Origin of the sequence: Nesterenkonia sp. HG001, from assembly GCF_034438835.1 — a bacterium.
Classification (GTDB): domain Bacteria; phylum Actinomycetota; class Actinomycetes; order Actinomycetales; family Micrococcaceae; genus Nesterenkonia; species Nesterenkonia xinjiangensis.
This window is the reverse complement of sequence record NZ_JAOSZD010000001.1, coordinates 57,672-172,631: the sequence shown is the minus strand read 5'-3', so window position 1 is coordinate 172,631 and position 114,960 is coordinate 57,672. Positions and strand designations below refer to the sequence as shown.

101 protein-coding genes, 1 tRNA gene and 1 other RNA gene (2 of these 103 running past the window's edge) are annotated in these 114,960 nt (G+C 69.1%); 72 read left to right on the top strand and 31 right to left on the bottom strand.

Going from position 1 to position 114,960, the window contains the following annotated elements:
• On the top strand, positions 1-348 hold the 3' portion of the coding sequence (locus ODE13_RS00760; protein WP_322477550.1) for a hypothetical protein. Its footprint begins 222 nt before the window's first position; the window shows 348 of its 570 coding nt (coding positions 223-570); the start codon falls outside the window, past its left edge; it ends in the stop codon at positions 346-348.
• Between the two features lie 95 nt (positions 349-443).
• On the opposite strand, the gene ODE13_RS00755 is transcribed toward ODE13_RS00760, so the two are convergent.
• Both ODE13_RS00755 and moaA read right to left on the bottom strand, forming a co-directional pair.
• Positions 444-785 carry a MoaD/ThiS family protein gene (locus tag ODE13_RS00755; protein ID WP_322477549.1) on the bottom strand — a complete coding sequence of 114 codons (342 nt, stop codon included), beginning with the start codon at positions 783-785 and terminating at the stop codon, positions 444-446.
• Positions 786-789: 4 nt separating this feature from the next.
• Positions 790-1,872, bottom strand: a complete 1,083-nt coding sequence (moaA, locus tag ODE13_RS00750) for a GTP 3',8-cyclase MoaA (RefSeq protein ID WP_416210522.1) — start codon at positions 1,870-1,872, stop codon at positions 790-792.
• 290 nt (positions 1,873-2,162) lie between these two features.
• On the opposite strand from moaA, the gene glp reads away from it, so the two are divergent.
• From glp to ODE13_RS00725, 5 genes are all read left to right on the top strand, one after another.
• On the top strand, positions 2,163-3,590 hold the full coding sequence (glp, locus tag ODE13_RS00745; protein WP_322477547.1) for a gephyrin-like molybdotransferase Glp: 1,428 nt from the start codon (positions 2,163-2,165) through the stop codon (positions 3,588-3,590).
• Between the two features lie 101 nt (positions 3,591-3,691).
• Positions 3,692-4,132, top strand: a complete 441-nt coding sequence (moaC, locus tag ODE13_RS00740; RefSeq protein ID WP_322477880.1) for a cyclic pyranopterin monophosphate synthase MoaC — start codon at positions 3,692-3,694, stop codon at positions 4,130-4,132.
• Positions 4,125-4,688: a MogA/MoaB family molybdenum cofactor biosynthesis protein gene (locus ODE13_RS00735; RefSeq protein ID WP_179542403.1), complete on the top strand. Its 564-nt coding sequence runs from the start codon at positions 4,125-4,127 to the stop codon at positions 4,686-4,688. The genes moaC and ODE13_RS00735 overlap by 8 nt, the downstream gene beginning before the upstream one ends.
• 61 nt (positions 4,689-4,749) lie before the next feature.
• Positions 4,750-5,199 (top strand): molybdenum cofactor biosynthesis protein MoaE, encoded by a 450-nt coding sequence (locus tag ODE13_RS00730; RefSeq protein ID WP_322477879.1) that lies wholly within the window; start codon positions 4,750-4,752, stop codon positions 5,197-5,199.
• 158 nt (positions 5,200-5,357) lie between these two features.
• A complete protein-coding gene (locus ODE13_RS00725) occupies positions 5,358-7,124 on the top strand; it encodes a gamma-glutamyltransferase family protein (RefSeq protein ID WP_322477878.1) in 1,767 nt (588 codons plus the stop codon).
• 16 nt (positions 7,125-7,140) lie between these two features.
• Here ODE13_RS00725 and ODE13_RS00720 read toward each other — a convergent pair whose 3' ends face one another.
• From ODE13_RS00720 to ODE13_RS00705, 4 genes are read right to left on the bottom strand one after another with little or no spacing between them, the layout of a single operon-like run.
• Positions 7,141-8,553 carry a hypothetical protein gene (locus tag ODE13_RS00720; RefSeq protein WP_322477546.1) on the bottom strand — a complete coding sequence of 471 codons (1,413 nt, stop codon included), beginning with the start codon at positions 8,551-8,553 and terminating at the stop codon, positions 7,141-7,143.
• A 9-nt stretch (positions 8,554-8,562) separates the two neighbouring features.
• Positions 8,563-9,012 (bottom strand): hypothetical protein, encoded by a 450-nt coding sequence (locus ODE13_RS00715; RefSeq protein ID WP_322477545.1) that lies wholly within the window; start codon positions 9,010-9,012, stop codon positions 8,563-8,565.
• A 9-nt stretch (positions 9,013-9,021) separates the two neighbouring features.
• The gene (gene dapB, locus ODE13_RS00710) at positions 9,022-9,783 is read right to left on the bottom strand and encodes a 4-hydroxy-tetrahydrodipicolinate reductase (protein ID WP_179542407.1); all 762 of its coding nucleotides are present in this window, start codon (positions 9,781-9,783) and stop codon (positions 9,022-9,024) included.
• A 59-nt stretch (positions 9,784-9,842) separates the two neighbouring features.
• Entirely contained in the window at positions 9,843-11,078 is a 1,236-nt protein-coding gene (locus tag ODE13_RS00705) for a heparan-alpha-glucosaminide N-acetyltransferase domain-containing protein (RefSeq protein ID WP_322477544.1), read from the bottom strand.
• A 19-nt stretch (positions 11,079-11,097) separates the two neighbouring features.
• Between ODE13_RS00705 and dapA the strand changes: the two genes are divergently transcribed.
• The 13 genes from dapA (at position 11,098) to dapF (ending at position 25,844) form a co-directional block, all read left to right on the top strand.
• On the top strand, positions 11,098-12,060 hold the full coding sequence (gene dapA / locus ODE13_RS00700; protein WP_322477543.1) for a 4-hydroxy-tetrahydrodipicolinate synthase: 963 nt from the start codon (positions 11,098-11,100) through the stop codon (positions 12,058-12,060).
• Between the two features lie 173 nt (positions 12,061-12,233).
• A complete protein-coding gene (locus ODE13_RS00695) occupies positions 12,234-13,868 on the top strand; it encodes a ribonuclease J (RefSeq protein WP_179543193.1) in 1,635 nt (544 codons plus the stop codon).
• A 127-nt stretch (positions 13,869-13,995) separates the two neighbouring features.
• On the top strand, positions 13,996-17,157 hold the full coding sequence (locus ODE13_RS00690) for an FtsK/SpoIIIE family DNA translocase (protein WP_322477542.1): 3,162 nt from the start codon (positions 13,996-13,998) through the stop codon (positions 17,155-17,157).
• A 55-nt stretch (positions 17,158-17,212) separates the two neighbouring features.
• Positions 17,213-17,839 carry a CDP-diacylglycerol--glycerol-3-phosphate 3-phosphatidyltransferase gene (gene pgsA / locus ODE13_RS00685; protein ID WP_322477541.1) on the top strand — a complete coding sequence of 209 codons (627 nt, stop codon included), beginning with the start codon at positions 17,213-17,215 and terminating at the stop codon, positions 17,837-17,839.
• A gap of 48 nt (positions 17,840-17,887) precedes the next feature.
• Complete coding sequence (locus ODE13_RS00680; protein WP_322477540.1) at positions 17,888-18,673, top strand: nicotinamide-nucleotide amidohydrolase family protein; 786 nt, start codon at positions 17,888-17,890, stop codon at positions 18,671-18,673.
• A gap of 135 nt (positions 18,674-18,808) precedes the next feature.
• The gene (locus tag ODE13_RS00675; protein ID WP_322477539.1) at positions 18,809-19,255 is read left to right on the top strand and encodes a helix-turn-helix transcriptional regulator; all 447 of its coding nucleotides are present in this window, start codon (positions 18,809-18,811) and stop codon (positions 19,253-19,255) included.
• Between the two features lie 110 nt (positions 19,256-19,365).
• The gene (locus tag ODE13_RS00670) at positions 19,366-19,908 is read left to right on the top strand and encodes a MarR family winged helix-turn-helix transcriptional regulator (RefSeq protein WP_179542414.1); all 543 of its coding nucleotides are present in this window, start codon (positions 19,366-19,368) and stop codon (positions 19,906-19,908) included.
• A 66-nt stretch (positions 19,909-19,974) separates the two neighbouring features.
• Positions 19,975-20,193, top strand: coding sequence for a DUF3046 domain-containing protein (locus tag ODE13_RS00665; protein ID WP_179542415.1), 219 nt, complete (start codon positions 19,975-19,977; stop codon positions 20,191-20,193).
• A 240-nt stretch (positions 20,194-20,433) separates the two neighbouring features.
• Positions 20,434-21,483: a recombinase RecA gene (recA, locus tag ODE13_RS00660; protein ID WP_322477538.1), complete on the top strand. Its 1,050-nt coding sequence runs from the start codon at positions 20,434-20,436 to the stop codon at positions 21,481-21,483.
• Positions 21,484-21,491: 8 nt separating this feature from the next.
• Positions 21,492-22,232, top strand: a complete 741-nt coding sequence (locus tag ODE13_RS00655; protein ID WP_322477537.1) for a regulatory protein RecX — start codon at positions 21,492-21,494, stop codon at positions 22,230-22,232.
• A gap of 93 nt (positions 22,233-22,325) precedes the next feature.
• A complete protein-coding gene (miaB, locus tag ODE13_RS00650; protein ID WP_416210520.1) occupies positions 22,326-23,879 on the top strand; it encodes a tRNA (N6-isopentenyl adenosine(37)-C2)-methylthiotransferase MiaB in 1,554 nt (517 codons plus the stop codon).
• A 4-nt stretch (positions 23,880-23,883) separates the two neighbouring features.
• On the top strand, positions 23,884-24,843 hold the full coding sequence (gene miaA, locus ODE13_RS00645) for a tRNA (adenosine(37)-N6)-dimethylallyltransferase MiaA (protein WP_322477536.1): 960 nt from the start codon (positions 23,884-23,886) through the stop codon (positions 24,841-24,843).
• Between the two features lie 29 nt (positions 24,844-24,872).
• Positions 24,873-25,844 (top strand): diaminopimelate epimerase, encoded by a 972-nt coding sequence (gene dapF, locus ODE13_RS00640; protein ID WP_322477535.1) that lies wholly within the window; start codon positions 24,873-24,875, stop codon positions 25,842-25,844.
• 58 nt (positions 25,845-25,902) lie between these two features.
• Here the strand turns inward: dapF and ODE13_RS00635 are convergent, their stop codons facing one another.
• Complete coding sequence (locus ODE13_RS00635) at positions 25,903-26,526, bottom strand: methyltransferase (RefSeq protein ID WP_179542420.1); 624 nt, start codon at positions 26,524-26,526, stop codon at positions 25,903-25,905.
• Positions 26,527-26,966: 440 nt separating this feature from the next.
• Here ODE13_RS00635 and hflX point away from each other — a divergent pair, with 440 nt between their 5' ends.
• Positions 26,967-28,730, top strand: a complete 1,764-nt coding sequence (hflX, locus tag ODE13_RS00630; RefSeq protein WP_322477534.1) for a GTPase HflX — start codon at positions 26,967-26,969, stop codon at positions 28,728-28,730.
• Positions 28,727-30,772 carry an ATP-dependent DNA helicase gene (locus ODE13_RS00625; protein WP_322477533.1) on the top strand — a complete coding sequence of 682 codons (2,046 nt, stop codon included), beginning with the start codon at positions 28,727-28,729 and terminating at the stop codon, positions 30,770-30,772. Before hflX ends, ODE13_RS00625 begins: the two co-directional genes overlap by 4 nt.
• A 25-nt stretch (positions 30,773-30,797) precedes the next feature.
• Here the strand turns inward: ODE13_RS00625 and lexA are convergent, their stop codons facing one another.
• On the bottom strand, positions 30,798-31,586 hold the full coding sequence (lexA, locus tag ODE13_RS00620; RefSeq protein WP_322477532.1) for a transcriptional repressor LexA: 789 nt from the start codon (positions 31,584-31,586) through the stop codon (positions 30,798-30,800).
• A 298-nt stretch (positions 31,587-31,884) separates the two neighbouring features.
• On the opposite strand from lexA, the gene ODE13_RS00615 reads away from it, so the two are divergent.
• The 6 genes from ODE13_RS00615 to ODE13_RS00590 all read left to right on the top strand — a co-directional run bounded on the left by ODE13_RS00615 (position 31,885) and on the right by ODE13_RS00590 (position 36,731).
• On the top strand, positions 31,885-32,295 hold the full coding sequence (locus ODE13_RS00615; RefSeq protein WP_322477531.1) for a LysM peptidoglycan-binding domain-containing protein: 411 nt from the start codon (positions 31,885-31,887) through the stop codon (positions 32,293-32,295).
• 88 nt (positions 32,296-32,383) lie between these two features.
• Complete coding sequence (locus tag ODE13_RS00610; RefSeq protein ID WP_322477530.1) at positions 32,384-33,529, top strand: histidinol-phosphate transaminase; 1,146 nt, start codon at positions 32,384-32,386, stop codon at positions 33,527-33,529.
• A gap of 133 nt (positions 33,530-33,662) precedes the next feature.
• Entirely contained in the window at positions 33,663-34,280 is a 618-nt protein-coding gene (hisB, locus tag ODE13_RS00605; protein WP_322477529.1) for an imidazoleglycerol-phosphate dehydratase HisB, read from the top strand.
• Positions 34,280-34,918 carry an imidazole glycerol phosphate synthase subunit HisH gene (hisH, locus tag ODE13_RS00600; RefSeq protein ID WP_322477528.1) on the top strand — a complete coding sequence of 213 codons (639 nt, stop codon included), beginning with the start codon at positions 34,280-34,282 and terminating at the stop codon, positions 34,916-34,918. The genes hisB and hisH overlap by 1 nt, the downstream gene beginning before the upstream one ends.
• A gap of 77 nt (positions 34,919-34,995) precedes the next feature.
• A complete protein-coding gene (priA, locus tag ODE13_RS00595) occupies positions 34,996-35,769 on the top strand; it encodes a bifunctional 1-(5-phosphoribosyl)-5-((5-phosphoribosylamino)methylideneamino)imidazole-4-carboxamide isomerase/phosphoribosylanthranilate isomerase PriA (protein ID WP_322477527.1) in 774 nt (257 codons plus the stop codon).
• Positions 35,766-36,731: an SseB family protein gene (locus ODE13_RS00590; RefSeq protein WP_322477526.1), complete on the top strand. Its 966-nt coding sequence runs from the start codon at positions 35,766-35,768 to the stop codon at positions 36,729-36,731. Before priA ends, ODE13_RS00590 begins: the two co-directional genes overlap by 4 nt.
• A 59-nt stretch (positions 36,732-36,790) precedes the next feature.
• Here ODE13_RS00590 and ODE13_RS00585 read toward each other — a convergent pair whose 3' ends face one another.
• The 4 genes from ODE13_RS00585 to ODE13_RS00570 all read right to left on the bottom strand — a co-directional run bounded on the left by ODE13_RS00585 (position 36,791) and on the right by ODE13_RS00570 (position 43,119).
• Positions 36,791-37,312 (bottom strand): MarR family winged helix-turn-helix transcriptional regulator, encoded by a 522-nt coding sequence (locus tag ODE13_RS00585; protein WP_322477525.1) that lies wholly within the window; start codon positions 37,310-37,312, stop codon positions 36,791-36,793.
• A 203-nt stretch (positions 37,313-37,515) separates the two neighbouring features.
• Positions 37,516-38,274 carry a hypothetical protein gene (locus ODE13_RS00580; protein WP_322477524.1) on the bottom strand — a complete coding sequence of 253 codons (759 nt, stop codon included), beginning with the start codon at positions 38,272-38,274 and terminating at the stop codon, positions 37,516-37,518.
• Positions 38,275-38,365: 91 nt separating this feature from the next.
• A complete protein-coding gene (locus ODE13_RS00575; RefSeq protein WP_322477523.1) occupies positions 38,366-39,028 on the bottom strand; it encodes a hypothetical protein in 663 nt (220 codons plus the stop codon).
• A gap of 71 nt (positions 39,029-39,099) precedes the next feature.
• Positions 39,100-43,119 (bottom strand): FtsK/SpoIIIE domain-containing protein, encoded by a 4,020-nt coding sequence (locus ODE13_RS00570; protein ID WP_322477522.1) that lies wholly within the window; start codon positions 43,117-43,119, stop codon positions 39,100-39,102.
• Positions 43,120-43,426: 307 nt separating this feature from the next.
• Between ODE13_RS00570 and ODE13_RS00565 the strand changes: the two genes are divergently transcribed.
• The 11 genes from ODE13_RS00565 (at position 43,427) to ssrA (ending at position 52,920) form a co-directional block, all read left to right on the top strand.
• A complete protein-coding gene (locus tag ODE13_RS00565) occupies positions 43,427-44,653 on the top strand; it encodes a CpaF family protein (protein WP_322477521.1) in 1,227 nt (408 codons plus the stop codon).
• A complete protein-coding gene (locus ODE13_RS00560; RefSeq protein ID WP_322477520.1) occupies positions 44,650-45,510 on the top strand; it encodes a type II secretion system F family protein in 861 nt (286 codons plus the stop codon). The genes ODE13_RS00565 and ODE13_RS00560 overlap by 4 nt, the downstream gene beginning before the upstream one ends.
• Positions 45,507-46,448: a type II secretion system F family protein gene (locus tag ODE13_RS00555; RefSeq protein ID WP_322477519.1), complete on the top strand. Its 942-nt coding sequence runs from the start codon at positions 45,507-45,509 to the stop codon at positions 46,446-46,448. The genes ODE13_RS00560 and ODE13_RS00555 overlap by 4 nt, the downstream gene beginning before the upstream one ends.
• Before the next feature lie 95 nt (positions 46,449-46,543).
• Entirely contained in the window at positions 46,544-46,780 is a 237-nt protein-coding gene (locus tag ODE13_RS00550) for a hypothetical protein (RefSeq protein ID WP_322477518.1), read from the top strand.
• Between the two features lie 6 nt (positions 46,781-46,786).
• Entirely contained in the window at positions 46,787-47,215 is a 429-nt protein-coding gene (locus ODE13_RS00545) for a TadE/TadG family type IV pilus assembly protein (RefSeq protein WP_322477517.1), read from the top strand.
• Entirely contained in the window at positions 47,202-47,711 is a 510-nt protein-coding gene (locus tag ODE13_RS00540; protein WP_322477516.1) for a hypothetical protein, read from the top strand. Before ODE13_RS00545 ends, ODE13_RS00540 begins: the two co-directional genes overlap by 14 nt.
• Positions 47,708-48,289, top strand: coding sequence for a pilus assembly protein TadG-related protein (locus ODE13_RS00535; protein WP_322477515.1), 582 nt, complete (start codon positions 47,708-47,710; stop codon positions 48,287-48,289). Before ODE13_RS00540 ends, ODE13_RS00535 begins: the two co-directional genes overlap by 4 nt.
• A gap of 88 nt (positions 48,290-48,377) precedes the next feature.
• Positions 48,378-49,490, top strand: coding sequence for a peptide chain release factor 2 (prfB, locus tag ODE13_RS00530; RefSeq protein WP_322477514.1), 1,113 nt, complete (start codon positions 48,378-48,380; stop codon positions 49,488-49,490).
• Positions 49,491-49,685: 195 nt separating this feature from the next.
• Entirely contained in the window at positions 49,686-51,509 is a 1,824-nt protein-coding gene (gene ftsE / locus ODE13_RS00525; protein WP_322477513.1) for a cell division ATP-binding protein FtsE, read from the top strand.
• A complete protein-coding gene (ftsX, locus tag ODE13_RS00520) occupies positions 51,506-52,423 on the top strand; it encodes a permease-like cell division protein FtsX (protein ID WP_322477512.1) in 918 nt (305 codons plus the stop codon). The genes ftsE and ftsX overlap by 4 nt, the downstream gene beginning before the upstream one ends.
• A 119-nt stretch (positions 52,424-52,542) precedes the next feature.
• Positions 52,543-52,920, top strand: a transfer-messenger RNA (tmRNA) gene (gene ssrA / locus ODE13_RS00515).
• Positions 52,921-53,027: 107 nt separating this feature from the next.
• Here the strand turns inward: ssrA and smpB are convergent.
• The 11 genes from smpB to ODE13_RS00460 all read right to left on the bottom strand — a co-directional run bounded on the left by smpB (position 53,028) and on the right by ODE13_RS00460 (position 62,340).
• Positions 53,028-53,531, bottom strand: coding sequence for an SsrA-binding protein SmpB (smpB, locus tag ODE13_RS00510; RefSeq protein WP_179542451.1), 504 nt, complete (start codon positions 53,529-53,531; stop codon positions 53,028-53,030).
• Positions 53,532-53,727: 196 nt separating this feature from the next.
• On the bottom strand, positions 53,728-54,129 hold the full coding sequence (locus tag ODE13_RS00505) for a CrcB family protein (protein WP_322477511.1): 402 nt from the start codon (positions 54,127-54,129) through the stop codon (positions 53,728-53,730).
• Positions 54,126-54,665, bottom strand: a complete 540-nt coding sequence (locus ODE13_RS00500; protein ID WP_322477510.1) for a CrcB family protein — start codon at positions 54,663-54,665, stop codon at positions 54,126-54,128. Before ODE13_RS00500 ends, ODE13_RS00505 begins: the two co-directional genes overlap by 4 nt.
• Positions 54,666-54,730: 65 nt before the next feature.
• Complete coding sequence (locus ODE13_RS00495) at positions 54,731-55,483, bottom strand: metal-dependent transcriptional regulator (RefSeq protein WP_322477509.1); 753 nt, start codon at positions 55,481-55,483, stop codon at positions 54,731-54,733.
• Positions 55,480-56,382 (bottom strand): metal ABC transporter permease, encoded by a 903-nt coding sequence (locus ODE13_RS00490; protein ID WP_322477508.1) that lies wholly within the window; start codon positions 56,380-56,382, stop codon positions 55,480-55,482. The genes ODE13_RS00495 and ODE13_RS00490 overlap by 4 nt, the downstream gene beginning before the upstream one ends.
• Positions 56,379-57,149 carry a metal ABC transporter ATP-binding protein gene (locus ODE13_RS00485; RefSeq protein ID WP_322477507.1) on the bottom strand — a complete coding sequence of 257 codons (771 nt, stop codon included), beginning with the start codon at positions 57,147-57,149 and terminating at the stop codon, positions 56,379-56,381. Before ODE13_RS00485 ends, ODE13_RS00490 begins: the two co-directional genes overlap by 4 nt.
• Positions 57,146-58,111, bottom strand: a complete 966-nt coding sequence (locus ODE13_RS00480) for a metal ABC transporter solute-binding protein, Zn/Mn family (RefSeq protein ID WP_322477506.1) — start codon at positions 58,109-58,111, stop codon at positions 57,146-57,148. Before ODE13_RS00480 ends, ODE13_RS00485 begins: the two co-directional genes overlap by 4 nt.
• A 47-nt stretch (positions 58,112-58,158) precedes the next feature.
• Positions 58,159-59,058: a histidinol-phosphatase gene (gene hisN / locus ODE13_RS00475; protein WP_322477505.1), complete on the bottom strand. Its 900-nt coding sequence runs from the start codon at positions 59,056-59,058 to the stop codon at positions 58,159-58,161.
• Positions 59,055-60,251, bottom strand: a complete 1,197-nt coding sequence (locus ODE13_RS00470; protein WP_322477504.1) for a ribosome small subunit-dependent GTPase A — start codon at positions 60,249-60,251, stop codon at positions 59,055-59,057. The genes hisN and ODE13_RS00470 overlap by 4 nt, the downstream gene beginning before the upstream one ends.
• A complete protein-coding gene (gene aroA / locus ODE13_RS00465; RefSeq protein WP_322477503.1) occupies positions 60,248-61,669 on the bottom strand; it encodes a 3-phosphoshikimate 1-carboxyvinyltransferase in 1,422 nt (473 codons plus the stop codon). Before aroA ends, ODE13_RS00470 begins: the two co-directional genes overlap by 4 nt.
• 29 nt (positions 61,670-61,698) lie before the next feature.
• Positions 61,699-62,340 (bottom strand): DoxX family protein, encoded by a 642-nt coding sequence (locus ODE13_RS00460; protein WP_179542460.1) that lies wholly within the window; start codon positions 62,338-62,340, stop codon positions 61,699-61,701.
• A gap of 241 nt (positions 62,341-62,581) precedes the next feature.
• On the opposite strand from ODE13_RS00460, the gene ODE13_RS00455 reads away from it, so the two are divergent.
• Positions 62,582-63,196: a sigma-70 family RNA polymerase sigma factor gene (locus tag ODE13_RS00455; protein ID WP_218881941.1), complete on the top strand. Its 615-nt coding sequence runs from the start codon at positions 62,582-62,584 to the stop codon at positions 63,194-63,196.
• The gene (gene rsrA / locus ODE13_RS00450) at positions 63,193-63,489 is read left to right on the top strand and encodes a mycothiol system anti-sigma-R factor (protein ID WP_322477502.1); all 297 of its coding nucleotides are present in this window, start codon (positions 63,193-63,195) and stop codon (positions 63,487-63,489) included. The genes ODE13_RS00455 and rsrA overlap by 4 nt, the downstream gene beginning before the upstream one ends.
• Positions 63,490-63,672: 183 nt before the next feature.
• Here rsrA and ODE13_RS16905 read toward each other — a convergent pair whose 3' ends face one another.
• The 3 genes from ODE13_RS16905 to ODE13_RS00440 all read right to left on the bottom strand — a co-directional run bounded on the left by ODE13_RS16905 (position 63,673) and on the right by ODE13_RS00440 (position 68,539).
• Positions 63,673-63,747, bottom strand: a complete 75-nt coding sequence (locus tag ODE13_RS16905) for a 50S ribosomal protein bL37 (protein ID WP_378937354.1) — start codon at positions 63,745-63,747, stop codon at positions 63,673-63,675.
• Between the two features lie 56 nt (positions 63,748-63,803).
• Positions 63,804-64,403: a GDSL-type esterase/lipase family protein gene (locus tag ODE13_RS00445; protein ID WP_179542462.1), complete on the bottom strand. Its 600-nt coding sequence runs from the start codon at positions 64,401-64,403 to the stop codon at positions 63,804-63,806.
• Between the two features lie 251 nt (positions 64,404-64,654).
• Positions 64,655-68,539: a multifunctional oxoglutarate decarboxylase/oxoglutarate dehydrogenase thiamine pyrophosphate-binding subunit/dihydrolipoyllysine-residue succinyltransferase subunit gene (locus ODE13_RS00440; RefSeq protein ID WP_322477501.1), complete on the bottom strand. Its 3,885-nt coding sequence runs from the start codon at positions 68,537-68,539 to the stop codon at positions 64,655-64,657.
• A gap of 310 nt (positions 68,540-68,849) precedes the next feature.
• On the opposite strand from ODE13_RS00440, the gene ODE13_RS00435 reads away from it, so the two are divergent.
• The 6 genes from ODE13_RS00435 to ODE13_RS00410 all read left to right on the top strand — a co-directional run bounded on the left by ODE13_RS00435 (position 68,850) and on the right by ODE13_RS00410 (position 76,184).
• Entirely contained in the window at positions 68,850-70,355 is a 1,506-nt protein-coding gene (locus ODE13_RS00435) for a GuaB1 family IMP dehydrogenase-related protein (RefSeq protein WP_322477500.1), read from the top strand.
• Between the two features lie 250 nt (positions 70,356-70,605).
• On the top strand, positions 70,606-72,012 hold the full coding sequence (locus tag ODE13_RS00430) for a hemolysin family protein (RefSeq protein WP_322477499.1): 1,407 nt from the start codon (positions 70,606-70,608) through the stop codon (positions 72,010-72,012).
• Positions 72,009-73,085 carry a hemolysin family protein gene (locus ODE13_RS00425; RefSeq protein ID WP_179542466.1) on the top strand — a complete coding sequence of 359 codons (1,077 nt, stop codon included), beginning with the start codon at positions 72,009-72,011 and terminating at the stop codon, positions 73,083-73,085. Before ODE13_RS00430 ends, ODE13_RS00425 begins: the two co-directional genes overlap by 4 nt.
• Before the next feature lie 144 nt (positions 73,086-73,229).
• A complete protein-coding gene (locus tag ODE13_RS00420; RefSeq protein WP_322477498.1) occupies positions 73,230-74,231 on the top strand; it encodes a metal ABC transporter solute-binding protein, Zn/Mn family in 1,002 nt (333 codons plus the stop codon).
• Positions 74,224-75,210: a metal ABC transporter ATP-binding protein gene (locus ODE13_RS00415; protein WP_416210489.1), complete on the top strand. Its 987-nt coding sequence runs from the start codon at positions 74,224-74,226 to the stop codon at positions 75,208-75,210. The genes ODE13_RS00420 and ODE13_RS00415 overlap by 8 nt, the downstream gene beginning before the upstream one ends.
• Positions 75,207-76,184, top strand: coding sequence for a metal ABC transporter permease (locus ODE13_RS00410; protein ID WP_322477497.1), 978 nt, complete (start codon positions 75,207-75,209; stop codon positions 76,182-76,184). The genes ODE13_RS00415 and ODE13_RS00410 overlap by 4 nt, the downstream gene beginning before the upstream one ends.
• Positions 76,185-76,200: 16 nt before the next feature.
• Here ODE13_RS00410 and ODE13_RS00405 read toward each other — a convergent pair whose 3' ends face one another.
• A complete protein-coding gene (locus ODE13_RS00405; RefSeq protein WP_179542469.1) occupies positions 76,201-76,635 on the bottom strand; it encodes a transcriptional repressor in 435 nt (144 codons plus the stop codon).
• A 244-nt stretch (positions 76,636-76,879) separates the two neighbouring features.
• Here ODE13_RS00405 and ODE13_RS00400 point away from each other — a divergent pair, with 244 nt between their 5' ends.
• The 15 genes from ODE13_RS00400 to mmsB all read left to right on the top strand — a co-directional run bounded on the left by ODE13_RS00400 (position 76,880) and on the right by mmsB (position 94,861).
• Positions 76,880-78,121 (top strand): extracellular solute-binding protein, encoded by a 1,242-nt coding sequence (locus tag ODE13_RS00400; RefSeq protein WP_322477496.1) that lies wholly within the window; start codon positions 76,880-76,882, stop codon positions 78,119-78,121.
• Positions 78,118-79,074, top strand: coding sequence for a sugar ABC transporter permease (locus tag ODE13_RS00395; RefSeq protein WP_322477495.1), 957 nt, complete (start codon positions 78,118-78,120; stop codon positions 79,072-79,074). The genes ODE13_RS00400 and ODE13_RS00395 overlap by 4 nt, the downstream gene beginning before the upstream one ends.
• Positions 79,067-80,044: a carbohydrate ABC transporter permease gene (locus ODE13_RS00390; protein WP_246348839.1), complete on the top strand. Its 978-nt coding sequence runs from the start codon at positions 79,067-79,069 to the stop codon at positions 80,042-80,044. The genes ODE13_RS00395 and ODE13_RS00390 overlap by 8 nt, the downstream gene beginning before the upstream one ends.
• Complete coding sequence (locus tag ODE13_RS00385; RefSeq protein WP_322477494.1) at positions 80,041-80,529, top strand: hypothetical protein; 489 nt, start codon at positions 80,041-80,043, stop codon at positions 80,527-80,529. Before ODE13_RS00390 ends, ODE13_RS00385 begins: the two co-directional genes overlap by 4 nt.
• Before the next feature lie 100 nt (positions 80,530-80,629).
• The gene (locus tag ODE13_RS00380; protein WP_322477493.1) at positions 80,630-82,156 is read left to right on the top strand and encodes an alpha-N-arabinofuranosidase; all 1,527 of its coding nucleotides are present in this window, start codon (positions 80,630-80,632) and stop codon (positions 82,154-82,156) included.
• Between the two features lie 253 nt (positions 82,157-82,409).
• Positions 82,410-83,762 (top strand): ABC transporter substrate-binding protein, encoded by a 1,353-nt coding sequence (locus ODE13_RS00375; RefSeq protein ID WP_322477492.1) that lies wholly within the window; start codon positions 82,410-82,412, stop codon positions 83,760-83,762.
• Between the two features lie 145 nt (positions 83,763-83,907).
• Positions 83,908-85,089, top strand: coding sequence for a LacI family DNA-binding transcriptional regulator (locus ODE13_RS00370; RefSeq protein WP_322477491.1), 1,182 nt, complete (start codon positions 83,908-83,910; stop codon positions 85,087-85,089).
• A complete protein-coding gene (locus ODE13_RS00365; protein ID WP_322477490.1) occupies positions 85,086-85,514 on the top strand; it encodes an HIT family protein in 429 nt (142 codons plus the stop codon). Before ODE13_RS00370 ends, ODE13_RS00365 begins: the two co-directional genes overlap by 4 nt.
• Before the next feature lie 17 nt (positions 85,515-85,531).
• Positions 85,532-86,557: a LacI family DNA-binding transcriptional regulator gene (locus tag ODE13_RS00360; RefSeq protein ID WP_322477489.1), complete on the top strand. Its 1,026-nt coding sequence runs from the start codon at positions 85,532-85,534 to the stop codon at positions 86,555-86,557.
• 227 nt (positions 86,558-86,784) lie between these two features.
• Positions 86,785-88,521 (top strand): ribulokinase, encoded by a 1,737-nt coding sequence (araB, locus tag ODE13_RS00355; RefSeq protein WP_322477488.1) that lies wholly within the window; start codon positions 86,785-86,787, stop codon positions 88,519-88,521.
• Positions 88,518-89,237 (top strand): L-ribulose-5-phosphate 4-epimerase, encoded by a 720-nt coding sequence (locus tag ODE13_RS00350; RefSeq protein ID WP_322477487.1) that lies wholly within the window; start codon positions 88,518-88,520, stop codon positions 89,235-89,237. The genes araB and ODE13_RS00350 overlap by 4 nt, the downstream gene beginning before the upstream one ends.
• Positions 89,238-89,350: 113 nt before the next feature.
• Complete coding sequence (gene araA, locus ODE13_RS00345) at positions 89,351-90,859, top strand: L-arabinose isomerase (RefSeq protein WP_322477486.1); 1,509 nt, start codon at positions 89,351-89,353, stop codon at positions 90,857-90,859.
• Positions 90,860-90,931: 72 nt separating this feature from the next.
• Positions 90,932-92,089 (top strand): multiple monosaccharide ABC transporter substrate-binding protein, encoded by a 1,158-nt coding sequence (chvE, locus tag ODE13_RS00340; protein WP_322477485.1) that lies wholly within the window; start codon positions 90,932-90,934, stop codon positions 92,087-92,089.
• Positions 92,090-92,123: 34 nt separating this feature from the next.
• Positions 92,124-93,680, top strand: coding sequence for a multiple monosaccharide ABC transporter ATP-binding protein (gene mmsA / locus ODE13_RS00335; protein WP_322477484.1), 1,557 nt, complete (start codon positions 92,124-92,126; stop codon positions 93,678-93,680).
• The gene (mmsB, locus tag ODE13_RS00330; RefSeq protein ID WP_179542481.1) at positions 93,680-94,861 is read left to right on the top strand and encodes a multiple monosaccharide ABC transporter permease; all 1,182 of its coding nucleotides are present in this window, start codon (positions 93,680-93,682) and stop codon (positions 94,859-94,861) included. The genes mmsA and mmsB overlap by 1 nt, the downstream gene beginning before the upstream one ends.
• A gap of 32 nt (positions 94,862-94,893) precedes the next feature.
• Here mmsB and hrpA read toward each other — a convergent pair whose 3' ends face one another.
• Entirely contained in the window at positions 94,894-99,072 is a 4,179-nt protein-coding gene (hrpA, locus tag ODE13_RS00325; protein WP_322477483.1) for an ATP-dependent RNA helicase HrpA, read from the bottom strand.
• 165 nt (positions 99,073-99,237) lie between these two features.
• Here hrpA and ODE13_RS00320 point away from each other — a divergent pair, with 165 nt between their 5' ends.
• From ODE13_RS00320 to ODE13_RS00310, 3 genes are all read left to right on the top strand, one after another.
• The gene (locus tag ODE13_RS00320) at positions 99,238-100,257 is read left to right on the top strand and encodes an ABC transporter substrate-binding protein (protein ID WP_322477482.1); all 1,020 of its coding nucleotides are present in this window, start codon (positions 99,238-99,240) and stop codon (positions 100,255-100,257) included.
• A 157-nt stretch (positions 100,258-100,414) separates the two neighbouring features.
• A tRNA-Leu gene (locus ODE13_RS00315) sits at positions 100,415-100,498 on the top strand.
• Positions 100,499-100,737: 239 nt separating this feature from the next.
• Positions 100,738-102,237, top strand: coding sequence for an endo-1,4-beta-xylanase (locus ODE13_RS00310; RefSeq protein ID WP_322477481.1), 1,500 nt, complete (start codon positions 100,738-100,740; stop codon positions 102,235-102,237).
• A 91-nt stretch (positions 102,238-102,328) separates the two neighbouring features.
• Here ODE13_RS00310 and ODE13_RS00305 read toward each other — a convergent pair whose 3' ends face one another.
• Positions 102,329-103,018: a lysophospholipid acyltransferase family protein gene (locus tag ODE13_RS00305; protein ID WP_322477480.1), complete on the bottom strand. Its 690-nt coding sequence runs from the start codon at positions 103,016-103,018 to the stop codon at positions 102,329-102,331.
• A gap of 146 nt (positions 103,019-103,164) precedes the next feature.
• Here ODE13_RS00305 and ODE13_RS00300 point away from each other — a divergent pair, with 146 nt between their 5' ends.
• From ODE13_RS00300 to ODE13_RS00285, 4 genes are all read left to right on the top strand, one after another.
• Positions 103,165-103,953, top strand: coding sequence for an alpha/beta hydrolase (locus ODE13_RS00300; protein WP_322477479.1), 789 nt, complete (start codon positions 103,165-103,167; stop codon positions 103,951-103,953).
• 25 nt (positions 103,954-103,978) lie between these two features.
• Entirely contained in the window at positions 103,979-104,344 is a 366-nt protein-coding gene (locus ODE13_RS00295; protein WP_179542486.1) for a hypothetical protein, read from the top strand.
• Positions 104,345-104,504: 160 nt separating this feature from the next.
• Positions 104,505-106,328, top strand: a complete 1,824-nt coding sequence (locus tag ODE13_RS00290; RefSeq protein ID WP_322477478.1) for an AMP-dependent synthetase/ligase — start codon at positions 104,505-104,507, stop codon at positions 106,326-106,328.
• Between the two features lie 145 nt (positions 106,329-106,473).
• Positions 106,474-107,844, top strand: coding sequence for a class II 3-deoxy-7-phosphoheptulonate synthase (locus ODE13_RS00285; RefSeq protein ID WP_179543204.1), 1,371 nt, complete (start codon positions 106,474-106,476; stop codon positions 107,842-107,844).
• 21 nt (positions 107,845-107,865) lie between these two features.
• Here ODE13_RS00285 and ODE13_RS00280 read toward each other — a convergent pair whose 3' ends face one another.
• Both ODE13_RS00280 and ODE13_RS00275 read right to left on the bottom strand, forming a co-directional pair.
• Entirely contained in the window at positions 107,866-109,623 is a 1,758-nt protein-coding gene (locus ODE13_RS00280; RefSeq protein ID WP_322477477.1) for a protein kinase domain-containing protein, read from the bottom strand.
• A gap of 31 nt (positions 109,624-109,654) precedes the next feature.
• Positions 109,655-110,758, bottom strand: a complete 1,104-nt coding sequence (locus tag ODE13_RS00275; RefSeq protein WP_322477476.1) for a polyprenyl synthetase family protein — start codon at positions 110,756-110,758, stop codon at positions 109,655-109,657.
• Between the two features lie 128 nt (positions 110,759-110,886).
• Between ODE13_RS00275 and dinB the strand changes: the two genes are divergently transcribed.
• The 4 genes from dinB to rsmH all read left to right on the top strand — a co-directional run.
• A complete protein-coding gene (gene dinB / locus ODE13_RS00270) occupies positions 110,887-112,143 on the top strand; it encodes a DNA polymerase IV (protein WP_322477475.1) in 1,257 nt (418 codons plus the stop codon).
• Between the two features lie 275 nt (positions 112,144-112,418).
• Complete coding sequence (locus ODE13_RS00265; RefSeq protein ID WP_179542491.1) at positions 112,419-112,823, top strand: DUF3040 domain-containing protein; 405 nt, start codon at positions 112,419-112,421, stop codon at positions 112,821-112,823.
• A gap of 549 nt (positions 112,824-113,372) precedes the next feature.
• Positions 113,373-113,804, top strand: coding sequence for a division/cell wall cluster transcriptional repressor MraZ (gene mraZ / locus ODE13_RS00260; RefSeq protein WP_322477875.1), 432 nt, complete (start codon positions 113,373-113,375; stop codon positions 113,802-113,804).
• Positions 113,805-113,992: 188 nt separating this feature from the next.
• Positions 113,993-114,960 carry the 5' portion of a 16S rRNA (cytosine(1402)-N(4))-methyltransferase RsmH gene (gene rsmH, locus ODE13_RS00255; protein WP_322477474.1) on the top strand. 37 nt of this gene lie beyond the right edge of the window, so 968 of the gene's 1,005 nt are visible here — the first part of the coding sequence; the start codon lies at positions 113,993-113,995; the stop codon falls past the right edge of the window.

The window sequence follows — 114,960 nt, the reverse complement described above, 5'->3', positions numbered from 1 at the left end:
GACGGCGGCGACGGTGAGACCGGCGTCCCGGAGCCGACGCCGCAGCAGGTGGAGGAGACTCCCGAACTCATCGAGGAGGTCCAGGCCACCTGGGAGGCCTACGAGGAGCTCTCCGAGACGGAGCTGGAGGTCATGTTCTACTCCGGGAACCTGAGCTGCTACGGGGTCCGCACAGTGGTCGAGGAGGACGCTGAGGAAGTCCGCATCGCCACGGTCTCCGGCCGGCTGCCGGAGGCCGCCGACCAGCCCTGCACCCAGGAGGCCCTCTACGTCTCCGTGGTGGTGGAGCTGGAGGAACCGCTCGGTGACCGTGAAGTCGTCGAGCTGCCGGACGTCGAGCTCAACTGACCGATCGTCCGTGGAGGAGCGGTCCTGGTGTCACGGTGCGCGGAAGCGGCTCCTGAATGACGGGCGTCTGGATGTAGGGGGTGCTCGGCCCCGGCTCAGCCGCCGGCGAAGGGCGGGAGCACGTCCACCTGATCCCCGGGTTTCAGCGGTGTGGTCTCCGCCGCGGCCCGCACCCCGTTGACCAGGAAGGAGCAGCGCGCCAGCACGCGGGGCAGCTGCTCGAGGTCCCCCGGGTGACCTGACTCCCCGGGCTCGCCGGGATCACCGGCGCCCACGGCACCGGGCAGCCGCGCCAGCACCGCGGCCAGCGACGTCGGCCCGGACAGTCTCAGGTCCAGCTCCTCGACGCCGGCGGCCTCGGCAGCCGCCGCGAAGAGCCGCACGGTCAGGGTCCCGTCGGCGGTCGTGGTGACCGGGTCGTGCGGTGCGGTGGTCATCGGATCATCCTCCGATCGCCGACATCGAGCGGCCCGGGCGGGTGAAGGAGTCCAGGTCGAAGCCGGGACGATCGGTGCCGTGCGCGGCCGGCTTGAGCCACATGGCCTCGGCCCAGCGGCGGGCCACGGCGTCGTCGTCGGCTGCCGGGTCGCGCAGCAGGTGGGCCAGGTCGACCTCCTGGTGGGAGAACAGGCAGCTCATCACCTTGCCCTCGGCGGTGATCCGGGTGCGACGGCAGTCCGCGCAGAACGGCTCGGTGACCGAGGCGATCACCCCGACCCGTCCCAGCGGCGTGCCGTCCAGGGAGAGCACCTCGAAACGTTCGGCCGGTGCGCCGGCGCGAGGCTCGGCATCGGGCTGCAGCTGGAACCGCTCGGAGAGCAGCGCCCTGGTCTGAGCGGCTGAGACCGTGCCTTCGCTGCGCCAGTTCTGGTCGCCGTCCAGCGGCATCTGTTCGATGAACCGCAGCTCGTAGCCCTGGGCCAGCGCCCAGGCCAGCAGATCGGGTGCCTCACGCTCGTTGATCCCGCGCATCAGCACCGCGTTGACCTTCAGCGGCGTCAGCCCGGCCGCCGCAGCGGCCTCCACCCCACGCAGGACCTTGTTGAGCGAGTCTCGGCGGGTGAGCTGCGCGAAGGTCTCCGGGTGCAGCGAGTCCAGCGAGACGTTGACCCTGTCCAGGCCGGCCTCCTCGAGCGCGGCGGCCTTGCGCTCGAGGCCGATGGCATTGGTGGTCATGGCGATCGGCAGGTCGGGGTGGTCTGCCCGGATCCCGGCGATGATCTCCAGCAGATCCGCCCGCACCAGCGGTTCGCCGCCGGTGAGGCGCAGCTCGCGCACCCCCAGGGTATCCACGCCGATGCGCACCAGCCGGCGGATCTCCTCGGCGGTGAGCAGCTCGTCCTTGGAGAGCCAGGGCAGCCCGTCCGCAGGCATGCAGTAGGTGCAGCGCAGGTTGCACTTGTCGATCAGCGAGATGCGCAGATCTGTGGCGCGCCGGCCGAAGCGGTCCAGCAGCCCGCGGGTAGGATCAGCGTCCTCGGCCCCGGGCAGGGGCTGGCCAGGCCGGGCCGGCAGGCTCGGCATGCCCAGCGGCACACGGTGCGGTCCGTTCGCAGACGCCGGCGCCTCAGTGTCCGAGGAGGACTCCTGCGGCCGGGCGCTCCCGAGCTGCGCGCCCTCGGCGTCAGCGTTCCCCGCAGCCAGTTCCTCCATACCCCCATGCTACGGGTCCGAGTGTTTCTGTCGCATGACCCCAGGCCCGGCCCGCCGCATCGGCTGTGGGCCGCCCTCCAGGCGCCTGTGGACCGTCCGACGGGGCGCCTGGGGCCGTGGAGAAGACGCCCATGTCACAGGCGGGTACTACACTCGCACCCATGGCGCCAGCAACAGCACCATCCCCGTCCGTTCCGGCCACCCGCCGCACCTCCGTGCCCGAACACGTGGAGAGACTCCGCGGTCTGCTGGCCGAAGCCCTGGAGGATCCGGCCCGCCCCCGCACGGAGCGACGGCGGGTCACCGACTCCGGCCTGGTGGGCCGGGTGGCCGCCGTCGACGTCGAGGCTCCCGGCCCGCTGCCCAGCTTCGACAACTCCCAGATGGACGGTTTCGCCGTGCGTGCTGAGGATCTGCGCACCCAGGCCCTCAGCGCAGCGGGTGAGAGCACTCTGCCCCTGGCCGGCGTGGTTCCGGCTGGCGCGGCGGCCCCTGAGCTTCCCCCCGGTGGAGTGCTCGCCGTGATGACTGGTGCACCCATCCCTGAGGGCGCAGACTGCGTGGTCCCGGTGGAGCGCACCACCGCTGGCCGCTTCGAACAGATCCTGCCCGCACCCTCGGCACCGGGCGCCGCTGAAGACGCCGGGGACGCCTCACCGGCACAGATCACCTTCACCGGCCTCACCGAGGACGACCTGCAGCCTGGCCGTTTCATTCGCCGCACCGGCTCCGACGTCCAGGCCGGGGACCGGGTCCTCAGCGTGGGAGACGTGCTCACCCCTTCCGTGCTGGGCCTGCTCGCCGCCCTCGGGCTGCCCGATGTGCGGATCCGTCCCCGAGCGCGCGCCCTGGTGCTCTCCACCGGGGACGAGGTGCGACAGCCCGGCAGTCCGTTGCACCCGGGACAGCTGTACGACGCTGACACTCCGCTGCTCATCGCGGCCCTCGAGAGCTTCGGCGTCGACGTGCAGGCCGCCTCGGCCACGGCCGATGACGTCGAGATCTTCACCGACGTGGTCTGGGCCCTGTTGGCCGAGCATGACCCTCAGCTGCTGGTCACCGCCGGTGGAATCAGCGCCGGAGCCTTCGAAGTGGTCCGCCAGGGACTGGCGAGCCGCGGCGTGGAGTTCGGCTCCGTGGCGCAGCAGCCCGGAGGGCCGCAGGGCTGGGGACTGATCCCTGCCCAGGGGCGCCAGCCCGCGGTGGCGGTGATCTGCCTGCCCGGCAACCCGGTCAGCTGCGCCGTGAGTTTGGAGACCCTGGTGCGCCCCGCGCTCGCAGAGCTCGACGCCGCATGCCCGCCCCCTCATCGGCTCACCGTACGGCTGGAGGAGGCGGTGGACTCGAAGCCGGGGGTCACCCAGTACCGGCGCGCGGTCTTCACGGCGCCGGAGGCTGAGGCCGCTGCGTCCGACCCAGAGCAGGGCCAGCCCGTTCCCGAGGTTCGGCTGGTGGGCGGACCGAGCTCGCATCTGCTGGGCCATCTGGCCCGCGCCGACGTGCTTCTGGAACTGCACGAAGAGGACACCCACGTGGAGGCGGGTGCCGAACGCGAGGCCCTGCTGCTGACCGGAAGGACGTTGCCGTGACCGGAACAGACACCAGACCGGAACCCGGCTCCGCGGAGGCCGCGGAGCCTCGCCCGTCGGCCCCGACGCTGACCCATGTGCGCGAAGACGGGAGCGCACACATGGTGGACATCTCGGAGAAGGACGTCACCGCGCGCACCGCCCGCGCCCAGGCTGTGTTGCGCACTCGGGAGGCGGTCACCGCGCAGCTCGTCCAGGGGGCGCTGCCCAAGGGTGACGCCCTGGCCACCGCACGCATCGCGGGCATCATGGCGGCCAAACGCACCCATGAACTCGTCCCCCTGTGCCACCCGCTGCCGCTGAGCAAGGTCACGGTGGATTTCGCCGTCGACCAGCCCGAACCCGGCGAGGTGCTCATCACCGCCGAGGTCCGCACCACCTCCCGGACTGGGGTGGAGATGGAGGCCCTCACCGCGGTCTCCGTGGCGGGCCTGACCCTCTACGACATGATCAAGGCGGTGGACCGCGCCGCAGTGATCACCGACCAGCAGGTCATTCACAAGACCGGCGGACAACACGGAGAATGGACCAGACATGACTGACCCTCAGCATCCGTCGGCGGAGACTCCCGCCTACGACGACGATCGCACCCGCGAGAGGATCATCGCCCCGGTGATCGTCTCCACCCGCGCCGCCCAGGGGGTGCGGGAGGACCAGAGCGCGCCCATCATCGCCGAGTTCGCCGACTCGATCGACTTCGGCTGCCGGCCGCCGGTGATCATCCCGGACGGAGAGGGCGTGCTGGCGGCGATCTCCGAACTGCTGGTCCAGGTGGCGCCCGCCGTGATCATCACCTCCGGCGGCACCGGACTGACCCCGGACGACCTCACCCCGGAGTACACCCTCCCGCTGCTGGACAAGGAGATCCCCGGCATCATGGAGGCGGTGCGCGCCCACGGCCGGGCACACAACCCGCTGGCCGCCCTGAGCAGGGGGATGGCCGGCGTCGCCGAGGGCACGGTGATCGTGAACCTCCCGGGTTCGCCGAAGGCCGTGCGGGAGGGCATGCAGGTGCTGGTGGAGATCCTCCCGCACCTGTGTGACCAGGTCTCCGACCTCCGTAAGCACGACGAGTGGGGATCCCCCGGTGACCAGTGAACATGTCGACACCCCTTCGCCCGAGGCGGCGAGCCTCGCTCCGTTGACCCGGGAGGGTACCCTGCACCACGCCGGATCGGCCCCCGCCGCGCATCGACTCCTCCACGCCGCGCTCAGCGCAGAGCCGCTGAACCCGACCCGGGCTCACCACGAGGTCTGGGCGCCGACCGCCGGGGCCGTGGTCGACTTCGCCGGAATCGTCAGGGACCACGACGGCGGTCGCACCGTGGAACGCTTGAGCTACACCGCCCACCCCAGCGCCGAGGAAGCCCTGACCCGGGTGGCCCGGGAGGTCGCCGCAGCCCACCCCAGTGTGCGCATCTGGGCGGCCCACCGGGTCGGAGACCTGCACATCGGGGACCACGCGCTCGTCGTCGCCGTCGCCTCTGCGCACCGCGCGGAGGCATTCGCCGCCTGCGCCGAACTGGTGGAGCAGATCAAGGCCCAGGTGCCCATCTGGAAGGAACAGTTCTTCGCCGACGGCGCCAAGGAATGGGTCGGCATCGACTGAGCCCTTCGGCGGCACCGCACATCATCGACTGCTCTGCGGCCCGGCACGATCCTGCCGAGGACCGGAGAGACGCCCCTGAGAGGACACTGCTCGTGAGCACCACCTTCACCCACGCCGAGACCTCCACGACCCGCCCCACCCTTCAGGGCCGGTTCGGCATGTCGGCCTCCACCCACTGGCTGGCCACGGCCGCTGCCCAGGCGGTGCTGGAGCGCGGCGGCAACGCCTTCGACGCGGCCACCGCCGGCGCCTTCGTGCTTCACGTCGTCGAACCCCATCTCAACGGCCCCGGCGGGGACATGACCGGAGTCTTCGTCGCGGCGAAGACTCCCGACTCGCCGCAGATCCTCATGGGGCAGGGTCCCGCCCCGGCAGGTGCCAGCATCGAGCACTACACGAGTCTCGGCCTGAGCACGGTCCCCGGGGCAGGTGCGCTGGCCGCCGCCGTGCCCGGTGCCGTCGACGCCTGGCTGGTGCTGCTGCGTGACCACGGCACCTGGGCGCTGGGCGAGGTGCTCGAGTTCGCCATCGACCTGGCAGAGCACGGTGCACCCGTGCTCGAGCGCGTCTCCGCCGCCATCCGCAGCGTGTCCGAGCTCTTCACCGAGCATTGGCCCACCTCGGCGGCCCTGTGGATGCCCGAGGGCCGGCCGCCCGCCCCGGGGTCGCTGATGCGCAACCCCGAGTACGCCGCCGTGCTGCGGGGGCTCCTCGCCGCTGGCACTGAGGCTGAGGGCCGCACGGCGCAGATCGAGGCCGCCCGAGCTGAATGGAAGACCGGCCTGGTGGCGCAGAAGGCGGCTGAGTTCGCCACGACCCCGCATCGCCACTCCGACGGCGGAGACCACGCCGGAGTCATCACCATGGAGGACTTCACCGCCTTCGACGCCGGCTATGAGACTCCCGCCACCGTGGAGTTCCGCGGCCACACCATCGCCAAGACCGCAGCATGGGGCCAAGGGCCGATGCTGCTCCAGGTGCTGAAGATCCTCGAGGCCTATGCCGACGCGGACCTCGACCCGGGCACCGAGCGGGGCGCGCACCTGATCCTGGAGGCGCTCAAGCTCGCCCTCGCCGACCGTGACGCCCACTACGGCCACGAGGACCTCGACCTCGATCATCTGCTCTCCGAAGCCTACGTCGCAGCACGTCGGGAGCTCATCGCTGAGACCGCCAGCATCGAGTTCCGGCCGGGTGAGCTGCCAGGTCGCTCGACCGTGCTGCCTCCGCTGGAGGAGGCTGAGCAGGTCTCCGGCGGTGCTGGAGTCGGCGCCGGAGTGGGGGAACCCACCGTCAGCAGGCCGGGCGAGCAGACGGTGGAGGCGACGGGGGAGACCCGCGGGGACACCTGTCACATCGACGTGGTGGACCGCTGGGGGAACATGATCTCCGCGACCCCCTCGGGCGGCTGGCTGCAGTCCTCACCGACCATCCCTGGGCTCGGCTTCTGCCTGGGCACTCGGCTGCAGATGACCTGGTTGGACGAGCGGTCACCCTCGCGGCTGGAGCCCGGTCGCCGACCACGCACCACGCTCTCGCCGACGCTGGTGCTCAAGGACGGTCAGCCGATCATCGCACTGGGCACCCCCGGTGGCGACCAACAGGACCAGTGGCAGCTGCCGATGCTGCTGCGCATGCTCGTCGGAGGTCATTCCCCGCAGCAGGCCATCGACGCGCCCACGCTGCACACCACCTCGTCGCCCGGTTCCTTCTGGCCCCGCACCTGGGAGCCCGGAGGTGCGGTCGTCGAGGACCGCCTGGGCGAGGAGGTCATCAGCGGGCTGGAACGTCGAGGGCATCGGATCACCCGTGCCGGGAACTGGTCGCTGGGCCGGCTCTCCTGTGTGACCCGTGACCCCGCCACCGGGCGGTTGAGCGCCGCGGCGAATCCGCGGGGAGCTCAGGGCTACGCCGCCGGGCGCTGAGCACCCGGGCAGAGCGTCACCGCAGCAGCTGGATCTGCCATTCGCCCAGCAGGTGGGTCATCCACAGCAGCCCGGCCCCAGCCACCGGCGCCGCCGTCACCAGCCAGGGCGGGACCCGCGCAACTGTGCCGGGCAGCACCGGCTCCGGACGGGCGAGACCCGCCTCAAGGATCACCGCCCCCGTGGCGGGGCGGCTGAAGTAGGTGACGTGTTCTGCCCACCAGGGGACCTCCGGATGCGGGGGCACATACCGGACACATACCTGGCCGCGCCGGGTGTCGCCGTCGTCGCCCTCGCCGAGCCCGGCGTCGGGGGAACACGGCTCGCGATCCTCCGCCTGGATGCGTGTGGGGAACACCGTCCCCCAGGAGATCGGATCCAGCAGCGATTTCACGTGCCAGATCCGGCTCTGCGGCACCTGCCCCACATCGTCGGGCCGGCGGCGCAGCCACCCGACCACCGCTGCGGTCAGCGCCCCGTAGAGCACCGCGGCCAGCACCACGACTGCGGCGCCGGAGAGCAGCTCCCCGCCGGCCCCGTGGACGGAGGCGCCGGGGCCTTGCCCCGCCTCGGCGACGGCGTCGAGGCCGCGGGTCAGGGCCAGGTGCAGGAACGCCGGCCACGCCAGCACGAACGGCCACACCACCAGTGGCAGCCACGCGCTCGCCGCCACCACCCGCAGGGTGCTGAGCTGATGCTCTCCTGAGCCGACCCACACGCAGCGCTCCGGTGCGGTGCGCAGCGCCACCCGACGGCTGAGCTCGGCACCTTGGGAATGCCCGACCAGGGTGACCCGGTCCGCTCGTGCCGCCGCGACCTCCACCAGACGGCGCAGGCGCGGCAGCACCGTGTCATCGAGGGCGGCGGAGCGGTAGAGCCACACGTCCCCGACCACCTCGACCAGCACATGATGGAGCCCTCGACGCCAGGGCGGGACGAGCCCGGCCAGCGGGAGCACGATCAGCAGCACCAGGATGACCAGCGGTACCGCGGCGAGCATCGCGGCGGACGTCAGCAGCGCCGCCAGCCGGCGTCCGGCCCGCCCGACGGCGCCGACGCCGTCCGCGGCCTCCCGCCAGCGGTCGCCGCACCAGCCTCCGGCGCCGCTGATCAGCGCGAACGGGGCGATCTCCAGGAGCCACAGCAGCACCACCCAGAATCGGGGCGTCCGGAGCCCGGAGTCCCACCAGCCGTCGTGGAACTCGGCGAGATAGGGCTCGTGGCCGGGAACCTCCACGCGAGCGCGATGGGTCAGTTCGGCAGGGGCGGCCGAGTCCACGGGGAGGTCGGTCAGCGAACCCCCGGCAGCCTCCGCGCCGCGCCGCACAGCATCCCGGGTCTGCTCGGCGAGGTCCCCGGAGTCATGGACACCGATCCCGTGGACACAGACATACGCGGTGGTGCTGATCCGCGGGGTCGTGCTGCTCACCTGGCGGGGTCAGCCGCGGGCCTCGGCCCGCTGCATCTGAATGGCCTTGCGCATGGTCTTGCGGGCCCGTGCGCGGTCCGCGGCGACGTCGTAGGCCACCGAGAGGCGGAACCAGCTGCGCCAGTCTTCAGGGGTGGCCTCCGCCGCGGTGGCGTAGCGGCGGAACTGCTCGTCCGCCTGCTCGCGATTCGGCCGTCCGCCGGGCGAGCGTTCCACGGTGTCCTCGGGCAGCCCGCCCTCCTCCGCCAGGATGCGCCCCAGCCGCTCCGAGCCGAGGCCGAAGAGCAGCTCACGCAGCAGCACCCACACGCCCAAGGCGACCACCAGCACTGCGCCGACGCCGATGAGCTTCGCGGCGGTCTCCTCGGCGGTGAGCAGCCGCCAGGCGTTGTAGCCGGCGGCACCCAGGAAGATGGTCAGCATCAGGATGACCAGCGAGGTCCAGATCTTCGCCTTCATGGATGCCGCCTACAGGCCCAGATCCAGGTAGCCGTCGAGCCCGTGGGTGAGCCCGGGCCGCGAGGCCACGGTGCGCAGGCCCAGCAGCACTCCGGGCATGAAGGAGGCACGGTCGAAGGAATCATGCCGGAGGGTCAGCTGCTCACCTGCGGATCCGAGCAGCACCTCCTGGTGGGCCACCAGCCCGCGGAGGCGCACGGCATGGACATGGACGTCCTCCACCGTGGCGCCGCGGGCGCCGTCGGGGTCCTGGGTGGTCGCGTCGGGAGAGGGGGCGACGCCGGCCTCGCGCCGGGCGCGGCCCATCAGCTGCGCGGTCCGTGCTGCGGTGCCGGAGGGGGCGTCCACCTTGTCCGGGTGGTGCAGCTCGATGATCTCCGCCGATTCGAAGTACCGGGCGGCCTTCGCGGCGAACGCGGTGGCCAGCACCGAGCCCAGCGCGAAGTTCGGGGCGATCAGCACGCCGGTATCGGGATGCTGTGCCAGCAGCGCCTGGAGGCGTCCCAGCCGTTCGTCGTCCCAGCCGGTGGTGCCGACCACGGCGTGGATGCCGTGCTCCACGGCGAAGCGTACGTTCTCCTCGGTGGCGTCCGGGACGCTGAGGTCCACGATATGCGTGGCGCCGGACTCCCGCACCAGGTCCAGGGAGTCGCTCCGTCCCAGCCGGGCGACCAGCTCCATGTCCTCCGCGCCGTCGACGGCGCTCACCGCTTCGGTGCCCATGCGCCCTCGGGCGCCGAGCACCGCCACACGAATCTCAGCTTGGCTCATGGTCCCCAGCGTATCGTTCGGCGGGGACACGGCATGACCCCCGGGGACGTCGTGACGGCTCATTGCGGCCGGCGTCCGGCCACACCGACTCCGGCGGCGTGGGTCACCGCCTCCAGGGGGCCGCGGCGTCCCAACAGCTGCTGCAGCGTCCCGCCGGCCAGCGCCGCCAGCACGAGCGACACCATGATCTCCGTGGAGCCGATCGCGTCGGTGTGGAGCAGGCCGCCCTCGTCGCGCCAGAGGTGCAGCACCACCAGATGCCCCACATAGAGGGTCAACGGCATCGCTCCGGCGCCCACCACCGGGGCGGCCAGCCGGCCCAGCCGGTCGGTCACCAGCAGGCACACCCCCAGCACCAGCAGGGAGGTCCCCACGGTGTGCAGCACATCCATCGAGGTCCCGGAGTGCGGGGTGGCGAGCAGGAACCAGCGGTCGTCCTCGATGATCGGCAGCAGGGTGCCGGTCTGCAGCTCTCCACGCACCTCCGGCTCGGGCAGCCCCGAGGTCCTGGCCAGATCCGAGACCACCTCGCTGGTGACCAGCGTGAGCTGGCCCACCAGCCAGCTGGAGGCGGCCAGCAGCGCCCCGACGACGGCCAGGCGCACCGCCACCGCCGTCTCGGTCAGGCGCAGCCGGCCGACGGCCATGCCGGTGAACAGGTACGCCGGCCAGATGAGCAGCGGGTAGTAGCCCGTCACTGCGAGGTCCATCGCGAGCAGCTCAGGCTGGAGCAGGTCGGCGAAACCGGGGGAGTGCCACAGCCGCCAGGTCACGGCGAACCCTTCGATGTCCTCGGCGAGCCCGGTGTAGACCCAGCGGAAGGCGAGCGGCGCGAGCAGCACCCACCCGGCGGCCAGACCCAGCAGCGGCTTCACGCCCAGGGACAGGAACGGCAGGGCCAGGAGGAACAGCACCCCGTAGTGGACCAGGATGATCGCCACGGAGGTCTCCAGGGCCGCGACGGCGAGACCGATGACCATGATCAGCAGGGCCCGGACGGCCACCACCTTCCGGTTCCAGACCACCCGCTCGCGTGAGCCCGCGCCGGCGGCACCGCCGCTGAGCAGTGCCAGTCCGACGCCGGCCAGCAGGGCGAACAGCGCCGAGGGACGACCGGTGAACAGCCAGCCGGCGAGCGTCGGATCGCCGGTGAACTCGTCGGTGGTGCTGATGACATGCACGGTCATCATGCCCAGGAGCGCGAGGCAGCGTGCGGCGTCGACGCCGGAGATGCGTGAGGTGCGCCTGGTGGGGCCGCGACGCGGCGACGCACCGGCGGTGCTGGGGCTGTCCACAGACGGTAGGCTACTGCCCATGGCGAGCGACAACGAGCTGACACACGAGTTCGACCTCCACCTCACTGAGGGCGAGGTCAAGCACCCGGACCAGACTGACCCGTTCTTCGGGCATCTCATCACCGCGATGGTCACGCCCTTCACCAAGGATGACCGGGTCGACTACGAGGCCTTCGAGGCGCTCGCCGTGAAGCTCGTGGACGAGGGCAACGACTCGCTCGTGGTCTCCGGAACCACGGGGGAGACCTCCACGCTGGAGGACCATGAGAAGGAAGGGCTGGTCCGGGCCGCGAAGTCCGCCGTCGGCGACCGTGCGAAGGTCATCGCCGGCACCAGCACCAACCACACCTCCCACGATCTGGAGATGGCCCGGCGCGCCGAGCGAGCCGGCGCCGACGGGCAGCTGGTGGTCACCCCGTACTACAACAAGCCCAGCCAGGACGGCGTGCTGGCCCACTATCAGGCGGTCGCCGATGCTGCGGACCTGCCGCTGATGATCTATGACATCCCCGGACGCTCCGGTATCGCCATCGAGACCGAGACGATCCTCAGGCTCGCCGAGCACCCGCACATCATGTCGCTCAAGGACGCCAAGAACGACATCACCGCCACCACCGAGGTGCTCACCAAGACCGAGCTGGAGGTCTACTCCGGCGACGACCAGAACGTGCTGGCCTGGATGGCCATGGGTGCGGTCGGCGTCGTCTCGGTGACCTCCCACGTGGCCTGCCCGCACTTCCGCCGGATGATCGACTCGCTGCTGAATTATGACCTCAAGGAGGCCCGCATCGTCCACGGCGAGCTCGGCCCGGTCATCCGCGGCATGATGACCCGGGTCCAGGGTGCGGTCTCCTCGAAGCTGGTGCTCGACTGGCTGGGCTTCCCCATCAACGCCGACGTGCGCCTGCCGCTGGTCCAGGCCAACGCCCATGAGAAGGAACTCGTGCTCGCGGACCTCCGTGAGGCCGGCTGGAACCTCTGAACGGTCGTCCGATCGGCCGGCGCAGGTTGACAGCTGCTCGTTCTAGGTGGCGGAGCCATCCAGGACGTACGCTCGATGACAGACTCTGACATATCCGACACACCCGACCCAGGAGGTCCACCACCTTGGCACCACAGCGCCTGATCACCCCGCCGAAGCTGAAACCGGGCACGATGCGCATCGTGCCCCTGGGCGGGCTTGGAGAAGTCGGGCGCAACATGGCGGTCTTCGAGATCGACGGCAAGCTCCTCATCGTCGACTGCGGTGTGCTCTTCCCCGAGGAGGAGCAGCCCGGCGTGGACCTGATCCTGCCGGACTTCAGCTACATCGAGGACCGGCTGGACGACGTCGTCGGCGTGGTGCTCACCCACGGCCACGAGGACCACATCGGGGCCGTGCCGTACCTGCTGCGCCGGAAGCCGGACATCCCGCTGATCGGTTCCACGCTGACTCTGGCCTTCATCGAGGCGAAGCTGGCCGAGCACCGGATCAAGCCCTACACCCTCGAGGTGACGGAGGGCGACGTCGAGGAGTTCGGACCCTTCGAGTGCGAGTTCGTGGCAGTCAACCACTCCATCCCGGATGCGCTGGCGGTGTTCATCCGCACCGAGGCCGGCAGCGTCCTGCACACCGGTGACTTCAAGATGGACCAGCTTCCGCTGGACGGCCGGATCACCGACCTGCGCCACTTCGCCAAGCTGGGCGAGGAGGGCGTGGACCTGTTCCTGACCGACTCCACCAACGCTGACGTCCCCGGGTTCACCACCCCGGAGAAGGAGATCGGTCCGACCCTGGACCAGCTCTTCGGCACCTCCAGCCGGCGGATCATCGTCGCCTCGTTCTCCTCCCACGTCCACCGTGTTCAACAGGTGCTCGACGCCGCCCACGCGCACAACCGCAAGGTGGCCTTCGTGGGGCGCTCCATGGTGCGCAACATGGGCATCGCCTCGAAGCTGGGCTACCTGGACGTGCCGGAGGGCATCCTGGTGGACATGAAGAAGGTGGACAACTACCCCGACTCCGAGGTGGTCCTGATGTCCACCGGCTCACAGGGTGAACCGATGGCCGCGCTCTCGCGCATGGCCAACGGCGACCACCAGATCCAGGTGGGGGCGGGTGACACGGTCATCCTGGCCTCCTCCCTGATCCCGGGCAATGAGAATGCGGTCTTCCGAGTGATCAACGGGCTGCTCAAGCTCGGCACCGATGTCATCCACAAAGGCACGGCCAAGGTCCACGTCTCCGGGCACGCCTCGGCCGGCGAGCTGCTCTACTGCTACAACATCGTGCGGCCGAAGAACGTGATGCCGGTGCACGGGGAGACCCGTCACCTGATCGCCAACGGCAAGCTGGCCGTGGAGACCGGCCTGGACCCCGAGCGGGTGCTGCAGTGCGAGGACGGCTCCGTGGTGGACCTGCGCGACGGCGTCGCACGTGTCACCGGTCAGATCGAGTGCGGCTACGTCTACGTGGACGGCTCCTCCGTCGGAGAGATCACCGACGCCGACCTCAAGGATCGCCGCACGCTCGGCGAGGAGGGCTTCATCTCGGTGGTGACCGTGGTGAACAGGCAGACCGGGCAGATCGTCTCCGGCCCCGACATCCACGCCCGCGGCGTCGCCGAAGAGGACAAGGTCTTCAAGGAGATCAAGGCGAAGATCGCCCGGGCGCTCACCGAGGCCATCCAGGAGAACCGGGAGCACACCACACACCAGCTGCAGCAGATCGTGCGCCGCACGATCGGCTCGTGGGTCAGCCGCAAGCTGCGCCGCAAGCCGATGATCGTCCCGGTGATCGTCGAGACCTGATCCGCACCGCGGAACCACGGAGGGCAGGGGCGCCGGGCGCACCTGCCCTCCGGTGTTCCCGGGGCGATTCGGCCCAAAGGTGTGGCCATCACGCTGATCGGGGCGCGCTCGCGGTAAGTTGGCTGGCATGGCGACACGTACTTCCCCCTCGCGCGCCGCCAGCACGGACGGACGAAAGAAGAAGTCCGCCTCAGCTGCTGCCAGCCGCGCGAAGACGTCGAAGAAGAGCTCCACCACCGCCCAGGACCCCGAACGGGGCAACCTGGCGGCCTCCGCGCTGCGCGGCCTCTGGATGGCCTTCGCCACTCCGGTGGCCTCCGCAATCCGCGGAATGGGCCGTCAGGTGAAGGTGCACCCCGAGGATCGTCGTGACGGCGCCGCGCTGGTGTTCATCCTGCTGGCGCTGGTCACCGCCGTCGTCGACTGGTGGGGCGTGCGCCAGCACGACCACTGGAGCATCGCCGTCGTGCACAACGGCACGGCCGGCACCTTCGGCTGGGCCTCGGCCCTGCTGCCGGTGGTGCTGCTGATCACCGCGGTGCGCTACATCCGTCATCCGCAGGAGCATGAGGGCAACGGCCGCGTCGCCATCGGTCTGACCCTCATCCTCTGCTCCGCGGCAGGCCTGGCCCATCTGGCCCATGGCACGCCCGCGCTCAACGCCGCCTTCGAGTCGATGCTCGCTTCCGGGGGGATCATCGGCTACCTGGCCACCGTGCCGCTGGCCAGCCTCATCACCCCCTACCCGGTGTGGGCGGTCCTCTCCCTGGTGCTGCTCGCCGGGATCCTGGTCCTCACCGACACCCCCCTGCGCCGCATCCCGCAGCGTGTCGCCGTGGCCAAGGGGTACCTGGTGGGCGAACGGCCAGAGCCGCTGCCCGAGACCAAGCCGCTCGCCGAGGAGGCTACCGAGGACAAGAACGCCCGGAAGCCACGCCGCTCCCGTGCCCAGCACGCCGCACCGGCTGAGGAGGCCGAGATCTTCGAGGACTCTGAGGAGCGCCCGAAGAAGGGCCTGCTCTCCCGGATCCTCGGCACCAGGAACGCCGGCGAGGCCCAGGAGGGGGAGCAGTTCGGCTCCGACTCGTCAGCCGACGAGGCTTCCATGGCGCAGGCCGGCGACGGCGCCTACGACAGCCCCGTCCTCGAAGAGGGCACCACGCCCGCCGCACCGGCCGTGCCTCCGGGCGTGCGACGCCCCACCGCCCAGGAGCTGGCCATCCAGCGTGCCCGCGGGAAGGCCGCCGAGTCCGGGCAGGCGCCCGGGACGGCAGGTCAGGAGGACGCCGCCTCCGAGGGTGCGCCCGTGCAGCCGGCACCGCAGCCTGCTGCCGCTCACGCCCCTCAGCCGGCCGCCGTCAGTCCGACCGCGGCACCGGCCGAGACCCCGGCTCCTGCCTCGGCCTTGCCGGTGCGTTCGGAGCAGCTCGAGCTGGCCGGAGACGTCACCTACACCCTGCCCGATCAGGCCATCCTGCCTTCCGGCCCGCCGCCGAAGGAGCACACCTCGGCCAACGACGAGATCGTCGAGGCCCTGAACCAGACCTTCTTCCAGTTCAAGGTCGACGCCCGGGTCACCGGCTTCTCCCGCGGTCCGACGGTCACCCGCTATGAGGTGGAGCTGACTCCGGGCACCAAGGTGGAGAAGGTCACTTCGCTGGAGAAGAACATCTCCCTGGCCGTGGCCTCCAACGAGGTCCGCATCCTCAGCCCCATCCCGGGCAAGTCGGCCATCGGCATCGAGATCCCGAACAAGGACAAGGAAGTCGTGGCCCTGGGCGACGTCCTGCGCTCCAACGCGGCACGCAAGACCGAGCACCCGATGGTGATGGGCGTGGGCAAGGACATCGAGGGCGGGTACGTGGTGGCCAACCTCGCGAAGATGCCCCACCTGCTGGTGGCCGGAGCCACCGGTGCGGGTAAGTCGGCCTTCGTGAACTCGATGGTCACCTCGGTGCTCATGCGTGCCACCCCGGACGAGGTCCGCATGGTGATGGTGGATCCCAAGCGTGTGGAGCTCACCGCCTACGAGGGCGTGCCCCACCTGGTGACGCCCATCATCACCGAGCCGAAGAAGGCCGCCGAGGCGCTGCAGTGGGTGGTCAAGGAGATGGACAACCGCTATGACGACCTCGCGCACTTCGGCTACAAGCACGTCGACGACTTCAACAAGGCTGTGCGGGCCGGGAAGATCCAGCTGCCGCCGGACTCCAAGCGGGATCTGCGCCCCTACCCGTACCTGCTGGTGATCGTCGATGAGCTCGCCGACCTGATGATGGTCGCCCCGCGCGACGTCGAGGACTCCATCGTCCGCATCACTCAGCTGGCCCGTGCCGCGGGCATCCACCTGGTGCTGGCCACCCAGCGCCCCTCGGTGAACGTGGTCACCGGCCTGATCAAGGCCAACGTGCCCTCTCGGATGGCCTTTGCGACCTCCTCGGCCACCGACTCCCGCGTGGTGCTGGACTCAGTGGGCGCGGAGAAGCTGCTGGGCCAGGGTGACGCCCTGTTCCTGCCGATGGGCATGAACAAGCCGATGCGTGTGCAGGGCGCCTGGGTCAACGAGTCCGAGGTCCACTCGGTGGTCGAGCATGTGAAGTCCCAGCTGAAGGCGCAGTACCGTGAGGACGCCGTCGCCGCCATGGAGCCGAAGAAGCGGGAGATCGACGCCGACATCGGCGACGACCTGGACCTGCTCCTGCAGGCCACCGAACTGGTGGTCACCACCCAGTTCGGCTCCACCTCGATGCTGCAGCGCAAGCTGCGCGTGGGCTTCGCCAAGGCCGGGCGGCTGATGGACCTGATGGAGTCCCGCGGCGTCGTGGGGCCCTCGGAGGGATCCAAGGCGCGCGATGTGCTGGTCGTCCCGGAGGAGCTGCCTGGAGTGTTGGCGACCCTCCGTGGGGAGGAGCCTCCCACAGCGGCACCGTCCGAAGACCCGCCCGAAGCCTACGAGGGCGCCCCGGTGGACCTCGAGCCGGCGGCCGGCGTCGCGACCGGCATCCCTGCCGAGACCGGGCCCACGCAGGCCGCTCCGCAGCAGCCTGCCCAGGTCAGCGAGCAGGCCCGCCCGGCGAGCACCGAGCACGCAGAGACCGGCCCTGTGCGGCCGCAGCCCGGCCGAGGAGCGCCGCCCGCCGGGGGATCCACGATGTCCGGGCTGAGCTCGGCCGATCTGATCGCGCGGGACCTGGCCGAGCGCACTGCCGCGCTCCCCGAGGCGAGGGACTATCATGACGGGCACGACTCCACCACCGCGGAGGACGCCTGGCAGCTCACCGGACGGTGACCTGTCGGGCGCCAGTCCCGGGCCTGCCTCCCGACCCGCCGAGAAGAGGAGCCGCGTGAGCTCGTCCACCCGAGATCAGCCGAACCCCGAAGAACCGCCGCCGGTGCTGAACATCGCCAACGCGCTCACGATGCTGCGCATCGTGCTGGTGCCGCTGTTCGTCTGGTTCCTGCTGCTCGATGCCGCTCCCGGTGCCGAGGGCGGGTTGGAGGCGACCAACGGCGGCTGGCGCTGGGCCGCGGCAGGCCTGTTCGCCGCGGCCATGATCACCGACAAGATCGACGGTGACCTGGCCCGCGCGCGGAACCTCGTCACCGACTTCGGCAAGATCGCCGATCCGATCGCGGACAAGCTGCTCATCGGCGGTGGTCTGGTGATGCTCTCTGTGCTGGGCGAGCTGCCCTGGTGGGTGACCATCGTCATCCTGGCTCGGGAGCTGGGAGTCACGGTGCTGCGCATGGTGGTCATCCGATACGGCGTCATCCCGGCCTCCCGGGGAGGCAAGCTCAAGACGGTGCTGCAGGCGGCAGGGCTGCAGCTGATGCTGCTCCCGCTGGTGGTCATCGCCGGTTGGCTGGCCGACGTCGCATTCTGGATCGTGATGGCGGCCCTGGTCGTCACCGTGCTCACCGGCGTCGATTACGTGCTCTCGGCACTGCGGCTGCGTCGCGCGGCGCGCTGAGCCCTGACAGTCGAGATCTGAGACCGAGACCCCTAGGAGGCCCAGTTCATGGCCCGAGGAGAGCAGGACGCACCGGAGGGCAGCCGCGGGGAGACCGCCGGAGGCGTCGAGGCCCATTGGCAGGAGCCCGAACCCGTGCGTGCCCACCGCCCCGACCCGGACGTGGCCCATGAGCGGTGGACCCAGGACGGCCAGGACATCTCCGGCGAGGCCGGGCAGATTGCGGACGCGGCCGAGCGGCGCACCGATCCGGTGGAGATCATCCAACGTTGCGCCCATCGCGGGCTCACCCTGGCCACGGCCGAGTCGCTGACCGCCGGCTCGCTGGCGGCCCGCCTGGCCGACGTCCCCGGTGCTTCTGCGGCGCTGCGCGGCGGAGTGATCGCGTACTGCAATGCGGTGAAACAGGGACTGCTGGGGGTGGATGAGGATCTGCTGGAGTCCCGTGGCGCCGTCGACCCCGCCGTCGCGGCGTCCATGGCTCGCGGGGCGGCCTCGGCGACCGGCTCCGTGCTGGGGGTGTCCACCACCGGTGTCGCGGGTCCGGAGCCTCATGAGGGCAAGGAGGTCGGCACCGTGTACGTGGGGCTGGCCTGCAGGAAGTCCGCCGCCCAGCGGTTCGGGCTGCGGTTGCCCGAGGCCTGCGAGGTCGACGATCATGAGTCCTCCGCCGAAGGGGCGCCCGACACGGGGGAGGACTGGATCTCGGGTGCGGTGCTGCTCGATCTCGACGGTGACCGGGCCGCCATCCGGGACGCTTCAGTGGAGGCAGCGCTTAAACTGGTGGAGGAGCTTCTGCTCACAGAACCTCCAGGATTCACCGATCCCCGCTAGAGTGGGGAACAAAATCCGGGCGGATCGGGTTATCCCCCGGTGAAGCGTCTGCATCGCACCGTTCCTGGTGAGGGCCAGCACCTGACCGAGGGGCAGACGCATGAGGGCCATCGGAGTCCACGAAGGAGAAAGTCCATGGTGAGACAGCCAGTCACCGTCAACGGCATCACCCGTTGGAAAGACCTGGACCTCGACGCCGCACCGGCCGCCGAGTCCAAGGAGGCCAAGGCTGTGGTCCTGCGCCAGGAGATCGGAGATGTCCTGCGCAGCATCCGGCAGGCCGAAGGCCGCACGCTGCGAGACGTCTCGCACGGCGCGCGCGTCTCGCTGGGCTACCTGTCTGAGGTCGAACGCGGACAGAAGGAAGCCTCGTCCGAGCTGCTGGCGTCGATCTGCGCCGCGCTGGACGTGCCGCTCTCGGCGATGCTGGGCCAGGTGGCCGAGCGCGTCGCAGCGGCTGAAGGGCTGCATGTGCCGGACACCGTGCCCACCGAGTTCCAGCGCGAGTTCGGCCACAGCGTGGTGCCCGACGGCATCCCCGAGGAGTTCACCCAGGAAGAGTTCGCCCGCAGCTGCGGCTGAACCGATCAGAACGTCCGCGCACGGAGGGCCGTCCCATCGCGGGAGGGCCCTCCGCCGTGTGTGTGCCCGGGTGTCCGAGGTCTGCGCCTCGACCCTTTAGACTGAAGTGCATGGATACGCCCGAGCGCCCTGCCCTGGTCCGCGAGCTGGAGCGTGAGTTCAACCGGCTCTTCGTACGTCGTCGGTTCAACGCCCTGCAGCTCGCCCGTCGGATCGACCCGGAGATCGAACCTGCCTCCTATTCGGTGCTGGCCACCCTGCAGAACGAAGGCCCTGCGCGGATGACCTCCATCGCGCGGCATCTGGGGATCGGCAAGCCCACGCTCTCCCGGCAGCTGACCACTCTGGTCTCTCGCGGATGGGTGAGCAAGGAGACCGATCCCGCCGACGGCCGGGCCCAGACCGTCTCGCTGACCGCGGAGGGTCGTGAGCGCCTCGAGACCGCTCAGCAAGAGCGTGCCGACCGCTACCTGATGATGCTCCAGGCCTGGAGCCAGGACGAGATCGAGACCCTCAGCACCCTGGTCGCCAAGCTGAACCGCACCTATGCGGAGCATGACCCGGCCGGCCCGGGCCTGCCCAGATCAGACCAGGATCCGCAGGGCAGCGCCCAGCCCTCCGCCGGGGATGGCGCGGCCATCGGAGATGAATGAGCGCCACCCGGTGCTCGTGAGAAGTGACGACACCTGCGCGGCGCGCCGCCGGAGAGGACGCTGTTCATGCAGCTGAGCAGATTCTGGTTCCTCATGGAGGGTGAGTTCGGCTCCGGCTATGCGCGCGTGCTGGCGGGCTCGCTCGTGCTCAGCGGCTATCAGAAGACGGCCTCCGAGGCCCTCGAGGCCGGAGTGAGGCCGCGCGACGTCTGGGATGCGGTCTGCGATCAGCAGGAGGTCCCCGAGACCCGGCGGCTCGGCCGCGATATCCCGCCCAAGCGCTGAGCGGCACGCCGCCGGACAGGCGGCGACACGCGCGAGCTCTTCGAAGCTATGTTCGAGGCCCTGGGGTAATGTTCTCCACAGAAGGTGTCGCATACGGAGTCCGCCACGCCCGACGGTCCACAGCTCAACGCCGCGCGCAGAGACGTGTCAGAGGTGGTGCGTAGTGTCGGAGGCGTCATCACGGCACCGCATCGCACCGGTGCGAGACAACCAGCACAGACGACGTCACAGAGGTGAACCATGGCAGTCAGCCCAGACCGGGAGAAGTCGCTCGAAGCGGCCCTGGCCCAGATCGACAAGCAGTACGGCAAGGGATCGGTGATGCGGCTCGGGGATGAGACCCGAGCCCCGATCGAGACCATCTCCACCTCGTCCATCGCCATGGATGCCGCGCTCGGCATCGGTGGCTTCCCTCGCGGACGAGTCGTCGAGATCTATGGCCCGGAGTCCTCCGGCAAGACCACCGTGGCGCTGCATGCGGTGGCCAATGCACAGAAGAACGGCGGCATCGCGGCGTTCATCGACGCGGAGCACGCCCTGGATCCCACCTACGCCGAGAAGCTGGGGGTGGACACCGACGCCCTGCTGGTCTCCCAGCCGGACACCGGTGAGCAGGCCCTGGAGATCATGGACATGCTGGTCTCCTCGGGGTCGCTGGACATCGTCGTCATCGACTCCGTGGCCGCACTCGTGCCGCGCGCCGAGATCGAGGGCGAGATGGGCGACAGCCACGTCGGCCTGCAGGCCCGGCTGATGTCCCAGGCGCTGCGCAAGATCGCCGGGCGGCTGTCCCAGACCAAGACCACCGCCATCTTCATCAACCAGCTTCGGGAGAAGATCGGAGTGTTCTTCGGTTCACCGGAGACGACCTCCGGCGGCAAGGCGCTGAAGTTCTACTCCTCGGTCCGGGTGGACGTGCGCCGCATCGAGACCCTCAAGGAGGGGACGAACGCGGTCGGCAACCGCACCCGCGCCAAGATCGTGAAGAACAAGATGGCCCCGCCGTTCAAGCAGGCCGAGTTCGACATCCTCTATGGCGAGGGGATCTCTCGTGAAGGCGGGCTGATCGACGTCGGCGTGGAGAACGGTCTGGTGAAGAAGTCCGGCGCCTGGTTCACCTATGACGGTGATCAGCTGGGTCAGGGCAAGGAGAAGGCGCGTCACTTCCTCAAGGACAATCCGGACCTCGCCGATGAGATCGAGCGTCGGATCCGGGAGAAGCTGGGCATCATCGGCCTGCCGTCCGAGGAGGACGGCCCCTCGCTGAAGGCCGTCGACGGCCCCGCCTGAGCTGACAGATGAGTGCCAGCGAGGATCCCGCGTCCGCACCTCAGACCGAGGACCACCAGCGGGACACCATCGATGCGTTGAAGGAGGCCCTCGCCCGGATCGAGGCGGGGGACTCGCCGTCGTCCATGGATCGGGCCGAGGAGGCCGCCCCCGTCGGGTCTGGGTCGGCGACGGCTCCGGCGCCAGGCTCCCCGGCGGAGCCTCCTCTGTCCCTGGGCACGGAGGCTCCCGCTGAAGGGAACGAGCGTGACCGGGCGCGGAATCTGGTGCTGCGCAAGCTCACCGGCTCTGCCAAGAGCCGCCACCAGCTGGCTGAGGCGCTCCGTGAGAAGGATTTCTCCCAGGAGGTCATCACGTCGGTGCTGGACCGCCTGGAAGAGGTCCAGCTGATCGATGACGCCGCCTTCGCCCGGATGTGGATCCGCACCCGCCACGAGACCCGCGGTCTCGGACGCAGCGCGCTGCGTCGGGAGCTCAAGGACCGCGGCATCGCCGAGGAGACGGCCGAGGAGGCCCTGGAGCAGCTCAGCGACGCTGATGAGGCCTCGGCCGCCAGGGAACTGATCGCCAAGAAGATGCGTGGGGTGACCGTGCCGCCGGGGCAGGACGCCGCCGCCCGCAAGGAACGGGAGAAGCACACCCGCCGCCTGGTGTCCATGCTCGCGCGGCGCGGCCACAGCCCGGGGGCCGCGTTCCAGCTGGTCCGTGAAGCGCTGGATGAGCACACCGCCGGTGGTGCGGGCGTGTGAACCCGCCACCGCGGGGGCGTAGAATTGACCGGCACCGCGGGTCACACCGCGCCCGAGTCCGAGACTGCCCCCGTGAGATCTGCGAGCGTGACGATGACCGAGACGACCCTGGACCGCACACAGCCGGCGTCGGCCCGCGAGCCCTCGGGCGAGCAGCCGGGGAAGGTCCGCACCTACGACGTGCGCACCTTCGGCTGCCAGATGAACGTCCACGACTCCGAACGCATCTCCGGGCTCCTGGAGAACGCCGGCTACATCGCCGCGGAGGAGCACGCCACTCCGGACCTCGTCGTCTTCAACACCTGCGCAGTGCGGGAGAACGCGGACAACAAGCTCTACGGCCACCTCGGAAACCTGCGCGCCACCAAGCGTGACCACGAGGGCATGCAGATCGCAGTCGGCGGCTGTCTGGCACAGAAGGACCAGAACGCGGTGCTGGAGAAGGCCCCGTGGGTCGACGTCGTGTTCGGGACCCACAACATCGGCTCGCTGCCGACGCTGCTGGAACGCTCCCGGCACAACCAGGACGCGCAGATTGAGATCTTGGAGTCCCTGGAGACCTTCCCCTCCACACTTCCCACCAAGCGTGATGCGGTCTACTCCGGCTGGGTGTCCATCTCCGTGGGCTGCAACAACACCTGCACGTTCTGCATCGTGCCCTCGCTGCGAGGCAAGGAACGTGACCGGCGGCCCGGTGAGATCCTCGCCGAGGTGCAGGCGCTGGTCGAGGACGGAGCCGTGGAGGTGACCCTGCTCGGGCAGAACGTGAACACCTACGGTGTCGAGTTCGGTGACCGTGGGGCCTTCGCGAAGCTGCTGCGCGCCTGCGGGGAGATCGAAGGCCTCGAGCGCGTCCGTTTCACCAGTCCGCACCCGGCCTCCTTCACCGACGACGTCATCGACGCCATGGCGGAGACGCCCAACGTGATGCCGCAGCTGCACATGCCGCTGCAATCCGGCTCGGACACCGTGCTGAAGTCCATGCGACGGTCGTACCGGTCCAAGAAGTTCCTCGGGATCCTGGACAAGGTCCGCGCACGGATGCCGCACGCGGCCGTCACCACTGACATCATCGTAGGCTTTCCCGGCGAGACCGAGGAAGACTTCCAGGACACCATGCGCGTGGTCGAGGCATCCCGCTTCTGCTCCGCCTACACCTTCCAGTACTCGGCCCGCCCCGGCACACCGGCGGCCACCATGGAGGACCAGATCCCCAAGCAGGTGGTCCAGGAGCGCTTCGAGCGACTGATCGCGCTGCAGAACCGCATCACCGCGGAGGAGAACCAGAGGCAGATCGGCACCGTGCAGGAGCTGCTGGTCACCGCAGACTCCGGGTCCAAGGGGTCAGAGACGGGACGACGCTCCGGGCGGGCCCCGGACAACCGTCTGGTGCACTTCTCCGTGCCCACCGGCGCACCGGAGCCACGGCCGGGGGACTTCGTGACCGTGTCCATCACTGACGCCGGCTCCTATCACCTGCTGGCCGATCCGACGTCTGTCGAGGAGTTCAGGCTGCGGCGTTCCCGGGCCGGCGACGCCTGGGACCGCGCACAGGCCGAGTCCTGCGGCGTGGGCACGACGCAGGTGGGCGGTGAGCAGCCCGGGGCCGTCTCCTTGGGCATGCCGACGCTGCGCCCGAACGGCTGAGCCCGTGGCCGCCGCGCAGTCGGAGCTGCCGCTGATCGTCGTCGTAGGCGCCACCGCCACCGGCAAGTCGGCGCTCGGCGTGGAGCTGGCCCATCGACTCGGCGGAGAGGTCGTCAACGCTGACTCCATGCAGCTCTACCGAGGAATGGACATCGGCACCGCCAAGGTGACCGACGAGGAGCGCCGCGGGGTGCCGCACCACCTGCTCGACGTCCTCGATGTCACCCAGGAGGCCTCGGTGGCCGTCTACCGGCTGCGGGCTCGGGAGATCATCGCGGAGATCCGGGGGCGCGGCCGCGTGCCTGTGCTGGTCGGGGGGTCCGGGCTCTACGTGCGGGCCGTCATCGACTCCATCGAGTTCCCGCCCACTGACCCGCAATTGCGCAGCGTGCTCACCCAGCGTCTGGAGGACACCGGGCCGGATCCGCTGCGGGAGGAACTGCGTGAGATCGATCCTGAGTCCGCAGCCGCCGTCCAAGATGACCGCCGTCTGATCCGGGCTCTGGAAGTCGTTCGGCTGACCGGACGCAGCTTCTCCTCCTTCATGCCGCAGCGGCTTCACGAGCCCCAGCTGGAGCCGGTGCGGCAGATCGGTCTGCGCATGCCCCGCGCTCTGCTTCGCGAGCGCATCGAGACGCGCGTGCAGCGGATGGCCGCCGGCGGGCTGCTCGAGGAGGTCCGCACATTGGCCCTCGCAGGGCTGCGCCAGGGTCGAACGGCGTCCCGGGCCATCGGATATCAGCAGTTTCTCGCCGTCCTGGACGGTCAGCTCACCCAGAGGGAGGCGATCGAGGAGACCGTGGCCTCCACCCGACGCTTCGCGAAGCGCCAGGACACCTGGTTTCGCGCCGATCCTCGGATCAGCTGGCTGGATGTGGACATGGACGCCGAGGACGTCGTCGGCGAGCTGGCCGAGCGGGCACAGGCCGCGCTGCAGGAAGTGGATCGCAGCTTCAGACGTTGAACCTCACCGGAACTGATCCCACCCATCCCATGCTCAGGAAGGCAGCCACCGTGGCCCATCACCTCTCCGCACTCGACGCGCTGAGCGGCGCCCGATTCACCAAGGCCCACGCGACGGGCAATGACTTCGTGATGCTCTCGGACCCTGACGGCTCCCTGGAGATCACGCCTGGGGCCGTCCGTGCCCTGTGCGATCGCCACCAGGGGGTCGGAGGCGACGGGCTGATCCGTGCGGTGCCCGCTCGGCTCGCCGCGGAGACGCGGCAGCTGCTCGAGGAGGAGGACCAGCTCTCCGACGCCGAGGTCGAGATGCTCTGGTTCATGGACTATTGGAACGCCGACGGGTCGGTGGCGGAGATGTGCGGCAACGGTGTGCGCGCCTTCGCGAACTTCCTGATCTCCGAAGGCCTCGTGGAGCTCGCCGAGGGGGAGGAGCTGCCCCTGGTCACCCGGGCCGGCATGCGCACGGTGCGCCGAGTCCCCGAGGGCTACGCCATCGGCATGGGCATCTGGTCCTTCATCGACCCGGAGCTCGCCCAGGCCAACGCCTCGGACTCCCTGGTCATCGCCCAGGGGCTCACTGATCCGCGCCCGGCGCTGAGCATCTCCCTGGGCAACCCCCACACGGTGGTGGCTCTGCCGGAGGAGGAGGTCCTGGAGGCCCTGGAACTCCATGCGGCGCCGCAGGTGGATCCGGTGCCACCGCAGGGCACCAATGTGGAGTTCGTGGTCCCCTCAGATCCGCTGGTGGTCGACGGTGAGGGGCAGGTGCGCATGCGCGTGCACGAACGCGGGGTCGGCGAGACGCTGTCCTGCGGCACCGGAGCCTGTGCGGCCGCCGCCGCAGTGCGGGTCTGGGCCGCCGAGGACGGAGTCGACACGTGGACCGTCCAGGTGCCCGGAGGTGAGGTCCGCGTGCGTTTCCTGGCCCGACAGGACGGTGCCGAAGACGTGGAGCTCTCCGGCCCAGCGGAGAACGTCTTCGCCGGCACCCTCGCCTGAACGGGCGCGGCCTCCATGACTCGGGGACGGCTCAGGAAAGGCTCAGCCCCGGGCCGGCTCAGCCCTGATCGCGCCGCACCCGCAACAGACGGAAGCCCTTGGAGGTCTCGGGGCGGTCAGCCTCGAAGTCGTCGCCGACCGCGGCGAGCATCGAGCGGATCCAGGTCAGCAGCGAGTCCGCACCCAGGTTCTTCTGCACCACGAGCCAGGCTTCGGCGTCGTCGGCGAGCCGGGGCAGCCACAGCTCCAGCAGCTCGTGCAGGACGGCCTTGCCCACCCGGATCGGCGGGTTGGACCAGATGGTGGTGAATCGGACCCCGGAGGGAACCTCCTCCGGGGACATGACTCGCACATTGTCCAGGCCCAGCCGCTGCGCGTTCTCGGCGCACAGCTCCCGGGATCGTTCGTTGACGTCCACGGCCCAGACCGTCGCCTCCGGTGCGCGCAGCGCCAGAGTGAGGGCGATCGGGCCCCAGCCGCAGCCGATGTCGAGCAGGTGACCCTCACGGGCCGGATCCGGCACGTGCTTCAGCAGCACCGCCGTTCCCTTGTCGATGCCGTCCGGGGAGAAGATCCCGCCGGCGGTCACCACGGAGACCTGTCGGCCGGCCAGCTCGACGTCGACCTCGCGGCGTCGCGCCGATCCCGAGGGGGTGGTGGAGAAATAGTGCTGAGAGCTCACAGGGTGATGCTATCGCCTCAGCCCGACAGGGGATTCGCCGTCGGGGCCAGAACCCCGTAAACTTGGTGAGCATGTGGATTCCTCACCCCTGATGCTCCCGTGAGCAGCGGCCTCCTGGTCGCCCACGGTCGAGCGCGCAGGCCTCATCGGTCGATGCCCGCCTGCCATCACCCTGCACGAGCTCTGGCCCGCCGTCTGCCCGACGTGCCCGCCGGCCGGAGATGACCATCACGTCTCGAATCCGCATCCCTCTCCACGCGCCGGAGGACTGATCCTCCACAGCGGGTGCCCTGCCCAGGTCGCACTGCACAGCTGGCGGCCTCCGCTAGTGCCGCCGCAGCGCAGAGCCGTAGGATGGAAGGACCCTTCTGGGGGCCGGCCGGAGTCGAGATCCGGTACACAGGGACCCGTCGCTGACCGGCGGTCCCGACAAGGAGATCATGACGAACACCCATCAGGACAACACCACACCCAGCACCGGAGATGAGCAGCACGAGGACATCACGCCCGCTGCCGCAGCCGTCTCCGGTGACCAGGCCTCGGTCGATGCCACCATCGAACGCATCTTGGCCGCCGACGAGGCTCGCGCAGAGACGGTCACCCGCTCTGCCCGGACCCGTTTCGTCGCCGACCCTGCGCATCGTCGTGACGGAGAGGCCGTCGGGACCGACCGCCGATCTGTGCTGGACGGGCAGGCTCGGGAGCTCTCGGACCTGCGGACCCAGCACACCGAGGCCGACGGAGATCAGTTCGATCTGCTCGAGCGGCGCTCGCTGCGCCGCGTGGAGGGCCTCTCCACCGAGCTGGAGGACGTCTCCGAGGTCGAATACCGGCAGCTCCGCCTGGAGCGGGTCGTGCTGGCCGGTCTGTGGAGCGACGGGCCCATCGCCGAGGCGGAGCACTCGCTGCGCGAACTCGCAGCCCTGGCCGAGACCGCCGGATCCACCGTGCTGGACGGCTTCGTCCAGCGGCGCGCCACTCCCGATCCCGGCACGTTCTTCGGCTCCGGCAAGGCGGAGCAGATTCGCCAGGCCGTCGCCGAGCTCGGTGCGGACACGGTGGTCGTCGACTCTGAGCTGGCCCCGTCACAGCGGCGCGGGCTCGAGGACATCGTGAAGGTCAAGGTCATCGATCGCACAGGCCTGATCCTGGACATCTTCGCCCAGCACGCCAAGTCCCGGGAGGGCAAGGCTCAGGTGGAGCTGGCCCAGCTGGAGTATCTGCTTCCACGGCTGCGCGGCTGGGGTGAATCGATGTCCCGGCAGGCCGGTGGACAGGTCGGAGGCGCCGGCGCGGGCATGGGATCCCGCGGTCCCGGTGAGACGAAGATCGAGCTGGACCGTCGGCGCATCAACACGCGGATGGCGAAGCTGCGCAAACAGATCGCTGGGATGAAGCCTGCGCGTGACGCCAAGCGGGCCAATCGCAGGCGCAATGCGGTGCCCTCAGTGGCGATCGCCGGATACACCAACGCCGGGAAGTCCTCCCTGCTGAACCGCCTCACCGACGCCGGAGTCCTCGTGGAGAACGCCCTGTTCGCCACGTTGGACCCCACGGTGCGCAAGGCTGTCACCCCGGACGGGATCGGCTACACCCTCTCGGACACGGTCGGCTTCGTCCGGCAGCTCCCCACCCAGCTGGTGGAGGCCTTCCGCTCCACACTGGAGGAGGTCGCCGACGCCGACCTGATCCTGCACGTCGTGGACGCCTCGCATCCGGAGCCGGAGGGGCAGATCAGCGCGGTCCGCAAGGTCCTCGCTGATGTCGACGCCCACGAGGTGCCGGAGATCATCGTGCTCAACAAGGCGGACATGGCCGACGACGTCGTCATCGAACGGATCCGTCGCCGGGAGCGGCGCACCGTGCTCGTCTCGGCGCACACCGGCCAGGGAGTCGACGATCTGCGGGAGCTGATCAGCGAGTCGATCCCGCGTCCGGACGTGGCGCTGGAGCTGCTGGTGCCCTACGCCGCCGGGGACCTCGTCTCTCGGCTGCACGGCTCCGATGCAGAGATCCTGAGCACCGAGTATCAGGCCGAGGGCACCCGGATGAGCGTGCGGGTCCGGCCGGAGCTGGCCGCCGAGCTGCAGGAGCACGTCGTGGCCGGTGGTCACACCGCTTTGGGGGAAGCGCCCTCTGAAGATCCGGACGCTGAAGATCCGGACGCTGACGCCGAGGCGACGGACGAGCCGGGCGCTGCATGAGCGCGGAGGCGCCGACCACCCAGTCCACCGGGCATCTGCGGTCGACCACGTTGCTCGAGCACGCCGTGACCGCTATGGGCGGCGTGCATCGGGAAGGTCAGGTCGACATGGCACGCCATGTCGACCATGCCCTGCGACGGCGGCGGCACCTCCTCGTGCAGGCGGGCACCGGGACGGGCAAGTCACTGGCCTACCTGGTGCCCGCCGTCGTGCATGCGCTGGACAGCGAGCGTCCGGTGCTGATCTCTACGGCGACCCTGGCGCTGCAGGCGCAGATCATGGGCCGGGACCTGCCGCGCCTGCTGGAGCAGCTGGGGGACGAGCTTGACCAGGGGGTCAGCATCGCCCTGGTCAAGGGGCGTGCCAACTACCTCTGCAAGCACAAGCTCGAGGGCGGGTTCCCTCAGGAGGATGAGGAGCAGGCGCTGTTCTCCTTCGGCGACGAGCCCGCCGGTGAATCCGCCCCGGAGCCCGGCTCTCGGTTGGGTCGGGAGGTCGTGCGGCTGCGCGAGTGGGCCGAGGAGACGGAGACGGGAGATCGTGATGACCTCCCTGAGGGGGTCTCGGACAAGGCCTGGCGGCAGGTCTCGGTCAATGCTGTGGACTGCATCGGACCGCGACGATGCCCGATGGCCTCGGAGTGCTTCTCCGAGCTCGCCCGCGAGCGTGCTGTGGACGCTGATCTCGTGGTCACCAATCACGCGATGCTGGCCATCGACGCCTTCGAGGGTCTGCAGGTGCTGCCCGAACATGACGCGGTCATCATCGACGAGGCCCATGAGCTCGCTGACCGGGTGACCTCCGCCGTCACAGCGCAGCTGTCTGCGCAGATGATCCAGACGGCGGCGAACTCGCTGCGCCGGCACACGTCGCTCAGCGGGGAGGATCTGCAGGCTGCGGCCATCGCCGTCGACGCCGCCTTCCACGCCAAGGAGTCCGGACTGCTGGCACGTGGGCTGGACCCTCAGCAGACCCAGGCCCTCGAGATCGCCCGCAACGCGGCCCGCACGGCCCTCTCGGACAGCAAGCCCTCCGGAGACTCCGACGGCGACACCGGTCGCTCCACGGCTCGGGCCCGGGTGCAGGCGGTCCAGGAGACCGCGGAACGGATGCTGCAGTCTCCGGAGACCCCGGACGTCATCTGGCTGACCAGACCTGGAAGCTTCACCCCAGGAGTGGGATACCGCGAGGCCGACATCACCGAGCCGCCGGTCGTGAACGTGGCTCCCACCTCGGTGGCCGGACGGCTCCGCGAGGGACTCTTCGGTGACAGGACTGTGATCCTGACCTCGGCGACGCTCACCATCGGAGACAGCTTCGAACCCGTCGCCGGCGCGCTGGGGCTGGGTGGGGAGAAAGCCCCTGCCTGGGATGGCGTCGACGTCGGCAGCCCATTCGAGTACCCGAAACAGGGGGTGCTCTATGTGGCGAAGCATCTGCCGGCTCCGTCGCTGAAGACCGCCGACCAGCAGCGTGATGAGCTTGCTGAGCTCATCGAGGCCTCACGCGGGGCGACGCTGGCGCTGTTCTCCTCGCGCCGTGCGGCGGAGGAGGCGGCCGAGGACCTGCGTGAGCGGCTGGACGTGCCGATCCTCTGTCAGGGAGACGCCACGATGTCGTCACTGGTGCGGGAGTTCGCCGCGGACGAGGAGACCTGCCTGTTCGGCACCATGGGCCTCTGGCAGGGTGTCGACGTCCCGGGCCGATCCTGCCGACTCGTGGCGATCGACAGGATCCCCTTCCCCCGACCCGACGATCCGCTGATGAGCGCGCGCACCCAGGAGGTGGCGCGCCACGGAGGCAACGGCTTCATGCAGGTGGCCGCCACTCACGCCGCCACGCGACTGGCCCAGGGCGCGGGGCGGCTGATCCGCAGCGCCGAAGACAGGGGAGTGCTGGCCATCCTGGACTCCCGGCTGGCCACGGCGCGTTACGGGGGCTTCCTGAAGAAGTCCATGCCGGACTTCTGGCCCACGGTCAGCGGAGACATCGCTCGAGGCGCGCTCCGCAGGTTGGCGGACCACCAGTCCAGCGAGGGCTGAGTCCGCGCGGACCTCCGTCCTTGGGTCAGAGGCTGCGCAGCACGGTGACGACCCGGCCCATGATGGTCGCCTCGTCGCCGAGGATCGGCTCGTAGCTGCGGTTCTGCGGCAGCAGCCACTGGTGCCCGTCGCGACGGCGCAGGGTCTTCACCGTGGCCTCATCGTCGAGCAGCGCTGCGACGATGTCGCCGTTCTCCGCCGTATGCTGCCGGCGGACCACCACCCAGTCGTCCTCGAAGATGCCGGCCTCAATCATCGAGTCACCACGGACCTGGAGCATGAACAGCTCACCCTCTCCGGTGAGCTGGCGGGGCAGAGGCATCACGTCCTCCACATGCTGCTCGGCCAGGATCGGGCCGCCGGCGGCGATGCGCCCGACCACCGGGATGTCAGCGGTCCGGCTGTCGGACTGCTCGCGATAGGCGTCCAGGTCCACCACGGCGCTGTCCACGGCGCGGCGGCGCTCCGCCGGCCCCTCTGAAGCCGGGGAGGTCTGCTCCGCGTCAGTGGGACCCTCAGCGGCCAGGAGGCGGCCTGAGGAGTCACGGATGACCTCCATGGCGCGCGGCTTCCCCGGGACTCTGCTCAGGTAGCCCATCTGCTGGAGACGAGCGAGCTGATGCGTCACCGAGGACAGCGACGCGAGGCCGCAGGCGTCCCCGATCTCACGCATCGACGGAGGATAGCTGCGCTCGGCGAGGGACTGCTGGATCACATCGACGATGCCGCGCTGCCGCTCGGTCAGGCGGGGAGCCTCCCCATGCGTCCGGTCCCGCGGCAGGTTGTTCTCAGCAGGTCGCTTCTCCACGGCCATGTCTCACGCCTCTCTCCGCAGGGTCTCATCGGGTTCGCGGCCGACTCCGGAACGTCACGAGGCCCAGAACGTGCAGTTCATGTCAGAGGGTCCTGATGGACTCTCCGACATGGACGCCCGATCGAACATCGCATCCGAAACTCGGTTCGAACATGTGGCTCAGGCTACGGGAACCGGGCGCCCGGGGCCAGCATATTCGAACGCATGTCTGGTCCCGCGTCGAACATGTGTGCTAGAAATAGAACACAGCTTCGAAGAGTCTTCGATGCCACAGTCAGTACGAGAGAGGTTCTTCCCCATGCGTCACTCGCACACCTCCTTCACCGCCCGTCCGGTCTCCGGTGCGGCTCACGCATCCGGCCCCCTTGCCTCGGTCGCTCTCGGGCGTTCCGGCATGACCCTGACTCGTCGGGGGCGGCTGCTGCTCATCGGCCTGCCGGCGCTCACTCTGCTGGCCGCCGCCCTGGTCGGACTCGCGCTGCTGGCCGGCAGCTTCGCCAACATGGCCCAGGCCTCGAGCCAAGAGCCCGCAGGTGTGGAGGCCGTCGAGGTCACGGTCGCCCCCGGGGACACGCTCTGGAGCGTCGCCTCGGAGCTGGACTCCGGCGAAGACGTCCAGGTCCTCATCGGGCAGATCGCGGAGCTGAACGACCTCTCCTCCTCGGAGCTGCACCCGGGGCAGACCCTCCACGTTCCGGTGCTGGACTGATCGTCCTGTGGCCGATGGGCGTGACGCACTGCGTCAAGCTCAGGCTCCACGGTGGGGGCGGGCCCAGCTCCGCGAGTAGGATGGGCGCGTGAAACCTCAGCAGAACGGGGCCGGCGCGACGCCGACGACGGAGAACCCTGACCGATCAGATCGTCTGGCGCGGCTGCCCCTCCGGGATGAGCTGCGCGGGCAGGAGCCCTACGGGGCCCCGCAGCTGACCGTGCGGGCCATGCTCAACGTCAACGAGACCACCTATGACGTCCCCGCGGACGTCGTGGACGCGATCACCACAGAGGTCCGGCTCGCCGCACAGTCCCTGAACCGTTACCCGGACCGCGAGTTCACCCGGCTGCGCGAGAAGCTCGCCGACTACCTGGGCCATGGGCTGAGTGCCGAGAACATCTGGGCGGCCAACGGGTCCAATGAGATCATGCAGCACATCCTGCAGGCCTTCGCCGGCCCGGGACGCTCCGTGCTGGCCTTCCCTCCCACGTATTCGATGTACCCGCTCTACGCCCGTGGGACCTACAGCGAGTACATCCCGGGCACTCGGGGGGAGGACTTCACACAGAGCGCTGCGGATGTCGCCCGGCAGATCCGTGAGCACCGCCCCCATGTGGTGATCCTCTGCTCTCCCAACAACCCGACCGGCACCGCGCTGGGGCTCGACGTCGTTGAGGCCGCCTATGCGGCCGCCCTTGAGGGCGACACCATGGTCGTCGTCGACGAGGCCTACGGGGAGTTCCGGCAGAACGGCACGCCCTCGGCGCTGGAGCTGCTGGCCGGACGGGAGCGGCTGATCGTCTCACGCACGATGAGCAAGGCCTTCGCCCTGGCGGGTGGACGGCTGGGCTACCTGGCCGCCGCGGAGGAGGTCACAGACGCGCTGCGGTTGGTGAGGCTTCCCTACCACCTCTCGGCGGTCACCCAGGCCACCGCGGAGGCGGCCCTGGACCACAGCGCGACGCTGATGGCCAACGTCGAGCGCATCAAGTCCCAGCGTGACCGCATCGTGGAGACGCTGAGCAGCTACGGGCTCACACCCGCTCCGTCGGATGCGAACTTCGTCTTCTTCGGCGGCCTGAGCGATGAGAAGGCCGCCTGGCAGCATCTCCTCGATGACGGCATCCTCATCCGCGACGTCGGCATCCCCGGCCACCTGCGGGTGACTGCCGGCACCGAGGAGGAGACGACCGCCTTCCTCGAGTCGCTGCGGCGCCATCTGGGGCGCTGACTCCGGGCCGTGGCGCGGGCGTCGCGTTCCAGCGTCTGAGACCGCTGTCGTGCACGCCGAGGCCTTCCACAGGGGTGCGTAGACTGGACCCCGGCGTCACCAGACCCACCCCCGTACCTCACGAGCAGGAGCCATGGGAGCAGAACTGATCTCGGGCCGCGCGGCCCAGATGGAACGAGTGACCTCAGAGTCCAGCGTGCGCGTCCGCATGGACCTCGACGGAACCGGCACGTCGAAGATCTCCACCGGTGTGCCGTTCTTCGACCACATGCTCACCGCCTTGTCGAAGCATTCGCTGATCGATCTGGAGATCGAGGCCAGCGGAGACACCCACATCGATGTCCACCACACCGTGGAGGATACCGCCATCGTCATCGGTGAGGTGCTGCGCACCGCCCTGGGTGACAAGGCGGGCATCCGCCGTTTCGGCGAGGCGACGGTCCCGCTGGACGAGGCGCTGGCGCAGGCGATCGTCGACGTCTCCGGCCGCCCGTATCTGGTCCACACAGGGGAGCCCGAGGGGCAGCAGTACCACCTGATCGGCGGCCATTTCACCGGATCGATGACCCGTCACGCCTTCGAGGCGATCACGTACCACTCCGGGATCTGCCTGCACATGCGTGTGCTGGCCGGACGGGATCCCCACCACATCGTGGAGGCGCAGTTCAAGGCTTTCGCCCGAGCTCTGCGTGCCGCGGTCGAGTCGGACCCGCGGGTGGAAGGCATCCCCTCGACCAAGGGAGCGCTGTGATGGCGAAGCCTGAGGTCGTCGTCCTGGACTACGGCTCCGGCAACGTCCATTCCGCGGTCCGAGCCTTGGAGCGCGTGGGCGCCCAGGTCACGTTGACCCGGGACACCCGACAGGTGCTCGACGCCGACGGGCTGGTCGTCCCGGGAGTGGGCGCCTTCGCCGCGGTGATGGAGGCCTTGACGTCCATCGACGCTCCACGCTGGATCGGACGTCGAGTCGCCGGCGGGCGCCCCGTGCTGGGAATCTGCGTGGGGCACCAGATCCTCTTCGAGCGCGGAGTAGAGCACGGGATCGCCGCCGAGGGAATGGGGGAGTGGCCGGGAGAGGTCACCGCCCTGCCGCAGGACGTGGTCGTCCCCCACATGGGGTGGAACACCGTCCGCCCGGCGCAGGACTCGGTGCTCTTCGACGGCATCGAGGACGAGCGCTTCTACTTCGTGCACTCCTATGCCGTCCAGCAGTGGGGCTTCGACCAGACCGTGGACGCCATGTCTGCGCCGAAGGTGACCTGGTCCCACCACGGGGCGGACTTCATCGCCGCCGTGGAGAACGGCCCGCTGGCCGCCACCCAGTTCCATCCGGAGAAGTCCGGCGACGCCGGCATGCAGCTGCTGAAGAACTGGATCGAGAGCCTCTGATCCGCTGGGCCGCCACATCGGCCAGCCCGCTACGACCACCCGCAGGACCACCGCCGCAGGAAGAGAGATCCGCCGCCATGGCTGAGAGCGCCCCCGAGAACACTCCCGAGACCGCCACCGTGCCCGCCCTGGAGCTGCTGCCCGCCGTCGACGTCGCCGACGGCCAGGCCGTCCGTCTGGTGCAGGGGGAGGCAGGTTCCGAGACCGGCTACGGAGATCCACTGGAGGCGGCCCTGACCTGGCAGCAGCAGGGGGCCGAGTGGATCCATCTGGTGGATCTCGACGCCGCTTTCGGCCGCGGGCACAACCGTGAGGTGCTGGCCCGCGTGGTGAAGGAGCTGGACATCAAGATCGAACTCTCCGGAGGAATCCGCGACGACGAGTCGCTGGACCGCGCTCTGGAGTTCGGCGCGACCCGGGTGAACCTGGGCACTGCCGCCCTGGAGGACCCCGAGTGGACTGCGCGCGCCATCGAGCGCCACGGCGAGGCCATCGCGGTGGGACTCGATGTCCGCGGCGAGACCCTGGCCGCCCGTGGCTGGACCAAGGAAGGCGGCAACCTCTGGGAGGTGCTGGAGCGCCTCGAGGACGCCGGCTGCCCGCGGTACGTGGTCACCGATGTCACCAAGGACGGCACCCTGCGTGGGCCCAACACCGATCTGCTGGCGGAGGTCTGCCGGCGCACCGCCAAGCCCGTGGTGGCCTCCGGCGGGATCTCCTCCCTGGAGGACGTCTCCGCGCTGGCCAAGATGGTCTCCCATGGCGTGGAGGGTGCCATCATGGGCAAGGCGCTCTACGCGGACAAGTTCACCTTCCCCGACGCGCTGAAGGTGGCGGCCGCTTCGGCATGACGCACCATCACGGCGAACAGGGGCACCGGCCGAACCGGGCACGGAACCCGCTGGACCAGGGCGCCGGGGTCGCCGAGGACACCGAGGGCTCAGCCCGTGAGCTTCCGTCCCACATCGCGAACCTGTTGCAGCGTCAGTCGCGTGCGGCCGATGGCCGGCCTGCGGACTCTGCGGGCATCCCCTGGGAGGGCCGGAACCTCTCCGGAGAGGGGAATCCGCTGCATGCCTTCGACGGCGACGACGGCCGGGCCTCCGTGCAGCTCGTCACGGCGCGTCAGAGGCTGCTGGCCGGACAGTTGGACGAGGCCGGATTCGTCGCCGCGCTGCAGGGGCAGAGGCTCTTCGTCCCGGTGATCGCCACCGTCGGCGAGCACGGGGAAGCTGACGCCGGCGCCCCGGTTGGTGACAAGGAGGCCGACATCGCTCTGGTGACCATCACTTCCGCCTCGGGGCGTCCGGCCATGCCGATCTTCACCTCAGTGGAGGCGCTGACCTCCTGGCACCCTGAGGCCCGTCCCGTGGCCGCAGAGGCAGAACGGGTCATGCTGGCGGCTCTGGCCGAAGAGTCCGAGCTGGTGGTGCTGGATCCGGGGGCGGACTTCACCTTCGTGGTGCGGCGTCCGGCTGTGGTGGCCCTGGCGCAGGGCGGGCAGTGGACACCCTCGTATCAGGATCCGCAGGTGGCCGCGGCGCTGGAGGGAATCGTGGAGCAGTGCCTGGGCGTGTCCCGGCTGGTGATGGCTCCCGGCAGGGGCGTGGGCACGGCGACCGCTTCCGGCACACCGGTCGCCGGGGGCGGCAGCGGGCCGGAGCTCAGGATCGGGGTGGTGCTGGAGCCCGGGGTGGACGCGATCGACGGCCGGCTGGCGTTGGCCAGTGTGCAGGCGTCTCTGGAGGATCTCACGGTGCTCCGGCAGAGGGCGGACTCTGTGGAGGTCGTGCTGGCCCGCGAATCTGGCTGAGCGGAGCAGTCACGAGTTGCACCAGAGGTGGTCGGCCGCGGCCTGGCGCTTCCTGCCGGTCAGCGCAGCTCCGTCTCCTCCGTGGTCTGCAGGAGTTTCCTGCAGATCTCCCGCAGGGCTGCGGCCTCGTCCTCGTCGACGCTGTCGTGGAAGATCTGCCGGATGTGCTGGGCGTGGACCGCGGAGGCCTCCCGAAAGACCCGGCGCCCTTCCTCGGTCAGCGTGGCGGTCATCCCGCGACGGTCGGTCGGGTCCGCGCACCGGCTGATGAGCCCGCGGGCCTGCAAGGACTTGGCCTGGTACGAGAGTCGTGAGGGGGAGAAGACCATCCGCTCGGCGAGCTCCCCCATGCGCAGCTGATTGCCTGTGGCCTCGGTGAGCAGGAGCAGCAGGTTGTAGTCGGTCAGGCGCAGTCCGGTGGTGGAGTGGAGGCGCTTCTCCATCTTCACATTGATGGTCGCCGCAGTCTCCACGAATGAGCGCCAGGCCCGTGCCTTGATGGAGGATCCGGTGAGGTCCTGAGCCGCGGGAAGAGCCTCGGCCGAGGAGTCCTGGTCGTCGTCGCCCTTGATGGCGGTCACGCGGGCACCTCCTGCGTGCATCAGTCGTGCGGTGATCGAAGCCTGTTCAGTCTACGTCACCCCAGCTGAGGGGCATCTGAGGCGCTGCCCGGGCGTGCGACGGCACGGTCAGGGCGCCCCGCGGACTTCGCGAGGCGCCCTGACCGTGCTGAGTCGTGCTGAGTCGTTCCGAGTCGTGCTGAGTCGTTCTGGTGAGTGTGAGGTCAGTCGTCGATGTGGATGACCTCGGCCGAGGTGACGTCCACCGCGATCTCTCGGCCGTTGTCGAGCTCGATGTCCCAGACGACGTCGCCGCCCTCGGTGTCGAGCTGTGCCTCGTCCACGAAGGCGCCGGCCGGATCGCCGGCGTGCTCCTCAGCGGTCTGAAAGGCCTCGGCGATGTCGATCTCGATCGCGTCGATCTCGCGCAGATCATCAGAGTCGGGGGCGTCGTCGTCCTCAGTGTGGACGATCTCGCCGCTGGCCTTCTCCGTGTGGAGTTCACGCTCGATGCCGTCCACGGAGACGTGCCACTCGTAGCGGTCGTCGTCGGATTCCACCTCGAAGACCACACCGTCCGGGTACTCGGCCTGCACGGTCTCCAGGCCGCCGTAGAGCGGGTGGTCCTCACCGGAGGCTGACGGCTCGTCCTCCTCCTCGGCGGGGTCTTCCTCCGCCGTGGCGTCAGCGTCCTCCGCCGGGTTGGTCTCGTCAGCCTCGCCCTGTGCGTCGTCGGCAGCGTCCTGGTCCTCGGCGCCGATGGTCACGGTGGAGTTCGGCTCACCGTCGCCTGAGGTGTCCAATGTGTCGTCAGGGCCGCAGGCGGTCAGGACCAGAGCAGCCAGTGCGGCAACGGACAGTCCGGTGATCGTCGCGGGAGAGAGGGTGCGGGAGGCCGGGGTCATGGTGTGCTCCTTGGAGGGGACGTGCTCGGCGGGTGCCTGGGGCGAGCGCTCGTGGTCACCGTGCGTGTTCTTCTGCATGCTCAGCATTCTGCGCACCGCAGATGAGAGATCGATGAGACCCTGATGAGGTCTTGATGAGAACCGCCGGTGTGGATCTTCCGACGTGAGATCAGTCGGTGTCTTCGTCCACGGTGTCGGGATCGCCGCCGATGTTGTTGTCTTCGACGGGGTTGTCGCCCTCGGGCACGATGGCGCCGTTGCGGGCGTCGACGATCACGGTGTTCTCGGAGGTTGCGCCCTCCACCGTGATGGTCCAGACGACGAGGTCACCCTCACGGCCCTCCAGCCGGGCGTCGAGGACCAGCCCGGACGATTCGGTCCGGGCGATCTGCATGGCGCGCAGCATGGGCACCTCTGCCTCCGGCGCCACCTCCTGCAGCGACTCCTCGGCTCCGCCGCCGTCCAGCGTCTCGACGTCCGCGGTGCCTTCCTGATTGGTCACCACGGTGCGGACCTCCTCTCCGTCGACGAGGATGTCCACTGTCATGCCGGTCTCATCCGCACCGGTCTTGTCGAAGGCGACGGCCTTGCCCTCTTCCACGCCCAGGGCGGTGTTGACCGCCTGGAGGGCCACGTCCCGGGTCAGGTCGATGTCATCGGCGTCATGGGGGTTCTCCGCGGAGGGCTCGGTCGAGGGCGCAAGGGTCTCGTCCTCGTCCACACCGTCCGGCTGCTCGGGCGCGTCGTCGTCGGGGGAGCCGCAACCGGCCAGAAGGCTCGCCGAGACGGCGATCGCGACCAGGGCTGCGGAGCTGCGGGATGCACTGAACATGCCTCCATCTCTATCGTCGCGACCTCCATGGATCCTGGATGTGTCCTCGATGAGCTCACCGATCCGACGTGTCATGTGGGCCAGGCCCACTGGATCATCCGCGGCCCCTCGGGCCGCAGGTGCACGGCGCGTCCCGGAGTCGGGCGCCTCAGCACGGGGACGTTCACGGCGAAGAAGTCGGCCTGTGACCGGTGGGTGGGGCTGAGCAGCATGTTGCTCGGTGAGGACCGGGCGTGGTGGTACCAGGGGATCTGCGAGTACAGGGAGCTGCTCGGCGTGGCGGCGCCGACCACCTGCACGCCCCGATGGATCCAGGTCTCCAGCGTCCGGTGCTTCTGCGGGTCGAGGCGATCGGCGTCGTCCAGCAGCAGGACCCGTGCCGGGGGCTCGTCCGTCCACGGATCGTCTGCACCCCAGAGCACAGCATCCTCGAGCTGACGGGCCAGCACCTCCAGGCAGGTGCTCCGCCCGGTTCCTGAGGTCCCCAGGATGAGGGTGGCCGGCGCGTCTCTCCAGCCCGCGAGCCGCTGGGTGAACTGTTCGACGCCGATGACGGCTTCCGCCCTCCCGGGGGCTCCGGCGGGGCAGGGGGCCGCCGCACGCACCTGCTCGAGGGAGATCAGCTCCGGCAGCGGCTGTACCGAGATCTGTGGCCGGACGGAGTTCTGCGGGTGAACCGCAGGACCGCGAGTGGAGGCGCCTGAGCCCTGTGCTGTCGCGTCCGGCTCGGGCACGGTGACCAGCTGGATCTCCGCTCCTGGGCACGGGTGATCGGTGTCGAGGAGGATGCCGCGGCCGGGGAAGCTGTCCACCGGGCGGAGCTTGGGCCACAGCATCCGGGTGTCTTGGGAGACCCCGTGGGGAAGATAGACACGGCGCGGCAGGCGGGAGCCGACGCGGCCGCTGGCCAGCTCGCGCCCGCCGGAGAGCACCACGGAGATCCCGACGTCGGCGCCCTCGCTGATCAACGTGCCCAACAGGTGCTCCATCTGTCCGCCGCCGGGGCCTTGGGAGGCCTGGTGCCATTGGGGGTAGCCGCTGATCACCAGGACGATCTCTTCGTCGTCGGGAGACGTCAGGACGCTGCGGGTGCGCCGAGCGCTGAGCTCGTCCTGGAGGAGCTGGAGCAGGTGATCCACCTCGGCCGGGTGGTCCTCGGTCAGCCAGCTGGCCAGCGCCGGGTGGTCGGCGAAACGCTGCAGGGACCGGTCGCCGTCGAGCAGGTGCACCTGCCAGCGGGGGCAATCCGGCCCGGCGAGGCCGCGGAGCAGCTGCGAGGCCAGCGCGACGAGGACCTCGCGACCCCCTGACCCGCCCTCGCCGATCAGGCCGAGGCTGCCGTCTCGGCGTGGATCCCACGGCACCTGGACCTGGTCCTGTTCGTCCGGCAGGTCCACGCGGCCCAGCACCGGCGGCCCGTCTCTTCCGCCTCGGGCGGCGCGCGGATCGAGGTCCTGGGTCAGCGGGGGCAGCAGAGGTGTGTGGCGGCGAGTCCTGCCCGATGCTTGGCAGGCACGGCCGAGGGCACGGACGACGTCCTGGGTGGCCGCCCCGCCGGAGTGGGCGCCCTGTGCCGGCGGGGGAGTGCTCCGGGCCGGCGACACCGCCAGCTTCTCGGTCGCAGCGGTCAGCAGACCTGTCTGGAAGAGGATCGGCTGCTCCCCGGGCTGACGCAGGATCCCGCGGCCGGGAAGGTTCCTTGGGATCCTGCCGGCGTCCACGGTCCCCACGAGGTCACGGGACTCATCTTCGCTGCGCAGTCGCAGCGTGATGATGCTGCCGATGTTGGCGCGGATGTCGGCGGTGACGACCCCCTGGGGGCGTTGGGTGGAGAGCACCAGGTGCAGGCCCAGCGATCGCCCGAGCGTGGCCAGGCGCATGAGCTCGTCCATGGTCTCAGGGAGTTCATGGGAGAAGATCCGGAACTCGTCGATGACCACCAGGATCCGTGCCAGTGGCTCCTGCGGGCGCAGCCGCCGGTACTCCGCATAGTCCCCCGCCCCGGCCGCCAGGAACAGCCGCTCTCGGCGCACCAGCTCGGAACGGATGCCCTCCAAGGTGCGTTCCGCCTGGGCCTGGGAGAGGTCGGTGATCAGCCGCAGCGAATGCTCCAGCTCGGCCAGGTGTTGGAAACTGGCGCCGCCTTTGAAGTCGAAGAGCACCAGCGCCAGCTCCTCCGGGCCGTAGCGGGCGGCCCACCCCAGGATCAGCGCCTTGAGCAGCTCGGACTTCCCCGAGCCGGAGGTCCCCGCCAGCAGGATGTGCGGACCGTCCTCCACCAGGTCCAGGGACTCCTCACCGGCGGCGCTGCGGCCCAGCACTGAGAGCAGGGACCCAGCGGCTGACCGGTCCAGCAGCTTGGACGGCAACGGAACCTCCAGCTGATCTGGGACGATCCCCTCAACGAGGAGCGCCGTGCAGTGTGGAAGCGCCAGACGCAGGAGATCTTCCAAGCTCGCTCGGGAGAGACCGTCGACCACCAGTCCACGGGCGCCGCCGGACCCACCATCGATGCGACGGCGGTCGTCCCCGTCAGGCGCCCCTGCCGGATCGGCGAGGGCCCGGTCGACCTCGCGGTGACGTAGCTCGTGGGCGTTGAGATCGATCTCCCAGGCTGAGCGCTCGCCGGGGGTACTTGAGCACGTCTCCTGAGTCCGATGCGTGAGCACGCACCAGCCGTGCCGCAGGGCATCGTGGAGCTGGTCCACGGTGATCGGCTCATCGACCAGCAGCACCGCCGGCGGTGCCGAAGCCTGCAGCGCGTCAGGACGGAGCTGACCGGCGGGCACCACGGTGACCTCGTGATCCTCCAGGACTGAGGGCCAGTGCTCTGGACTCCCGATCACGAGGATCTGGGGTCGGGCAGTGCGCTCGCGGATGATCAGCTGGGCGAGGATCCAGTGCAGGAGCCGGCGGCGAACCCGTTGCGGGCCGCTGATCGTCACCTGCTCACCGGGGCGCAGCGGCACTCCAATGCCGCACTGCACCAAGACGCTCTCCATCTGCCGCGTCGTGGCAGGCAGACCCACCGCCGGGGAGGTCACCCCGTGTCCCAGACGCACCACCGGGGCCGGCGCCGAACCGGTTTCGGCGGGTGTCTCCTGCGGGGAGGAGCTGACCGGCGCGTCGTCCTCTGCGGCACCCGCGCGAAGCCGTCGGACCAGAGCCCCGGGAGTGTCCAGCCGATCGTCGACACGATCGGCCCACCGTGAGGCAGCCGAGTCCACGGCGGTGCGAAACCGACGACGACGGCGGGCCGCGTCGGCCACGGTCGCGGCCGCCACCAGCGCGGACACTGCGCTGAAGAGCAGGAAGAACCACATGCCTGTCACGAGCACCAACACGATGCCGATGATCAGGGGTACGCAGGCCATCATGAGCATCATCCGATGCTTGCCCTCCGGCGGATCTTCCTCCACGGGCTCCAGAGGGGGCGGCCAGAGACCGGGAGCGGCAGGGGGCGGTGCTCCGGTGACCAGACGCAGCGTGGCGTCTCCGACGTGAAGGGGCTCCCGGCTCGTCCAGGGGGTGGTGGGGTGTCGAGGACTTCGCCACGACCGCGGGGTCTTCGCTGACACGGTCACTGAACGGGCACCGACGTCGATGAAGCAGTGTTCCCGTGCGATGCCTGGGTCGGCGAGCGGGACGGCGACGGATCCTCGGCCTATCGTGTGCCGGCCTCGCGGCAGCGCGAGCAGACGACCTGCGTCCGGCCCCTCGTCCACGCAGAGCTGCAAGGGCGTGACATCACCAGGTGCCGCTCGGCGCTTCTGCGGCTCGCCCGGTCTGTCGGCAGTGGAGCCCGAGCCTGTGGGGTGGAAGACCACCACCATGCCGGGGTGGATCCGCGGCGACCCCGGGGGCAGTGCGGTCAGCGGCACGCCGGCGACGGTGGCCTCCACCGGCCTCGGGGATGTCCCAGCCCAGATGGTCAGCGCGTCGTGGAGCTGCGCGCCGGACGGGCGGGCGGCGCCGTCGATGCGAAGTCTTGCGTCATATGTGCCATATCCCGGCGCCGAGCGCCGAAGGGCCTGCCAGCGGTGCTGGGGCATCGCCTCCGGTGTGGTGACCACTGTCAGGGTCAATGACATCGTTCCTCCTCAACAGCGTATCGACCGGCGTCGGCGAGGCCAGCCTAGCCATGTGGCAGCGTTCAGGGAGCCCAGCTCAGACGGAACTGTGGATAATTCCGAAGGGGGGCTCTGTGTCGTTGAGTTATCCACAAGCTGCGTCATCCTTGTGGCTCGTGTCTCATCTGCTGGCTAGGGTGTTGCTCTGTGAGTCCGGCCAGGGACGGGCCGGAAGGACGGGGATCGGCTGGGGAGCCGAGCCCCGGTACCAGGACCGGCGCTGGGAGACGCCGGATGACAGCCGGCACAGCACAGAGGGGGACGAGTCGTGGATGCTCTGACGATCGTGGAGGAGGAGGTCCGGGAGCAGATCCGTCTGTGCGGACTGGACCCGGCAGAAGATCGGGGCGGGCTCCGAGACATGGTCGAGGCCGCAGTCGATGAGTATGACAGGCGCTCGATGGTGAGCTCCCTGCCGCTGATCGGTGAGCTGGAGGCGGCAGTCAAGCACATCCTGGACTCGGTGGCGGGTTTCGGAGAGCTTCAGCCCCTTCTTGAGGACGACTCCATCGAAGAGGTCTGGATCAACGGTCCGCAGGAGGTCTTTGTGGCTCGCGGGGGCCGTTCGGAGCTGACGTCCGTCACGTTGACCGAAGAGCGCGTCCGTGACCTCGTGGAACGCATGCTGAAGAGCTCCGGTCGTCGGCTGGACCTGTCCTCACCTTTCGTGGACGCCGCCCTGCCTGACGGCTCTCGTCTGCATGTGGCGATCCCCGACATCACCCGTCGCCACTGGGCGGTCAATATCCGCAAGTTCATCGCTCGCGCCTCCAGCCTGGATGATCTCGTCCATCTCGGTTCGCTCTCGGTGGCCGCCGCCCGCTTCCTGGAGGTGTGCGTCGCCGGCGGCATGAATGTGCTGGTCTCTGGTGCGACGCAGGCTGGCAAGACCACGATGCTCAACTGCCTGGCATCGGCCATCGGGCCCCGGGAGCGGGTCATCACCGTGGAAGAGATCTTTGAGCTCCAGCTGCCCCTCCGCGACGTGGTGGGTCTGCAGTGCCGCCAGCCGAATCTCGAGAACGAGGGCGCGATTCCGCTGCGGCGACTTGTCAAAGAGGCGCTGCGCATGCGCCCTGACCGACTCATCGTCGGTGAGGTCCGCGAGGCGGAGAGCCTGGACATGCTCATCGCGCTCAACAGCGGCCTTCCTGGCATGGCGACAGTCCACGCCAACGGTGCTCACGAGGCACTGACCAAGATCTGCACCCTGCCCCTGCTCGCCGGGGAGAACATCGGCCGCGGTTTCATCGTGCCGACGGTCGCGTCCTGCGTGGACCTGGTCGTGCACTGCGCACGCGATGGGAGGGGGAGCCGCCACGTCGAACAGATCGTGGCGGTCGGCTCCCGGGTCGAGGCCGAGCGCATCGAGACCTCCACACTGTTCACCCGCAACGAGGGGGAGCTGCAGGTGAGTCCGAGCGCAATCTTCGACCTGCCGAAGCTCTCGGAGGACGGACACGGCCAGCTGGCGAGGGCGGGGGTGCTGGGGTGAGTCTGCTGCTGGGCACCGCCCTGGGGATGGGGCTGCTGCTGGTCTGGTGGTCCTTCTGGCCCCGTCAGATGGACCGTCCTGATCGTGCTGGGAGGCGCGCGGGACGCCTTCGGCGTCTGCTCGCGGAGGCAGGGCATCAACGTGTCGGGGTCTCGGGCGCGGTGACGGCGATCCTCGCCTGTGCGGTGGTCGGCTTCCTTCTCGTGATGCTGCTGACTGCGGCCGTCCCGGTCGCGCTGTGCTTCGCTCTCTTCGCCTCCTCCGTACCCGTGGTGGTGCTGCGTTGGCAGGCGGCACGCCGACGGGCGGTGCTCCGAGAGATCTGGCCCGACGTCGTCGACCATCTTCGCTCCGCCGTGCGGGCTGGGATGTCGCTTCCTGAGGCGCTCATCCAGCTGGGCAGCTCCGGCCCGGCACCGCTGCGTGAGCCCTTCGTGGAGTTCTCCCGGGACTATCGCGCGGGCCAGAACATGCAGACGTCCCTGCGGCGGCTCAAGGAGAGACTCGCCGACCCGGTCGGTGATCGGATCATCGTCGCGCTGACCATCACTCGAGAAGTGGGAGGCTCGGATCTGGGCAGGCTGCTGGGAACCTTGGCGGAGTTCCTCCGCGAGAATGCCCGCACCCGCAGCGAACTCGAAGCACGTCAGTCGTGGACGGTCAACGCCGCGAAGCTGGCCGTCTCCGCGCCCTGGGTCGTCGTGCTTCTGCTCTCCACTCAGCCGGAGGCCGCAGAGGCCTACCGCGGGATGACGGGGCTGATGGTGCTCGCCGCAGGCCTGGTGGTCTCCCTCGTCTGCTATCGACTCATGCTGCGCATCGGTGCGCTGCCGCAGGAAGAGAGGGTGCTGCTGTGAGCGTCACGATCACCTGGGCAGTCATCGTCGGACTAGGGCTCGGCCTCGGGCTGCTGGTGGTGGTCTTCTCCCTGCCGGTGATGAACCGCCCCCGCTTCGTCGATCGGATCTCCCCGGCCCTGCGTTCCACAGGAGTGGGCGCCGGGCTGTTCACACCGACCGCCCCGCCTCTGGTCCATCTGGGGGCCGTGGGGCGGATCTTCACCCCGCTGCTCAAGGCCGCCATGGTCCGTCTGGACAGATTCAGCCTCGATGTCGCCGCGCTGCAGCGTCGCCTGGACCAGGCGGACTCACGGACCACCCCGTCGGAATTCCGGCTCCAGCAGGTCGCCATGGGTGCTGCAGGTGCTGTCCTGGGGGCTGCGATCAATCTGGTGGCCTTCGTCTCCGGGCAGTTCCACGGGGTGGTGGCCGTGCTGAGCGTGACTGTGCTGGCCGTGCTGGGGTTCGCCCTTCGCGACAACCTGCTCAGCTCACAGATCCGCCGTCGTCAGCGCCGGATGCTCTCCGAGTTCCCCACGGTGGCGGAGATGATCGCCCTCGCGGTCAGCGCCGGGGAGAGCGCTCCTGGGGCATTCGAACGGGTCAGCCGAGTCTCCCGCGGTGAGCTGAATGTCGAGCTCACCCGAGTGCTGCGGCAGACCCAGGCCGGCACGAGTTTCTCCCACGCACTGAAGACCATGTCGTGGCGTGTGCAGTCACCACCGATCTCACGATTCCTGGAGGGCATCATCGTGGCGATGGAGCGGGGCACACCTCTGGCCGACGTCATGCGGGCTCAGGCCCAGGACGTCCGAGACCTCTCGAAGCGCGACCTGATGGAGACCGCGGGCAAGAAGGAGATCTCGATGCTCGTCCCACTCGTCTTCGGGGTGCTTCCGCTGACCGTCATCTTCGCCGTCTACCCCGGGCTCGAACTTCTCTCCATCGGAGTTTGAGGCCCGCACTGCACTTGACCACCGTACGCACCGAGACCTGAGCTCCAACCACTGAACCGATCACCATCCATCACATCATCGGAGAGGAACACACCATGTACGTCCAGAAGAACCAGCCCCAGACGCCAAGCTGTGACGAGCGACGGGACCTCGAGCACGGCCGTGGCCCGGCCGCGCTGCTGACTCGTCTGCACACCGAGGAGCGCGGTGACGTGCCGGGCTGGGTGATGATCACCCTGATGAGCGCCGTGCTGGTCGCGGGGCTGCTGGCCATCGCCCAGCCGGCGCTCCAGGGGCTGTTCAGCGACGCCATCGACCAGGTGTCCCGTTGACCTCCGATGGCGAAGATCAGTAAGTCCAGCCCGTGCGGGGGACGGGTCGAGTGCCGATCCCTGCTGCGTGAAGAGCGTGGTGCCGCCACTGCGGAGTTCACCATGGTGGCCACACTGCTGGTGCTGCTCACACTGGCGGTCATCCAGCTGATGACCTTCGTCCACGTGCGCAACACGCTCATCGATGCTGCCTCCTCCGGCGCTCGCTTCGGGGCTCTGCACGACCGCACCGCGGAGGACGGGGTGGAACGGACACGATCGCTCATCGCCTCCTCGATCGCCGGCGACCACGCCGGAGACGTCACCTACACCTACGTCGATGAGGAGGAAGGCCGCACGTTGCGCATCACGGTGCGGGCCGGGGTCCCGCTGATGGGGATCGGCCCCGGTCTCGGAATGCTCGAGGTGCAGGGGAGGGCCTATGCCTTCGACTGACACCCGTCCGTCGACTCGTCGACTCCGGACGTCCGGGGCTGCCGGCAAGCTTCTGGCCCCGCTGCGCCGTCGGCTCGGGCCGGTGGAAGCGGAGGACGGCTCCTCGATCGTGGAGTTCATCCTGCTCGCCGTGCTGCTGCTGATCCCGATCATCTACTTCATGCTGGGCGTCTCATCAGTCCAGGGCGCCTCGTACGCCGCGTCCGGGGCAGCCGACCAGGCCGCGAAGATGTACGTGGCCGCCGAAGGCGGCGAACCGCGGGCCGACAGCCGCAGCGAGGCCGCGGTGCTGGCCGCGCTGCAGGACTTCGACATCGCCGCAGACCGGGCTACCGTCAGTCGGGGCTGCCCCCAGGGTGACTGCACCGCCGACGGTGACCTTGTCACCTTCTCGGTCGAGATCCAGGTCCCGGTGCCTCTGGTCCCTGACGTCGGGTCCTGGCAACCCACTCTGGTCACGGTCTCCTCCACCTCGGTGCAGGTGCAGGGCGGATGAGCGACGGGACCCGCCCTCTCAAGTCGACCGGGGGATCAACGCCGCACCGCCGGGGGAGGGATCCCAGGCGAGGCACCGGGAGGGGCCGCAGGGCCGCCGGGGGAGTCCACCGTCAGGTCCTGCCTGGCGTCCATTCCGGCGTCCGAGCCCGCTGCCGGCAGCTGCATGACGAGGAGTCCGGCCAGTCCACGGTGCTGATCCTGGGCATGATCCTGGTGGTGCTGATGCTCGTCTCCGTGGTGGTCGGCGCCACTGCGGTGAACCTGGAGGCCCGCAAGCTGCTCTCGACGGCCGACGGCGCCGCCTCCGCAGCGGCACAGAGCGCCGCAGGAGCAGGCTCCGCACCGACCCTGACCTCCTCTCAGGTCCGCGCCCAGGCTCAGGACTATCTGGACGCCTCCGGTGCGCACGGCCGCCTCCCCGGGCTCGAAGTCACCGACGCGTGGGTCGCGGACGGGGGCCAGACGGCCCACGTCCGGCTCGGGGCTTCGGCCGAGCTGCCGATCCTCAGCTGGTTCCTGCCCGCCGAGATCCCGATCAGTGCAGAGTCACACTCCCGGGTCAGCCTCAATCGCTGAGCCGCTGCGGTGGAGTCCTGCGCAGCCGGCGCCGGAACGGGTGCCGCGGCAGGCGAACCTCCCCGCCAGCCGGTAGGGTGGAGACGTTATGGCAGAGACTGATTTCCCCACTGAGCTGCGCTCCCTGCGCTCCACCCTCAACCGCATCACCGACGTCACCGACGTGGACAAGCTCCGGGACGAGGTGGCGGAGCTCAGCGAGCGGGCCGCCGCGCCGGACCTGTGGGACGACCAGGCCAACGCACAGAAGATCACCTCCCAGCTGAGCCACAAGCAGTCCGAGCTCGAGCGCCTCACCAAGCTCGCCGGACGCATCGACGACGTCGAGCTCATGGTGGAGATGGCCCACGACGAGGGCGACCAGGAGGTCCTCTCCGACGCGGTCCAGGAGATCGAGTCCATCCGCAAGGCTCTGGCCTCCCTGGAGATCGTGACCCTGCTCGCCGGGGAGTACGACGAGCGTGACGCCGTGGTGACCATTCGTTCCGGCGCCGGAGGTGTGGACGCCGCGGACTTCGCCGAGATGCTGCTGCGCATGTACACCCGGTGGGCCGACCGCCGCGACTGGACGGTCAAGGTCCTCGACACCTCCTACGCCGAAGAGGCCGGGCTGAAGTCGGCCACCTTCGAGATCAAGGCACCCTATGCCTTCGGCACCCTCTCGGTGGAGGCCGGCACGCACCGTCTGGTGCGCATCAGCCCCTTCGACAACCAGGGCCGCCGCCAGACCTCCTTCGCCGCCGTCGAGGTCATCCCTCTGATCGAGGGCACCGACAGCATCGACGTCGATGAGAACGACCTCAAGATCGACGTCTACCGCTCATCCGGGCCCGGCGGCCAGTCGGTCAACACCACCGACTCCGCGGTGCGCATCACCCACCTGCCCACCGGCACCGTGGTCTCGATGCAGAACGAGAAGTCGCAGATCCAGAACCGCGCCGCCGCCATGCGAGTCCTCGAGTCCCGCCTGCTGCTGCTGAAGCAGCAGGAGGAGGCCGCGGAGAAGAAGGAGATGGCCGGCGACATCAAGGCCTCCTGGGGTGACCAGATCCGCTCTTACGTGCTGCACCCCTACCAGATGGTCAAGGACCTGCGCACCGAGCACGAGGTCGGCAACACCTCGGCGGTGCTCGACGGCGACCTTGACGGCTTCATCGATGCCGGCATCCGCTGGCGTGCCCAGTCCCTCCTGGAGAACTGAGCGCGGCCGGGCTCCCGGACCCTCCGGGCTGCCTGGGCACCTCTCCGGTGCCCCACCGGTGGCCCAGGAACTTCCGGCACGCCGTCGCTGATGGCCCGAAAGCGGTCGCAGCTGAACTAGAGTCAGAACGCGCCGGCCTGCCTTCCCCGACCTGTGCCCCGAACGGCCGGTGCGCGCCGGGGCAGCTGGTGAGAGATGATCCGCTTCGAACACGTCACACGGCGCTATGAGCCGGGAGGCCGCCCGGCCCTCGACGACGTCACGGTGGAGTTCAACCGTGGTGACTTCGTCTTCCTGATCGGTGCCTCAGGCTCCGGAAAGTCCACCCTGCTGCGCATGATCCTGCGCGAAGGCCTGCCGCAGCGCGGCAAGGTCACGGTGGCCGGCCAGAACCTCGGCCTCATGCTGGAGCGCCGGGTGCCGGACTACCGGCGAAGCGTCGGCATGGTCTTCCAGGACTTCCGCCTTCTGCCGGACAAGACCGTCTTCGACAACGTGGCCTTCGCCATGCGGGTCATCGGAGCCAAACGCTCGCAGATCCGTGAACGGGTGACCTCCGTCCTGGAGCGGGTCGGACTCGAAGACCTGGGCCGCCGCTATCCGCATGAGATCTCCGGCGGAGAGCAGCAGCGTGCCGCCATCGCCCGAGCCATGGTCAACGAGCCGGCCATCCTGCTGGCAGATGAGCCCACCGGCAACCTGGATCCGCGAGCCTCCGACGAGGTCATGAAGATCCTGCGCTGGATCAACGCCTCCGGCACCACCGTGGTGATGGCCACCCACGATCGGGCCATCGTAGACCGCATGCGCCGCCGGGTCGTCCAGCTGCACGACGGGGCGCTGGTCCGCGACGACGAGCGCGGCTCCTACGACCCGCCACGCGGCTCACACGCCTGGACCATCCTGCGGGAACAGGAGACCAGCGGGGCGCTTCGAGCCCACGACCCGCGCCCCGCGCCGGCACTGACGGCGGAACCGGCTCCGCACACGGTCACCGCAGATGCCGCCCGGAGCGCCGGCGAGGATGTGCCCGCCGTGGCCTCCTCCGACACCGACTCGGAGTCCACACCGGAGCCCGGCACCACGCCCGAGGAGAGCTCCGCGTCCGGAGACGAGGGGATCCATGTGAGCTGGCCGGATCATCTCCGCGGTCCGCAGGCCATGGTCGATATCCCCGAACCCACTGGCGAGTTCGACGGCGCCGAGATGCCTGACCTGGACCGTGACGGCTACACGGAGACCGAGAGCGGGCTTGAGCCCGAGGGGGAGGGCGCAGACCCCGAGAGGCTGCGCGACGCGCTGCGTCAGGCTGTCTCCTCTCACACGCAGATGTCCGCCGGACCGGAGGGCGCCGCGGAGAAGCCACGGCTCTCCTGGCTGTCTCACGCCGCCGGGGGAGAGGTCGACCGCCAGGGCAGTGCCGCGACTCCCGCAGCCCCTGGGTCTGCCAACGACCGCCGTGATGAGATCGAGGATGCCCGGCTCCGCGCGCAGAGCAGCGAGGATGAGCCGCCCATCCATGAGCCGGACCACCCGGCCTCTCGCGGCCAGGGCCCCCGACGGCGCCCTCCGGTGCCGCCGGCCAGTCCGGCTGAGTCTGCCACGGCGGCGACTCCCGACGAGGGTGAGGGCCCGGCCTCTTCTGACCCGGCCCCGCCTGACCCGGCCCCGCCTGACCCGGCCCCGCCTGACCCGGCCTCTGTCGAGCCGGTCGACCGTGACATCCCGGAGCACGTGCCCGATGCCGACCGCCCCGCCAGCGCCGTCGACGCCGAGGGCGAGGAGGTCGCCGACCTGCCCTTGGAGCATCACGAGTCTGACGCAGCTTCCCCGGCGGAGGATCCGATCGAGCATGCTGCACCCGGCGGGTCGAGCCCCGACGCCGAGTCTCCTGAGGTCCCGAAGCCACGCTCCTCGGCCTCCCAGTCCACCTATACCGACACCCGCCGCACCGCTGAGCAGCTCGGGGTCACCGGAGAGCATCGCTCCATCTGGCGACGACTGAGGAGGAACCGATGAATCGCCTGCTGTACATGCTGCGCGAGACGTTCACCTCGCTGCGCCGCAATGTCGCCATGGTGGCCTCGGTCATCCTGGTCACCTTCATCTCGCTGACCTTCGTCGGTGCCGCCGCGCTCATGCAGACCCAGGTCGATCAGATGACCGACGACTTCTACGACCGGCTCGAGGTCTCGGTGTTCCTCTGCACCGAGAACTCCACGCAGTCCGCCTGCCCCACCGGGGCGATCAGCGCGGACCAGCGTGAAGCCCTCGAGGTCTCCCTGGAGGAGGGTGCGGCGAGCCAGTACGTGGCCAGCTTCCGGCACGAGTCCCAGGAGGAGGCCCTGGAGAGCTTCCTCGAGTCGCGTGGTGAGAGCGCCCGCACCGCGTCCCTGGAGGCCGCGGACATGCCCGAGTCCTTCCGGATGCTGCTCCATGAGCCGGAGGAGTATCCGATCGTCACAGAGCTGTTCTCCTCGGCGCCGGGAGTGGAGACCGTGGCCGATCAGCAGGAGGTCCTCGATCAGATCTTCGCGATCCTCAACGGGTTGACGATTGTTGCACTCATCATCGCTGCGGTCATGATCGTCTGCGCAGTGTTGCTGGTCTCCACCACCATCCGGCTCTCCGCCTTCAGCAGACGCCGGGAGACCGGGATCATGCGTCTGGTCGGCGCCTCGAAGTCGATGATCAGGCTGCCTTTCGTCTTCGAGGGCGTCATCGCCGCAGTGATCGGCTCCCTGTTGGCCTGCGCGGCGACCTGGGTGGTCGCCGAGTTCCTGTTGGGTCAGTGGCTCTCCCAGCAGGTCCCGGGGATCCAGTTCATCGACGCCTCCTCCTCCTGGATCATCATGCCGGGGCTGGTGCTCATCGGTGTGTTGCTGGCGGTGCTGTCCTCCTGGCTGACGGTCCGTCGCTACCTGCGCGTCTGAGCGGCGCCCCGCTCCAGGAGCCCTGTCGGAATATTGTGGCCCCTGCCTCGGTTGTCCTATACTGGAACACCTGCTCCGCACCGATGGTGCGGCAGGGACGGTGATTGACAACCGCATAAGGGGACGATCGGTTTCGACGATCTGAGTTGAGCATGGGGAAGCGGGCCGAGGATGTAGGGTGACCTCGTAAATACCACTCTGCAAAACAATAAGTGCCGATTCTAAGCGCACTGACTTCGCCCTCGCTGCCTGATAGCAGCGACCGCGAGTCTGTCGGCCTGAGTTTGCTGTCGACTCAGCAGCCGGCATCAGCTAGATAGCCACTGGACGCCGTCCTTGTCGTGGGGACGTCGCTCGACAATTTCACGACTGGGCCCGGGTCAGCCACTTGTCTGCATGATGGCTGGGGCCGAGTAACACCCGATGCGCAGACTGCGCCCGGAGAAGTCCATGCAAGGCCAGATCGGACGCGGGTTCGATTCCCGCCGTCTCCACGAAAAGCCCCGCCAGGGTCTCTCTGGCGGGGCTTTTCTATGCGGTCCTCCCTGCGGAGGTGTGCTGGTCGACAGGTCAGCGCACCCGGTGCGTGGCGCCCAGGAGAGCCTCAGGCGGCGCCGCGGTTGCGATAGCGCATGGCGCGCTGGGCGTCGCGTTCGTCCTGCTTGCGGCGCAGGGTCTCGCGCTTGTCGAACTCGCGCTTGCCCTGGGCGATGCCGATCTCGACCTTTGCGCGGCCATCCTTGAAGTACAGCTGGAGAGGGACGATCGTGTGGCCCGGCGACTCGATCTGCCGGGTGATCTTGACCAGCTCCTTGTGATGGAGCAGCAGCTTCCGCTTCCGGCGGGCGCTGTGATTGGTCCACGTGCCGTTCAGATACTCCGGGATGTGGACCTGCTCGAGCCACAGCTCGCCGCCGGAGGAGAACGCGGCGAAGCCATCTGTCAGAGAGGCCTGCCCCTCGCGCAACGATTTCACCTCGGTGCCGGTCAGCACCATCCCCGCCTCGTAGCGGTCCAGGATGTTGTAGTCGTGCCGTGCTCTCCGGTTGGTGGCGACCACATTGTTGTTGGGGTCCTTGGGACCCTTGCGTGAGTTCTTCTTCGCCATGGTGCCACCTCCTCGCAGCTGCATCGGGGCCAGTGCCCGCGGCCGCATGGCCGGCCGCAGAGCCGACTGTCCATGATACACCCAGGCCGTTCCCTGTGTGAGGGATCACACCACGCGGCGTCGGTCGGCGCGGTCCGCGGGGACCCGTCGCGTGGCAGCCCCCCGACAGGCCGTCCCCACGCCGCGCGGAGGTGCCTCAGAGAGCCGCGAGCCCGGAGAGCGCCAGCCCGATGCCGGCGGCCAGGAAGCCACAGGCGACGTTGACCAGCCAGATCCAGGCGGCCTGCATCCGGTGACCGTCCACCCATCGCTGGGCCGCGCGCAGCGAGACCGTCGCGAAGGTGCTCAGCGCACCGATGAGCCCGTAGCTGACCACCGTGATGACACCGGGGGAGAAGACCCCGGACTCGGGCACGGCCTCCAGGGCTGTCAGCGCGGAGAACCTCCCGAAGAGGAAGCCCAGGAACAGGCAGCCCAGCGAGTTCGCCACCAGGATGCCGTAGCGCACATAGCGGTCCAGCAGCAGGCGCAGCACCGCTCCGGTCGCACCGCCCAGGGCCACCCCGAGAACCACAGCGACCGAAAGGGTCGTGGTCATCTTCTCTCACCCCCAGGATCCAAATCCGACCGCGCACTGCGGCGCACATAGGGGTCCTCCACACCTCCGAAGATCGCCCGACCCACGGTGATCCCCGCCGCGGCGGCCCCGGTGGAGGCGATGACGCTGATCAGCAGATAGAACAGCATCTCCACGGTCCCCGGGTTCACGTAGGTCACGGCGCTGAGCTTCTCGAAGGCTCCGCCGGGCACCGCGGGCATCACCGCAAGGATCACCAGGGAGAAGGTCGTGTAGGAACCCAGCAGCCCGGTGCCCAGCACCGGCACCGCCCAGCGGCGCAGCGCCGGCCGGGCCGCTGCGATCCCGGTGAGCATCCCGAGCATCCCGGAGCCGGTGATGTTGATGAGCAGCGTCGTCCAGGGGAACTTCATGCCGTGCTCAGGGATGACCTGCCCCAGGCTCAGCCGCAGCAGGGCGCCCACAGCTCCGGCGCAGGCGACCAGCAGGATCAGCGCCGGCAGCGGGGGAGCTGTCGGCGCCGCTGCGGCGGGAGCGGGTGTGACGGGAGAAGACACCGTCCAAGCCTAATACGCCGCACGGCCCAGGAGGTGCAGCCCGGTCGGATGAAGCTGCCTCGGGTTCAGCCTGTGGCGTCCTCGGACAGCGGCGTCGACGACGACGGCCGGGAGGTCGTCACCACCGACACCCGCATCGCGTGAGCCAGCTCATGGGCCAGTCGGATGCCTTCCCCCGCTCCGGTGCGGGCCACCACGACGTCGCCGGAGTCGGAGGCGGTCACCTGCACCTGCGCACCGATCTCCATGTCCTGCTCCGCCAGGATCCGCAGCGCGTCCGGAACTCCGTCGTCCACCTGCTCCAATCGCACGGCCGAGGCGGCCGGAACCCGGCACAGCAGCTCGGTGTCCGGGTAGTCCATGCTCAGGTCCGGGCCGGGAATGGGGTCACCATGCGGGTCCACCCGTGGATGCCCCAGGCGGGAGTCGAGCCGGTCCACGAAGTTCTCCGAGACGGCGTGCTCGAGCCGCTCGGCCTCCTCGTGGACTTCGTCCCAGCCGTAGCCGAGCTCGCGCACCAGCCAGGTCTCGATCAGTCGATGACGGCGGACCATCGCCAGAGCCAGCTGGCGCCCCTGCTCGGTCAGCCGGATCGGGGCATACGGCTGATGGTCCACCAGGCCCAGGTCTGCCATCTTGCGCACCATCAGCGTCACCGACGGGTTCGACACGCCCAGGGTCCTGGCCAGCGCCGACGCGGTCACCGCGGCGTCGTCCCATTCGGCCAGCCCGTAGATGGTCTTGGCGTAGTCCTCCACCGATGTGGTCGCCGAGGCGGTGCGGGTGGAGCGTCCCTGGGCGGAGGTGCGCGGGGTCATGTGGTCCTCTCGGTGGACGCGGAAGCCTGGTCAATTCTAGGTGCCGCCGGACGATGCCGCCGCACCGCCTGGCCCAGCAGGCCCTTCCGGGGGGCGAAGAGGTAGGCCGCAGTGAACTGCGCGGCCTGGACCAGCACGATCGTGCCGCCGGTGGCGATGTCGAGCCAGTAGCTGGCATAGACCCCCACCACCGCCGAGGCCACCGCTGAGGACGAGGCCACTGCGAGCATCGGCCCGAAGGTGCGGGTGACCAGCAGCGCCGTCGCCCCGGGGATCACCAGCATCGCCACCACCAGGATGATCCCCAGTGTCTGCAGGGCGGTCACCGTGGTCAGTGCCAACAGCATCAGCAGCACCGCGGAGAGTCCGGCGGTCGAGAGACCGATGGTGTGGGCGAAGGTCCGGTCGAAGGCGAGCAGCGTGAAGTCCCGGCGTTTGATGAGCAGCACCGCCGCGGTCAGCGCGCCCAGCACCAGGACCTGGTAGAGGTCCGTCCGGGAGGTCCCCAGCACATTGCCGAAGAGGATGTGCTGCAGGTGCGTCTGGCTCGGGGTCCGGGAGATCAGCACCAGGCCCAGCGCGAACAGCGAGGTGAAGACCACGCCGATGGCAGTGTCGTGCTTCAACGTCGAGGAGGTGCTGATCCCCCCGATCAGTGCGACCGCCAGCATGCCGAACACGAAGGCGCCCACGGCCATGGGGACTCCGAAGATGTAGGCCAGCACGATGCCCGGAAGGATGGAGTGGGCGACCGCCTCTCCCATCAGCGACCAGCCCATGAGCACCAGCCAGCAGGAGAGCAGGCCGCACACCGCCGCGGCGACCACCGACACCAGCAGGGCGTTCTGCATGAACCCGAATTCCAGGGGCCCCAGCAGCAGCTCGGACAACGTGCTCATCGCTGCCCCTCCGATCCCGGCAGCTCCGGACCCAGCCCCAGCACCGTACCGAAGGCCCGGGCCAGGCGCTCTTCGGTGAGCACCGCCTCGGGAGGCCCGGAGGCCAGCACGGTGCGGTGCAGCAGCACCACCTCTTCGGCCAGCTCAGGGATCCCTTCCAGGTGATGGGTGGAGACCAGCAGCGTGGTGCCGGCGTCGCGCAGCTGGTGCAGCACGGCGACGATCAGCTCTTCCGAGGCCCGGTCCACCCCGGCGAAAGGCTCGTCCAGCAGCATCAGCGGCGCCTCCTGGGCGATCGAACGGGCCAGGAATACGCGCCGCCGCTGCCCGCCTGAGAGCTCGCCGATCGTGCGCGTCCGAAGTCCGCCCAGGCCCACCTGGTCCAGGGACGCACCGACCCGCTCGCGATCCGCCGTCCGGGGGCGGCGGGTGAAGCCCATGTGCCCGTAGCGACCCATCATCACGGTCTGCTCCACCGTCACCGGAAAGGAATGGTCCACCTGATCATGCTGGGGGACGTAGCTGACCAGATTGCGTCGACGTGCCGCCTGAGGGCTCCGGCCGAACAGCCGCACCCGTCCGGCGGCGGGGGCGCGCAGCCCCAGCAGCGCGGCGAACAACGTGGACTTGCCCGAGCCGTTGGCACCCACCAGGGCGCAGAGCCGACCGGGCGTCACCGTGAGGTCCACCTGCTCGAGGGCCAGCACTCCGGGGTACCCGGCGCTGAGGCCGTGCACTGCGATGGCGTCAGGGGCCGACTGGCTCATCGGCCGGACCCCTCCGCGTCCGCCCCGTCGAGGATGAGTTCCAGGTCATGGCGCAGCAGATCCAGGTAGCTGGGCACCGGGCCGTCCTCCGCGGAGAGGGAGTCCACATACAGCGGCTCGCCCAACTCGGCGCCGGAGTCCTGGGCCACCTGCTGCTGGGCGGCCTCGTTGACGGTCGACTCGCAGAACACCGTGGGGACCTGATGGTCCTGCACGTAGCGGATCTGCGCCTCGATCTGCTGGGGCGAACCTTCGTCGTCGGCATTGACCGGCCACAGATAATGCTCGCCGAGGTCGAGGTCCTCGGCCAGGTAGCTGAAGGCGCCCTCACAGGTGACCAGGTGGACGTCGTCGAGCTGCTCGGCGCGGTCGCGGGCCTCGGCGTCGAGATCCTCAAGCTCCTCGCGCAGCGCATCGGCGTTCTCGGCGAAGACCTCGGCGTCCTGGGGGGAGAGATCCGTCAGTGCCTCGTCGATCGCGTCGACGTACTTCACGCCCTGCTGCGGAGACATCCACGCATGGGGGTTGATCGGCATCTCCGTGGAGTCGTCCGGATGGCCGGGCAGCCGGGTCACCGACAGCGGATCGATGTCATCGGTGACGACGACGGTGGACGCCTCGGACTGGTCGAGGAACTGCTCCAGCCAGGCCTCCAGGCCCAGGCCGTTGGCCAGGACCAGATCCGCCTCCGCGGCGTCGCGCACATCACCGGGGGTGGGGTCATATTCGTGGATCTCCGCCCCCAGCGGAGTGATGGAGCGGACGTCGACCCGGTCGCCCCCGACCTCGGCGGCGATGTCCTGCAGCACGGTGAAGGTGGTCAGCACCACCGGCACGTCCTCACTGCTGGGCTCTGCCTCATCCGATCCGCTGTCCGATCCTCCGGCAGGGGAGCAGGAGCTGAGCAGCAGCGCACCGAGGGCGAGGAGTGCGGCCGTGGACGTCGTCGTGGAGTGGCGCATGGCTCCAGTATGGTTTAGGCATACCTAAAGCTGCAAGCAGGGGTGGTTCAGGGGTCGCCGATCTCCACTGATTCCCCTGACTCCGCCGGTTCCCCGGCGACCGGCCGCACGGTGCTCCCAGCGGGTCCCTCATCCGTCCATGGCGTGGGGTTGTCCGCCGCCAGGGCGCCCAGCGCCGCCTCGTGCAGCAGGCCGTTGGTGGCCAGTGCGTTCGTCCCGGTGCAGCCGGGTTCGCCGTCCAGGGAGGTGAACAGCCCTCCAGCCTCGGTCACGAGGGGCACCAGGGCGGCCATGTCATGCAGCGCCAGCTCAGGCTCTGCCGCCAGGTCCACGGATCCTTCGGCGACCATGCAGTAGGACCAGAAGTCCCCGTAGGCGCGGGTCCGCCACACGGTGTCGGTCAGCTCCAGGAAGTTGTGGATCCGGCCGATCTCCCGCCACCCTGCCAACGAGGAGTAGGAGAAGGACGCGTCCTTCAACGTGGCGACCTTCGAGACCCCCAGCTGGGTGGCCGCGGCCAGAGATTTGCCGGTGTAGGCGCCGCCACCCTTGGCGGCCCACCAGCGGCGATTCAGCGCCGGGGCGCTCACCACCCCGACCACCGGCTCCCCGTGGTCCACCAGTGCGATGAGCGTGGCCCAGACGGGGACGCCGCGCACGAAGTTCTTGGTCCCGTCGATCGGGTCGATGACCCACCGTCGGGGCCCCGACCCGGAGGAGCCGAACTCTTCGCCATAGATCGCGTCCCGGCCCCGTGTGCGGCCCAGCTGGCCACGGATGGTCTCCTCGGCCCGCCGGTCGGCGTCGGTGACGGGTGTCAGGTCCGGTTTGGTCTCCACGGTGAAGTCCATGGACTGGAAGGAGGCCATCGTCTGGGCGTCCACCGAGTCGGCGATCATGTGGGCGAGGCGGAGATCCTCGGTGTAGGGGCTCGAGCGGTGGTTCATGGGGACAACCCTAGTCGTTTCTCGTCCTGCTCCTCAGCCGAACCGGCCAGTGAGGACAGCAGCCCGCGCAGCGAGGCCAGCCTGCTCGGGCCGTGCGCGCCCGCGTGTCCGTCTTCCACCCAGCTGTCCAGAGCGCAGCCGCCCTCGGGTGCGGCATGGGCACAGCCCGGCTCGCAACCGGTCGAGCCCTCCACCAGGTCCCCGAAGGCCGCCAGCACGTCATCGGGGTCCACATGGGCCAGCCCGAAGGACCGCACCCCGGGCGTGTCGATGATCCAGGAGTCCCGAGCGGCGGCCTCGTCCAGCGGGGATCCCGGCTCCGAGGACGGTTCGAGGTTCAGCGCCACGGCGGAGGAGGAGGTGTGGCGACCCCGTCCGGTCACCGCGTTGACGCCTCCGATGGCCCGATCCGCGCCGGTCAGCGCATTGACCATCGTGGACTTGCCGACGCCGGAGTGCCCGATCATCGCCGTGACGTGGCCGCAGAGCAGGCCGCGCAGTCGAGTGACGGCCGCAGGGTCCAGGCCCGGCGCGGGGGCGCCCGCCTCGAGCTCCCCGTCCTCCTCGGCGTGCCCGGAGATCACCGCGGCCAGACTGAGTTCGGCATAGTGGCTGATCAGCCCGGCCGGATCCTCGGGGTCCTCGGCAAGATCCGCCTTGGTGACCAGCAGGATCGGGTCGATGTCTGCGTCATAGGCGGCCACCAGGGCGCGGTCGATGAAGCCGGTCCGCGGCGCCGGGTCGGCCGCGGCGACCACGATGAGCAGCTGGTCGGCGTTGGCCACCACGACCCGCTCGGCATCATCGGTGTCGTCGGCGCTGCGGCGCAGCAGCGTCGAGCGCTCCTCGATGCGTACCAGACGGGCCAGCGTCCCCTCCTCGCCGGAGGTGTCGCCCACCAGGGCCACGACGTCGCCGGGGACTACCGGAGTGCGGCGCAGCGCCTTCGCGCGCACGCCCAGCACCACCCGTTCCTCGAGTGGGGCCCGGCTCTCGGGGCCTGAGGAGGAGGCGTCCTCTCCCTGGTGCATGCGCACCGTGTAGCGTCCGCGGTCCACGGTGACCACGCGGCCGAGCTCGGCGTCGGGATGCTCCGGGGTGTCCTTGGTGCGTGGGCGGGAGCCGCGCTTGTTCGGCCGGAATCGGATGTCGGACTCGTCCCACTCCCGGCGTGAGGACCAGTGGCGGCTCATGGCGTCTCAGCGTCTCCCGAGTGGCCGGAGCTGACCAGGTCCTGCCACAGCTGCGGGAAAGTCGGCATGGTCTTCGCGGTGCAGTCGATGTCCTCGACCTCCACCTCGTCGACCACCAGACCCAGGACGGCGGCGAAGGTAGCCATCCGGTGGTCGGCATAGCTTCGCACCAGCCCACCGTGTGAGATGGGGGACAGGACCCGGAATCCGTCGTCGGTCTCCTCGGCCTCGCCCCCCAGACGGCGGATCTCCGCCACCAGGGCGGCGATGCGGTCCGTCTCATGGCCTCGCAGGTGAGCCACCGAGGTGAACGTCGTCTCGCCTTCGCACAGGGCCGCCAGCGCCGCCACGGTGGGGGTGAGTTCCGCAGTGCCGTCGACGGTGCCCGGCGTGGTGAGCCGCTGCGGCCCGCGGACGGTCAGCGTCAGAGTCTCCCCGCCGGCCTCCTCGGTGGTGGAGATCGCTGCGCCGAAGTCCGCCAGCAGGCGGGTCCAGCGGCGTCCGATCTGTGTGGAGGTCTTCGGCCAGCCGGGCATGACCACCTCGCCGCCGGTGACGGCGGCCGCGCAGAGGAAGGGACCGGCGTTGGAGAGATCGGGCTCCACCCGGACGGTGAAGGCCGGAATCGGTCCAGGCTCCACCCGCCAGGTGAAGGGCTGCGGGGAGCTGACCGTCACACCGAGCTGTTCGAGGACCGTCATGGTCATCTCCACATGCTCCAGTGACGGCACGGAGGTGCCCGAGTGCCGCAGGGTCAGGCCCTGGGTCATGCGAGGAGCGGCCAGCAGCAGGCCGGAGACGAACTGTGAGGACGCCGAGGCGTCGATGGCCGCCTCGCCGCCGTCGAGCCCGCCGGGGGAGTGCAAGGTGAACGGCAGCGTGGAGGGGGCCCGGGAAGCTGGCTTCGAGGACCCTCCCGGGGCGGATCCAGCGTCCCCAGTCACCGCGACGCCGAGTTCGGCCAGGCCGTGGAGCACAGCCCCCATGGGGCGCACCCGGGCCTCCGGGTCGCCGTCGAAGTGCACGGTCCTGCCGGTCAGCGCCGCGACAGCCGGCAGGAACCGCATCACGGTGCCGGCCAGGCCGCAGTCCACCCGGACCTCTGGGGCGTGTGCGACGGAGGTGTGCCCGGCGGAGGGGCGGTCGGCCTGGTCCAACGGCAGCGGGGTGATCCGCACGGCCTGCTCGCCGGTGCCCGCCGGGTCCGAGATGTGCTCCACCCCGGCGCCGAGCTGCTCCAGGGCAGCGAGCATCAGCGCGGAGTCGCGCGATTCCAGGGCGTTGATCACCAGGCAGGGGCCGTCGGCCAGTGCGGCCAGCAGCAGGAGTCGATTCGTCAGCGACTTCGAGGCCGGGACGACGACCTCTCCACGCACCGGTGCCCCCGCACGCGGCGCAGGCCACGGGGTCGGGGGCACCGGGGGAGTGTCAGCAGACATGGCGGTGCTCAGAACGCGTCCTCCGCCTTCTTCTTCCCCTCCTTCGCGGCTGCGGAGATGGCCTTGACGGCCTCCTTCTCAGCACGCTTGAAGCTCTTGGCGGCGTCACGCTCCAGGGCCTTGGCGGTCTTGACGGCGTCGTCCCCGAAGTCCTCGGCCCACTGGTAGGTCTTGTCCCGGAACTGCGCCCCCTTCTTCCGGGACCGTGTGGCCAGGTGCTCGGCGCGCCAGCCCAGCGAGGGCTTGCCGTCGAGGTCCGCGACGGCCAGGCCGAGCCCGCCCAGGATGGCCAGGTTCTTCAGCAGCGTGTCGCGCTGAGAGGTCAGGTCCTCCACGGACTCGAGGCCCGCGCTGCGAAGCTCCACATAGCTGTTGACCTTGTGCACCCCGACCAGGGTGAAGGCGGCCAGCCGCGGGAACCGGCCGATGGCCAGGGCGACACCGGCGACGACCTCGACGCCGCCCAGCACCTGAGCGGTGCGACGTGGGTCGGCGGTCACGATCTCCGCCTGGGGGATCAGCGAGCTCAGCTCCTCCAGGGTGGGCTCCAGCTTCTCGGCGGCCTCCTCCGTGTTGCGGAGGCGGTCGATGCCGTCGGCGATGAAGCCGGCGCCGAGCAGCGGGCGGGCGACTTTGCGGATCAGGGACATGGGAACCTCCTGTGGCGCCGCGGCGTCGGGGTGTTCGCCCGGCTCCGCGTGCTGTGAACTCGGTTGAGCGGTGGATGCCGGAACATGTGGCGTCCGGCATCGTCCAGAAGACAATCTACCCAATGAGCCCCGGTCGGGGAATTGTGGACCATGCTTCGTCGTTGTCCTGTCCATGACCACAGGCACGCTGGAGCACCCCGCCACGACGCCGGTCCCACCCATGCGCGTAGACTCATGGGTGATGGAAGACCGTGACGAGAACGTGAATGTGGCCGAGGAGACCGATGCCCAGCGTCGTGTGCGCTTCGAGTCCGATGCACTGCAGTATGTCGACCAGCTCTACTCTGCGGCCATGCGCATGACGCGCAATCCGCAGGACGCTGAAGACCTGGTGCAGGAGGCCTACACCAAGGCCTACTCGGCCTTCCACCAGTACAAGCCCGGGACGAACCTCAAGGCGTGGCTGTACCGGATCCTCACCAACACCTACATCAACATCTACCGGAAGAAGCAGCGCCAGCCCCAGCAGGCCAACACGGACACCGTGGAGGACTGGCAGATGGCGCAGGCCGCTGAGCACACCTCCACCGGGCTGCGTTCGGCCGAGGCCGAGGCGCTGGACCACCTTCCGGATTCGGACGTCAAGGACGCCCTGCAGCAGATCCCCGAGGAGTTCCGCCTCGCGGTGTACTTCTCCGATGTCGAGGGTTTCGCCTACAAGGAGATCGCCGAGATCCTGAACATCCCCATCGGTACGGTCATGTCCCGACTGCATCGTGGCCGCAAGCTGCTGCGCGAACTGTTGACCGACTATGCCCGCGAACGAGGCTTCAAGAAGCAGGAGGCTCGAAAATGAGCGAAGACCGCATCACAGAGGAATGCCTCGGCGGGGACTGTCGGGAGGCCGAGGAGCGGATGGAGCGCATCTACGAGTACCTCGACGGCGCGCTGAGCAGAGACGACCTCGAAGAGGTCCGCACCCACCTGCATGACTGCCCGGACTGCGCCTCCGACTACGACCTGGAATGCATCATCCGGTCCGTGATCCGTCGGTCCTGCGCGGAGCGCGCTCCAGACACGCTGAAGGTGACCATCATGGAGCGGATCAGCGAGATCCGCATCGAGGCCGGGCACGAGAGTCGCCGCTGACCCCAGCCGCACCTGCAGACATGACAGAGCCCCCGCCGGAGTGATCCTGCGGGGGCTCTGCCCTTCTCTGTGCGCTTGCTGTCCGTGGCCCTCCGTCGCCGGAGGAGGCACGGCGCGCGCCGCGGCCTCACGCTCGCGGGCTCGCTGCGGAGCGTTCAGACCTGAGAACAGGTCCGAGACGAGTCAGCAGTTGGGCCGCTTGCCGTGGTTGGCGCTCTTCTTGCGGCGGTCCTTGCGCTTGCGTCCACGCTTGCTCATAGGGGAACTCCTTTCGTCGGCTGCGCTCCATCCTACCGGACGGCGGCGCGGCCGACTCAGGCCGCAGGCTCGCGGAGACCCAGCCACTGATACCAGCCACGGTGCAGCACCAGCCAGGCGATGAGCCCATAGCCGGCCTGGCCCGGGACCCCGTCGTTGGCGGCGAGATCATGGCGCCACTGCTCGTGCTGAACCAGCGGGGTGAGGGTGTCGACGTAGACATGGGATCGGCGTGAGGCCACGTCCTGATAGGCGGTGTTGAGCTCGGCCAGCCGCTGGTTGCGCTCCGGGTCCAGGCCCGGTGGGGGACCGACTACCAGGCAGCGGATCCCCTCCTGGCTCGCGCGATCCAGGATGTTGGCCAGGTTCAGCCGCGAACGTGCCGAGGAGGTCGTGCTGTCCAGATCGATGTCGTTCAGGGCCACGATCAGGTGGTTCTCGGTGTCCTCGCCGAACCTCGGGGCGGCCTCGGCCTGCCAGCGGTGGGAGAGCGCTTCGGTACCCTCCCCGGGCATGGCCAGCACATAGGGTTCAAGCTGCACGGATTCCGTGGGGGTCTTCGCCAGCACGCGGCCGAGCCACCCCAGCGCGCGGGGGTCCCCCGCTCCGGTGAGAAGCTCATTGCCGACGGCGACGATTCTGATGCTGCGATCCACGTCGTCCCTTCCTCTGTGACGCCGTCCGGACCCGGGTCGCCGGGGGGACGGCTGGCGGACAGCGACTTTCCTTCCCCTGACGTTACCGCCTCAGCTGTCTGCCGTCGGTGTCGGACGCGCCACTGGAGCTCATCACCCCGGCCCACGTGGTCGAATCCGTCTCCTGACGTGCCGCGCGGCGGAGACAGCGGAGGCCGCCGACCCTTCGGGTCGACGGCCTCCGGAGCCACCGGCTCAGCGCGGGGACACGCTCATCCGTCCACGTGCGAGAACGCCTGGGAGAGGAGCTTGTCGAGCTCCTTGGCGTGGCGGCGGGCCTGGCCGACCGAGGTGGCGGCCGACTCCCGGCGTGAGACGAGCTGCAGGTCCTGATCCAGCAGCGGCTGGAGGTTCAGCCCCAGGAACGGCCACGGGCCTTGGTTCGCCGGCTCGTCCTGCGTATAGATGAAATCCGTCGCCGACGGGTAGCTGGCCAGCTCCTCGCGCAGCTGGTCGACCGGCATCGGGTAGAGCTGCTCCAGACGCACGATCGCGGTGGTCTCATCCTCGAGCTTGGTGCGTGTCGCCACCAGGTCGTAGTACAGCCGGCCCGAGGTGATCAGGACCCGCCGGACCTTCGCACGGTCGACCGTCTCGTCACCGATGACCTCCTGGAAGGTCTTGGAGGTGAAGTCCTCCACCGAGTTGGCCGCGGCCTTCAGGCGCAGCAGCTGCTTCGGAGAGAAGACGATCAGCGGACGGCGCGGTCGGGCGACGGCCTGGCGGCGCAGCAGGTGGAAGTAGTTCGCACCGGTGGAGGGCATGACCACGGTCATGTTGTCCTCCGCGCAGAGCTGCAGGAACCGCTCCGGGCGACCCGACGAGTGGTCCGGGCCCTGGCCCTCATAACCATGCGGGAGCAGCATCGTGACTGACGATCGCTGGCCCCACTTCTGCTCCGCGGTGGCGATGAACTCGTCGATCACGGTCTGTGCCCCGTTGACGAAGTCGCCGAACTGCGCCTCCCAGAGCACCAGGGCCTGAGGGTTCTCCACCGAGTAGCCGTACTCGAAGCCGAGCGCGGCGTATTCGGAGAGGAGCGAGTCATAGATGAAGAACCGTGCCTGGTCCTCGGTGAGGTTCTTCAGCGGATACCACTCATCGCCGTTGGCCCGGTCGTGGAAGACCGCGTGCCGCTGGACGAAGGTGCCGCGTCGGGAATCCTGGCCGGCCAGGCGGACCTCGATGCCCTCCATGAGCAGCGAGCCGAAGGCCGCGATCTCCGCGAAGCCCCAGTCGATGCCGCCCTCGCGGGCCATCTTGGCACGCTTCTCCAGCAGCGACTTCAGCTTGGGGTGGGGAGTGAACGTGTCGGGGATGTTGGTGTGCACCTCGCCGATGTGGGCCAGGGACTCCTCCGAGATCGCCGTGTCGGTGGCTCCCCGGACGGGCACGTCCTCCTCCAGCTCAGAAGCGGTCGGGGCGACGGCGTCTTCGTCGCCTCCGGTGCTGGAGATCGTCGAGACCGGCTGCGTCTGGGCCGCGTGCGTCTCGGTGAAGACCCGCTCCAGGCGCTGCCGATAGTCCTGGAGGGCCTGGTCAGCCTCGTCCTGGGTGATGTCACCGCGTCCGACCAGGTTCTCGGTGTAGAGCCGTCGTGTCGAGCGCTTGGCCTCGATGAGGTTGTACATCTTCGGCTGGGTCATCGACGGGTCGTCGCCCTCGTTGTGGCCGCGACGGCGGTAGCACACGAGGTCGATGATGACGTCCTTGTTGAACCGCTGGCGGTACTGGAAGGCCAACGACGCCACCCGGGCCACCGACTCCGGGTCATCCCCGTTGACGTGGAAGATGGGCGCCTGGATGGCCTTCGCCATGTCGGTGCAGTACGTCATCGAACGGCCCCACTGCGGAGCGGTGGTGAAGCCGACCTGGTTGTTGACCACCACGTGCACGGTGCCGCCCGTGCGATATCCGCGCAGCTGGGAGAGGTTCAGCGTCTCGGCGACCACACCCTGGCCGGCGAAGGCTGCGTCGCCGTGCACCAGCAGCGGCAGCACGGAGAAGGCGTTCACCCCGTCGGGGCCCTGGTCCAGCCTGTCCTGCATGGCGCGCACGATGCCCTCCAGCACCGGGTCGACCGCCTCCAGGTGCGAGGGGTTCGCGGCCAGATAGACGCTGGTGGAGTTTCCCCGGTCGGAGGTGAAGGACCCGCGCGTGCCCAGGTGGTACTTCACGTCCCCGGACCCGATGCCGGCCTCGCGACCTTCGAACTCGCGGAAGATCTGCGCGTAGGTCTTGCCGGCGATGTTGGCCAGCACGTTCAGCCGCCCACGGTGGGCCATGCCGATGGCGACCTCTCCGAGGCCCTCGTCCGCGGCCTCCGAGAGGATCACGTCCAGGAGCGGGATCAGCGACTCGCCGCCCTCCAGGGAGAAGCGCTTCTGCCCGACGAACTTGGTCTGCAGGAACGTCTCGAAGGCCTCGGCGGAGTTGAGCCGGCCCAGGATGCGGAACTGCTCGTCACGCGAGGGCTTCTCGTAGGGGTGCTCGATCTCGTCCTGGAACCAGTGGCGCTCCTCGGGCGACTGGATGTGCATGTACTCGATGCCGGTGTTGCGGCAGTACGTGTCACGCAGCACCCCCAAGATGTTGCGCAGCGGCAGCATCTGCTTGCCGCCGAAGCCGCCGGTGGGCCAGTCCCGATCCAGGTCCCAAAGGGTCAGGCCGTGGGACTCGATCTCCAGGTCCGGGTGCTCGCGCATCCGGTACTCCAACGGGTCCACCGAGGCCATCAGATGACCGCGCACTCGGTAGGCGTGGATGAGCTGCTGGATCCGGGCGACCTTGTTGATCTGGTCCTCGGGGTTGACCTGGATGTCGGCCGACCAGCGCACCGGACGGTACGGGATGCGCAGCGCCTCGAAGATCTCGTCGTAGAAGCCGTTCTCGCCCAGCAGCATCTGGTGGATGGTCTTCAGGAACTCGCCCGAGCCGGCGCCCTGGATGACCCGGTGGTCATAGGTCGAGGTCAAGGTGATGACCTTGGAGACGGCCAGCTTATTCAGCGTCTTCTCCGAGGCACCCTGGAACTCTGCGGGGTACTCCAGGGCCCCGACGCCCACGATGCAGGCCTGGCCCTTGGAGAGCCTCGGGACCGAGTGCACGGTGCCGATGCCGCCGGGGTTGGTCAGCGAGACGGTCGTGCCGGCGTAGTCGTCCGGAGTGAGCTTGTTGTCCCGGGCACGTTTGACGACGTCGTCGTAGGCGGCCCAGAACTCGGTGAAGCTCATGTCCTCGGCAGCCTTGATGTTCGGCACCACCAGGGCACGTGTGCCGTCCGGGCGCGGCATGTCGATCGCCAGGCCGAAGTTCACATGGGCGGGCTGCACGGCCGCGGGCTTCCCGTCTTTGACGTCATAGGTGACGTTCATCGATGGGTTCGCGCGCAACGCCTTCATCATGGCGTAGCCGATGAGGTGGGTGAAGGAGACCTTGCCGCCGCGGGTGCGCTTGAGGTGGTTGTTGATGACCACCCGGTTGTCGATCAGCAGCTTCGCCGGCACCGCCCGGACCGTGGTGGCGGTGGGGACGGAGAGCGAGGCGTCCATGTTGGCGGCGATGGCCTTGGACATGCCCTTCAGGACCGTGACCTCGTCCTGCTTCTTCTCCTTCGGGGCGTCGTCACCGCGGCCCGGGGACGGCTCCGAGGGGATCGGTGTGGTCCCGGAGTCCTTGGACTTCTTCGTGGTGGGCTGCTTCGGGGCCACCGGGCGGCTGCCGGTGGTGGTCTTCTCCCCGGAGGGCTTCTGCTGATGGTCCGGCTCGGCGGGCTTGGCCGTGCTGGGGGTGCTCTCGCTGCGGGGGCTCTTCTGGTTCGCTGCGGTGGGGCGGCTCTCGGCGGCGGTGCCGGAGGTCGTCGTCGCAGAACGGGTGGTCGGGGAGGAAGAGGTCGACGAGGACTGCTGGGCGGCGCCATTGCCGGCCCGCGTCTCGGAGGCGCGGGCCGGAGACTCATCCTCGAGCCTGCGGAAGATGTCGGCCCACTTGCGGTCCACCGATTCGGGGTCCGCCTTGTACTTGTCGTATATGTCGGCGACCAACCATTCGTTTCCGGGGAACTCCTCCGCGAGACGGCTGGACGTTAGCTCTGGCACTGTGGATACGCCTCTTCCATATGTGTTGTGTCGGTTCGCCGCACCGCCGTACCTTCATCCCGGGCCGAGGTGCTCGGCCTGCGGTGCGATATTCCCACCTGGAGGGTCACGTCGACGGCGTCCTCACCGCCTGCGAGGCTCGCGCCCCGGCTGGCCGGCGACCCTCTCGGTCACCTCGTCCCAGCATAGTGACTTTCCCGACGGGGTCGCCACCGGGCGCGGTATCGTGTCAGATGCCGTGCGACACGTCCTGAGCGGAGGTGTCCCCGCGGCGCGAGCGCCAGACCACGAAGGGCGGACGACCACCCCCATGAAGTTCATCAACGAGCCCACCACCGATCTGACCTATGCGGATGTGTTCCTGATCCCATCCCGGTCCGAGGCGATGTCTCGCATGGAGGTGGACATCTCCGCCGACGACGGCACCGGATCCGCCACTCCGCTGGTGGCGGCCAACATGACCGCCGTGACCGGGCGCCGGATGGTGGAGACCATGGCCCGCCGCGGCGGGCTGGGAGTGCTGCCCCAGGACATCCCGCTGGAGGTCATCCGTCAGGTGGCCGAATGGGTGAAGTCCTGCCACCCGGTCTTCGAGACTCCGTTGAAGGTCGGACCGCAGGACACCCTCCTCGACGTGATCCATCTGCTGGACAAGCGCAACCACCGTTCGGTCTGCGTGGTGGACGAGGACCTCCGGCTGGCCGGGATCGTCAACGCCGAGGACGGGGAGGGCCAAGACCGCTTCTCCTCAGTGGGCTCCGTGATGCGGATGCCCCAGGTGCGGTTCACGACCTCGGAGCTCGGTCTGGAGGAGGATGCGGACGTGCAGGATTCCCAGGTCCTCGATGCGGGGCTGCGACAGGCCTTCCTCGCGATGGACGAGTCCGGCTGCGACTATGCGCCGGTGACCACCGCCGACGGGACCCTGGCGGGGGTGCTCACTCCGCGGGGCGCGCTGCGTTCCACGCTCTTCGCTCCCAACCTCGACGCCTCAGGCCGGCTCAAAGTGGCCGCCGCCGTGGGGATCAACGGTGACGTCGCCAGCAAGACCGAGGGCCTGCTCGACGCCGGAGTGGACGTGCTGGTGGTCGACACCGCCCATGGGCACCAGCGCAAGATGTTCGAGGCGCTGGGCACGGTGCGTCGGGTGGTCGACGCTCGGGGCGAGGACGCGGCCCGCGTACCGGTGGTGGCCGGCAACGTGGTCACGGCCGAGGGCGTGCGTGAGCTGATCCAGGCCGGAGCCGACATCGTCAAGGTCGGGGTCGGTCCGGGCGCGATGTGCACGACCCGGATGATGACGGCGGTCGGCCGGCCGCAGTTCTCCGCCGTCCTCGAGTGTGCAGCCGCAGCCCGAGCGCTGGGGCGGCACATCTGGGCCGACGGAGGCGTCCGGCACCCTCGAGACATCGCCCTCGCGCTGGCCGCCGGCGCCTCCCAGGTCATGGTCGGCTCGTGGTTCGCCGGCACCTTCGAGAGTCCCGGCGACCTCATCACCGAGGCCGACGGGCGTCGCTACAAGGAGAGTTACGGCATGGCCTCCGCCCGCGCGGTGCAGCACCGCACCGCCGGTGAGGACGCCTTCGCCCGGGCGCGGAAAGGGCTCTTCGAGGAGGGCATCTCCTCCTCGAAGATGTACCTGGACCCGCTGTCCCCCGGAGTGGAGGATCTGCTGGACACGATCACCGCCGGGGTGCGCTCGTCGATGACCTATGCCGGGGCCCGCGACCTCGCCCAGTTCCATGAGCGGTCCGTCGCCGGGGTGCAGTCCGCGGCAGGCTACGAGGAGGGCAAGCCGGTGCCCACCACATGGTGATCGCAGGGGCCGCGTCCGGGCTGCCGCGCGGCGCAGTGGTGACCGTCCTCGCCGCGCTGTAGACTGCGAAGCCTTATGGAGTATCGACAACCGGGCTCGCGCCCGATTCTCACTGTTCCTGTTCACCTGCCGGCCCAGTCCGCCCTGATCGGGGCTTCGGCCCACCGATCCGCGAGACCACACCGCCTCCCCGCCCGGACCACGGCTCCGCCGTGTCGCTCCGCGGAGTCGCGGGGGTGCAGCTGACATCGTGGAATGGATTCTCCTGGGCGTCGGACTCCTGCTGATCCTCGGCACCGGATTCTTCGTCGCCGTCGAATTCTCCCTCGTGGCCCTCGACCAGCCCACAGTCCAGCGTGCGATCGACCGCGGCGACCGTCGCGCGATTCCGCTGATGCGTTGTCTGAAGTCGTTGTCCACGCAGCTCTCCAGCTGCCAGCTGGGCATCACGCTGACCACCCTGCTCACCGGATACGTCGCCGAGCCGGCGCTGGGTGCGCTCGTCTCGGGGCCCCTCGAGGCGCTCGGCGTGCCGGACCAGGCCACCGGGGCGGTCTCGCTGACGGTGGCGATGGTCATCGCCACGCTGGTGACCATGCTCATCGGTGAGCTGGTGCCGAAGAACCTCGCCATCGCCGAGGCCTTCCACATCGGTCGCGCCCTCGCCCGCCCGCAGCTGATCTTCACCGCGCTGTTCCGTCCGCTGATCGTCGTGCTCAACGGCTTCTCCAACCAGGTCCTCCACCGTTTCGGCTTGGAGGTCAAGGAGGAGCTCTCCGGGGCCCGGACCCCGGAGGAGCTGTCGTCGATGGTGCGTCGCTCGGCGATGCTCGGCACCCTCGACGAGGGCACCGCCGCGTATCTCGACCGCACCCTGCGGTTCTCCGAGCGCACTGCCGCCGATGTCATGACGCCGCGGCCACGGATGATCACCGTCGAGGCCGAGGCTCCGCTGACCGAGCTGATCGACGTCGCCCGCCGGACCGGCCACTCGCGTTTCCCCGTGCTGGGGGAGTCGGTGGACGAGGTCCGCGGGGTCGCACACCTGAAGAAGGCGGTGGCCGTCCCGCGTGCCAAGCGGGAGGGCCTCGTGGCCGCCACCGTGATGAGCGAGATCACCCGGATCCCCGAGACCATCCATCTCGACGCGCTGCTCTCCGTGCTGCGAGAGGCGCCGCTGCAGGTGGCGGTGGTGGTCGACGAGTATGGCGGCACCGCCGGAGTGGTCACGCTGGAGGACCTCATCGAAGAGATCGTCGGAGAGGTCGCCGACGAGCACGATCGGCTCACCCCCGGAGTGCTCCAGGCCGCGAGCGGAGACTGGTACTTCCCGGGGCTCCTGCGCCCTGACGAGATCAACGCCCAGATCTTGGAGCTGGACATCCCGGAGGATTCCGCCTACGAGACCGTGGCCGGCTTCCTGCTGGACCGGCTGGGCCGGATCGCCGCCGTCGGCGACGAGGTCGAGGTCCAGGGCGGCCTGCTGGCAGTGGTCGGCGTCGACGGCCGGCGCATCGACAGGGTCCGTTTCACCCCGGATCCTGAGGCGCGCCGTCTCGCCGCGGAGGCCGCCGCAGCGCGGGCGCATCGCGCCGCGGCGGAACGTGCGGAGCACATCCGCGCCGCCGCAGACCGCAATGGGGGTGAGCACCGATGATGGCCGATGTGATGGGCATCGTCTGGCTCGTCGTGCTGCTGGCCGGCAACGCCTTCTTCGTGGCGGGTGAGTTCGCCGTCATGAGCGCCCGGCGAAGTCAGATCGAGCCGAAGGCCGAGGCGGGCTCCACCGCCGCTCGCACCGCGCTCTACGCCATGGAGCATGTCTCCCAGATGCTGGCGATCGCCCAGCTGGGCATCACCGTGTGCTCGCTGCTGATCCTGCAGGTCTCCGAGCCGGCGATCCACCATCTGCTCACCGAGCCGCTGACCATGGTCGGGCTGAACGCCACAGCAGCCTCGGTCACCGCCTTCCTGGTGGCGCTGGCGCTGGTCTCGTTCCTGCACGTCACGCTCGGCGAGATGGTGCCGAAGAACTTCGCCGTCTCGGTGGCCGATCGGGCTGTGCTGATGCTGGCGCCGCCGATGGTCGTGCTCTACAAGGTCCTGAAGCCTGTCATCCTGCTGCTCAACCATGCGGCCAATGCGGTGCTCCGGCTCTTCCGCGTCACACCCCGCGACGAGGTGGTCTCGACCTTCACCCTGGAGGAGATGCAGTCCATCGTGGCGGAGTCCACCCGTGGCGGCACCGTGCACGACGACGCAGGGGTGATCGCCGGGGCGCTGGAGTTCGGTGATTACACCGCCGACTCGGTGATGGTGCCGGTGGAGGACGTCGTCACGGTCCCGGGCGGCGTCACCCCGAGACAGGTGGAGAAGGCCGTGGGCCGCACCGGTTTCTCACGCTTCGTCGTCCTGGACGAGGAGGGGGCGCTGGCCGGCTATGTCCATCTGAAGGATGTGATGAGCCTGCCGGAGTCCCAGGTCGGTGAGCCGATCCCGGTCACCGCGGTGCGCTCGCTGGGCAACATGGCCTGCGAGGACGAGATCGAGGACTGTCTGGCGCAGATGCAGCGCACCGGCTCCCACCTGGCCCGTGTGATCGATGCAGAGGGGGTGACGCGCGGGATCCTCTTCCTCGAGGATGTCCTGGAGGTCCTCGTGGGGGAGATCCACGATGCCACGCAGGCGCAGGACTCGCGTCGGCGTCATCGGGTCGGGGAGGAGGCCTGAGTCCCTCTGTGTGCTGTGGGCAGGATCATGCGGATCATCTGCAGATGAGATTTGTTCGCAACAACGAGCAGGCGTACGCTGTAACCCGCCTCGGGCATGGACGCGCCCGAGAGACTCGCCACCGTACATCAGAAGGACCACACCATGTCCGAGATCGCTCTCACTCCTGCTGGACCTGCCGCCGACTCCCGTAAGGGGACCGGCCGTCGGCCACCGTGGGTGCGGGCTCTCGGACTGTTGGGGGCCCTCGGGCTGGGCCTGACGGCCTGTGGCGAGGGAGAGGCCGGCGCAAGGGAGGACGCCGGGGCGGTCGACGGCGAGGACACCGGCCTGGTCATCGTCGCCTCCACCGATGTCTACGCGGATCTCGCCGAGAAGATCGTGGGTGACACCGCTGAGGTGGATGCGATGGTCGACAACCCGGCGATGGACCCGCACTCCTACGAGGCCACCCCGCAGGACCGTCTGCTCATCGAGCAGGCCGACGTGGTGATCGCCAACGGCGGCGGCTATGACCCGTTCATCACGCGCCTGGCCTCGTCGGCGGACAAGGATGACCTCGTCTTCCAGATCCTCGATGGGGAGAACCACCATTCGCACGAGTGGACGGGCAGCTATGAGAACGAACACGTCTGGTACGACCTCGCTCTGATGGCTGACTTCGCCCACGAGTTCGGCGAGCACATGGGCGAGCTCGCCCCGGAGAACGCGGACCTCTACACGGAGAGCGCGGAGCAGCTGGCCGGGCAGATCGAGGACCTCGACGAGCGCAACCGCGCCCTGGACGCTGAAGGCCTCGCCTACCTGGCCACCGAGCCGGTCTCCCAGTTCCTGCTGCTCGACGCCGGCTTCGAGGACCTCACGGAGGAGCAGTTCCTGGCAGCGGTGGAGCATGGCGACGATGTCGCTCCCCGGCTCTATCAGGACGCCCTGGACATCGCCACGAGCGATGACATCGACATGCTGGCCTACAACGAGCAGACTGAGACAAACCAGTCCCAGCAGATCCGCCAAGCCGCTGAGGACGCCGGCGTCCCGGTCCTGGAGTTCTCCGAGACGCTCCCTGAAGACACCGACGACTTCCTCGAGTGGATGGATCGCAACATCGACGAGGTCGAAGAGATCGTGGAGGCTGGACGTGGTTGATCCCGGTGCGAGCCCGGCGGTGCTGTCACTGGACGGAGCCGGGATCGCCTTCCATGGGCGCAGGCTGTGGGAGGGGGTCGACCTTGACCTCTCCGCCGGCGAGTTCCTCGCCGTGCTCGGCCCCAACGGAGCCGGGAAGTCCACCCTGCTGAAGGTCCTTCTCGGACTGCAGCGGCTCAGCTGGGGCGAGGTCCGCGTGGCCGGGCGTCCGGTGCGCCGCGGCAGCAGCACGGTCGGCTACATCCCCCAGCAGCATGCCATGCCGGCGGAGACCCCGCTGCGCGCACGGGATCTGGTGGCCCTGGGGCTGGACGGGCACCGCTACGGCTTCCGGCTGCGGCCGCGCGCGCAGCGGCGCGAAGTGGACCGGCTCCTCGAGCAGGTGGGCGCCACGGAGTATGCGGAGATGCCGGTGGGGCTCCTCTCAGGGGGCGAGCAGCAGCGCCTGCGGGCCGCCCAGGCACTGGCCTCCGATCCGGCGGTGCTGCTCTGCGACGAGCCGCTGCACTCCCTGGACCTGCATCATCAGCAGGCCATCACCGATCTCATCCAGAGGCAGGCCACCGAGCGTGGTTCGGCCGTCGTCTTCGTCACCCATGAGATCAACCCGGTCATCGAACACGTGGACCGGGTGCTCTACCTTGCGCGGGGTCAGCACCGGATCGGCCCGACTCGTGAGGTCATGCGTTCCGAGGTGCTCAGCGAGCTCTATGGCGCCCCGATCGACGTGATCGAGCATCGTGGCCGACTCGTGGTCATGTCCCATCACCTGGAGGGGCATCACTGCGCACCCGGACACGGAGGGTCGGGGGACGCCGCCCATGGGCCTGAGGCGCAGGCGCGGGCCCCGGAGGACCCCCGGGCCGGGGTCGGCCCGCACGTCCACGACGACGACCATGAGCCCCACGGCCATGCCTCATCCCGGCATGTTGGGCGGGAACAGGCGCCCGAGGGGCGTCGGATGGGAGCTCCCCGATGATCGAGCAGATCACGTCCTCATTCAGCGTGGACGGCTACTGGGAGCTGTTCTCCCTGGTCCGGAACTCCGTGATCGCCGCCGCCGCCCTCGGCCTGATGGGAGGGGTCATCGGTGTGCTCATCATGCTCCGCCGCACGGCGCTGGTCGTGCACGGCATCGCTGAGATCTCCTTCGCAGGTGCGGCCCTGTTCCTGCTGATCGGCCTCGACGTCGTGCTCGGTTCGGCGATGGGCGCCGTGGGGGCGGCGCTGCTGATCGGTGTGCTCAGCCTCAAGGACAAGGACACCAGCGCGGTCACCGGCGTGCTCATGCCGTTCGGCCTGGGGCTGGGGATCCTCTTCCTCTCGCTGTACCAAGGCCGCTCGGCGAACCGCTTCGGGCTGCTGACCGGGCAGATCGTCGGAGTGGACGACATGCAGACGCGCACTCTGGTCACGGGCGCCCTGGTGATCACGGCGCTGCTGGCCGTCGTCTGGCGGCCGATGCTGTTCTCCTCCATCGACCCGCAGCTCGCTCAGGCCCGCGGTGTCCCCGTCAACGCATTGTCCCTGGTGTTCATGGTGCTGCTCGGCGTGGCGGTGGCGATGTCCGTGCAGGTGGTGGGCGCGCTGCTGGTGCTCTCCCTGGTGGTCGTCCCGGCCGCGGCGGCGCTGAAGGTGACGGCCCGGCCGGTGATGGCGGTGGGCCTGTCCATGATCTTCGCGCTGATCTCCTCGGTGGGCGGCATCATGCTGGCGATCACCGGGCAGATCCCGATCAGCCCCTACATCACCACGATCTCGTTCCTCATCTACCTGGTCTGCCTGCTCATCGGCCGCGGCCGGCGGCTGCGGCGTCAGGAGCAGGCGGCGCAGGTGATGGCCGGCCCCGAGGGTGGGTCTGTCCGTGGTGTGCAGGAGCTGGACCACAGGTCTTCGGAGGCGTCCGTGGACCCCGAGGCTCAGGGCGCCCAGCGTCGGCGGGCGAAAGTCTGATACGCCGCACGCCCGGTCAGGACGCGTCGCGCAGGCGTGCCGCGCAGGCTTCGCAGAGGCCGAAGATCTCCAGGGTGTGCTGCACGTCGGTGAACCGGTGCTCGGCGGCGAGCTCCTCGGTCCACTGCTCGATGTCCGGGGCTGCGAACTCCACAGTCAGCCCGCATCCGCGGCACACCAGGTGATGGTGGTGCTCTTCGCGAGCGCAGAGGCGGAAGATCGCCTCGGTGTCGTCGGGACGCAGCACGTCGACCAGGCCCTCCTCCTGATGCGACTGGAGGATGCGGTACACGGTGGCCAGCGAGACCTTCTCGCCGCGTCCCTCGAGGATGCGGTGCAGGTCCTGAGCACTGACGAAGTCCTCCAACGAGCTCAGCGCGGCCCACACAGCTCGCTTCTGGCGCGTGGAGCGCCCGCGCACCGGGGGCGTGGCGGTGTTCTCAGCAGTCACAGGTCTGGTCCTCCCTGCGCAGAGATGGGCTCTGGCATCACTCCAGCGTAACAGCGCCGCGCCTCCGACAGTCCCCGTCTGCGGCGGGCAGAGGTGCGTCCGGGTGGCCGCTGCCGCCGGCTCCTGACCGTGACCTCGACCGTGCCTCTGACCGCCGGAGTCTCCCTCATCCCTTGACGGGGAACTGCCTCTCGAGTACTTTATCGATAAATCAGTGTGACCCAGACAACACTCGGAGGCGAACATGAGATCACGGTCCCAGCTGGCCGGACTCGCCGCAGCAGCCCTGGTGCTGCCGCTGGCGGCCTGTGGAGAGGGGGGAGGTGAGGAGCCTCTCCAGTTCTGGAACCTGCTGAGCGGGGACGACGGCCGGTTCATGCAGCAGATCGTCGACGACTACAACGACACCGATCCGGAGATTCCCGTCTCCTTCCAGCCCGCCCCGCGAGACGACATGTACATGCGGATGTACTCGGTGGCGCGTGCCGGCTCCGACATCCCCGACGTCGTCCTGGCCCACAATCTGGTGATCGCCGAACTGGCGACCAATGAGATCCTCACCCCCGTCGAGCCCCTCATGAGTGAGCAGTCGGAGCTGCGGCAGGAGAACTACCTCGACGCCGCCTGGGAGGCAGGGGTCTACGACGGCGCCCAATGGGGCATTCCGCTCGACCTCCATGGGCTGGTCACTTATTACAACGTTGCACTAGTGGAGGAGCTCAGCCTGGAGCACATCCTCGACGACGGCATCGTCACCGTCGATGAGCTCCTCGAGCTGGAGGACGAGCTTCCGGACGACCTCTACGCCACCACCGCCTGGTTCATGCCCGGTCTCATCTACAACTGGCAGTACAACGTGGGCGACGGCGTGGGAGGGGCCGCCGAGGACATCGACTTCGGCGGCGACAGCTACGTGGAGTCCTTCGAAGCGGTCAAGGCGCTGCAGGAGTCCGGTCTGATGGCTCCCGAGGACTCCGATGCGGCACAGGTCTTCCGCAGCGGACGTTCCGTCTTCCACCCGTCGGGCACCTGGGAGATCAGCGCGCAGGACGAGGTCGAGGGCCTGGAATGGGATCTCACGCACAGCATGCAGCTCGATGCGGAGAATGCGGTGAACCAGTTTGAGTCCCACTCCTTCGTGCAGATGGCCGATGAGGACCGCGATCCCGAGCGGGACCGGGCGGTCGCGGACTTCCTGGAGTTCGTGCGCACCAACTCGTTGCACTGGGCAGAGGCCGGCCAGATCGTCGCCAGCCGTGACACCTATGACAGCGACGCGTATGCGGAGTACCCGCAGTCCTTCTTCACCCAGCCTGAGAACGAGGGGCTGCTGGTGACGGACAACTTCGAGTTCGCCCCGTACGTGGGGGAGGCGCTCTGGGATGAGGCTCAGAACGTGACGTTCGGCCGGTACAGCATCGAGCAGGCCGTCGAACGGATGAACTCGTCCACCCAGGCCCGGATCGAGATGGTGGAGGCGCCATGAGCACCAGCACGACTGCACGCCGCGAGGCGCGGGCCCGCACTCGTCGGGCCCCCTCGTCGTCGGGGAGGCTTCCGCAGGGGCTGCGCGCCTGGCTGCGTGCGCTCCCGTTCATGGGGCCGCACCTGGTCCTCTTCGCCGTCTTCGGGCTCATCCCGGCAGTCTTCGGCATCTACGTGGCCTTCACGCAGTGGAACCTCGTCGGAGATCCGGAGTTCATCGGGCTGGACAACTTCCGGGTGCTCTTCGACACGGACCACGCCTTTCACCGGATCTTCATCAACGGCCTGTGGAACACCATCCTGTTCGTGGTCATCGGTGTCCCGCTGCTCATCGGAGTGCCTCTGGTGCTGGCGGTGCTGCTGTCCCGGAAGGACCTGCGCGCGGCGAACGTCTTCCAGGGCATCTTCTTCGTCCCCGGCCTGATCTCGGTCTCGGCGGGTGCGATCGCCTGGAACCTGGTGTTCAACCGAGAGTTCGGGCCGGTGAACCACTATCTGGGCACCGACATCAGCTTCACCACCACCCAGCCCTGGGCCTGGGGGACGATCTTCGTGCTGACCATCTGGGCGGGCATCGGAGGCAACCTCATCATCTACCGCTCGGCGATCTCCGCGGTGCCCCAGGAGCTCTACGAGGTCGCCTCCATCGACGGGGCCGGCGCCGCGCGATCCTTCATCAACGTCACCCTTCCATCGATCCGCCTTCCGCTGCTCTACACCACGGTGATGACGACGACCGCGTCGTTCAACGTCTTCGCCCAGCCCCTCATGCTCACCAACGGCGGTCCCGCCGACAGCACCACGGTGCTGATGATGGAGGTCCGTGATCTGGCATTCGGAGGCGGGCCCTCCATCGCCGGTGTCGCCTCCGCCATGGCCGTGCTCCTCGGCCTGGTGCTCATGGCCATCTCCGCGATCCAGTTCTTCATCATGTACAGGAGGACCGATGTCTGACACAGCCGTCATCGAGACCGACCAGAGGGCCCCGGGCCGAGGCGGCGCCGACGGCGTTCCCGGCCACCCCTTCCCCGGCGCACAGGGCGGCGGGCGAGGCCGGCGCCGCAGGATCCCCGGGGGCAGTCCGATGCGTTCCCGGATCGCGCTGATCATCACCTATGTGGTGCTCGCCGCCCTGGCGCTGATCTGGCTGCTGCCGGTGGTTTTCTCCCTGTCCACCTCGTTCAAGTCGCCCACCGAGTTCGCCTTCGAGGCCTTCCGGATGCTTCCGGCCCAGTGGGTGGCGGACAACTACATCGCTCTGCTCAACGACGTCGCCGGCTATCCGGTGCTGCGGTGGTTCTGGAACTCCATGTTCATCTCCACGATGCACGCCACGCTGACCGTGGTGGTGGTGTCCATCGCAGGCTACGGCTACTCGCGACTGGACTTCCCCGGCAAGGACACCCTGTTCTTCACCCTGCTGGCGATCTCCCTGTTCCCCGTCATCGCGAACCTCATCCCGCTCTACGAGATCGTCGCGCGGCTGGGCTGGGTCAACTCGCCCTGGGCGATGATCGTGCCGGGCCTCGCCGGAGTGGCGAGCATCTTCCTGGTGCGCGCCTTCATGGCGGGGATCCCCAAGGAGATGGACGACGCCGCCCGCATCGACGGGGCCGGAGACTTCCAGATCTTCTTCCGGATCGTGCTGCCGCTGATCCGGCCCATCCTCATCGTGATCTTCCTGTTCGCCTTCACCGGATCCTGGAACGACTTCCTGTGGCCGTTGATCGTGTTCAACGACGTCGAGCAGATGCCGATCACCGCAGGGCTCCAGCTGCTGCAGAACATGCTGGGGGCCTATGACAGCATCGGTCAGCTCATGGCCTCGGCGGTGCTGGCGATGATCCCGACCCTGGTGCTGTTCCTGGTGGCGCAGAAGTACTTCGTCAGCTCCTTGAGCATGTCCTCCGGGATCAAGGGATGACCGTGATGGTTCCCGGCCAGGCCCGGCGCCCCACTCGCCCCACCGGCTCCGCCCGGCCCCCGCGCCGGCGGGCCGAGCGGGCGCTGCTGTTCATCGCGGCCGGTTGGAACGCCGTGCTGGCGGTGATCACCCTGTTCCCGTTCCAGTATTGGTTCGCCTCCAGCGGGTACCAGGGACTCGAGGAGGCCGATGCCCTGGGCTCGGCCTCGATGGTCACCGAGGTGGCCGCCGTGGTGCGGACCTACGGGATCGCCGTGCTGGTCGGCGCGCTGCTGACCGCGGTCATCGCCTGGCGGCTGAAGATCGGTCACAGCCGAGCTGTCACCTGGTGGCTGGTCGCCTGCGTGGTGGGCACGTTCATCACCCGTGACGTGGTCAGCGTGCTGCTGTTCAGCGTGTGCCTGGCCGTCTACCTCTCCCGATCCCGGGCTCTGCGCCTCCATGCCGAGGCTGAGGCGGCACGGGCCCGCGAGGCGCCTGCCTGACGCGCCGCCTCGCATGCTGCCGCCCGGCCCGCCTGCGGGCGCGCATCCCCAGTCCACCGTCGGGCGTCCGCGTCCTAGCCTTCCGAGATCAAGGAGATCCATGAACCCCGCCCCTGCCCTGACCGCCGTCGTCGACATCGACGTCCCAGGCCCCACGATCAGTCGTCACCTCTACGGCCACTTCGCCGAACATCTCGGCCGGTGCATCTACGACGGGTTCTGGGTCGGTGAGGACTCCGAGATCGAGAACATCGGTGGCATCCGGGCCGACGTGGTGGAGGCGCTCCGTTCCATCGCCATCCCCAATCTGCGCTGGCCCGGCGGCTGCTTCGCCGATGAGTACCACTGGACCGACGGTGTCGGCCCCCGCGATGAGCGCCCTCGGATGGTCAACACCCACTGGGGTGACGTCGAGGAGAACAACCACTTCGGCACCCACGAGTTCATGGCACTGTGCGAGCTGCTGGACGCCGAGCCCTACATCTCCGGCAACGTCGGCTCCGGCACCGTGAAGGAGACCAGCGACTGGGTGGAGTACCTCACCCGCGCAGGCGACTCACCGATGGCGCGCCGGCGCGCTGAGAACGGGCGTCGGGAGCCCTGGTCGGTGAAGTTCTTCGGCGTGGGCAATGAGCCCTGGGGCTGCGGCGGCAACCTGACCGCCCAGCAGTTCAGCACCCTGGCCCGCCAGCACGCCACCTATGCGCGGAACCACGGGGAGAACAGCCTCTACCGCATCGCTGCTGGGGGATCCGAGGACGACTATGTCTGGACCGAGGTGCTGATGAAGCAACTCACCCGCGGACTGCAGGATCCCTCGCCCAGCGACCTCTACCAGGCGATCTCCTTCCACTGCTACACGATGTCCGGGTCCTGGATGGACAAGGGTTCTGCCACGGAGTTCAGTGAGGAGGAATACTGGACGACCCTGGCTCGGGCGGAGCGCGTCGGCGAGATCCTGGCCGGACATGTTGCGGTCATGGACGCCTACGACCCTGCCAAGAAGGTGGGACTCGTGCTGGACGAATGGGGGACGTGGTGGAACGTCGAGCCCGGCACCAACCCGGGCTTCCTGCATCAGCAGAACACTCTGCGCGACGCGTTGGTCGCCGCGGTGCACTTCGACGCGTTCCATGCCCATGCGGATCGGCTGCGGCTGGCCAACATCGCCCAGACTGTCAACGTGCTGCAGTCGATGCTCCTCACTGACGGGCGTCGGCTGATCCTGACGCCCACCTACCACGTCTTCGCGATGAGCGTGGGGCATCACGACGCACGCCGTCTGCCGGTCAACCCGGTGCGGGCCGGTGCGGTCCATGAGGCCGACGGGCGTGAGGTCTCCACGGTGAAGGTCTCCGCCTCCACCAAGGACGGGACCGTGACGATCACCGCGGCCAATCTGGATCCGACCTCCTCCGCTGTGATCGAGCTGCACCTGCGTGGTGGTGACGGTGGGGTGATCACCGGGGCGCAGGTGCTGACCTCGGCCGACCCGCGGGACCACAACACCGCGGAGGACCTGGACCGTGTCGCACCCGTCCCGTTCGAGGGGGCGGTCTGGGACGGTGGCCTGTTGAGGCTGGACCTGCCGGCGGCGAGTTTCGTGAGCCTGCAGCTGAGCGCCTGAGCCGAGCCTGCCGCGGCCGCTCGCACCCGTGCAGAGGGAGGGTGTTGACCGGAATGAATCGATACAACTACTGTATCGATACAGGATGTGAACTGCATCACATTGTGCGGGCTCGGCGACAGCCGCCGTTCCCGACATCGAACGGCCCGTGAGGCACTGCACCGGCCGCGCGCCTGAGAGCACACCGCACGTGCTCGTCTGACCTCGGACGGACCGCCCCCGGACCGTCCGTGACACTGAAGGGGAGAACACCATGACCACCACCACGACCACACCTCCGAGCAGAAGCAGCCGCACCGCGCCGCACGGGTCCAGGGCACCTCGACGGCTGGGGCGATGGGCCCGGCTCACCGCGGCAGGCTGCGTCGGCGTCGTCGCCCTCACCGCCTGCGGCAACGGCGGAGGGGGAGGCGGAGGCGAGGACGACGACGTCACCCTGCGCTTCGCCTGGTGGGGTGCGGAGCATCGCAACGCGCTCACCGAGGAGCTCGGGGAGCTCTACGAGGAGCAGAACCCCCACGTGACGATCTCCACGGAGTACACCGACTGGGAGGGGTACTGGGACCAGCTGGCGACGCAGTCCGCCGGAGGAGACGCTCCGGACGTCGTCCAGATGGACGACACCTATCTGCGGGAGTATGCGGACCGGGGCGCGCTGCTTCCCATGGATGAGCTCGACACCTCCGGCTTCGAGTCCGAGGTCGTGGACAACGGCACCACCGACGACGGCCTGATGGGCATCACTACGGGCGTCAACACCATGACCGTGCTGGCGAACCCGGATCTCTTCGCAGAGGCGGGACTCGAGATTCCGGACGACACCACCTGGACCTGGGAGGACTACGCGGACCTCACCGAGGAGCTCAACGAGACGCTCGGGGACGGCCTCTGGGGTGACGGCGGAGTCCCGCAGACCGTGGACCTGCAGATCTGGCTGCGCCAGCAGGGCAAGAACCTCACCACGGATGACGGCGAGCTCGGATTCACCGTGGAGGACGCCGAAGAGTACCTGGAGTTCCAGCTCGAGCTGCTGGAGCGCGGTTCCTATCCCTCGGCCTCGCTGATGCAGGAGGAGTCCAACGCCGCACCCGGTGAGTCGATCTTCGAGCAGGGTGAGCAGGCCATCGGTCGGTGGTGGAGCAACATGGTGCCAGGACTTTCCGACGTCGCCGAGACGGACTTCGAGATGCTGCGCTACCCCTCCATGAGCGGCAGCAGCGTCGACAACGGCCTGTGGTTCAAGGCCACCATGATGTTCTCGATCACCTCGCAGACCCAGCATCCGGAGGAGGCCCAGGCCTTCGTGGACTTCCTGGTCAACTCGGAGGAGGCCGCTGAGATCACCGGCATGGACCGGGGGCTGCCGGCCAACGAGGACGCCCGTGAGGTGGTGCTCGCCCAGCTGGAGGGCCAGGATGCGGCCGTGGCCGAGTTCATCGAGGAGGTCGAGGATGAGATCGGTGAGGCGGAGCCCGTGCCGGCCCTGGGCTTCTCGGGCCTCCAGGACATCGCCTACCGCTTCTGCGAGGAGATCTTCTTCGGGCGGCTCGACCCGGCGGAGGCCGCCGAGCGCATGCACGCAGAGATGGAGAGCGAGATCCAGTGATCCGCTGAGCCGATCATCGCTGGAACAGAAAATGAACAGGGTCGGATCGGCGCCGGGGCCCCGCCTGTTGCTAGCATGCGACAGGCGGGACCCTCGTCACCGGACGAGGTCTCGCGACGGTGGTGACGTGGAGGAGGCGCACTCGGTGAGCACGGTGAGGATGAGCGATGTCGCGCGGGCGGCGGGGGTCTCCACGATGACTGTCTCCAACGTGGTCAACGATCGTCCCGGCGTCAGCGCCGAAGTGCGACGCCGGGTGCTCCGGCAGCTCGCGGACTCCGGCTATCGGATGAACGTCTCCGCGCGGAACCTGCGCTCCGGCCACAGCGGTGTCATCGGTCTGGCGGTCCCCGGCCACGACGTCCCGTACTTCGGATCGCTGGCCATGCACATCGCCCGCGAGGCCGATCAGCGAGGCTACCGGGTCGCCGTGGAGCAGACGGGCGCCCAGGAGGCCGGCGAGGTGGCCGCCATCCAGTTCTCCCGCGCGATGGACTACGACGGACTCATCCTCAGCATCGTGGGCATGGACCTGGAGAAGCTCGAGGTCGCCCCGACCTTCCCCATCGTCCTGCTCGGCGAACGGGAGAATCCCACCGCCGCGGACCATGTCAGCATGGCCAACCGGGAGGGCTCCCGGGCCGCCGTCGAGCACCTGCGCGAGCAGGGCGCCCGACGCATCGCCTTCATCGGAGGCCCCGACACCCCTGACCAGACCATCCACAGCCTGCGACTGGGCGGCTATCGCAGTGCTCTCGAGCAGGCCGGGCTCGGCGTCGACCCTGCGTTGCTCTTCGACGCGTCCGAGGTGACGATGGAGTCCGGACGTCGGGCGGGACATCGGCTCGCCCGAGAGATCCGCTCCGCCCGGCAGGAGGGACGGCCGGCGCCGGACGCGGCCTTCGCCATCACCGACACCGTGGCCTTCGGCGCTCTGCGCGGCCTGGCCGACCATGGGCTGACCGTTCCCGAGGACCTCCTGCTGGTCGGTTTCGACGACATTCCGGAGGCCGCATTCATGGTGCCCGCGCTCAGCTCGGTGGCTCCGGACCTGGCCTGGACCGCCCGCCGGGCCGTGGAGCTGCTCCTGGAGCGCATCGGGGCCTCCGGCCGGCCTGGCGGCGCCGAGTCTCGGCAGGTGCGGGAGGAGACCATCCCGTGGTCGCTGGAGGTGCGAGAGTCCTCCACCCCGGTACGATCGCAGCAGGGGTCCGTGCCGGTCCCAGGCGCCGAGCACACGGAGGGCTCTGCGATGGCCGAACAGGACGCCTTCCTCGTCGCGCAGACCCCGCCATCGTCGTCCACTTCGACAGGAGACGCATCATGAGCACCGTGTTCACCAAGATCATCGACGGCGAGCTGCCCGGCCGATTCGTCTGGCAGGACGAGGTCTGCGTGGGCTTCCTGAGCATCGCCCCGCTGGCCTATGGGCATGTCCTGGTGGTGCCGCGCCAGGAGATCGACCGCTGGACCGATGCCGAAGGGGAACTGGTCGCCCATCTGATGCGCGTGGCCCATCGGATCGGCAAGGCCCAGGTGGAGACCTTCGGCTCAGCCCGTGCGGGCCTGACCATCGCCGGTTTCGAGGTCGATCACCTCCACGTCCACGTCTGGCCCTCCGACTCCATGGCGGACCACGACTTCGCCCGGGCGATCGCTGATCCGGACCCGCAGACCATGGACGAGTCAGCGGAGAGGCTGCGCGTGGCGCTGCGCCTGATGGGCGATGCCGACACCGTGCCGGCCGGCTGAACGAGACCACGGTGGCGATGACCTCCCGACAGCCCGTGGGACGTGCTCCCTCGATGGTCGACGTCGCCCAGGTCGCAGGAGTCTCGCACCAGACGGTCTCTCGGGTGCTGAACGCCCCCGACGCCGTCCGTCCGGAGACCCGTGAGCGGGTCGAGCAGGCCATGCGCGGCCTCGGCTACCGGCGCAACAGCACCGCCCGGGCGCTGAAGACCCGGCAGACCGGCCTGATCGGCGTGGTCAGCCCCGGAGACTCGACCTTCGGGCCGAGCCGGATGACGATGGCCATCGAGGAGGCGGCACGCGAGACGGGCTATGCCACCGCGTTGAGCGTGGTCCGGGAACCGGGGCCCAAGACGGTCGACGACGCGCTGGAGTTCTTCCTGGACCGGGGCATCGACGGCATCGTGGTCATCGCACCCGTGGTGGCGATGGTCGAGGCCGCTCGTCAGATCTCCCGCAGCGTGCCGGTGGTGGTGCTCGCCTCCGTCGCTGAGCCGTCCGCAGAGATGCAGGTGGTCGGCATCGATCAGATCGAGGGCGCGCGTCGGGCGGTGCGGCATCTGCATCGGTCCGGGCGGCGACGCATCGCCCACGTCTGCGGGCCGGAGGACTACCTCGACGCCCAGGGGCGCATCGTCGGCTGGCGTGAGGAGCTGCAGGACGCCGGGCTGCCGGTCGCGCCGCTGGCGCGGGCCGGAGGATGGGCCGCCGCTGACGGGCACGCCGCGGCCAGGCGGCTCCTGGCGGAGCAGTCTGCGCACGGCCCTGCCGGGGGAGATCTCCCGGACGCCGTCTTCGCGGCCAACGACTATCTGGCTCTGGGCATCATCCAGGCCGCCCGGGGAGCGGGCCTGCGCGTCCCCGAGGATCTTGCTGTGGTGGGCTTCGACGACGTCGACGGCGCGGACTTCTTCTCCCCTCCGCTCACCACGGTGCGGCAGCCCTTCGAAGAGGCCGGAGCGGCGGCGATGGCCGCCCTGTTCGGAGGCGAGGGAGTGGACTCGCCCATCCAGCCGCAGCTGGTGGTGCGGAGCTCCGCCTGAGCAGTCGCGGGCGCCCTCCCGGCCAGCCCGGGTCGCTGCGCTCTGCTGCTCAGCCGGGCCCTTCCCTCGCAGGCACTTCCCGCTTCATCATGGGGTGGCATGGACCACATAGGGATGTTAACGTTAACATGATCGTGTCCGGTATCACAGGGGCGGAACCGCCCTCCGGCGGTCGGTCAGGCCTCGGGCCGCGCGCCGCCTCTCGACCTTGAAGGAGCTCGTTCCCGATGACCTCTCCCGACGCCGTGGTGATCGGTGTCGACTTCGGCACCCTCTCCGGCCGCGCCCTCGTGGTGCGCGTGTCCGATGGGGCCGAGCTCGGCACCGCCGTCCAGGAGTACCGCCACGCAGTGATGGACTCCACGCTCACAGCCCACCAGGGCGAGCCGCTGCCGCCGGACTGGGCGCTGCAGCTGCCGGCCGACTACGTCGACGTGCTCAAGAACGCCGTGCCCGCAGCGCTTGAGGCCGCAGGCGTCTCCGCTGATCAGGTCATCGGCATCGGCACCGACTTCACCGCCTGCACCATGGTGCCCACGACTGCCGACGGCACCCCGCTGAACGAGCTGCCGACGTTCGCCGACCGTCCGCATTCCTATGCGAAGCTCTGGAAGCACCATGCCGCACAGGGCCAGGCTGACCGTATCAACGCCCTGGCCCACTCCCGCGGTGAGGCCTGGATCAACCGCTACGGCGGCTTCATCTCTTCCGAATGGGAGTTCGCCAAAGGTCTGCAGATCCTCGAGGAGGACCCGGAGGTCTATGCGGCGATCGACCACTGGGTGGAGGCCGCCGACTGGATCGTCTGGCAGCTGACCGGCCGCTACGTCCGCAACGCCTGCACCGCCGGCTACAAGGGCATCTATCAGGACGGCGCCTACCCCTCGAAGGACTTCTTGGCGGCGCTGAACCCGGGCTTCGAAGGGTTCGTCGAGGACAAGCTCGACCATGAGATCGGGCAGCTCGGAGACCGCGCCGGGGCACTCTCGGCCGAGGCCGCCGCGTGGACCGGACTGCCGGAGGGCATCGCCGTGGCCGTGGGCAACGTCGATGCCCACGTGACCGCACCGGCCGCAGACGCCGTCGAGTCCGGCCAGATGGTGGCCATCATGGGGACCTCCACCTGTCATGTGATGAACGCCGACGTGCTCGCCGAGGTCCCGGGCATGTGCGGGGTCGTCGACGGCGGGATCCTGGCCGGCGCCTGGGGCTATGAGGCCGGTCAGTCCGGAGTCGGGGACATCTTCGCCTGGTACGTGCAGAATCAGGTGCCCGACGCCTACGCCGAGGAGGCCGCCTCCCGAGGGCTGAGCCTGCACGAGCTGCTCACCGAGAAGGCTGAGACCCAGCCGGTCGGTGCTCACGGACTGGTGGCCCTGGACTGGCACTCCGGCAACCGCTCCGTGCTGGTCGACCATGAGCTCTCCGGGCTCATCGTGGGCCTCACCCTGAGCACCAGGCCTGAGGACGTCTACCGGGCGCTGGTCGAAGCCACCGCCTTCGGCACCCGCACCATCATCGAGGCCTTCGACGCCTCCGGGGTTCCGGTCCGTGAGCTGGTCGTCGCCGGCGGCCTGCTGAAGAACCGATTCCTGATGCAGCTCTACTCGGACATCACCAAGCTGCCGATCTCCACGATCACCTCGGATCAGGGCCCCGCGCTCGGCTCGGCCATCCACGCCGCTGTCGCCGCCGGCACCTATCCGGACGTGCGCAGCGCGGCCCCGGTGATGGGCGGGCGCGTCGTCGAGGCCTACACGCCTGACCCCGCGGCCGCGAAGGCCTACGACGCGCTCTTCGCAGAGTACCGGGCGCTGCATGACCACTTCGGGCGGGGCGGCGACGACATCATGCGTCGGCTCAAGCGAATCCGTCGTGAGGCGCACGCCGCCCAGGGCGCCGGCAGCACCGCGACCGACGCCGACGTCGCGGTCTCCGCCCAGACCCAGGAGGCTCGCGCATGATCCGGCTCTCCGACCTGCCTTCCGACGTCCAGGAGTCCGTGGCCCGCACCCGGGACAAGGTGGCGGCACTCCACGCCGAGCTGCCGCGCAACGAGCTGGTCGTCTGGACCGCCGGCAACGTGTCAGAGCGGGTCCAGATCTCGCCTCACGCCGACGGAGTCCCGAGTCTGTTCGTCATCAAGCCCTCTGGCGTCTCCTACGACGAGCTCGCCGCAGAGAACATGGTGGTCTGCACCCTCGACGGGGAGAAGATCGAGGACGGGACTCCGGATCGGCTCAGGCCGTCCTCCGACACCGCCGCCCACGCCTATGTGTACCGCCACATGGACGGCGTCGGGGGAGTGGTGCACACCCACTCGACCTACGCCACCGCCTGGGCGGCGCGATCCGAGGCGATCCCCTGCGTGCTGACCATGATGGCCGACGAGTTCGGCGGGGACATCCCCGTCGGGCCCTTCGCCCTGATCGGCGACGACTCCATCGGCCGCGGCATCGTCGAGACTTTGCGCGGGTCCCGCTCGCCGGCGGTGCTGATGGCTCAGCACGGCCCCTTCACGATCGGCGCGGACGCGAAGGCCGCGGTGAAGGCCGCCGTGATGTGCGAGGAGGTCGCCCGCACGGTGCACTTCGCACGCGCCTACGGCGAGCCTCCGCGCATCGATCAGGAGCAGATCGACTCGCTGTTCGACCGCTACCAGAACGTCTACGGGCAGTAGACCGACGACGTCGCCCCTCGAGCGTCCCGCAGGGCGGGTGCTGACCGCCTCGCCTCCACTCGACTCCTCGTCCCTCGACCCCACATCGCTGCACTCTTCAGGAGAACCCACCCATGGCATCCCCCTTCACCGGCAAGACGATCTGGTTCCTCACCGGCTCCCAGGACCTCTACGGCGAGGAGACCCTTCGTCAGGTCGCCGAACAGTCCCAGCGCGTGGCCTCCACGCTGGACGCGGCCGAGGACATCCCGGTCACCGTCCAATGGAAGCCCGTGCTCAAGGAACGTGACGCCATCCGCCGCGCGGCGCTGGAGGCCAACTCCGATCCTGACTGTCTCGGAGTGATCGTCTGGATGCACACGTTCTCACCGGCGAAGATGTGGATCCAGGGCCTGGACGCGCTGGACGTCCCGTTGCTGCACCTGCACACGCAGGCCGACGCCGCGCTGCCCTGGGCGGAGATCGACATGGACTTCATGAATCTCAACCAGGCCGCCCACGGCGACCGGGAGTTCGCCTACATCGCCACCCGGATGGCCACCCCGCGCAAGACCGTGGTCGGGCACGCATCGGATCCGCGGGTCACCCGCCGTGTCGGCATCTGGACGCGTGCGGCGGCAGGCTGGGATGCGCTGCGGAACCTGAAGCTGGCCCGCTTCGGCGACAACATGCGCAACGTCGCCGTCACCGAGGGGGACAAGACGGAGGCCGAGATCCGACTCGGCGTCTCGGTGAACACCTGGGCGGTGAACGACCTCGTCGAGCGGGTGGACGCCGTCGAGCAGTCGCAGGTGGACGCTCTGCTGGCAGAGTACGACGAGCTCTACGACGTCGCCGAGGATCTCCGCGTCGGCGGCGGGCGCCGTGAGTCGCTGGCCTACGCCGCGCGTCAGGAGGCCGGGATGCGCTCCTTCCTCGAGGAGGGCGGCTTCGGGGCCTTCACCACGAACTTCGAGGACCTCGGGGGCCTGCGCCAGCTGCCAGGGCTGGCCGTGCAGCGCCTCATGGCGGCCGGGTACGGGTTCGGCGCCGAAGGCGACTGGAAGACCGCCCTGTTGGTGCGCGCGGCCAAGGTGATGGGCCACGGCCTGCCCGGGGGCGCTTCGCTGATGGAGGACTACACCTATGAGATGACTCCGGGGGAGGAGAAGATCCTCGGGGCCCACATGCTGGAGATCTGCCCGAGCCTCACCAGTGCGAAGCCGCGGGTCGAGGTCCATCCCCTGGGCATCGGGGACCGCGAGGACCCGGTGCGGATGGTCTTCGACACGGACCCCGGGGAGGGTGTCGTCGTCGCCATGGCGGATCTGCGTGAGCGCTTCCGTTTCACCGCCAATGTCGTCGACATCGTCGAGCCGGAGGCCGATCTGCCGAACCTGCCCGTGGCCCGGGCAGTGTGGGAGCCGCGCCCGGACTTCGCCACCTCGGCGGAGTGCTGGCTGACCGCCGGGGCCGCCCACCACACGGTGCTCACCACCGCTCTCGGTCTGGAGGTCTTCGAGGACCTCGCCGAGATCGCGGCCATGGAGCTGGCGGTCATCGATGAGAGCGTGACCACGCGGACCTTCGCCAAGGAGCTGCGGTGGAACGCGGCGTACCACCGCCTCGCCCAGGGGCTGTGATAGACATCACCCAGGATGTTCGACGTCGGACACTCACACCATGCGCCCTGGAGGCGCTCTGAAGGAGGAGACATGCGTTCCACACTCACCACCGTCCTCGGGGCCGGCGCGGCCCTGACGTTGCTGCTCACCGCCTGTGAGGGAGAGGGAGCCGGGACCGGGGACGGCGCCGGAGGCGACGGCGACGCCGCTCCGGAGGACATGACCATCGGTGTGGCGATGCCCACCCAGACCTACGAGCGCTGGCTGCAGGACGGCGGCAGCATCGAGCAGGGGCTGGAGGACCTGGGCTACGGGGTCGACCTGCAGTATGCCGACGACGACATCCCCACCCAGTCCCAGCAGATCGACCAGATGATCACCCAGGGAGTCGACGCGCTGATCGTCGCCTCCATCGACGGCTCGGCGCTGACCAGCCAGCTCGACGCCGCCGCCGCGGCCGACATCCCGGTGATCGCCTATGACCGTCTGCTCACCAACTCTGCGGATGTGGACTTCTACGTCACCTTCGACAACTACGAGGTCGGGGTGAACCAGGCGAAGTCGCTGCTCTACGGCCTCGGTGTGCTGGACGAGAGCTTCGAGGACTCCGACGACGCCCCGGAGGGTCCGCTGAACATCGAGCTGTTCGCCGGCTCGCTCGACGACAACAACTCCCATCTGTTCTGGCAGGGCGCGATCGAGACCCTCGAGCCCTATCTGGAGGACGGCACCCTGGAGGTCCCCTCCGGGCAGGACAGCATCGAGCAGGCGGCCATCCAGCGGTGGGAGCAGGAGACCGCCCAGGAGCGCATGGAGAATCTGCTGACCAGCCATTACAGCGGGGACGACGAGCTGGACGGTGTGCTCGCCCCGGCCGACCCGCTCTCCCGAGGCATCATCACCGCGCTGCGCAACGACGGCTGGGGCCCGAGCATCGAGGACGGCATGCCGATCGTCACCGGTCAGGACGCGGAGATCGCCTCGATCTCGCTGATCGACCAGGGCATCCAGCACTCCACGATCTTCAAGGACACCCGCCTGCTGGCCGATGAGGCGGTGCGTGCCGCGGAGGCCTACCTGCAGGGCGAGGAGCCGGAGGCCAACGACACCGAGACCTACGACAACGGTGAGATCGTGGTCCCCTCCTTCCTGCTCGAGGTGGAGATGGTGCTGCAGGACAACTACGAGGAGATCCTCGTCGACTCCGGCTACTACACCGAGGAGCAGGTCGAGTCCGGCCAGCTGTGAGGGACCGGTTCCAGGAGGATGACGAGGAGGACCCATGACAGTCAGGACCGCTGTGGAGGACCCGATCCTCCAGATGCTCTCGATCACCAAGCGTTTCCCCGGCGTCGTCGCACTCTCGGAGGTCTCGCTGACCGTCGAGAGAGGTGCGATCCATGCGATCTGCGGGGAGAACGGCGCGGGCAAGTCCACGCTGATGAAGGTGCTCTCCGGTGTGTACCCGGCCGGCGGCTACGAGGGCGAGATCCGCTTCGAGGGGGAGGCGGTGTCCTTCAGCGGGATCAACGACTCCGAGGAACACGGAATCGTGATCATCCATCAGGAGCTCGCGCTGGTGCCCCACCTCTCGGTGGCGGAGAACATCTTCCTCGGCAACGAGCAGGCCACCGCCGGGATCATCGACTGGCATGAGACCAACGTCCGTGCGGTCGAGCTCATGGACAAGGTCGGGCTGCACGAGAATCCGGTCACCCCGGTCGGAACCCTCGGGGTCGGCAAGCAGCAGCTCATCGAGATCGCCAAGGCCCTGTCGAAGAACGTCAAGCTGCTGATCCTCGACGAGCCCACCGCTGCGCTGAACGACGACGACTCCGCCCATCTGCTCGGGCTCATCCGTGACCTCCGCGAGGAAGGCGTCACCTGCATCATCATCTCCCACAAGCTGGGAGAGATCGCCGCGGTCGCCGACGCCACCACCGTCATCCGTGACGGTTCCACGATCGAGACGATCGAGATGCACGACGGCGCCACGGCGGAGCAGACCACGGCCCGGATCATCCGGGGGATGGTCGGCCGCGATATGGAGCACATGTATCCGGAGCGGGACGTGGAGATCGGTGAGGAGATCCTCCGCATCGAGGACTGGCACGTCACCCACCCGAACCAGCCGGACCGGGTCGTCGTCGACGGCGCCTCGCTGCATGTCCGGGCGGGGGAAGTGGTGGGCATCGCCGGCCTGATGGGTGCCGGGCGCACGGAGCTGGCGATGAGCGTCTTCGGGCGCTCCTGGGGCCGGGACATCCGCGGCACCGTCTCCATGCACGGCACTCCGGTGCGGATGCGGAACGTGTCCGACGCCATCGAGCACGGCATCGCCTATGTGAGCGAGGACCGGAAGCAGTACGGGCTGAACCTCATCGAGGACGTCCGGATCAACATCACGTCCGCCGGGCTGAAGAAGCTGGCACCGGCAGGCTGGGTGAACGCCAACGAGGAGATCGCCGTCGCGGAACGCTACCGGAGCTCGCTGAACATCAAGGCCCCCTCGGTGCTCTCCATCGTGGAGAAGCTCTCCGGGGGCAACCAGCAGAAGGTGGTGCTCAGCAAGTGGCTCTACACCGAGCCCGAGCTGCTGATACTGGACGAGCCCACTCGCGGCATCGACGTCGGCGCGAAGTTCGAGATCTACTCGATCATCAATGAGCTCGCCGCCGCGGGGAAGGCGATCCTGGTGATCTCCTCCGAACTCCCCGAGGTGCTGGGACTCTGCGATCGCATCTACACGCTCTCGGCCGGCCGCATCACCGGCGAGGTGGACGCGGCCGAGGCCACCCAGGAGGGGCTGATGGAACTCATGACCAAGGAGAGTGACTGATGGCCGGCACGTCCAATCTGCGCGAGCTGCTCACCCGCAACCTGCGGCAGAGCGGCATCTACATCGCCTTCGTCTTCATCGTCCTGCTGTTCACCGTCCTCACCGGAGGCACGCTGCTCAGCCCGGGGAACCTGACCAACCTGGTGCTGCAGTACTCCTACATCCTGATCCTGGCCATCGGCATGGTGATGATCATCGTGGCGGGACACATCGACCTCTCCGTGGGATCGGTGGTGGCGTTCACGGGCGCGGTCTCGGCGGTGGTCGTGATCAGGGAAGGGATGCCGTGGTGGGTGGGCGTGATCGCTGCGCTGATCACCGGTGTGCTGGTCGGGATCTGGCAGGGCTTCTGGGTGGCGATCGTCGGCATCCCGGCGTTCATCGTCACCCTGGCGGGCATGCTGATATTCCGTGGCCTCACCATGCAGACCCTGGACAACGTCTCGCTGTCCCCGTTCCCCTCGGAATACCAGTACATCGCCGGTGGGTTCCTCAACGGACTGCTCGGCGGACCCGGCTACGACGTCTTCACCCTGTGCATCGGTGCGATCGCGGCAGTGGGCTTCGCCTGGTCCCAGTGGCGGAACCGCATGCGCAAGCTGGAGTACCGCCAGCCGGTGGAGGCCCTCTGGCTGTTCGCCGTGCGGGTCCTGCTGGTCGCCGCGATCATCATGGCCTTCGCCTGGCGGCTGGCCAATGCGCGCGGCACGCCGGTGGTGCTGATCCTGCTGGCGGCTCTGGTGCTGCTCTACGGGTTCATCACGCAGCGGACGGTCTTCGGCCGTCACATCTACGCCATGGGCGGCAACCTCCAGGCGGCCAAGCTCTCCGGGGTGAAGACCCAGCGGGTGAACTTCCTGCTGTTCATCAACATGGGGGTGCTGGCCGCCGTGGCCGGCATCGTCTACTCCGCCCGGTCCAACAGCGCCCAACCCGGCGCCGGGTACATGTTCGAGCTCGATGCGATCGCCGCCGCCTTCATCGGAGGGGCCGCGGTCACCGGAGGTGTCGGCAAGGTCCAGGGTGCGATCATCGGTGGCCTGATCATGGCGGTGATGTCCAACGGCATGCAGATCATGGGCATCGACCAGTCCACGCAGAACGTGGTGCGCGGCGTGGTGCTGGTCCTCGCCGTGGCCTTCGACGTCTGGAACAAGAAGCGGGCCACCGCGGACCGCTGACACCTCGCCCCGGCGCAGGGGAGGACCACCGCTCAGCGCGACCCCTGCGTGATGGCTCGGCGGATCCGTTTGGCCGAGACCGTCTGCGCGGTGCCCAGCTGCTGGGCGAAGAGATTGACCCGCAGCTCCTCCAGCATCCACTTCACCCCGGCCAGCTGCTCCGGCACCGGCAGCTGGTCGGGCACCGCTTCGATGGCCGTGTCGTACTCGTCCTCCAGCTTCTGGACCAGCGCCATGTCCTGGGCGTCCTTGGTCAGGCCCTGGCCGGCCTCGAGCCGGTCCAGACGCAGTGCCATCGCCTGCAGGTACCGGGGCAGATGCCGCATCTGCATCTGCCCGGTGGCCGCCACGAAGCCCGGATGCACCAGCACCTCCAGCTGGGCGCGCATGTCGCTGACGGCCGGCTGCAGAGCGGCGGAGCCGGCAGAGTCCAGCCGTGTCCCCAGCTGCGCAGAAGCGGTGAGGACCTTGGCCAGCACGTCGGTGAGGGCCAGCACGGTCTCAATGAGCTCTGCACGGGCCTCCCGGGCGACCTGTTCGAACTCGACGGCGCTGAAGGGCAGCTCCGCAGGCACCAGGTGGTCCAGGGCCGCGGTGGTGCAGTCGGTGACCAGGGACTCCACGGTTCCATGCGGGGAGCGGCCGAAGGCCAGGCGCTCGCGGTTGCTGAGATGGTCCACCACATAGCGCTGCGGAGAGGGCAGGACCTCGCGCAGCAGTGCGACGATCCCGCGGCGGTGGACCCGGTGCTGGTCGGCGGCGGAGTCCTGGATGGTGCAGTGCACCCCCCGGCGTCCCTTCTGTTCCTCCGCCAGGGCCGGATAGCCGGTCACCTCACGACCGCCCACCCCGCGACTGAGCTCCCGAGGCAGGTCGCCGAAGGTCCAGGAGGTCTGCTCCCGCTGGGCGGGCACGGGCGAGGCTCCTGCCGAGGGGTCGGTCCCGGGACCCTCGGCGGCGTGACGGTGGCGCCCGGATCTGCCGGAGCTGCCCGGCATGGCCTGCGGCGGCACCGAGCCGCCGCCCCGGGAGCCCTGGGGGGAGCCGGGCCGGCCCTCCTCGCGCCTGCCGCCTCCGGCCAGCGACCGACTGATCGCCTCGCGGTTCTGCTGGGCGAAGCGCAGCTGCAGCTCTTCCAGGTCCTGGGAGCTGTCCAGCACCCGTCCGCGCTCGCTGAGCACGGCGTAGGTGAAGCGCAGGTGCGCCGGGAGCCTCCGCAGGTCGAGGGCCTCAGGGTCGACACGCTCGCCGCGCAGCCGCTGAAGCACCGTCGCCAGCGACGGGGCGAGCGGATCCTCCCCGGGGACGAATTCCTCCTCGAGACGTGCGCGGGCCTGGGCGGCCACGTCCGGGGCCGGCACGAAGTTCTTGCGCAGCTGCTTGGGCATCGACCTGATCAGCTGGGTGATCAGCTCCGTGCGCAGCCCGGGGATCAGCCAGTCGAAGTGAGCGGGCCGCAGCTGGTTGAGGAAGAGGATCGGCACCCGGACGGTGACGCCGTCGGCGGTGGTGCCGCGTCCCTCGCCGCGGCTCCAGGAGTCCGGATTGAACTCGTAGCGCAGCTCGAGGCGCAGGCCGTCGAGGTCCAGGTGTTCGGGGAACGCCTCGACGTCGACGGCCTCGGCACCCTCGCCGAGGACATGATCCTCGGTGAGGTCGAGCAGCTCCGGGGTCTCGTGGCGCTGGTTCTTCCACCAGGAGTCGAAGTGCCGTTGGGAGGTGATGTCCTGCGGCAGCCGCTCGTCGAAGAACGCGAAGAGCATGTCGTCCGAGGCGCGCAGATCGCGCCGTCGAGTGCGGTTCTCCAGCTCCTCGATCTCCTGGAACCGCTCTCGGTTGCGTCGGTCGAAGTGGTGCCGGGTCGTCCAGTCGCCTTCGACGAGCGCGCGCCGGATGAACAGCTCGCGGCTCTGCTCGGCATCGATGCGGCCGAAGAGCACCTGTCGGTCCGCCACCACCGGGACCCCGTAGAGCGTCACCTTCTCGGTGGCCACGGCAGCGCCCTGGCGGGAGGACCAGCGAGGCTCGGAGTGGGTGCGTTTGACCAGGTGCGGGGCGAGCTCCTCGATCCACGTGGGGTCGATGCGCGCGGCAGTCCGAGCCCACAGTCGGGAGGTCTCGACCAGCTCGGCGGCCATGATCCAGTCGTGGGTCTTCTTGAACAGCCCGGAGCCCGGGAAGACGGCGAACCGCGTGCCGCGGGCGCCTAGGTAGTCACGGGTCCGTGGGCTGTACAGGCCGATGTGGCTCAGCAGCCCGGAGAGCAGCGATCGGTGCACCGCGTCGTGCCGTGCCGCCGGCTCCACGGGCATCTGGCTGCGTCGGCGGGGTCGGGTGATCGGCCCCAGGTCCGCCTGTCTCGCGAGATCGGCGAGCTGGACCACCAGATCCTGCCACTCCCGGACCCGCAGGTAGTTCAGATGCTCACGGCGGCACATCTTGCGGAACTGGTTGCCGGAGAGCTCCTGCTGCTGGATGAGCAGATGCTGCCAGAGGTTCAGCAGCGCGGAGAAGTCGGAGGCGTCGTCGGCGAATCGGCGATGCATCTCATCGGCCTGCTGGCGGACGGCGGCCGGGCGCTCGCGCGGGTCCTGAATGGAGAGCCCGGCCACCAGCACGGTGACCTCCTCGAGGCAATCCCGCCGGCCGGCCTCCACCATCATCCGTCCCAGCCGAGGGTCCACCGGCAGCTGCGCCAGGGCACGGCCCACCGGCGTGATCGACCCTCGACGCTCCTGCTCCCCCTGGCGATTTCGGCGCGCGCCCCCGCCCGGGGTCTTGCCGCCGGTGTGCAGTGCGCCCAGCTCGGTGAGGAGCCGGACCGCGTCGGTGACCGCCTTGGCGTCGGGAGGCTGGACGAAGGGGAAGTCGAGGAGGTCCTCAGGGGTGCGGGTGATCCCCATCGAAGACATCTGCAGCAGCACCGAGGCCAGCGAGGTGCGCAGGATCTCCGGATCGGTGAATTCGGGACGCGACTCGAAGTCGCCCTGGGAGTAGAGCCGGATGCAGATGCCGTCACTGGTGCGGCCACAGCGTCCTGCGCGTTGGTTCGCGCTGGCCTGGGAGATGGCTTCGATGGGCAGCCGCTGGACCTTGGTGCGGGTCGAGTACCGGGAGATGCGGGCTGTGCCGGTGTCGATGACGTACTTGATCCCGGGCACGGTCAGCGACGTCTCGGCGACGTTGGTGGCCAGTACGATCCGTCGCCGACCCCCGGGAGAGAAGACACGCTTCTGCTCGGCCAGCGAGAGCCGGCCGAACAGCGGGAGGATCTCGGCGTCGGCGAGCCGACGGTCGCGCCGGACGACGTCGGCCAGCGCGTCGGCGGCGTCGCGGATCTCCCGTTCTCCCGGGAAGAAGACGAGCATGTCTCCGTCGGGCTCCTCGGCGAGTTCGAGCACGGCGTCGCCGACGGCGTCGATCATGTCCCGCTCCTCCGAGGAGCCCGCACCTGCGGAGTCCTCGTCGAAGGCGTCCTGCTCGCTGGTCTCGACGTCGGGGCGCAGGGGCCGGTAGCGGACCTCCACCGGATAGGTGCGTCCGGAGACCTCGATGATCGGCACCGTGGGCTCGTCCGGGTCAGGGCTGAAGTGGGTCGCGAAGCGCTCCGGATCGATGGTCGCCGAGGTGATGATGACCTTCAGCTCCGGACGCTTCGGCAGGATCGACTTCAGGTACCCGAGGATGACGTCGATGTTGAGGCTGCGCTCGTGGGCCTCGTCGATGAGGATGGCCGAGTACCGGCGCAGCATCGGGTCGCGGCGCAGCTCGGTGAGCAGGATGCCGTCGGTCATCAGCTTCACCGAGCTGGCCTCGGAGACCTCGGAGGTGAAGCGGACCTGGTAGCCGATGTCCTCGCCGATGTCGGTGCCCAGCTCCTCGGCCAGTCGCTCGGCCACGGTGCGGGCGGCCAGCCGGCGTGGCTGGGTGTGCCCGATGATGCCGTCGCGCTGCAGCCCCAGCTCCAGGCACATCTTCGGCAGCTGAGTCGTCTTGCCGGACCCAGTCTCCCCGGCGACGACGACCACCTGATGCTCGCGCAGCGCCTCCAGGATGATCTCGCGCTCCCCGGTCACCGGAAGCTCATCAGGGTAGTTCAGGTCTGCTGCGGTGAAACTGCGGCGCTCGGGGCCTCGTCGGGCCCGACCGCGCTCGCGTCCGGCGTTCGGGCGTGGGGAGCGTCGGGAGGGTGCGCGCGTGGGTTCAGGCATGACGCCTACGAGTCTATCGAGTCCCGACACGTCGCCGTGCCGGGCACCCTCCGGTGTCATCCTCGTGCCGGCGACGCATCCGTGCGAGCATGTCTAGCGATCGATCTGCCGCCCCGGGGCCGTGTCCGCGGGGATCGGCACCCGTCTGAGCTGAGGAGGACGACCGTGCGCAGCACCATCGGAGGAGGGGCGTCCCGAGGAGCGCTCCAGGCGACGGCCGGCCTGGCAGCCGTGACTGTGCTGCTGAGCGGCTGCGGCGCGGACCAGGACGGCGGAGAGGGTGAGGCGCAGAGCTTCTCCATCGGCATCGCCCAGCCGGTGGCGCATCCTTCGCTCGATGCCACCCGGGAGGGCTTCAAGGAGGCGGTGGAGGATGCCGGTGTGCAGGTCGACTGGGAGGAGCAGAACGCCCAGGGCGACGCCTCCATCGAGGCGACGATCGCCTCCCAGCTCGCGGGCGGCGGTCATGACCTCATCGCCACCATCGCGACCTCGCAGTCCCAGCAGATCGCCACGGCGACCCAGGGCGGTGAGACCCCTGTGCTGTTCATGGTGATCACAGACCCGGAGGCGGCGGGACTGGTGGAGTCCTGGGAGGCTCCGGGCGGGCACATGACCGGCACCTCGGACCTGAACCCCGTCGACGAGCAGCTCGAGCTGATCACCGAGATCGACCCCTCCGTGGAGACGCTGGGCATCCTGTACGCCTCGGGGGAGACCAACTCTCAGGTGCAGGTGGACCTGGCCGAGGCGGCCGCCGAGAATCTCGGGCTGGACATCCGCACCGCCACCGTGACGAACTCCGCCGAGGTCCAGCAGGGCGTGGAAGCGCTCGCCGAGGTCGACGCCCTGTGGATCCCCACCGACAACGTGGTGGTCTCCGCGCTGGAGTCCGTGGTCCAGTTCGGTCAGCAGCAGCAGATCCCCCTCTTCGCCGCTGACGTCGACTCGGTGGATCGCGGCGCGGTGGCCACCTACGGCGTCGATCACCATGCCATCGGCAGGCAGTCCGGACAGATGGCGCTGCGCATCCTGCTGGAGGGGGAGGACCCGGCCACGATGCCCGTGGAGGTGTCCGAGGAGCATGAGCTCCACGTGAACCCGCAGGCGGCCGAACAGATGGGTCTGGAGGTCCCGGAGGAGATCCTGGACGCCGCGGACGTGGTGGTCGGGGAGGGGGACTGAGGCCCGAGCAGTGTTGTGGCGGGCGTCACGGAACCTCGATTAGGCGACCGGCTGAGCTTGTGGTTAGGATGGATATCGCTGTTCGACGGAGTGAACGGAACGAGGCCTGCCGGTGACGGTGGGATAACGGGCCGAGAAGCTTCCTGGATGGCAGCTCGCGCGAGTGGCGGAATTGGTAGACGCGCTGGCTTCAGGTGCCAGTGCCTTCACGGGCGTGGGGGTTCAAGTCCCCCCTCGCGCACGAGCCGACAGAAGGGCCCCGGAGGATCTCCTCCGGGGCCCTTCTGCGTCTGCAGCTGCGGCAGGGGGGTGTCTGTGACGGTTGACACATGATCCTCGAATAAATAGTCTCTCGGGAAGACAAAACATGGGGTGGGCCACATCTCGCCGGACGAATGGCGGACCTGGCTCAGGCCGACCCGCGATGAGAGCGCTCCCTCCATGTATGTCTGACCGAGCACTCGAACTCAGGAGGATCACATGCCATCGCAGACCACCACGCGGCGTCTCGCCGCCGCCCTGTGCACCGGGCTGTTGACGGTGTCGCTGGGCGCGGTCGCCGCGCAGCCGGCTGCGGCCTACGCCCCCGACGGCGCGCAGGAGCAGGGCGCCCCGGGGAACTCGGGGAACGCCGGACGGCCGGACAGCCCGGGGAACTCGGGGAACGCCGGACGGCCGGACAGCCCGGGGAACTCGGGGAACGCCGGACGGCCGGACAGCCCGGGGGACTCAGGGAACGCCGGACGGCCGGACAGCCCGGGGAACTCGGGGAACGCCGGACGGCCTGAGAACCCTGGCAAGCCGGACAATCCCGGGCGCCCCGGAGATGGGAACGACGCCGACGACGGCCAGTGCGCCTTCGCCCCTGAGGGCGGACGCACCGCCTATGAGGCCGACCGCGACTCGCTCAGGGCCCACAGTGACGACGACATCCGCATCGGCAACGTGGCCGCAGGAGGCGGCCACCACTCCGACGAGGAGTACCCGGACCCGTTCCCGGATGACGCGGACTATCGACAGCACCTGGCCGAGGAATATTCCTCGATCACCCATGAGAACTACCTGAAATGGGAGTTCGTCCATCCGGAGGAGGGGGTCTTCGACTTCGAGGCCGCCGACGCCGTCGTGGAGCTCGCCCAGGCCCATGACATGGATGTCCGTGGCCACGCGCTGTCCTGGCACTCGCAGAACCCCGACTGGTTGGAGGAGGGTGACCACAGCCCCGAGGAGCTCCGGGAGATCCTGGAGGACCATGTGCGCACCGTGGTCTCCCGCTACGCCGGCTGCATCCAGCAGTGGGACGTCGCCAACGAGATCTTCGGCGACGACGCCGACGCCTCGATCCGCGACGACGAGAACATCTGGATCCGTGAACTCGGCGTCGAGATCCTCGACGACATCTTCCGCTGGGCCCATGAGGAGGACCCTGAGGCGCTGCTGTTCTACAACGACTACAACGTCGACGGCATCAATGCGAAGTCCGACGCCTACTACGATCTGGTCCAGGAGCAGCTGGACCGCGGAGTGCCGGTGCATGGCTTCGGCGCCCAGACCCACTTGAGCATGCAGTACGGCTTCGACGAGACATACCAGGACAACCTCGAGCGATTCGACGCCCTCGGACTGCACACCGCGGTGACCGAGATCGACGTCCGCGGAGAGGTCGATGAGGGTGACCGGATGAGCGCCGCGGACCGCGCGGGCGCGGCCGAGAGGTTCGAGACCGTCCTGCAGGCATGCCTGGACGTGGACAACTGCAACTCGTTCACCATCTGGGGGACCCTGGACGCCCACAGCTGGGTGCCCAACACGTTCCCCGGTGAGGGTGACGCGACCCTTCACGAAGGCGACTACGAGCGCAAGCCTACGTACTGCATACTCCAGCGCACCCTCGTGAAGCATCAGGAGGGCGCCGAGGTCTGGAGCCAGGACGCCGCTTTCGAGGAGTGTCGCGGGATTCTCGAGGAGGCCGGCGTCTGAACCGCCACCACTGTCGGTGACGATCATCGGGGGGTGAAGGCTCAGCGGGTGGCGAGGAGCGCCGCCGGGACCCTCGCCGCCCGCTGCCGGCTCAGGACTCGCCTGCCTCCAGGCGGCGCTTCACGTCCGCGGCATACCGGTCCACGTACTCCTGTCCGGAGAGCCTCATGATCTGGTACATGATCTCGTCGGTGACCGCCCGCTGGGCGAAACGGTCCTCCGCGTTGTCGTGATAGGCCTCGAAGGTCAGCGGCTCCCCGATGATGAGCCCGACCCGGCGGATGGAGGGCACCTTCTTGCCGATCGGCTGCACCTTGTCGGTGCCGATCATCGCCACCGGGATCACCGGCACCTGCGTGCGCAGCGCGAGTCGCGCCACGCCGAGCTTGCCACGGTAGAGGCGACCGTCCGGGCTGCGGGTGCCCTCGGGGTAGATCCCCAGCAGCGCGCCCTCGCGCAGGGCCTTCTCGCCGGCGTCCAGAGAGTCCTGGCTGGCTCGTCCACCGGAGCGGTCCATCGGGATCTGGCCGGTGATGTCGAAGAACTTCCGGGTCACCCAGCCGGTGGCGCCCCTCTTCACGAAGTAGTCCTTCTTGGCCAGGAACCGCACGGGACGTGGCACCTTCACCGGCATGAACACCGAGTCGGAGAAGGACAGGTGGTTGGAGGCCAGGATGGCGGGACCGTCCTCGGGGATGTTGTCCAGCCCTTTGACCCAGGGGCGGAAGAGGCCGTTGACCGCAGGGGCGACGGCGAAGGTCTTCGCGACGTAGTAGAACACGAGCCGGGGCGTCCTTCCTCGGAGCGGGGGCCACGGCAGGCAGGCCGGGCCCGCGGGAGGTCTGTCAGGCAGGCCGGCCGGAAGCGGGTCCGTCCAGGGCGGCCGTGCTCCACTCTAGACCGTGGGCCTGCGGCTACTGTGGTGCCATGCCCCACCGGAGACTCGATGCCCCGACCGTTCTCCAGGCCTCTCGCGGACCGGTCCCCGCCCCCGGCATGCCGGGGGTGCTGCTGCTCCACGGATTCACCTCCACGCCGGCGTCCATGGCGCCGGTGGCCGAGGTGCTCCGCGACGCCGGCTGTGCGGTGCACGTGCCGATGCTGCCGGGCCACGGCACGCGCTGGCAGGATCTCAACACCACCTCCGCCGAGCAGATCCTGCGGGCAGCGCTGGCCGGGTGGGATCGGCTGGCTGCGAGACGTCGGCAGGTCGCCGTCGTCGGGCTCTCCATGGGAGGCGCCCTCGCGCTCCATGTGGCCGCGCGGCGGAGCCCCTCTGCCGTGGTCGCCATCAATCCGTGTTTGCGACTGAAGCCCTTCCAGCTGACGCTGGCGCGGCTTCTGGGCGGGGTGCTGCCCTCCACGACGCCGGTGGGAGGGGACATCGCCAGGCCAGGGACGGTGGAGGAGGCCTATGACCGCACTCCGGTGCGCGCGGTGGCGACTCTGGGGCGGCTGATCGCACAGGTCCGCGGTGAGCTGGACGACGTCCGCGCCCCGGTCCTGCTGCTCCGGTCGGCGAGGGACAATGTCCTTCCGCGCTCTTCAGCGGATACTCTGGTGAACAACATGGATCCAGGGCAGCTGACGGAGGTCGTGCTGGAACGCTCGCTGCACGTCGCCACCCTGGACCACGACGCCGACGCCGTCGGCTGGCGCACGCTCGAATTCCTGCGCGACGCCGCCAGGTCGGGCGAGCCGCAGGCAGGCCCATGATGCAGTTACCTTCAGGGGAGGACGAATGACCCGCCACCGCGACGACGATCCCAGTGCGATCTTCAGCCGTCGGGGATCCTCTCGGCCCGTGAGCGGCTCGGGGCCGGGGCCCCGGGACTGGTCCGTGGACGAGGATTCGCTCGATGAGATCGATGACTTCAGACCACCCAACCCGAAGAGCCCGCTGGCCGGGGCCAAGCCCGCCGTCGTGCTCGGTGTGGTGCTCGCCGTCGGAGGGCTGCTGGCGCTGCTGCTGCTCACCTGGCTCCCCATGACGATTCCCTCCTGGGCTGCTCCGGCGCTGATCGGCGTCACGCTGGTCGGTCTGGTGACGCTGTTCCTGCAGATGCCGCGGAGCCGCACGGGGTCGGGCGACGGGGCACAGGTCTGAGCCGCCGGAGGGATTCCATGACCTTGTGGACAGCAGCCCCTCCCGGTCATTACTGTGAGTCGGGCCACATTGTAGTTACCATCAAGTAGTGCCCCACGCCGTGAGGTGGTGCCGAGCACCTGGCCCCACTGCAACGGTCCGTCGACAGAGGAGTCCAGTCGTGAAGGAATTCGCCGCCCCGCCGGTCATCGAGGTCCCTGCCGAGCTCAACATCACCGACCTGCTCGAACGCCAGGTGGAGGCGGACTCCGCGAACGTGCTCTTCGGCCGCCAGCTCAGCCCCGGTGAGTGGACCGATGTCACCGCCGGGCAGTTCCGGGAGGACGTCGTCGCTCTCGCCAAGGGTCTGGTGGCCCGTGAGATCCAGGAGGGGGATCGGGTGGCCATCATGGCCCCCACGCGGTACGAGTGGACCCTGCTGGACTTCGCCATCTGGTACGCGGGTGCGGTGACCGTGCCGATCTATGAGACCTCCTCGCCCTCCCAGGTCGCCTGGATCGTGGAGGACTCCGGAGCGCGTCTGGTCTTCGTCGACAGCGCTCCGCACGAGAAGGTCGTGGACCGCGCCGTCTCCCAGGAGAAGCTGGAGAGCGTCAGCGGGGTGCTTCGTCTCGACAATGACGATCTCGACTCCCTCCGGGCCGCCGGTGCCGAGGTCGAGGACGCGGAGATCGAGCGACGCCGCTCCCGGGCCGGCCTGTCCGAGCTGGCCACCATCATCTACACCTCGGGCACCACCGGGCGGCCCAAGGGGTGCGAGCTCACCCACGGGAACTTCACCGAGCTGTCCCTGCAGACCACCAAGTCGCTGGCGCATGTGGTGAACAAGGACTCCTCCACGGTGATGTTCATCCCGCTGGCGCACGTCTTCGCCCGGTTCATCTCGGTGCTGTGCGTGGCGGCCGGCGCCCGTGTCGGCCACACCGCCGACATCAAGGACCTCGTCGATGACCTGGGCACCTTCCGTCCGACCTTCCTGCTGGCCGTGCCGCGCGTGTTCGAGAAGATCTACAACGCAGCCATGATGAAGGCCGAGGGCGACGGCAAGGGCGCCATCTTCGCGAAGGCCGCCCAGACAGCGATCGACTGGTCCAAGGCCCAGGAGGCCGGCACGGTGCCCTTCGTGCTCGGCATGAAGCACAAGCTGTTCTCGAAGCTGGTCTACTCCAAGCTGCATGCCCGCATGGGCGGGCGGGTCACCCACGCGGTCTCCGGAGGAAGTCCGCTGGGTGCTCGGCTGGGTCACTTCTTCCATGGCATCGGGGTGATGATCATGGAAGGTTACGGGCTCACCGAGACCACGGCGCCGATCACCGTGAACACCCCGGAGAAGTTCAGGATCGGCTCTGTCGGGGTCCCGCTGCCGGGATGTGCGGTCAGGATCGCCGACGACGGCGAGGTGCTCGGCAAGGGAGTGTGCGTCTTCTCCGGCTACCGCAACCGCCCGGAGCTCAAAGACGAGGCGTTCACCGAGGACGGCTGGTTCCGCACCGGCGACATCGGTTCGCTGGACGATGACGGTTTCCTGACTATCACCGGTCGTAAGAAGGAGATCCTGGTGACCGCATCCGGGAAGAACGTGGCGCCGGCCCAGCTCGAGGATCAGATCCGTGCTGACGCAGTCGTCTCCCAGGTGGTCGTGGTGGGCGACGCGCGGCCGTTCGTGGCCGCGCTGATCACGCTGGACCCTGAGACCCTGCCGCAGTGGCTCGAGCGGCACGGCATCGACCCGCAGACGCCGATGAGCGAGCTCATCACCCGTGACGAGATCCTCACGCATGTGCAGTCTGTGATCGATCGCGCCAACGAGTCCGTCTCCCGTGCCGAGTCGATCCGCACCTTCAGGCTGCTGGAGGAAGACTTCACCATCGAGTCCGGGCACCTGACCCCTTCGATGAAGATCAAGCGTCCCAGCGTGATGAAGGACTACTCCGACGTCGTCGACGACCTCTACTCCGAGGCCGCGGCCGGACGTGAGGGCTGAGCGGGACCGGCGAGGGCCAACCGCGGCTGTGGCGCGTCAGTCCAGCATCTGGACCGAGCGCCGCCCGCATTGGGTCGACCGGCGGTGTGAGCCTTAGGCTTATGACGTGACTACTACGCCAGAGAAGACCTCCGTCCAGACCCCGTTGACCGCGCCCGGAGAGATCCTCCACACCGGTGCCGCCGACTATCCGGGTCTGGACGAGTGGCGTCGGCTGCCCATCCGGCAGCAGCCGGACTGGCGTGACCATCCCGACTTCGACTCCGCCGTCGACGAGCTCTCCTCCAACCCCCCGTTGGTCTTCGCCGGGGAGGTGGACAAGCTCAAGCGCCGACTGGCCAAGGTCGCCTCCGGGGAGGCCTTCCTTCTGCAGGGCGGGGATTGTGCGGAGACCTTCGCCGGAGCCACCGCGGACAAGATCAGCGCCCGAGTGAAGACGCTGCTGCAGATGGCGGTGGTGCTCACCTACGGCGCCTCCCTGCCGGTGGTGAAGATGGGCCGCATGGCGGGCCAGTTCGCCAAACCGCGCTCCTCGGACATGGAGACACGCGGAGACGTGACCCTGCCGAGCTTCCGCGGCGAGATCATCAACGGCTTCGACTTCACCGAGGACTCCCGCATCCCGGACCCGAAGCGCATGGTGCGTGCCTACAACACGTCCGCCGCCACGCTGAACCTCGTGCGGGCCTTCACCGAGGGCGGTTTCGCCGACCTGCGCGCGGTCCAGCAGTGGAACAAGGGCTTCATGGACAACCCAGCGCATGCCCGCTACGAGTCCATCGCCGGCGAGATCGACCGCGCCGTGCGCTTCATGGAGGCCTGCGGTGCAGATTTCGACGCGTTGAAGCGCACCGAGTTCTACGCGGCTCACGAAGCTCTGCTGCTGGACTACGAGCGGGCGCTGACCCGCATCGACTCCCGCACCGGCGAGCCCTACGTGACCTCAGGCCATTTCGTGTGGATCGGGGAGCGCACGCGAGAGCTCGACGGCGCCCATGTGGACTACCTCTCCCGTGTGCACAACCCGTTGGGCGTGAAGCTCGGGCCGAAGACCACAGTGGAGGACCTGCTGGCGCTCATCGAGAAGCTCGACCCGCAGCGTGAGCCGGGCCGCCTGACCTTCATCACCCGGATGGGCGCGAAGAACATCCGCGAGAAGCTGCCCCCGCTGGTCGAAGCTGTGCGCGACTCCGGAGCCAAGGTCGTCTGGGTCACGGACCCGATGCACGGCAACACGATCACGGCCAAGAACGGGTACAAGACGCGTCAGTTCGACGATGTCATGGACGAGGTGCGCGGGTTCTTCGAGGTGCACCGCTCGCTGGGGACCTACCCCGGCGGCCTGCACGTGGAGATGACCGGTGACGACGTCGCCGAGTGCCTGGGCGGCTCTGACATCATCGACGAGTCAGCCTTCGACGCCCGCTACGAGTCGCTGTGCGACCCGCGGCTGAACCACAAGCAGTCCCTGGAGATGGCCTTCCTCGTGGCGGAGGCGCTCACCCAGGTGGAGTGAGCCTCGGCCCTCTTCGCAGCCTCAGTCGCCTCGGAGCGCCCCGGCCACCATGGTGGGGAGCTCCGAGGCGTCGCTGTGTCCGAGGCTGGGGATGATCTCTGGGCTCAGCCCCAGGTACCAGGCGAAGAGCACCAGCAGGGCGGTGCAGATCATCACGACGGCGATGGTCAGCCACGTGCGCGTGGGGGTCGGTCGGGACAGCTCCACAGTGGGGCGCTGACGACGGCGTCGCTCGTCACCGGGCTGCTCACCGCGGCGGCGCACCCAGGCGGCGGGCCCGCGCCCCGGGGCCGGCTCGTCCTCCCGGGATTCCTGCTCACCACGGCGCAACGGACGCAGGGGCCCGACGGCGGAGAACTCCGAGGTCTCCTCCGCGCTCGGCGCCGCGGAGCCGACGGGCCGGTGCAGGGCGTCGGTCGGGCCGGCCGGGGCCTTCTCTGTGCCGGGGGGCCGGTCTGGGCCGGGCGCAGCAGCGAGCACCGTGGTGGCGTCGTCCCCCTCGGGCGCCCCGACGGCACCATCGGGCTCATGAGAGACCACGGGGCCCTGCCATGGGGCGTGCTGCTGCCCGGGGTCCGGTGAGCGGAAGGCCTCGGTGGGGACCTCCGCGACGGTCTGCCGTTCATCCTCCTCCAGCGTGCTTCCGGCACGGGCGTGCAGCAGGGCGGCGGCGACGTCGTCGTCCCACGCATCGGCCTCCACCCGAGTGGGGAACTCCTCCTGGGGCCCCCACGCGGCGGTGGCGCCCTCATCGGCGCTCTCCAAGCCACCCTCGGCGGAGGCCTGGCCCGCGGCCGCGGCCGCAGCTGCGTGCCGCTGCTCGGCCGGGGCCGCTCCGGCCTCGGCGCCCGGAAGCACAGCCGTCCCGTCGGGAGTTCCGCCGTCGTGCGTCTCTTCTCCCGCGGGGTGCTCCTGGGGAGGAATGTGGTCGAGGTCCTCCTCGCGGAGTTCCGCACGGCACCGGCGTACCAGGGCGAGGAGCTCGTCGGCGTGCTTGGGACGCTCCTCGACCGCGGGACGCGTGGCTGACCGGACGACCTCGTCCAGGGCCGGGGAGAGCCCGGGAACTGCGGCAGAGGGTGCCGGCACCGTGGAGTTCACGTGCTGGAAGGCCACACGGACCGGGGAGTCCCCGGTGTAGGGCTGCACCCCGGTGAGCATCTCGTAGAGCAGGATCCCGACGGCATAGATGTCGGCGCGCTCGTCGGCACCTTCACCGGAGAGCAGCTCAGGTGAGATGTAGGCGACCGTCCCCATCAGCGTGCTGGTCCCGGAGTGGTGAGTGGCGGCTCGGGCGAGGCCAAAGTCGGCGAGCTTGATGCGCCCATCCCGAGAGACCAGCACGTTCTCCGGCTTGATGTCGCGGTGGACGAGACCGGCTCGGTGGGCGGCGCCGAGCCCGTGGAGGATGGCTTCGGTGTAGGTCAGCGCCAGGCGAGGGGTCATCGGGCCGCGCTTGAGCAGGGTGCGCAGCGTCGCCCCGGGCACGTGCTCCATGACGAGGTAGGCGGTCTCGCGGGTCTGCCCCTGGTCCAGGACCTGGACGACGTGGGGATGAGAGATCAGGGCGGCGTTGCGGGCCTCCTGCTCGAAGCGCTCGACGACCTTGCGATCCTCGGCCAGATGGGGGAACAGCACCTTGAGCGCCACGTGGCGGCCCAGACGCGCGTCACGGGCCAGGTAGACCGTCGACATGCCGCCGCGGGCCACCCGGTCCTCGATCTCGTAGCGTCCGTCGACGGTGGTGCCGATCCACGGATCTGACTGTTCGGTGCTCACCTGGTCCAGCCTAGCGAAGACTCGGGGCTGCTCACCTGCTGCGCCGCACCAGACGGTCGCTGACATCCTGCAGGTCCTTCAGGACGTCTTCGGCCACGCCCGCCTCGCGCAGTCGGCGCACCTCCTCGTGGCTACGTTCCAGGAGCGACTCGATGCTGCGCTCGACCTCCGCGACGGCGCCGGCGTCGGTGAGGATCTCCCGCGCGCGCTCCACGGAGGCGGCAGAGAGCTCCGGGTCACCGAGCATCGCTTCCAGTTCGCGCGCCGCGGGTGCGGGGGAGCGGAAGAGTCCGTAGGCGACCAGTTCGGTCCGCTTGCCCTCGCGCAGGTCGTCACCCACCGGTTTGCCGGTGGTCTCGGGGTCGCCGAAGACGCCGAGCAGGTCGTCCCGGAGCTGGAAGGCCTCGCCCACGGGCAGGGCGGCCGCGGCCAGGAGTCGGCGCAGGGGTTCCTGCGCGCCGGCCAGCGCGGCGCCCAGGACCACGGGGTGCTCAGTGGAGTATCGGGCTGCCTTGTAGCGCAGCACCTGGCGGGCACGGACCACGGCCTGGCCTTCGTCCTCGGCAGCGGGGGCCACCTCGGCGTGGACGTCGAGGTACTGGCCGGTGATCACCTGGGTGTGCATCTGCTGGAAGCTGCGGCGCGCGGCGGCCAGCGCCTCTTCGGCGCCGTGCCGGTCCCGGGCGGCCGCCTCGGCCCCGGCGAAGGCCTCGCCTGCCCAGGAGAGCGCCAGGTCGCCCGCCAGGATCGCCCCGGAGGTCCCGAAGTGCACCGGGTCTCCGGTGAACGCCTGCTGGCCGTGGAGCGTCTCGAAGCGCCGGTGGGCGCTCGGCTGGCCGCGGCGAGTCGCCGAGCGGTCGATGACGTCGTCGTGGACCAGCGCCGCTGCCTGGAAAAGCTCAAGGGAGACTGTGAGACGGTCCAATGCCGGGTGCGAGCCCGCCCCGCCCCCGGCCGCCCTCCAGCCGATCCAGGCGAGCACCGGACGCAGCCGCTTGCCTCCGCGCGTCAGCGCCGCCAGCGTCTCGACCAGGGGTGCGGCGTCCGGGGAGATCTCTGCGACCTCGAGCCGCCGCTCGTCCACGTGGTGGGTGCAGCAGGTCGTGACGTGGGCGATGAAGTCCGGGGTCCGCATCCGGGGTGGCCTCCTGGGGTCGGGACGTGGTGACCGCTGGGCGCCGAGGCACCGGGACGGCGGTTGCCAGCCTATCCCGTCGAGTCGCCGTCGGGTTCCGGGTCAGAGCAGCTGAGTACCCTGGGAGCATGCACGCAGGAACTCCCTCGCGGCAGGACCGGCGGCCGCGGATCCTGGCGCATGTGGACATGGACGCCTACTTCGTCGAGGTCGAGCTTCTGGAGCGGCCGGAGCTGCGCGGACGCAAGCTCATCGTGGCCCAGGACTCGGGGCGCTCAGTGGTGCTCTCGGCGTCCTATGAGGCGAGGGCCGACGGTGTGCGCTCGGCGATGCCGCTGGGACGCGCCCGGCAGCTGAGCCCGCGCGCCCTGATCCTGCCCCCGCATCCGTTGCGGTACCGGGAGTTCTCGCTGCGGATCATGGAGTACTTCGGCACGGTGACCGATGCCGTCGAGCAGCTCAGCGTCGATGAGGCGTTCCTGGACCTGACCGGAGCCCGACGACGGCTGGGGACGCCGGAGGAGATCGGCCGCACCATCCGCCGCGACGTCCGGGAACAGTTCGGGCTGCCCTGCACGGTGGGCATCGCCGATCGCAAGTTCATCGCGAAGATCGCATCGACCCGAGCCAAACCTGACGGACTACTCGTGGTGCCGCCGTCGCAGCGGCTCGATTTTCTGCACAGCCTGCCGGTCCGGGCGCTCTGGGGCGTGGGCGGAACCACCGCCGCCGCGCTGGAGCAGCTCGGCATCAGCACCGTGCGTCAGCTGGCAGAGACCCCGGAGGATCTGCTGCGTCGGCGTTTCGGCGTCACCGGTTCCCACCTGCGTCGGCTGGCCTGGGGAGATGACGAGCGGACGGTGCAGCCCCACCGGGAGGAGAAGAGCATCGGGGCGGAGGAGACCTTCGCCCAGGACGTCTCTTCCACCGCGGAGCTCCACGAGGAGATCCTGCGCCTGAGCCATCGGATCGCGGCCCGGCTGCGCGCCGCGGGGATGTCGGCCCAGGGCATCAGCCTGAAGCTGCGCTACCGGGACTTCGAGACGCTCACCCGCAGTGCGACGTTGACCCACCCCACCCAGTCGGCCCTGACCATCCGTTCCCGGGCGGCGGTGCTCCTGGATCGGCTCGGTCCGCGGGCTCAGCCGGTGCGGCTGATCGGGATCCGCGCCGAGCGGCTCCATCACGACGGCGGAGCGCTGCAGCTCAGCTTCGACCGGGCTGAGACCAACTGGATCGATGCCGAGAACGTGCTCGACGCCGTCGCGCGTCGCTTCCCGAGCGCCGCGGTGGGGCCGGCTTCGCTCCTGCGGTCGGAGGGCGCGGGGCGGGAAGACGCCGATTCTGCCGACGAGCAGAGCAGCGCTCCGGACGACGTCGGCTGAGCTCGTCCCTTGCGGGGTCCAGGGAGAGCGGGTGACCCGGCGGCGTCACGATGTCGCAGGGGTTCGTGACCGGCGGCATCCAGCTCCGACGTGCGCGGAAGTTGAACCTGGACGTCAGCTGAACACTCGGTCACAGCACTGTCACAGGACGGATCACAGCTAGGTCTCGGGCCCGCCGAGACGGTAGAATGATATTCCAGGCGAACCTGCTTGGACCCTGTGCGAAGAAGGACGCCCAGGGACAGCGACCGCCGGCGACTGCAAGGAGCGTCACGATGCCACTCTCGGAGCGAGAACAGCGCATGCTGAAGGAACTGGAGGAGCAGCTCCAGTCCGAGGACCCCGGTTTCGCGACGTCGATGCAGGAGGCGCCCACCGGGAAGGTCAACATCCGGAACCTGGTGCTCGGGCTCCTGATCGCCGTCCTCGGTCTCGTCGTCCTGCTCTTCAGCATCTACAGCCAGTGGATCCCCGTCGGGGTCGTCGGCTTCCTCGTCATGGGTGCAGGCGTCTATTTCGCGACCACCGGAGGCACCGGGGCAGGATCGTCCCGGGGAGGTTCCGGAGGGAACGGCGGCGGCGGAGGCGGGGGAGGCCCCCGTGGCACGACACCCAGCCCCTCGGGCTCATTCATGAGCGGGCTCGAGCAGCGTTGGGAGGAGCGCCGTCGCCAGGACTGATCGTCCTGGCCCGGCCCACGCACTGATCCCGCGCGACCCACTGGGCGGCGCGGCGGCCCTCGCTCTGGTGCCCCTTGTGGCCTGAGAGATTTTCGAAGCCCTCCTGGGAGATCCTCCCGGAGGGCTTCGCTGTGTCCGGCGGTCGGCGTCGAATGATGGTGGGGGCGCGGACGACCCGCCTCCTCGGATGCTGCTCGGGATTTCCGCTTCCCACCACGCGAGTCCTCCACTTCCCACCACGCGGGTCCCCACTTCCCACCACGCGGGTCCCCACTTCCCGCCACAGGCGGTCTGCCGCTGCCCTCCGGCGACGCCGTGAGGGCCTCCGAACGGCCCGACCTTGCCGCGGCGCCCCACCTCCCACCACCTCCTGCCGTTCCATGAAACTCCATGTCAGCTCGATGTGACGGTGGATCCAATCGGATCTCCCCGGGGCGGCATGGCGCATGTGGGTTGAAAGTGGGGGGAAGTGGGGTAAAGTGGAGGGCGTGAGAGGGAAGAGGGTTCCTGGAGGGCGATTCAGCGCGAACATGTGAGGCGGTGGGAGCTGTGTTCCTCGGCACCTACACCCCGCGCATGGACGAGAAGGGTCGTCTGATCCTCCCCGCGAAGTACCGTGACGATCTGGCCGAAGGTCTGGTCCTCACACGCGGGCAGGAACGGTGCATCTACGTGTTCAGCACGGGGGAGTTCCAGAACGTGCATCAGCAGATGCGCCAGGCCCCGCTGACCTCTCGACAGGCACGTGACTACATCCGCGTGTTCCTGTCCGGCGCCTCGGACGAGACGCCGGACAAGCAGGGTCGCATCACGATTCCGTCGGCTCTGCGGGAGTACGCGGGGCTCGATCGCGATGTCACGGTGATCGGCGCGGGGGACCGGGCTGAGATCTGGGACAGCGCAGCATGGAACGCCTACCTGGAGGAGAAGGAGTCGGAGTTCTCGTCGACGGACGAGGAGGCCATTCCGGGAATCTTCTAGGTGCACGGCATCCTCCGGGATGCCCCAGCGTGCGGCACGCCGCACGGAACCACGAACAGGCGAGAGGGTCCTTGGGCGAGTTCTCCAGCCGCTCCGAGCGCATCCTGACATCCCTTCCCCGGTGTCAGGCGGCATCGGCGCGGAGGGGGAACCTGGTCAAGGATCCTCTCCGGCATCGGGAGGCGAACATGGCAGAGCGGAGTCCTGGAGACCGGCACGTCCCCGTGATGCGCGATCGATGCGTCGAGCTGCTTCTCGGCGGCGCGGACGTCCTTCGCCGGGCCGGACATGCGCCGGTGGTCATCGACGCCACCCTGGGCATGGGAGGCCACGCTGAGGCGCTCCTGTCCTCCTGCGACGATGTCCGGGTCATCGGCCTCGACCGAGACACCCAGGCCCTGGAGCTGGCCGGCCGACGGCTGTCCGCCTACGCAGAGAGGTTCCGCGGGGTCCGCACCGTCTACGACCGGGCGGACGAGGTCGCAGCGGAGGAGCTGGTCGACGGAGAGGCGTTGGCAGGGATCCTCTTCGATCTGGGCGTCTCCTCCCTTCAGCTCGACGAGGCCGAACGCGGCTTCGCCTATTCCTACGATGCTCCGTTGGACATGCGGATGGACGCCGCCGCGGACTCTGAGGACGAGACGGCCGCCGAGCTCCTCGCCCGGATCACCGAGGCCGATCTTCGCCGCATCCTCAAGGAGTACGGCGAAGAGCGCTTCGCCGGACGGATCGCGTCACGCATCGTGGCCCGGCGAGGCAGCACCCCGTTCACCTCCACCGCAGATCTTGCGGCCGTCGTCGATGCCGCCGTCCCGGGTGCCTCCAAGCGCACCGGCGGTCATCCCGCCAAGCGCACCTTCCAGGCGCTGCGCATTGCGGTGAACCGCGAGCTCGAGGTCCTGGCCGAGGCCGTGCCGCGTGCCATGGACGCCCTGCCGCTGGGCGGCAGGCTCGTGGTGCTGAGCTACCACTCCCTGGAGGACCGGCTCGTCAAGCAGTCGATCACCTCTCGGACCAGATCCTCAGCACCCCAGGGGCTGCCGGTGGAGCTCGAGGAGCACCGGCCCACCTTCCGACCGCTCACCCGCGGGGCCGAGATTCCAGACCAGGAGGAGATGGCCGTCAACCCGCGAGCCGCCTCCGCGAAACTGCGATC

What these genes read in the sequence shown, in the direction of transcription:
- ODE13_RS00755 (WP_322477549.1), bottom strand. Translation starts at nt 785, where the DNA reads ATGACCACCGCACCGCACGACCCGGTCACCACGACCGCCGACGGGACC.
- moaA (WP_416210522.1), bottom strand. Translation starts at nt 1,872, where the DNA reads ATGCCGAGCCTGCCGGCCCGGCCTGGCCAGCCCCTGCCCGGGGCCGAG.
- glp (WP_322477547.1), top strand. Translation starts at nt 2,163, where the DNA reads ATGGCGCCAGCAACAGCACCATCCCCGTCCGTTCCGGCCACCCGCCGC.
- moaC (WP_322477880.1), top strand. Translation starts at nt 3,692, where the DNA reads ATGGTGGACATCTCGGAGAAGGACGTCACCGCGCGCACCGCCCGCGCC.
- ODE13_RS00735 (WP_179542403.1), top strand. Translation starts at nt 4,125, where the DNA reads ATGACTGACCCTCAGCATCCGTCGGCGGAGACTCCCGCCTACGACGAC.
- ODE13_RS00725 (WP_322477878.1), top strand. Translation starts at nt 5,358, where the DNA reads ATGTCGGCCTCCACCCACTGGCTGGCCACGGCCGCTGCCCAGGCGGTG.
- ODE13_RS00715 (WP_322477545.1), bottom strand. Translation starts at nt 9,012, where the DNA reads ATGAAGGCGAAGATCTGGACCTCGCTGGTCATCCTGATGCTGACCATC.
- dapB (WP_179542407.1), bottom strand. Translation starts at nt 9,783, where the DNA reads ATGAGCCAAGCTGAGATTCGTGTGGCGGTGCTCGGCGCCCGAGGGCGC.
- dapA (WP_322477543.1), top strand. Translation starts at nt 11,098, where the DNA reads ATGGCGAGCGACAACGAGCTGACACACGAGTTCGACCTCCACCTCACT.
- ODE13_RS00695 (WP_179543193.1), top strand. Translation starts at nt 12,234, where the DNA reads ATGCGCATCGTGCCCCTGGGCGGGCTTGGAGAAGTCGGGCGCAACATG.
- ODE13_RS00690 (WP_322477542.1), top strand. Translation starts at nt 13,996, where the DNA reads ATGGCGACACGTACTTCCCCCTCGCGCGCCGCCAGCACGGACGGACGA.
- ODE13_RS00680 (WP_322477540.1), top strand. Translation starts at nt 17,888, where the DNA reads ATGGCCCGAGGAGAGCAGGACGCACCGGAGGGCAGCCGCGGGGAGACC.
- ODE13_RS00675 (WP_322477539.1), top strand. Translation starts at nt 18,809, where the DNA reads ATGGTGAGACAGCCAGTCACCGTCAACGGCATCACCCGTTGGAAAGAC.
- ODE13_RS00670 (WP_179542414.1), top strand. Translation starts at nt 19,366, where the DNA reads ATGGATACGCCCGAGCGCCCTGCCCTGGTCCGCGAGCTGGAGCGTGAG.
- ODE13_RS00665 (WP_179542415.1), top strand. Translation starts at nt 19,975, where the DNA reads ATGCAGCTGAGCAGATTCTGGTTCCTCATGGAGGGTGAGTTCGGCTCC.
- recA (WP_322477538.1), top strand. Translation starts at nt 20,434, where the DNA reads ATGGCAGTCAGCCCAGACCGGGAGAAGTCGCTCGAAGCGGCCCTGGCC.
- ODE13_RS00655 (WP_322477537.1), top strand. Translation starts at nt 21,492, where the DNA reads ATGAGTGCCAGCGAGGATCCCGCGTCCGCACCTCAGACCGAGGACCAC.
- miaB (WP_416210520.1), top strand. Translation starts at nt 22,326, where the DNA reads ATGACCGAGACGACCCTGGACCGCACACAGCCGGCGTCGGCCCGCGAG.
- dapF (WP_322477535.1), top strand. Translation starts at nt 24,873, where the DNA reads ATGCTCAGGAAGGCAGCCACCGTGGCCCATCACCTCTCCGCACTCGAC.
- hflX (WP_322477534.1), top strand. Translation starts at nt 26,967, where the DNA reads ATGACGAACACCCATCAGGACAACACCACACCCAGCACCGGAGATGAG.
- ODE13_RS00625 (WP_322477533.1), top strand. Translation starts at nt 28,727, where the DNA reads ATGAGCGCGGAGGCGCCGACCACCCAGTCCACCGGGCATCTGCGGTCG.
- lexA (WP_322477532.1), bottom strand. Translation starts at nt 31,586, where the DNA reads ATGGCCGTGGAGAAGCGACCTGCTGAGAACAACCTGCCGCGGGACCGG.
- ODE13_RS00615 (WP_322477531.1), top strand. Translation starts at nt 31,885, where the DNA reads ATGCGTCACTCGCACACCTCCTTCACCGCCCGTCCGGTCTCCGGTGCG.
- hisB (WP_322477529.1), top strand. Translation starts at nt 33,663, where the DNA reads ATGGGAGCAGAACTGATCTCGGGCCGCGCGGCCCAGATGGAACGAGTG.
- hisH (WP_322477528.1), top strand. Translation starts at nt 34,280, where the DNA reads ATGGCGAAGCCTGAGGTCGTCGTCCTGGACTACGGCTCCGGCAACGTC.
- priA (WP_322477527.1), top strand. Translation starts at nt 34,996, where the DNA reads ATGGCTGAGAGCGCCCCCGAGAACACTCCCGAGACCGCCACCGTGCCC.
- ODE13_RS00590 (WP_322477526.1), top strand. Translation starts at nt 35,766, where the DNA reads ATGACGCACCATCACGGCGAACAGGGGCACCGGCCGAACCGGGCACGG.
- ODE13_RS00580 (WP_322477524.1), bottom strand. Translation starts at nt 38,274, where the DNA reads ATGCAGAAGAACACGCACGGTGACCACGAGCGCTCGCCCCAGGCACCC.
- ODE13_RS00575 (WP_322477523.1), bottom strand. Translation starts at nt 39,028, where the DNA reads ATGTTCAGTGCATCCCGCAGCTCCGCAGCCCTGGTCGCGATCGCCGTC.
- ODE13_RS00570 (WP_322477522.1), bottom strand. Translation starts at nt 43,119, where the DNA reads ATGTCATTGACCCTGACAGTGGTCACCACACCGGAGGCGATGCCCCAG.
- ODE13_RS00550 (WP_322477518.1), top strand. Translation starts at nt 46,544, where the DNA reads ATGTACGTCCAGAAGAACCAGCCCCAGACGCCAAGCTGTGACGAGCGA.
- ODE13_RS00545 (WP_322477517.1), top strand. Translation starts at nt 46,787, where the DNA reads ATGGCGAAGATCAGTAAGTCCAGCCCGTGCGGGGGACGGGTCGAGTGC.
- ODE13_RS00540 (WP_322477516.1), top strand. Translation starts at nt 47,202, where the DNA reads ATGCCTTCGACTGACACCCGTCCGTCGACTCGTCGACTCCGGACGTCC.
- ODE13_RS00535 (WP_322477515.1), top strand. Translation starts at nt 47,708, where the DNA reads ATGAGCGACGGGACCCGCCCTCTCAAGTCGACCGGGGGATCAACGCCG.
- prfB (WP_322477514.1), top strand. Translation starts at nt 48,378, where the DNA reads ATGGCAGAGACTGATTTCCCCACTGAGCTGCGCTCCCTGCGCTCCACC.
- ftsE (WP_322477513.1), top strand. Translation starts at nt 49,686, where the DNA reads ATGATCCGCTTCGAACACGTCACACGGCGCTATGAGCCGGGAGGCCGC.
- ftsX (WP_322477512.1), top strand. Translation starts at nt 51,506, where the DNA reads ATGAATCGCCTGCTGTACATGCTGCGCGAGACGTTCACCTCGCTGCGC.
- smpB (WP_179542451.1), bottom strand. Translation starts at nt 53,531, where the DNA reads ATGGCGAAGAAGAACTCACGCAAGGGTCCCAAGGACCCCAACAACAAT.
- ODE13_RS00505 (WP_322477511.1), bottom strand. Translation starts at nt 54,129, where the DNA reads ATGACCACGACCCTTTCGGTCGCTGTGGTTCTCGGGGTGGCCCTGGGC.
- ODE13_RS00495 (WP_322477509.1), bottom strand. Translation starts at nt 55,483, where the DNA reads ATGACCCCGCGCACCTCCGCCCAGGGACGCTCCACCCGCACCGCCTCG.
- ODE13_RS00490 (WP_322477508.1), bottom strand. Translation starts at nt 56,382, where the DNA reads ATGAGCACGTTGTCCGAGCTGCTGCTGGGGCCCCTGGAATTCGGGTTC.
- ODE13_RS00485 (WP_322477507.1), bottom strand. Translation starts at nt 57,149, where the DNA reads ATGAGCCAGTCGGCCCCTGACGCCATCGCAGTGCACGGCCTCAGCGCC.
- ODE13_RS00480 (WP_322477506.1), bottom strand. Translation starts at nt 58,111, where the DNA reads ATGCGCCACTCCACGACGACGTCCACGGCCGCACTCCTCGCCCTCGGT.
- hisN (WP_322477505.1), bottom strand. Translation starts at nt 59,058, where the DNA reads ATGAACCACCGCTCGAGCCCCTACACCGAGGATCTCCGCCTCGCCCAC.
- ODE13_RS00470 (WP_322477504.1), bottom strand. Translation starts at nt 60,251, where the DNA reads ATGAGCCGCCACTGGTCCTCACGCCGGGAGTGGGACGAGTCCGACATC.
- ODE13_RS00460 (WP_179542460.1), bottom strand. Translation starts at nt 62,340, where the DNA reads ATGTCCCTGATCCGCAAAGTCGCCCGCCCGCTGCTCGGCGCCGGCTTC.
- ODE13_RS00455 (WP_218881941.1), top strand. Translation starts at nt 62,582, where the DNA reads ATGGAAGACCGTGACGAGAACGTGAATGTGGCCGAGGAGACCGATGCC.
- rsrA (WP_322477502.1), top strand. Translation starts at nt 63,193, where the DNA reads ATGAGCGAAGACCGCATCACAGAGGAATGCCTCGGCGGGGACTGTCGG.
- ODE13_RS00435 (WP_322477500.1), top strand. Translation starts at nt 68,850, where the DNA reads ATGAAGTTCATCAACGAGCCCACCACCGATCTGACCTATGCGGATGTG.
- ODE13_RS00425 (WP_179542466.1), top strand. Translation starts at nt 72,009, where the DNA reads ATGATGGCCGATGTGATGGGCATCGTCTGGCTCGTCGTGCTGCTGGCC.
- ODE13_RS00420 (WP_322477498.1), top strand. Translation starts at nt 73,230, where the DNA reads ATGTCCGAGATCGCTCTCACTCCTGCTGGACCTGCCGCCGACTCCCGT.
- ODE13_RS00410 (WP_322477497.1), top strand. Translation starts at nt 75,207, where the DNA reads ATGATCGAGCAGATCACGTCCTCATTCAGCGTGGACGGCTACTGGGAG.
- ODE13_RS00400 (WP_322477496.1), top strand. Translation starts at nt 76,880, where the DNA reads ATGAGATCACGGTCCCAGCTGGCCGGACTCGCCGCAGCAGCCCTGGTG.
- ODE13_RS00395 (WP_322477495.1), top strand. Translation starts at nt 78,118, where the DNA reads ATGAGCACCAGCACGACTGCACGCCGCGAGGCGCGGGCCCGCACTCGT.
- ODE13_RS00390 (WP_246348839.1), top strand. Translation starts at nt 79,067, where the DNA reads ATGTCTGACACAGCCGTCATCGAGACCGACCAGAGGGCCCCGGGCCGA.
- ODE13_RS00385 (WP_322477494.1), top strand. Translation starts at nt 80,041, where the DNA reads ATGACCGTGATGGTTCCCGGCCAGGCCCGGCGCCCCACTCGCCCCACC.
- ODE13_RS00380 (WP_322477493.1), top strand. Translation starts at nt 80,630, where the DNA reads ATGAACCCCGCCCCTGCCCTGACCGCCGTCGTCGACATCGACGTCCCA.
- ODE13_RS00375 (WP_322477492.1), top strand. Translation starts at nt 82,410, where the DNA reads ATGACCACCACCACGACCACACCTCCGAGCAGAAGCAGCCGCACCGCG.
- ODE13_RS00365 (WP_322477490.1), top strand. Translation starts at nt 85,086, where the DNA reads ATGAGCACCGTGTTCACCAAGATCATCGACGGCGAGCTGCCCGGCCGA.
- ODE13_RS00360 (WP_322477489.1), top strand. Translation starts at nt 85,532, where the DNA reads ATGACCTCCCGACAGCCCGTGGGACGTGCTCCCTCGATGGTCGACGTC.
- araB (WP_322477488.1), top strand. Translation starts at nt 86,785, where the DNA reads ATGACCTCTCCCGACGCCGTGGTGATCGGTGTCGACTTCGGCACCCTC.
- ODE13_RS00350 (WP_322477487.1), top strand. Translation starts at nt 88,518, where the DNA reads ATGATCCGGCTCTCCGACCTGCCTTCCGACGTCCAGGAGTCCGTGGCC.
- araA (WP_322477486.1), top strand. Translation starts at nt 89,351, where the DNA reads ATGGCATCCCCCTTCACCGGCAAGACGATCTGGTTCCTCACCGGCTCC.
- chvE (WP_322477485.1), top strand. Translation starts at nt 90,932, where the DNA reads ATGCGTTCCACACTCACCACCGTCCTCGGGGCCGGCGCGGCCCTGACG.
- mmsA (WP_322477484.1), top strand. Translation starts at nt 92,124, where the DNA reads ATGACAGTCAGGACCGCTGTGGAGGACCCGATCCTCCAGATGCTCTCG.
- mmsB (WP_179542481.1), top strand. Translation starts at nt 93,680, where the DNA reads ATGGCCGGCACGTCCAATCTGCGCGAGCTGCTCACCCGCAACCTGCGG.
- hrpA (WP_322477483.1), bottom strand. Translation starts at nt 99,072, where the DNA reads ATGCCTGAACCCACGCGCGCACCCTCCCGACGCTCCCCACGCCCGAAC.
- ODE13_RS00310 (WP_322477481.1), top strand. Translation starts at nt 100,738, where the DNA reads ATGCCATCGCAGACCACCACGCGGCGTCTCGCCGCCGCCCTGTGCACC.
- ODE13_RS00300 (WP_322477479.1), top strand. Translation starts at nt 103,165, where the DNA reads ATGCCCCACCGGAGACTCGATGCCCCGACCGTTCTCCAGGCCTCTCGC.
- ODE13_RS00295 (WP_179542486.1), top strand. Translation starts at nt 103,979, where the DNA reads ATGACCCGCCACCGCGACGACGATCCCAGTGCGATCTTCAGCCGTCGG.
- ODE13_RS00275 (WP_322477476.1), bottom strand. Translation starts at nt 110,758, where the DNA reads ATGCGGACCCCGGACTTCATCGCCCACGTCACGACCTGCTGCACCCAC.
- dinB (WP_322477475.1), top strand. Translation starts at nt 110,887, where the DNA reads ATGCACGCAGGAACTCCCTCGCGGCAGGACCGGCGGCCGCGGATCCTG.
- ODE13_RS00265 (WP_179542491.1), top strand. Translation starts at nt 112,419, where the DNA reads ATGCCACTCTCGGAGCGAGAACAGCGCATGCTGAAGGAACTGGAGGAG.